This is a genomic window from Halpernia sp. GG3, from assembly GCF_052976925.2.
The window spans coordinates 115,343-230,685 of record NZ_JBRIIR020000014.1 but is presented as its reverse complement, the minus strand read 5'-3'; the positions used below and the strand labels follow the sequence as shown (position 1 = coordinate 230,685).

Sequence of the window (115,343 nt, the reverse complement as noted above, 5' to 3'; positions counted from 1 at the left end):
ATTAATTTATTTGAAAAGGTTTGATTCTGTTTGAAAAGTTTGGATAATACTAAACCTTTCAAACAATTTCAAACTACTCTTAATTTAGTTTAGGTCTTCAAATTCTTTGTTAGAACCAACGATCACGTTTTGGTAAACTGCTAAACCAGTTCCGGCAGGAATTCTGTGACCAACGATCACGTTTTCCTTAAGACCAGTTAAGTAATCAATTTTCCCAGAAACTGCTGCTTCGTTAAGAACTTTCGTTGTTTCCTGAAAAGAGGCTGCAGACATAAAAGATTTCGTCTGTAATGCTGCTCTTGTAATACCTTGTAATACTGGCGTTGCAGTTGCAGATAATGCTTCACGCACTTCTACTAAAGCCTGATCTTCACGTTTCAATTTAGAATTTTCATCTCTTAATTCTTTAGTGGTAATCATTTGACCAGGTTTAAATTCTTTCGAATCTCCGGCTTCCACAACTACTTTAAGACCGAAAACACGGTTGTTTTCTAGTAAGAAATCAAATTTATGTTCTAAAGCATTTTCTAAGAATTGAGTGTCTCCACCGTCAACTACAGCAACTTTAGTCATCATTTGGCGAACGATAATTTCAAAATGTTTATCATCGATTTTCACGCCTTGAAGTCTGTAAACCTCCTGAATTTCATTAACCAAATATTCCTGAACGGCAGTTGGTCCTTTAATTTTCAAGATATCGTCCGGCGTTACAGAACCATTGGATAATGGAACTCCAGCGCGTACAAAGTCATTTTCCTGAACTAAGATCTGATTTGATAATTTTACCAAATATTTTCTGATCTCGCCAGTTTTTGCTTCAACGATCAACTCACGGTTACCTCTTTTGATCTTACCGTAAGAAACTACACCGTCAATCTCCGTAACAACTGCAGGATTTGAAGGATTTCTCGCTTCAAATAATTCAGTTACACGTGGAAGACCACCGGTAATATCCCCAGATTTTGCAGATTTACGAGGGATCTTGATCATGACTTTACCAGACTTGATCTTTTCACCATCGTTTACCATAATGTGGGCACCAACTGGAAGGTTATAGGCTTTGATCTCTTCACCTTTGCCATCCATAACTTTCAATGTTGGAACGGCTTTTTTGTTACGAGATTCAGAAATTACTTTCTCCTCGAAACCAGTTTGCTCATCAATCTCCAATTGGAAAGAAATACCTTGTATAATATCTTCATATTCTACTTTACCAGCACTTTCCGCAATAATTACCGCGTTATACGGATCCCATCTAGCGATAAGATCTCCCTTTTTCACTTTATCTCCTGGTTTTACAGATAAGATTGATCCATAAGGAACGTTGGCAACCATTATTGGCGTTCTCAATTCATTATCAGTTACTAATCTAAATTCAGTTGAACGCGATACCAAAACTTCCGCTTTTTTACCGTTTTCATCCTCAGAAGTTACCGTTCTTACCTCGTCCATTTCTACGATACCGTCACGTCTTGCAACAATCGAAGGATTTTCAGTAATATTACTTGCAGTTCCCCCTTGGTGGAAAGTTCTCAACGTTAACTGAGTTCCAGGCTCACCAATGGATTGCGCAGCAATTACACCAACCGCTTCACCCATATGAATAGGTTTTCCAGTGGCTAAGTTTCTACCATAACATTTAGCACAAATACCTTTTGCTGTTTCACAAGTTAGTGGTGAGCGTACTTCTACGGTCTCAATACCTGCGGCTTCAACTGCTTTGGCTAAAGTTTCGTTGATAATTTCGTCTGCATGAACCATCAGTTCATCTGTTTCTGGATCGTAAATATCATGTAATGAAACACGACCTAAAATTCTCTCAGATATTCTCTCTACGATGTCATCATTTTTCTTCAATGCAGCGATTTCAGTACCTCTTAAAGTACCACAATCTTGCTCAGTAATAATTACATCCTGTGCAACATCTACCAATCTTCTTGTTAAATATCCAGCATCGGCTGTCTTCAATGCGGTATCTGCAAGACCTTTACGCGCACCGTGCGTAGAAATAAAGTATTCCAAAATTGATAAACCTTCCTTAAAGTTGGCTACAATTGGATTTTCAATAATCTCTGCACCACCAGCACCAGCTTTTTGAGGTTTTGCCATCAATCCACGCATTCCTGAAAGCTGACGAATCTGCTCTTTGGAACCACGTGCACCAGAATCTAGCATCATATATACAGAATTAAATCCACCTTGGTCGACTTTCATTCTACTCATGATCATTTCCGTTAAACCTGCATTGGTATTGGTCCAAACGTCAATTACTTGGTTGTAACGTTCTGTATCTGTAATTAAACCCATGTTATAATTGGCTTTAATTTCATCAACATTTTCTACCGCAGTAGTGATCATTTTTTTCTTTTCTTCAGGGATCACAATGTCACCTAAACTAAAAGATAGACCGCCTTTAAATGCATTAGCATACCCCAAATCTTTCATAGCATCCAAGAATACTACAGTTGTTGGGAAATCAGTATCATCTAAGATTCTACCAATAATATTTCTTAAAGATCTCTTAGTTAAAAGTTCATTAATAAAACCTACACTTTTTGGTACAATTTGATTAAACAAAATACGACCAACAACAGTTTCAGTTAATTTAACAACTAATTCGCCATCAACTTTAACAGGAACTCTACATCTAACTTTTGCATTTAAGGAAACCTGTCCTTCTGCATAAGCGATCTCAACTTCTTCCGGCGAATAAAAAGCAAGACCTTCGCCTTTTACTTTCATGTCTTCAGTAGAAGATAATTCTTTAGTCATAAAATATAGACCCAAAACCATATCCTGAGAAGGAACGGTAATTGGGGAACCATTTGCTGGATTCAAAATATTCTGAGAACCTAACATTAACAATTGTGCTTCCAAAATTGCTTCTGGACCCAAAGGTAAATGTACCGCCATTTGATCACCGTCAAAATCCGCATTAAATGCCGTCGTAACCAAAGGGTGCAACTGAATCGCTTTTCCTTCAATCATTTTTGGCTGAAACGCCTGGATTCCTAATCTGTGTAAAGTGGGTGCTCTGTTTAATAATACTGGATGGCCTTTTAACACACCTTCTAAAATATCATAAACTACAGGTTCTTTTCTATCAATGATTCTTTTTGCAGATTTTACAGTTTTTACGATCCCTCTTTCAATTAGTTTTCTAATTACAAATGGTTTGTAAAGTTCTGCCGCCATATCTTTTGGAATTCCACATTCGTGAAGTTTCAAGTTTGGCCCTACAACAATTACGGAACGCGCTGAATAATCCACACGTTTTCCTAATAAATTCTGACGGAAACGACCTTGTTTACCTTTCAATGAATCTGAAAGTGATTTCAATGGTCTGTTAGATTCAGATTTTACAGCAGAAGATTTTCTTGTATTATCGAATAATGAATCTACAGATTCCTGAAGCATTCTTTTTTCATTTCTTAAGATCACTTCTGGTGCTTTGATTTCCAACAATCTTTTTAGACGGTTGTTTCTGATAATTACTCTACGGTAAAGATCATTTAAATCAGACGTTGCAAAACGACCACCATCTAATGGCACTAAAGGTCTTAATTCTGGTGGAATTACTGGCAAAACGCGCATAATCATCCACTCTGCTTTATTGATCATTCTGGTGTTTGCACCTCTTAAGGCTTCAACAACATTTAGTCTTTTAAGTGCTTCAGTTCTTCTTTGTTTTGAAGATTCATTGTGCGCTTTGTGACGTAGATCAAAAGAAAGAGAATCAAGATCTATTCTTCTTAATAATTCTTCAACTGCTTCCGCACCCATTTTGGCAAGGAATTTATTTGGATCATGATCATCAAGATATTGATTTTCCTGAGGAAGTGTTTCTAGAATATCTAAATATTCTTCTTCAGTTAAAAATTGTTTATCCTCGAAATCTGAACCATCGGCTTGTTTTGCAATACCTTGCTGAATTACGACATATCTTTCGTAATAGATGATCATATCTAATTTCTTAGACGGTAAACCTAAAAGATAGCCGATTTTATTTGGCAAAGAGCGGAAATACCAGATGTGCGCCACAGGAACCACCAAACTGATGTGCCCAATGCGCTCTCTACGTACTTTTTTTTCCGTAACCTCTACACCACAACGGTCACAAACGATTCCTTTGTAACGGATTCTCTTATATTTTCCACAAGCACATTCATAATCCTTTACAGGACCAAAAATTTTCTCACAGAAGAGACCGTCTCTTTCAGGTTTGTGCGTTCTATAGTTGATCGTTTCTGGTTTTAAAACTTCACCACGAGAATCCTGTAAAATAGATTCCGGAGAAGCCAAACCAATACTGATTTTACTAAAATTACTTGTTTTATTTTTATTTGACATTTTTTATTTTTAAAGATTAAGAGAGTCTAGAGTCAAGAACCAAGACTTCAAATTTTGTGTCTTGATCCTTGTTTCTTGTTTCTATTTATTCCTCAAGTCTCACATCCAGTCCAAGACCTTGTAACTCATGAAGTAATACGTTGAAAGATTCCGGAATACCAGGTTCTGGCATTGCTTCACCTTTTGCGATGGCTTCGTAAGTTTTTGCTCTACCAATCACGTCATCAGACTTCACAGTTAAGATTTCTCTTAAAATGTTTGAAGCACCAAATGCTTCTAAAGCCCAAACTTCCATCTCACCAAATCTTTGTCCACCAAACTGCGCTTTACCACCTAAAGGTTGCTGCGTAATTAATGAATAAGGTCCTATTGAACGTGCGTGCATTTTATCATCTACCATGTGTCCTAATTTCAACATGTAAATGATACCAACTGTTGCCGGTTGCGCGAATCTTTCACCTGTACCACCATCATAAAGATACGTACTACCAAATTCTGGAACGCCTGCTTTCTTAGTATATTCAGTAATTTGGTCAATATTTGCACCATCAAAAATTGGTGTTGCGAATTTTAAACCTAATTCTTTACCAGCCCAGCCAAGAACCGTTTCATAAATCTGACCGATGTTCATACGAGATGGCACACCAAGTGGATTTAAAACGATATCAACCGTAGTTCCGTCTTCTAAGAATGGCATATCTTCTTCACGTACAATACGGGAAACAATTCCTTTATTACCGTGACGACCCGCCATTTTATCACCAACATTTAACTTACGTTTTTTAGCGATATAAACTTTAGCCAGTTTCATGATACCTGCTGGTAACTCATCACCAATGGAAATCGCAAATTTCTCGCGGTTTTTCACACCTTGTAATTCGTTATATTTAATCTTATAGTTATGGATTAATTTTACAATTAACTCATTTCTATCTTGATCAACAGTCCAGTTTGCACCACTGATATTAACATAATCTTCAACACTTGAAAGTAATTTCTGTGTGAATTTTACACCTTTACCAAGAACTTCTTCATCTAAATCATTAGTCACACCCTGGGACGTTTTACCGCTTACCAAAACGTTTAATTTCTCTAGTAAAATATTTCTTAAATCATCGTTTTTCGATTTGAACGAATTTTCGATTTCTTCAAGTTTTAATTTTTCTTCAGATCTTTTCTTTTTGTCTTTAATGTTTCGTGCGAATAATTTTTTGTTAATTACCACACCACGAAGTGAAGAATCTGCTTTTAAAGAAGCATCTTTTACATCACCTGCTTTATCACCAAAGATGGCACGAAGTAATTTTTCTTCCGGCGTAGGATCAGATTCACCTTTTGGTGTAATTTTTCCAATTAAAATATCACCAGGTTTTACATCTGCGCCAATACGGATCATACCGTTTTCATCTAAATCTTTGGTCGCTTCTTCAGAGACGTTAGGAATATCAGAAGTTAATTCTTCCATACCCAATTTCGTATCTCTCACTTCCAAAGAATATTCATCTATGTGGATTGAAGTAAACCAATCCTCACGAACTACTCTTTCGTTGATTACAATTGCATCCTCAAAATTATATCCTTTCCAAGGCATGAAGGCAACTTTTAGGTTTCTACCTAAGGCCAACTCACCTTTTTCAGTGGCATAACCATCACAAAGAACCTGTCCTTCTACTACTTTATCACCTACTCTTACATTTGGTCTTAAAGTAATGGTTGTTCCCTGATTCGTTTTACGGAATTTTGTTAATTTATAAGATTTCACAGAAGTATCAAAACTTACAAGATCCTGATTTTCTGTAGTTTCATAATTGATGACAATTTTATCAGCATCTACATATTCTACGGTTCCATTTCCTTCCGCATTGATCAAAATTCTAGAATCTTTTGCAACTTGTTGCTCAAGACCAGTTCCAACGATCGGTGCTTCTGGTTTTAATAAAGGAACGGCTTGACGCATCATGTTTGATCCCATCAAGGCTCTATTCGCATCATCGTGTTCCAAGAAAGTAATTAACGAAGCAGAAATACCAGAAATCTGGTTTGGTGCAACATCAATTAAATCAACTTGTTGAGGCTCAACAACTGGATAATCACCATCTAAACGTGCAATAACACGGTCAGTAGAAATAGTTCCGTCATCTTTCATTTCAACATTCGCCTGCGCAATTACTTTATCTTCTTCATCTTCTGCATTTAAGAAAATCGGTGTTGAATTTAAATCAACTTTACCGTTAGTTACTTTTCTATAAGGCGTTTCAATGAAACCAAGATTGTTAATTTTCGCATAAATACCAAGAGAAGAGATCAAACCAATGTTTGGTCCCTCTGGCGTTTCAATCGGACAAATTCTTCCGTAGTGTGTATGGTGAACGTCACGTACTTCAAAACCTGCTCTTTCACGGGAAAGTCCACCAGGTCCCAGTGCAGAAAGTCTTCTTTTGTGCGTAATTTCAGAAAGTGGATTGGTTTGATCCATAAACTGAGACAACTGATTCGTTCCAAAGAAGGAATTAATTACAGAAGTCAACGTTTTAGCATTAACTAAATCCGTCGGTGTAAATATTTCATTATCCCGAACGTTCATTCTCTCTTTAATAGTACGTGCAATTCTTGATAAACCAACACCAAACTGACCAGAAAGTTGCTCACCAACAGTTTTAATTCTTCTGTTTGATAAGTGATCAATATCATCAACTTCTGCTTTAGAATTAACCAACTGAATTAAATATCTTACAATTGCAATGATATCATCTTTGGTTAAAACTTGTTTGTCTTCAGCGATTTTTAGATTTAATTTTTTATTTAATCTATAACGGCCCACTTCACCTAAAGAGTAACGCTGCTCGGAGAAAAATAATTTTTCAATAATTCCTCTTGCTGTTTCCTCATCGGGTGGATCTGCGTTTCTTAATTGTCTATAAATATATTCAACGGCTTCTTTTTCAGAATTCGTTGGATCTTTTTGTAAGGTATTTTGAATGATAGAAAACTCATTAGAATTTTCTTTGTGAATCAAAATAGTTTTCACACCAGAATCTAAAATTAGATCTAAATGTTCTTTGTCTAAAATAGTTTCACAGTAAGAAAAAATAATTTCATTTCTTTCGATTGAAACTACTTCACCAGTGTCTTCATCAACGAAATCTTCAAACCAAGTGTTTAAAACTCTCGCTGCCAAAGTTCTACCTTCTACTTTTTTCAAAGCTGCTTTAGAAACTTTCACTTCTTCTGCAAGGTCAAAAATCTGAAGAATATCTTTATCAGATTCGTAGCCGATTGCTCTTAACAAAGTTGTTAAAGGTAATTTTTTCTTTCTATCAATATACGCATACATTACGTTGTTGATATCCGTTGTAAATTCCATCCAAGATCCTTTAAAAGGAATAATACGGGAATAATACAATTTTGTACCATTTGCGTGGTAAGTCTGTCCGAAGAAAACACCAGGAGATCTGTGTAATTGCGTTACAATAACGCGTTCTGCCCCATTGATGATAAACGAACCGGAAGGCGTCATATAAGGAACAGGTCCTAAATAAACATCTTGCACAACGGTTTGAAAATCTTCATGTTCTGGATCGGTACAGTATAATTTTAATCGTGCTTTTAAAGGCACATTGTAGGTTAAACCTCTTTCTACACATTCGTCAATTGAATAACGTGGAGAATCTACCAGATAATCTAAAAATTCTAAAACGAAATTGTTTCGAGAATCGGTAATTGGGAAATTTTCTTCAAAGGTTTTGTACAAAGATTCGTTCATTCTTTGCTCTGGAAGGGTATCCAGTTGGAAAAATTCTTTGAAGGACTGGATCTGAATGTCCAAAAAGTCAGGTGTTTCAATTTTTCCTTTCGCTGTAGAAAAATTAATCCTTTCGGTTCCCTGAGTTTGAGTGACTGCTTTAGATTTACTCATAAAATTTTTAAGAAGGGTTAAAAAATATTTTGATTTAAAAAATATCAGGGTTTAGACGAAAAGATAATAGACTGAGAGATTATAGATTTAAAAATTCGTTTAAAAGAATTGAATGGTGTTTGAAGCCCGAATACTTTTTGTGAGCAATGTTCTAAAGTCTTTTTGTGTAATGATTAGTCATTAATCTGAGCCCCAACTGATCACCGGCATATGTTTCACGGAGTAATGTAAAATATTTTTCTGAATTAGGCTTTTAAATAGATTTATCTCTCAAAATCCACAAAAGCCTTTTAATTAATTATAAAAAGTCATTATTGATTTTGGATAATTAAGATATGTATAGGCTTTAAAACAGAAGTGAAAAAGTAGATATTTAAATGTTAAATTCAAAAATATTAGTAATAATTTTATGTTTTTAATAATTATTTTACTGTAGATTTATAATGTACAGTATATACTTAATTTTTATTCTTCCCAAAACAGAAGTCGCATAAATTTATTTTATGAAATACCCTTAAAGAGATGAAGATAAGGCTTTAGAGATCGTAGTTTATTTGATGCTTATGACTCCCTTCCTTGGAGGCGAAAAATTGCGATATTAGTTTAACTAGAAAATTTTCAGTGGTTTTTCTAGAAGAACTTTACTAGTTTAAAGTTCTTTCTTTTTTAATAATCTAAAAATTGCCATTGAAAAAAGCTAAATATTTTAATACAATTTTCGCAAGGGTTTTTAATCACTTAAAAGCAGTAATTTTTAATGACTAATTAAAGACTTTGATTTTAGTTGGCGTAAAAATTGGTTAAAATAAAAAAAATACAATTATGCCGTACACTAAATCAGAAAATGAAAACGATCTAAAAATTTATTATGAAGATTATGGCTCTGGTCAACCAATTATTTTAATTCACGGGTGGCCACTAAGCAGTAAATCCTGGGAATTACAAGTGCCTGTTTTAGTAGATTTAGGCTATAGAGTTATCACCTATGACCGACGTGGTTTTGGAAAATCTTCTTTCCCAACCTCCGGATTTGACTATAATACGCTGACAAATGATCTACACAATTTAATTACAGAACTACACCTTAAAGATGTGATTTTATTTGGCTTTTCAATGGGTGGTGGTGAAGTTGTAAGATATCTGACTAATTTTGGTTGTGATAATGTTGCGAAAGTTGGATTAATATCATCTATTATTCCGATCGTTAAGCAAACGGAAGATAATCGTAGTGGCGTTCCAGAGAAGAATTTGATGGGAATTTTGGACGAGGTCAAAAATAACCGCGTAACATTCCTGGAAGGTTTTCATAAAAACTTTTATAATTTTGGATTATTAAAACATTCTGTTAGCCAAAAACAACTGGATTACGATTGGAGTATCGCTTCCCATGCTTCTCCTTTAGCAACTATTAAAACTGCGGAAAGCTGGGCTGGCACAGATTTCAGATCAGAACTAAAAAATATAAAAGTGAAAACATTAATTGTTCATGGTGATGCAGATCAAATCGTTCCAATAGAAACAGCTGGAAAACAAGCTGCGGCTGGAATTGTGGACAATATTTTTAAAATAATAAACGATGGGCCACACGGTTTAAATGTAACGCACACAGCAGAATTGAATAAAATACTGGTTGACTTTTTACAAAGTTAGATCACACTAAAATTAATTATAAAAAGAAAATCCACTTTAATTAATTAAAGTGGATTTTATATTAAATCAGTTCAAACAAATTTCTTAAGATTGCCAGAAACTCCATTTTTTACCGTTGTAAACTGCGAGTCGTTTGGAACCAGATTTATTTACATATACCATCATTCCAGGCGAAGGACTCGGGATATTTGCAACATCGGAAACGGTTGGTAGGACCATTGCTAAATTAGAAGATTCTAACACTAAAACACCGTCTGCAGAGCTCGTAGAAGCACCAATAATTGCTTTTGAAGTTGAAGCTTCTATTACACCCGTAGGTTGATTTACCAAAGTTAATGTAATATCTGCGCCCTGACCGCTTAGATCTATCCAGCTTGTTCCATTGTAAAATTTCATTCTTGCAGCAGTCTGCACTGTTGCATCCAATATTATTGAACCACCGACAAGCGCAGCAGCAGTAGGAAGATTTCTTACATAAGGAACAATGATACCTTTATTTTGGTTTTGAGCAAATTCTAATAAAACAGATGTTTTTATAGGCGCAGTTCCTTTTGCATCGCCAATGATAACTTGTGCATAAGCAGAAGTTGTAATTACTACAAGAAATATAATTAATAATTTTTTCATTTGATTTTAAATTTAAATCTAGCCATTGCTAAATATTTATGATAATAGAGATCAGATTTTTATGGACAAGATGGTGTATTAAAGCAGCTCCAAGTGGTGCCATCATACAACTTCAAACATTTAGCAAAAGTGTCATAGACCATCATTCCATCCTGTGGATTTGTAATATTAGAAATATAATTGGCGGCGGCTGTCTGAGCTGGATCACTGGTCATCCTGGTAATAACAAAACCTTTATTATTTGATTCTAAAACAGTTTGTGCTGATTTTCGAATCATCGGCCAGTTACCGTTATCAACGCCAGCCCTCTGCAATAGAGTGATACCATGCTTTGTTTTTCCTACTTCTGACGCAGTACTTGCATCAGCGTAGCAAGCGCAGCTTCCAACATTTACTGTTATACTTTTTGTACTTAAACAACCACTTGGACTGGTGTAGGAATAAGTTATAATTGCAGTTCCGATCTTGCCAAAAATAGTGGAGGCGACACCAGTTGCGGAATTAATTATTAGTAAATCTGAACGGTCAACGCTCCACGTTCCACCAGCTTTTGTATTACCGAAAGTATATTGATCGGGAACACTTTTATTACTGCACAATGACGTAGTGCTTGTTGTATTATCATCAAGTTGCAAAGGCGCAGGCGAAAATGTTACGTCATCAATAGCTAAATCGTTTCCTGATCCGCCAATAGAATTATTCTTTAAAAATATTTCGCCTGTTGTTGACGTTGCAGTAAAATTAAATTTATATTGCTTCCAAACTGTTGAGGTAATGTCGCCCGTGTTAATAGAATTGATCAATATTCCAGTGGTAGGATCTACAATTCCCATTGTAACATTTGGTCTAATCCCAGTCGCTGGAGAAAGATCTGCAACCCAAAAAGCAAATTCATACACAGTGCCAACCGAAAGACCTTTAACTGTCTGTCTAAAAAAATCATCGGTATTGTATGAAGCATTAAACATCGCAAAATAACCATTCGGATCGTTCGGCGTATGATTTTGTAAGGTTAAATTACCATTACCAAACCACTCCGCACTATTTTTAACTAGTGAATAATAACCATCCCCTAAAACTCCTTTAGCCGCATAATGATAAGATGTAAAACCATTTAATGCAGATCCATAGGCAGAAGATCCATTTCCAAAATTGATGAGATAATTGGTGCCACAAATTGCTGGTGAAACTATTGGATTTGTAACGGCGTTCGAGTAAACAACATTTACAACTTCATCTGCAGCAACATTAATGGTTGAAGTAGATGTTGCAAGATTTGAAAAACTATTATTGGTAGGGTCATAAATAGAAATCTCACTATTATTCCATCCATTATTGCCGGTTTCCTGTAAAGTATAAGTTCCCGGAAGGACAGGTATCATAATAGAATTTCCATTGGCAGTAATTGTACGAACTCTTTCGTCATCCAGCCAAAGTCCACTGCTTACCCGTGCAAAAATACTGTGTTTAATTAAGTCAGGATTTACTTTATTTATACCCCAAACTTGATTTCCTAAGCCAGCCGTAAGACCACTCAAACTTCTGGATCTTGGATTATCGGCCCAGCTGGTGGTATATTCAAAAACATTACTGCTACTAATACTGTTTGTGTAATTAGAATAAATGGTACCATCATTACTTACCGCAATGTCGCGAAGACTAATACCTACCAATGTAGTATTGCTAGGTCCATCAATAGTTGTAGGATTAGTTGCAGAATTTGCACTTGGCAACTTATAAATTTTAAAATCATTATTTTGAATAAAATCTATCTCTTGAGTGGTTGGATTAATGTCTAACCTGCTTGCGCCAATTATGGTTGAAGATGAATAAACCGACCAACTATCATTCGTTCCGTTGCCCGTGTACTTATAAATTTTTCCGTTATTTCCTGTGACAGCTATCACACCCCCCAAACCACCGGAGGCAACATCAACAATCTGAATATTTCCATTTGACCCTGGCGTCCAAATTTTGGTAGAGATACCGGCAATATAAATATAAACTGCACCAATACTATCAGAATACAACGCCGAATTTGCAGCAATCCCATCCACTGATCTTGCATCAGTAACATTTGTTGCAATCCATTGCGCAGTATTACTAAGTCTTGTATATAAAGAACCGGTAACATTATGAGTTGTACCACTCGCGCTCGCATCGTTGATAACTGCCCATAATTGACCTTGCCCAGTACCTTGACTATTACCTAAGTCAAAGGCATTGAGCGCATCAGGTTGATCATTAAGCGCAAAAGTTCTGAGTGGTAAAACTCCCTGCGATAAAGTAAATGTAAAATTTTGAGATGCTAGTTCACTGATCGCTTTTTTATGAAGGTATATATAGCCGTTTTGACCATAAACGTAAACACTAATCAGTAAGATTAATGCTGTAATAAAATAATTTTTTTTCACCTGGATTTGTGTTGTGTTCTATTTGTCTATGTATATTTTCCTTTCAAATTGATTTTGTTTAATTATAAGCGGCTTTAAAAATAACTATCTCGTCATTACTAAATAGTAAACAGTCTCAAATATGTTACATCGAAGCTCGTATCATAAATAATTTTTAGGAAAAATTTAGAATTAACTTTTAAAAAAAACTTGATTTTCAATAATTATGCCAAAATATTATAAATTATTTTTAATTAAATTTTTCGTAATAATTTTCAATATAATTCCTAAAACAATAATTGAAAATTGCATTTACGAAATGATATAAATTAAGGATTTGCGAAACGAATATTTTTTTAAAAAAAAGCAGTCTTATTTCTAAGTCTGCTTTGATTGACACGGAAATATTTTAAGGGTTTAAAAAAGCTCCAATTACTTCCATTGTAAACAGCAGATCTTTTCGCACCAGTTTTGTTGACGTAGACCATCATTCCAGGCGAAGGACTCGGGATATTTGCAACATCGGAAACGGTTGGTAGGACCATTGCTAAATTAGAAGATTCTAACACTAAAACACCGTCTGCAGAAATTATGCGGCTAAAGGAGTTTTAGGGAATGGTTATTATTCATTTACTGATTTAAATAAAAAAGACCCTTTCTTTCGAAAGGGTCTTTATAAATAAGTGAGAGAAAGAATTATTTTAATTCTACTTCTGCACCTGCATCTTCTAATTGTTTTTTCAACGCTTCTGCAGCATCTTTAGGAATTCCTTCTTTAATAGCTGTTGGAGCAGAATCTACCATATCTTTAGCTTCTTTCAAACCTGCACCTGTCAAGTCTTTCACTAATTTCACGATAGCTAATTTTGAAGCACCTGCTGCTTTCAAGATTACATCAAATTCTGTTTTCTCTTCAACTGCTTCAGCACCTGCACCTCCTCCTGCAACGACAGTTGCAGCAGCTGGTTCGATACCATATTCATCCTTAAGGATAGTTGCTAATTCATTTACGTCTTTTACCGTTAGGTTTACTAGCGATTCCGCTAAAGTTTTTAAATCTGACATTTTAATAATGTTTTTTGTTGTTAAACGATTTATTGATTTTATTTTGAGTATTATTTATTCTGCAGCCGGAGTATCTTCTCCTTTTGCAGATTCTTCAGTTGCAGTTTCTGCTGGTTTCTCAGTTTCAACTATTGCCTCTGGTTTTGCTTCTTCAGTAGTTTCTGCTTCAGCACTTCCGCCTTTCATTTTGTCTTGGTTTTGCAACGCTGCAATTACGTTTCTAATTGGAGACTGTAGTAAACCGATGATCTCACCTAACATTTCTTCTTTCGATTTAATGTTTGCAAGTATCTCTAGGTTTTCATCACCAACGTAAACTGTACCATCTAAAATAGCAGACTTCAAAGCAGGATAATCACCTTTCTTTCTGACAGTCTTGATTAATTTAGCCGGTGCATTTGCAATGTCAGAAATTAATAAGGCAGAATTTCCTTTAAATGTTTCAAACATTTCAGAATAATCTGTTCCTTCTGTTTGCTCCATCGCTTTTTGCAGTAAAGTATTTTTTACTACTTTTAACGTGATATTATTTTTAAAAGCCTGTCTTCTAAATTCTGAAGTTGTTGCCGCGTTTAGAGTATTTAAGTTTGCTACATAAACATTCTTCGCATCTTTTAACAAATCTTTTATTTCCTGTATCGCAGTTACTTTTTTTTCTTTAGTCATTGTTTCTCAGGTTTAGTTTGTTTTAGTATCAATTGCAATTCCCGGGCTCATTGTAGAAGACATGTAAATGCTTTTTACATAAATTCCTTTCGCTGCAGTCGGTTTCAATTTATTCAAAGTTTGAATTAATTCAATCGCATTCTCTTTAATTTTCTGAGCATCAAAAGACACTTTTCCAATCGCAGCATGAATGATACCGTATTTGTCAACTTTAAAATCGATTTTACCAGCTTTCACTTCTGCAACTGCTTTACCAATATCCATTGTTACAGTTCCAGATTTTGGGTTTGGCATTAAACCTCTTGGGCCTAAAATTCTACCCAAAGGTCCTAATTTACCCATAACAGCAGGCATAGTAACGATAACGTCAACGTCCGTCCAGCCTTCTTTTATTTTCTGTAAATATTCATCTAAACCTACGTAATCTGCACCAGCTTCTTTTGCTTCGGCTTCTTTCTCAGGAGTAACCAAGGCCAAAACTTTTACGTCTTTACCAGTTCCGTGAGGTAATGAAACTACACCACGCACCATTTGGTTTGCTTTTCTTGGATCTACACCCAACCTTACAGCGATATCAACAGATGCGTCAAATTTTGTAGTATTTATTTCTTTAACTAAAGAAGAGGCTTCTTCGATATTATAGATTTTATTTTTGTCTACTTTGCTTAAAGCTTCTTTTTGCTTTTTTGTAATTTTTGCCATTTCTATTAGTTTTAAGCGTTAGTTGGTTTAGTTCCTGATACTTTTAAACCCATAGATCTTGCAGTTCCTGCAACCATTGTAAGCGCAGAATCCATTGTAAAGCAATTAAGATCTGTCATTTTATCTTCAGCAATTTTTTGAATTTGTGCCCAAGAAACAGTTCCAACTTTTACACGGTTTGGTTCACCAGAACCTTTCTTTTGTTTAGACGCTTCTAGCAACTGAATCGCTGCTGGAGGAGTTTTAATAACAAATTCGAAAGATTTATCTTCGTAAACCGTAATAGAAACTGGTAAAACTTGACCAGCTTTATCTTGCGTTCTAGCATTAAATTGTTTACAAAATTCCATGATGTTCACACCTGCAGAACCCAAAGCTGGGCCAACTGGTGGGGAAGGATTGGCAGCGCCACCTTTCACCTGGAGTTTCACCATTTTAAAGACTTTTTTAGCCATTTTCTTTTTTTTAAAAAAATTAATAATTTATGAATGTGGAAGCATTTATAAATCTGCAGTTTACCATAGCATTTGGTAACTCTACATTTCGGACTGCAAAATTAAGACTATTTTTTGATTACGCAAGTGAAATCCATTTCAAATTACATATTTTATCTAATTTTTTTTACATATTTACTTGGCTTTCTTAATTTTAGCTTTTAGATCTTAAACCTGGATTATTTTTCTATTTAATAGCATCAATTCAAAAGATGATTGAACAAAATTTCGAAAATTTCAATTGAACCCTGTAAAACCTTTATAATTCAAAAAAGATTTAAAAAAGATTTAAAAAGAGTTATTTGTTTTTTCGTGACAGAAAATGAACTGTTCTTTTGTATCATAATACGTGATAATATTTGGTTTATTGAATAGAACTTCACACTCTTATAAATATTATTTTAACCTCAGTTTTAGCTGTTAATACTTCAAAATTTCGATAATTAGAAAATTCTCGGGATTTTTTTTATTTAATAGCTCTCATGTAAATTATTTAGCCAAAAACTTTAGTTGACTAAAAACTTTTTTACCGTTTTTTTATCCTGACTTTGAATCGTTAAGATCCTGTTAAAAAACTGCCTGAAGATTTTATCATTAATATTTCTGCTGTAGACAGCAGTTCTATTTTTACATAAAAAAAATACCGCTCAAAAATGAACGGTATTTAATATATTTAAAATAGAAATTAAACTTTCTCTACCTGCATAAAGCTCAGTTCCATTGGTGTTTTACGACCAAAAATCATTACTGAAACTTCAATTTTCTTTTTCTCCTCATGAATTTTTTCTACAGTACCATTAAATCCGTTAAAAGGACCATCTGTTACTTTTACACTGTCTCCTACGATGAAAGGAATTTCCATATCAACAGCAAATTCTGACAATTCATCCATTCTGCCGAGCATTCTGTTAACTTCAGATTTACGCATTGGAACTGGATCACCACCTTTTGTCAAACTTAAAAAAGAAATAACACCAGGTATATTTTTAATAATATGAGGGATTTCACCTTTCAGATTAGATTCTACCATTAAATATCCAGGATAATAAGGCTTTTCCTTCGGAACTTTTTTACCATTCCTCATCTGGATCACCTTTTCCATCGGGATAACTACTTGGGTAACGTCGCTTTCGAAACCCAGCCTTTTCATTTCATTTTCAATATAGGTCTTCACCTTATTTTCTTGCCCGCTAATGGATTTTAGGACGTACCAGTTTATTTCACTCATCTCTTTTGGAAAATAATATTTTTAATGAAACAGGTTAATTAAGCTACCTACCACATTCTTAATAGATGTGCTAAATGCTGAATCTACTGCAAACGTAAACAGGGCTAACAGTACTGAAGTCACTGCAACAACTATAGTGGAAGACTGTAATTCAGGCCATTTCGGCCACTCTACTTTTGTGGTAAATTCTGTATAAGAACCTTTTAAAAATTCTATTAATGAACTCATAATAATATTTTGCACGGGCACTAGGATTCGAACCCAGATCAACGGTTTTGGAGACCGGTATCCTACCATTGGACGATGCCCGTAGATTAAAAAAATTCCGCAAGTTTCCCGGCGGAATTTTTTTATTTAATGTAAATTAGTCTAAGATCTCAGTTACCTGACCAGCACCAACTGTTCTACCACCTTCTCTAATTGCAAATCTTAAACCTAAGTTTAATGCAATTGGCTGTAATAATTCAACAGTAATAGTTAAGTTATCTCCCGGCATTACCATTTCTACACCTTCTGGCAAGAAAATCTCACCTGTAACGTCTGTAGTTCTTACATAAAACTGTGGACGGTATTTGTTGTGGAATGGAGTGTGACGCCCACCTTCTTCTTTTGAAAGAACATAAACCTCAGCTTTGAATTTTTTATGTGGAGTTACAGAACCTGCTTTCGCAATTACCATCCCTCTTTTAATATCATCTTTTTCAATACCTCTTAATAAGATACCTACATTATCCCCTGCTTCACCTCTATCCAATATTTTACGGAACATCTCTACTCCCGTTACAGTTGATGTTAATTTTTCATCACCCATACCAACGATATCAACTGCATCACCTGTGTTAATAACACCTGCTTCAATTCTACCTGTTGCTACAGTACCACGGCCTGTGATAGAGAATACATCTTCAATTGGCATTAAGAATGGTTTGTCAACATCTCTGGTTGGCAATTCAATCCAAGTATCAACAGCTTCCATTAATTCGTCAATTTTCGCTACCCATTTTGGATCTCCATTTAGACCACCTAAAGCAGAACCTTGGATTACTGGGGAATTATCACCATCGTAATCGTAAGAGGAAAGAAGTTCTCTAACTTCCATTTCTACCAATTCTAATAATTCTTCATCATCTACCATATCCACTTTATTCATGAATACAAGTACATTAGGGACATTTACCTGACGACAAAGTAAGATATGCTCTCTTGTTTGTGGCATTGGTCCGTCAGTAGCCGCAACTACCAAAATAGCTCCGTCCATTTGAGCAGCACCAGTTACCATGTTTTTTACATAATCCGCGTGACCTGGACAGTCAACATGCGCATAATGTCTATTTGCAGTTTCATACTCGATGTGAGCAGTATTGATTGTAATACCTCTTTCTTTTTCTTCCGGTGCAGAATCGATTGAAGAGAAATCTCTCGCAGTTCCGAATCCTTTATCAGATAATACTTTACTGATTGCTGCAGTAAGTGTTGTTTTACCATGGTCAACGTGACCAATAGTACCAATGTTCAAGTGGGGTTTGTTACGATTAAACGTTTCCTTTGCCATGATTTAAATATTTATTTTGATTTTACTTAATTGATTTTTTCAGTGCGCAAATATAGTGAAATTTTGAATAAAAAAAATTATTAAGTTCAATTTAATAATTTTTAACATTCAAACTTACCGCCTTGTGCTCTGTTGAAAAATTTAAAGTGCAAAAATACAAAAATTTTTAGAAATTAAAATCAAAGTTTGAAACAAGAAATAAAATGCTAAATAATCAATTAATATTCAATTTTTTTTATTAATTAAATTATATAAATCTATCAATGAAAATTTGTCGTAAATAATTGCACCTTATATCATTAATTTACATTAAAACTTAAAATAAATGAAAAATTTATTTAAAACGCTTTTTGTAACTCTGACACTTGTCTCGACAATTTCATGCAAAAATGAAATGTTAGATCCCATGGCATTGCAATTGTCACTAAATGTTGGTCCAGATTCCGTGGCCTATGGTCTTACTCAGTCAAATGAGTTGGTAGTTTTTAATACTAATAAACCAGCTGTCTTTTCCTCAAAGATCTCGATAACAGGTCTGGTCGCTGGAGAAAAAATTCTTAGTATCGATTTTCGACCAGCCACTGGCGAACTTTATGCCGTATCTGATGCAAGTAAATTCTATATTATAAATACCACAACAGCTTCAGCTAGAATTTTTAGCACAACAGCTTTCACACCCGCAATATCGGGTTCTACAGCCTCGATAGATTTTTATTCTAATAATTTTGCAGGAGCAACCACTACCTCGCTTTTTGTAATAGATCATATAACTGATAGACTGTATTTACAAAATCCTCCGAATGCCGGAAGTTTGGCAGACGTAGGTCCATTAGGTATCAATATCACTGCCGCAAATGGTTTTGATATTGGAAGCACCAGTCAGAAAGCTTATTTATTAGCATCTGTTGGTACTGACAATAAAATTTTTACCGTGAACACCAGCACAGACGTCGCTACTTCGATAGCAACCTATCCAAATTCCGTGAGAGGATTTTCTGTAGGATTGGGATTCTAGTTTAAATTAAATTTTCATTAAGAAGCCTGAAATAATTATTATTTCAGGCTTTTTTTATTATTTTAAGTTAAACCTTTTCTGACTTTTTTGTTCTGTTAAAAATCCAGAAAATAATAGGGAAAATTAATAAAGTTAAAATAGTCGCCGTAATTAACCCGCCAATAATAACAATTGCGAGTGGTTTCTGCGACTCTGAACCAATTCCCGTAGAAAGTGCGGCAGGTAGTAAACCAACGGAAGCCATTAACGCCGTCATTACAACCGCTCTTGTTCGAACTTTTACACCAAGCAGAATTCCTTCTGCAACTGCCATTCCCGCTTTAATATTTTGATGAAATTCTGATATAAGAAGTACCCCATTTTGAATACAGATTCCAAATAAAGCAATAAAACCAACGCCTGCAGAAATTCCGAAATTCATGCCCGTGAGATGTAAAGCAATTATACCGCCGATCAAAGCAAAAGGAACATTAGCCAAAACCAGCAGTGAATCTTTAATATTACCAAATAAAATAAAGAGTAAGAAAAATATCATAACCAAACTGATAGGCACCACCTGCTCTAATCTTTTCGACGCCCGCTCTTGATTTTCAAACTGGCCCGTCCAACCAAAACTATAACCGTCCGGTAGCTTAATTTGGTCCACTTTCTTTTGTGCTTCCGCGATCGTACTTCCTAAATCCCTATCACGAATCGAAAATTTAACACCAATAAAACGTTTAATATTATCCCTATAAATAAAAGCAGCACCATTATCTTGTTTAATTACGCAGATTTCTTTTAAAGGAATTAGTGCGCCGGCTTGGGAAGGAACCATTAATTGCGCAATATCATTTTCATCTTTTCTATATTGCTTTTCATACCGTATTCTGATGTCAAATTTCCGTTCACCTTCAAATAATTCTGAAGCTGTTTTTCCACCAAAAGCAGTTTCTAAAACGGATTGTGCATCCGCAAGATTGACGCCGTATTGCGCCATTTTACCTCTGTCAAGAATTACACTTACTTCCGGTTGCCCAATATTTTTAATAATTCCGGGCTCTTTTATGCCAGGAACTTTTTTAATTATGGCCAAAACCTGTTTGGCATATTGATCTAAAGTATTAAGATTATCACCATAAATTTTTACCCCATTTTCCGCCTTAAAACCAGCGACTGCTTCGGCAACGTTATCAGAAATTGGCTGAGAATAATTATATGTGATTCCCTGATACTGTTTTAATTTATTATCCATTTTCTCAATCAGATCATCCATTGACATTTTCCGTTTCCAATCATCTTTTGGTTGTAAATTCACGGCAAACTGCACAAAGCCAAAACCATTAGGATCTGTTCCATCGTTGCTTCTTCCAGTTTGTGTAAGCACGCCTGTAACTTCTGGAAATGATAAAATCACTTTCTTTAGTTTATCCGTCGTTTTAAGGGATTGGTCTAATGAAGTACTCATTGGCATTTCTGCAGTAACCCAAAGTGCGCCTTCATTTAAAGGGGGTAAAAATTCTGTTCCTAAAAATTTAGCAGAAAATAAGGTGACCACCAAAAGTCCGATGGCAACTAACAAACTCATTTTTTTATTTCTAAAAGTAAACTTGAAACCTCTTTCCACAGTTCTGTCCCAAAAGTTGACGAACGGATTGTGTTTTTCCCTTACATTTTTATTTAAAAGTATATTGGATAAAACCGGAACAAGTGTTAAAGTAAATAATAAAGCGCCTAATAAGGCAAAACCAAGCGTGAATGCTAACGGCGAAAACATTTTTCCTTCTACCTTTTGAAAAGAAAAAATAGGAATCAGTGAGGTAATGATAATTATCTTTGAAAAGAAAATAGCCTTTCCTAAGCCAGTTCCGGTCGTTTTGATCCAACCGCCCTTCGCCATTTTATTAAACCGATCCATTCCTTTCTCTTTGGCTTTGTGATCGAGCATAACAAAAACGCCTTCCACCATGACGACGGCGCCATCAATGATAATCCCAAAATCTACCGCACCAAGTGAAAGTAAATTGGCGCTCATTCCGGCTAATTTCAGACATAAAAATGAAAATAATAACGACAGCGGAATTATGATTGAAACAATAAATGTGGTGCGCCAATCTGCCATGAAAATAAAAACCATGACCGTCACTAAAATAATTCCTTCCAATAAATTATGTAAAACCGTATGTGTGGTGAAATCCATCAGATTTTCGCGGTTATAGTAGGTAATAAGCTTTACATCTTTGGGCAAGATCTTATTATTTAACTCTTCAATTTTTGCTTTTACAAGTTTTAATACTTCTTCCGGATTTTCACCTTTCCGCATTACAATTGTACCTGCAACCACATCATCTTGGTTATTGTAACCGGCCTGCCCTACTCTTTGCAACGAACCTTCAACAACTGATGCAACATTTTTTACTAAAATCGGATTTCCATGAACACTTTGAATCGTCACATTTTCGATATCCGGTATTGATTTTAATAATCCAATACCGCGCACGACGAAAGACTGCCCATTTTTTTCAATAACATCGCCACCAACATTCAGATTTCCCTGATTAACGGCATCATAAACCTGAGAAGTGGTCAAATTATATTGTTCAAGTTTTCGTGGATCGATATTTAACTCAAATACTTTCTCTTGACCCCCGAAAACATTTACATCTGCAACGCCCGGAATACCACGGAAGGCACGATCTATCACCCATGTTTGCAAGGTTAGTAAATCACGAGAATCTCTTTTTGGACTTTGTATTATATAGCGATAAATTTCACCCGTCGGTCCATATGGCGGCTGAATTCCAGGCGAGGCACCATCGGGAAGCGTCACAGATCTTATCTGATTATTTACTTGGTTTCTTGCAAATGTATCATCAACGCCATCATCAAAAATAATTTTAATAATGGATAATCCAAACATGGTTGTGCTTCTGATACTTGCTTTTTTTTGCACTGGACTCATCGCCAACTCAATAGGTGTCGTCACAAAACGCTCTACTTCTTCCGCACTTCTACCATTCCACTGGGTAATGATGACAATCTGAGTGTTAGTTACATCGGGAAATGCCTCAATCGGCATATTTTTAAAACTAATAAAACCACCCAGAGCCAATAATCCCACCCAAATAAAAGTAAATGACTTATTTTTAAGGGAAAAAGCGATAATATTTTTTATGAATTTATTCATGAAGTTTTTATTTACTCAACTGGATTTTGTTGATGTATTTTTTAATTAGAATTTTAATTATTCGCTTAATGAACGGTAATATAAAAGTTGATTATTAGTCACCACTTTGTCGCCTTCTATTAGTCCATCGGATATATAAGAAATATCACCCGTCTGTTTTGCGACTTTTACTTCTTGAACTTTCACATCACTTTGGCTTTTAAAAATAACTACAAAATAGCGGTTGTCGTCAAAAATCAAAGCATTAGAAGGAACAGAAAGCGCCGTTTTATTTTCAGTATTTAAAACTTTTATAGTGGCTTTACTTTCGGGTATAAGCTCACCTTTTGCATTATCTAAAACCACTCTTGCTTGCATCGAATTGGTGTCGGGATCAATAATTTTAAAAATTTTGTCAATTTTTCCATAAAAAATCTTATCCGGTGCCGCCAGAGTGGAAACTTCTGCCTTCATCCCCAAAGAAATTTTATTGATATCGCTTTGGTTAATATTTAAAATTGCCCAGACATTGGTTGTATTTGCAACATCAAAAATATTATCTGTACGATCACTTCGCAATTGCATGTCTTTGTTAATGTTTTTCTGAACGATAAAACCGCTGATTGGCGAGACTACAGAATAAATATTTCCCTTGCTCATACGATAAACCTGATTTACAGACTGAGACCGTCGCAGTTCATCCTGCGCCTTTTGCACGAGACTTTTCGCTTCTAAAACATCTTTTTCGGTATTTAATTTTCCAGTGTAAAGATCTTGCGCGACGCGAAGGCCTTTTTGAGCAACTACTAAATCTGTTTTAGCATTACTTAGATCTCTTTGAAAACCCGCAACTTCTGTGCTTCTTATGGTTGCTAAAACCTGACCTTTATTTACATGATCTCCCAATTCGACATTTACTGACATTACATTGCCGCCAACGAGTGGAAAAATATCGATGTATTGATTTTTATTAGCTGCAATCTTTCCAAAAAAAACCAGCTCGTCATTTACAAATTGATTTTGTACCGCAGCGAGCGTCGTAGATTTCATCATTAAATTACTGATAACGAAACCTTTTGCGGGAACTGCCTCCGTGTTTTCATCTTTTTTATTACAGCCTATTAAAACAAAAATTGTCAATATAACGGCTAAGTGCTTTTTCATTTGCATATTTTTATTGTTTTTTTTATGCCAAATGGGGTCACCAAGTCTTGATTGATGATTTCCAAATTTATTAATGGTGATTTCATAATTATTTAAAAAATAGGTGTTTGTACGAGTTGGTTTAGTTCTTCTGCAGACATTACGACTTGCTTTTGCATTTCATTTAATTTTAAGGTCGTTTCTTTATAACTGTTAGTAAAATCCGTAAAGTCAATTAAAGACACGTTTCCTTTTTTAAAATTATCCTGCATTCCTTTATAAACCGCATTCAAATTGTTAATATCAATTTGCTCAATGCTGAAATAGAGATTGTAGTTATTTTGCCAAGTTTGGTACGCTGCAGCTACATTATTTTCAATTTCCAACTTTTTACCTTCAGAATTTTTCTGACTCTGATCAATTAATGCTTTAGCCTTTTTCACATTTCCAGCGTTTTGTTTCCATAAGGGAATTGGGATTCCAACTGTGAAATTGACTTCATTTTTATAAATGCCACTATTTTGATTCCATTGTAATCCACCTGTAACATCTGGAGTGTTCAAAGATTTTTGCCACTTGTAATAAGACGTATTACTTTCAATGCTTTTGGTAGCATATAAATAATCGGCATTATTTTCTAAAGCTTTTTGCTGGATTTCTGAAAGAGAATTCAGAGGTTGCTTTTTAAGGATTTCCGAAACTTCATCCGGACTTACATCGGGTAAAATATCACCGGTAATTCCCGTTAAAATATGCAGATTTTGCACTTCTGTAGAAATGCTGTTTCTAATTTGTAGTTTTTCATTATTTAGGTCTAAAACGATAGCCTGTAAGCGAACTTCATCTTTAAGCGCTATGTTTCCTTTTGCAGTCTGCACTTTATAAGCTGTAACTAAATCAGTGATGAAATTTAACTGTTTATCAATACTTACTAATTTTTGTTGATCAAAATAAATTGAGTAAAAACTTTCCCGTAATTGCGTTCTTAGTTGCACCAATAATTGCTGCAATTGAAGTTTTGCTAGTTCTTTATTGCTTTTAAAAAATCCTACCTCATTTTTTCTTCTGCCACCAAGCACGAAAAGTTGCTGCACTGCAAAACTTTTAGAAGGCCCAAGGTCAAAAATTTTTTTATTTTCGGGGTTGTAAGCATTGGCTTCAAAACTCGCCTGGGGAAGATCCCAAATCTTTGACTGCATAATATCTGCATCTGCAAGAGAAAGATTATATTGCTGTGCAAGAAGTTGTAAATTATTTTTAACGAAAGAATCTTCCGCTGAATTCAGCGTTATTCTTTGCTGGGCAAAAATTCCTGATGATACTAAAATACCCACCAAAATCATTCTATTCATTATTGTCTTTTAATAGGGCAAAATTGAATAGAAAACCTTAAAACAAACTTAAATTTAGATTAAAAAAACCTTAAAACCTTAAATCGGAAAAATGACTTGAAAGATATTTTGATTGTCAGAATGGCTTTGATAAATGATTGTACTTTTATGATATTCTAAGATTCTCTGGGCAATTCTTAATCCCAAACCGGAACCGGAAATATTCTGAGAATTACTGCCACGAATAAAAGAATCAAATAAACGTTTTTGCTCGTCAATAGAAATTGTTTTGCCGTAACTTAAAACGTCAACTTTCAAACTTTCCGCAGATTCATTAATAGTAACCGTTACCGAATCATTTTCGCCGTAGAGCGCCGCATTTTTAAATAAATTAATAAACACAATTTCCAGCAAAGATTTTACACCCAAAATTGTCAGTTGGGCAGTTTCCAGACTTTTTTCAGAGATTTGAAAATCCATTTTCATATTAGGGAAGTTTTTTTCAACTCTATGATATGCATCAAAAATGATCTCATCAATCCGCACTTCCTGATAAATACTTTGAATATTTTCTTTGTCAAATTTTGCTAAAATCAAAAGCGAGTTAGTCAGATCAGATAATTGGTAAATTTCTTTCGAGATCTGTGAAAAAACAGCTAAAGTTTCAAGCGAATATTTTTCGGATTTAATTAAATTTTCAATTTGGAAAGCCATTCTCGTTAAGGGTGTTCGGATTTCGTGCGACGCACTTGAGGTGAAATCTTTTTGCGACTGAAAAACATCATTTAGCCGAACAATCATTGTATTGAAAGATTGACCTAAAACCCCAATCTCATCATCCGAAGTTTCAATCGGAATTTGTGTGGTTAATTTATGCGCGGTTACTTCTGAGATCTCTTTTTTTAATTTTTCTAAAGGCTCCAGAAACTTTGCAATGATGTAATAACTTAAAAACCAAATTAATAGAATACTTAAAAAATAAGAAAATAATAAAACATATTTCAGGTAGGCTAGCTTAGACTCACCTGAGGTATCTACAGCCGTCGTGATTATATAATAATTCTTGCCGCGAATATCTCTTAACGCCGCGTAAACTTCAGATTGATCACTTTCAAAATACAGCGTATTTTTTTTGTCTAATTTACTGAGCAAATCTTTATCCCAGGTTACACTGTGATCTTTGATGGTACTGTAAAGCAAATTTTTCTGATTATCAAAAATCATAATATTTTCTGCAAGCATAATATTATCTGCAGTTTCACTAAAAATAATAGGATGGCCTACACTAAATTCGTTTGAAAGTAAAATTTCATTGATGGTAAAATCAAGTCTTTTCTCAAATCTATCCTTAAACTCATTCTGCCGAAAAGTATTAAAAGAAATATAAATGACCGTAAAAACTACGCCGAAAAGCAATGAGAATGCTAAACTAAGATTTAGCGCAATTTTTCTTCTAAGCGATTTTTTCATAACGCACTAAGATAATATCCGAAGCCGGAACGCGTGTGGATCAATTTTAACTCAAAATCTTTATCAATTTTCTTTCTTAAAAAGTTAATATAAACTTCTACTGTATTAGTATTTGTATTAAAATTATGTTCCCAAACATATTCTGTGATCTGCTGCTTAGAAACCGTTCTTCCTTGGGCTTCTGCCAAAAATATCAAAAGGCGTTGCTCTTTTACAGTGAGCATGATTTCTTGCCCATTTCTAAAAACTTTTTGCTCAGTTTTATTAATTAAAAGATCTTCAATTTTTATTATATCGTCTAAAGATTGATCGTTCGTGTCTTTTCTTCTGAGTAAAGAATTTATTCTCATTAACAATTCTTCGAACTGAAAAGGTTTAACCAAATAATCATTAGCCAAAAACCCAAACGCCTCTTTTTTACTCGAAAGATCACCAAATGCAGAAATCATGATTATGGGTATATTTTTCTCTGACGATCTAATTTTCTCGCAGACTTTCAAACCATCTAACTTTGGAACATTAATATCTAACAGGAAAATATCGAAACTATTCTGCTTCATTGCAATCTCAACAGAATCACCTTCAAAGACTTTCGTTACCTCAAAACCGCTTTCCTCCAAAAACTTAGTTAATTCCGTGGACAAAATAAGGTCATCTTCTAGCAAAAGTATTTTCATAACATATATTATAAAACAAATCTAAGAAATAAAAGCAAAAAAAAATCCCTCGAAACGAGAGATTAAAAAAATGAGCCAACTACGGGAATTGAACCCGTGACCTCTTCCTTACCAAGGAAGCACTCTACCGCTGAGCTAAGTCGGCAAAAATAAAAAAATCACAAATGAACAAACTTTTGTGATTTTTTTATGGAGCGGAAGACGAGGGTCGAACTCGCGACATTCAGCTTGGAAGGCTGACGCTCTACCAACTGAGCTACTTCCGCAATTTTTGTTTCCAAAAAAGGTTGGTAAACGTTTCGCAAACGCTGTAAATAAAACTTCTATAAAAAAGTGGGGAGAGCAGGATTCGAACCTGCGAAGTTTACACAACTGAGTTACAGTCAGTCCTCGTTGGCCGCTTGAGTATCTCCCCAATATCTTTTTTTTAAATGAGCCTCCAGAGGGACTCGAACCCACGACCTGCTGATTACAAATCAGCTGCTCTAGCCAGCTGAGCTACGGAGGCAAAGATTTTAAAGAACTACTTAACTGTTTTTGCGAGTGCAAATATAGCATAGTTTTTTTTAAATCTACAAATATTTTTTAGTATTTCTTATAATTTTTTTTTAAGCCAATTCTTTCTTCTTGATTAGCAGTTTTTTAGCCACCTCAGCACAAAGATCTAAACTTTCTTCGAAGCTGGCGCTGGTTTTTTTTACAACAATATCATCCCCTGGAACTGCTAATATGATTTCGGCTGTTTTATTCTCTTTTTCAGTGGTATTTTCCACTTTTAAAAGCACTTTACAATCTATTACCTTATCATAATAAGTATCTAATTTATTTAATTTCTTTTCCAAATGTTCTTCAAGCGGTGCATGTGGTGTTAATCCAGTTGACTGTACGTGTATTTTCATAATAATAAATTTTGATTATAATTAATTTATTCCTCTTTCTTGTTTGCTCTCGGATGTGCAGCATTTAAAACTTTTTTAAGCTGCTCAATATTCGCTGAGGTGTAAACTTGCGTAGAAGCCAGACTACTATGTCCCATTATTTTTTTGATCTTACTAATTTCAGCGCCATTTTCTAAAATATGCGTCGCAAAAGTATGTCTTAAAATATGTGGACTTTTTTTCTTCTTTAAAGTCACCTGACTAAGATAGAAATTAACGACCGAATAGACAAACTTTTCATTTAATTTCTTGCCTTTTTTACTCACGAAAAAATACATCTCACTATCATTCAGTGCCTTTCTTTCGGTGTTAAAATAAGATTGTAATTTTCCGGATAGATTTTCAGAAACAGGGATAATTCTCGTTTTATTACCTTTTCCCTGCACTAAAATTTCAAATTTCTCAAAATCAACATTATCCCTTATAAGATTGCATAATTCCGCCTTTCTGATCCCTGTTTGATAGAGAAGCTCAACAATGCATTCTTTAAGACAATCATAATTATTCTCGAAAATTTTTTCCAAATCAGACATTTCGTGCACAGACATGGGAATTTGTTTTTCAGCATAAAATTTAAGAAGGGAAATACTTTCGGTAGGATTTATAGTGATCTCACCAACTTTTAGTAAAAAAAGATAAAAGGATTTCAGGCAAGAAATCTTTCGGTTGATACTTCGCTTAGAATAATTTTTGATCGAAAGATTGACAATAAAATTGCGAAATATAATTTTTTGCGCATTGACTACATCATTAGAAGATTCAGTTTCCATCAAAAACACTTCAAAATCATGTAAATCTTTAGCATAACTTTTTACGGTAAGTGTGGAATACCTTTTCTCTAAGGCTAAATAATCTAAAAACTTCTGAATCATAAATAAAAAAATCACTTCTCAAATATAGTAATTTAAGAAGTGATTTTATAATAAAAAGGTAAAAACCTAGGATTCTATCCTTGTTCTTCCTTGCTGATTAATCTTTGTTTGTAGGACGCTTTCAGGTTCGCTTGTCTTTTAACAACACTAGGTTTATTAAATTGCTGACGACCTCTAAGGGCTCTTACAGTTCCCGTTTTATCAAATTTACGTTTGTATTTTTTAAGGGCTCTATCGATAGCTTCGCCATCTTTTACTGGAATTATTAACATAGTTTACATCTCATTTTGGATTGCAAAAATACAATTTAATTTTAGTTCTGCAATTAATTTTTAGAATAATCTTTCATGAAATTCTTCTATTTTATTAACCACTTCTACTATAATTCCTAGCTTTTTCTTGGCAATTTTATTTAAACCTGACACAAATATTTTATCGTAACCCATTTTTTCTGCTTCAGAAATACGTTGCTCAATTTGTGGAACTGGACGTATTTCGCCGCTCAAACCAATTTCACCCGCAAAACAAAATTTTTCAGAGATCGCAACATCTTCCGTACTAGATAAAATCGCTGCAATCACTGCTAAATCCAAAGCGGGATCATCGGTTTTTATACCACCTGTAATATTTAAAAAAACATCTTTTGCACCCAGCATAAATCCCGCGCGTTTTTCTAAAACCGCCAAGAGCATATTGAGTCTTTTTCCATCAAAACCGGTTGAACTTCTTTGCGGCGTACCATAAACTGCGGAACTTACCAACGCTTGAATTTCCAGCAACATTGGGCGATTTCCTTCCAAAGTCACAGCAACTGCATTGCCGGAAAGCTCTTCAAATTTCTTTGTAATTAAAAGTTCTGAAGGATTTTTTACTTCCCGCAAACCTTGTGCAACCATTTCATAAATACCAATTTCCGCTGTAGAACCAAATCTATTTTTATTCGCGCGCAGCAATCTAAACATGTGATTTCTATCGCCGTCAAAATTTAAAACCACATCTACCATGTGTTCCAAAACCTTTGGACCGGCAATTTGGCCATCTTTTGTTATATGACCTACCAAAAAAACTGGCGTTCCAGTATCTTTTGCATATTTAATTATTTCGGAAGAACATTCTCTAATTTGAGAAACTGTTCCTGGTGAACTTTCTATTACTTGACTTTGCAAAGTTTGAATAGAATCTATAATGACAAAATCGGGTTTTAATTTTTTGGCTTCTGTTAAAATTTTCTCGACCGAAGTTTCCGTGTAAAGAAAACAATGTTCCTGATGAATTTCCGTCAAACGATCGGCACGTAGTTTTATTTGTGAAGCGCTTTCTTCGCCCGAAACATAAAGCACTTTTTTTCGCATTTTTAAGGCAATTTGCAATAAAAGCGTCGATTTCCCAATTCCAGGTTCACCACCAATTAATGTGACAGAACCCAAAACAATTCCGCCACCTAAAACACGGTTTAATTCTTCCGATGGTGTCGAAATTCTTTGTTCGGCGCCAGTTTCTACATCAATAATATTGATGATTTTCTGTTTCCCAGAACCTAAAATATCATAAGTTGAACGCGGTGATTTTTCTACGATTTCCTCTACCAAAGTATTCCATTCACCACAGGCTTTGCATTGTCCCATCCACTGCGCGTAATTTGTACCACAGTTTTGACAGATATAAGCGGTTTTAATTTTTGCCATAAGTCACAAATTTCCTGAAAATAATTTAGAAATGCGGAGAAAATATTATTTAGACTTCATTTTATTTTTTTAAATGTGAAATCTTCAATAATTATCTTTTTCCTCATATTATTAAAAATACAAAATTAAATTTTTGGAAAACTATTGAAATAATATTATAAATAAGACATCATAGTAGAATTTTATTAAATATATTGATAATTAATTTCTGATTTAACAATATCTTTACGATTGAAAACCTTCAATAATCTTAAAAAATAAACTTTATGAAACTTTCATTATCCCTATTAATAATGCTAATGGCAATCAACTTTTCAGTCGCGCAAACGTTAAAAGCAGTATCTTATAATGATGGGGGGCAAAAACTTAACGGATTCGTCACTTCAAATGCAGGGAAAAAATTGCCTGGCGTATTGGTTCTTCCCGCTTGGATGGGAATTGACAATGAAGCAAAAAACACGGCCTTAGAATTAGAAAAAGCCGGCTATATTGCATTTTTGGCTGATATTTATGGCGAAGGAAATATGCCAACAGATTATGCTTCTGCGGGAAAAATTGCCGGAAAATATAAAAATGATTATAAATCTTACCAACAAAGGATTTCTTTGGCGTTAGAACAACTGAAAAAAGCCGGTGCAAATCCAGATAAAATTGCAGTAATTGGTTTTTGTTTTGGTGGAACTGGCGTTTTGGAAGTGGCGAGAGCAAATTTTCCTGTAGTTGGTGTAGTTTCAATCCACGGCGGACTTTCTAAAGATGCTGCGAGAGAAAACACACCGATAAAAACTAAAGTTTTGGTAGAAAATGGTGCAGATGACGGGGGCGTAACGCCAGAAGTTTCGGCGGCGCTTACTAAAGAATTAAATTTAGGAAAAACCGATTGGCAAATGATCACGTATGCTAATTCTAAACATACTTTTACGAATCCAGAATCTAAGGATTACAACGAGATAATGGCAAAAAGAGCTTGGGCGCACACGATGATGTTTTTAAAAGAGATTTTGAAATAAAACCTTTATATTTTCTAAAATATCAAACTTCTATAATCAAATGCATTATAGAAGTTTTTTATGATCAAATTTAATTTTACGCCAACATTCGCAAAAGGGATGGAAGCGGCATCCTTTTTTTTATTCTAATATTTTTTTCTGAAAATCTAATTTGTAAAAAAAAGATACAGCGAACAGCCCGACCCGAGCGGCTGGAAATGCCTTGGCGAGGGATTTGCCAAAACCGTTTATTAAAAGTTCCTTAATATTTTAAATTAAAACGAGTTCAGATTTGCCAATCAAACGAGATAGTTTAACTTTGCCCAAACCTAAACTAATGAGCAAAAAACAAACGAAATACATCTTCGTGACCGGCGGTGTAACTTCTTCTTTAGGAAAAGGAATTGTCTCCGCTTCTCTAGGGCTTCTATTAAAAGCACGCGGATTTAATGTCACTATTCAGAAACTCGACCCTTACATTAACATTGATCCAGGAACGCTAAATCCATATGAACACGGCGAATGTTATGTTACAGAGGACGGCGCAGAAACCGATTTGGATTTAGGACATTATGAACGATTTCTCAATTCTCCAACTTCACAAAATAACAATGTAACGACCGGAAAAATCTACCAAACCGTTATAGAAAAAGAACGAAAAGGTGATTTTTTAGGAAAAACGGTTCAGGTTATTCCACATATTACCAATGAGATTAAGCGAAGAATTAAAATTTTAGCCAAGAAAAATTACGACATTATTATTACCGAAATTGGTGGAACAGTCGGCGATATAGAATCTCTTCCTTATATAGAATCTGTGCGCCAATTAAAATGGGAATTAGGTGCGCATAATTCTATGGTAATTCATTTAACATTATTGCCTTTTCTCTCTTCAAGTGGTGAATTAAAAACAAAACCTTCGCAACATTCTGTCCGTCAATTGATGGAAAGCGGCATTCAAGCTGATGTTTTGGTTTGCCGAACGGAACATAAAATTCCAAAAGAACAGCGCGCAAAACTCGCTCAGTTTTGTAATGTTTCACTGGAAAATGTTATAGAATGTATGGATTTAGACACGATTTATGAAGTCCCACTCTACCTACAAAAACAAAATTTCGACGACGTTGTTTTGGAAGTTTTAGATTTAAAAAATGACAAAGAAGCCGACCTTAAAAATTGGAAGGAATTTTTAAGAAAATACAGGCATCCAAAAAAAACCGTAGAAATTGCGCTAATTGGTAAATATGTGAGCTTACAAGATTCTTACAAATCAATATCAGAATCTTTTATTCATGCGGGTGCTGCGCAAGAAATAGAGGTTAAAGTTCGGTGGATTTATTCCGGTGAACTTACCGCAGAAAATATTAAAGAACGACTTAAAGGTGTAGATGGAATGTTAATCGCGCCAGGTTTCGGCGACAGAGGTATTGAAGGTAAAATTTTAGCAGCAAAATATGCGCGTGAAAATAATATTCCGCTTTTAGGAATTTGCTTGGGAATGCAAATAATGACGATCGAATTTGCCAGAAACGTTTTAAATTTAGAAAAAGCAAATAGCGTAGAATTTGATATTGGAACGTCTGAACCAGTTATTGCGTTAATGGAAGAACAAAAAAATGTGGTAGATAAAGGCGGCACAATGCGTCTTGGGGCGTGGAAATGTACTCTAAAAAACAGTTCAAAACTTCTTGAAATTTATGGTACAAAAAACATTTCTGAACGTCACCGTCACCGTTATGAATTCAATGGTGAATATAAAGATCTTTTTGAAAAAAACAATTTTATGGCTTCAGGAATTAATCCAGACACCGACTTAGTGGAAACTATTGAATTAAAAAATCATCCCTTTTATATAGGTGTACAATTTCATCCGGAATATAAAAGTACGGTTGCCAATCCACACCCTCTGTTTATGGCCTTTGTAAAAGCGGTGAGTGAGAAATAAAAGTGGATAACTTCTTATCAATCAATACTTCTATTTAAATATTAAATCAAATAGTTGCGCTGCAAAATATTAAAATAAAAATAGTAATTTTGCAGCCAAATTTTAAGGGAAAAACTACGCTTTAAACAAGTGTAAAATTCCTGACTTAAACAAGAACAATGCAACAAAATAACGGCTTAGATAAAAACCAGATCATCAGTTTTGTCCTATTTTCATTAATTTTATTTGGCTTCATGTTTTACTTTCAAGGTAAACAAGCGAAAAAAGATGCTGCGAATCCTCAGCAAACGGCAAAAACTGCACAAGTTGCAACTAAACCTATAGCAGAGGTTCAAAATTTAAACCCAACGGTTAATCAAGAATCTATAAAAACGGTAAGTCTAAAAAATGATTTATTGGATGTGCAATTTTCAAGTTTAGGTGGTCAGATTTCTTCGGTGGAATTACTTAAATTTAAGGCCTACAACCACAAAACAGATAAAGATACCGATCCACTTTATTTATTTAATAAAAATAACGCGTCTTACGGTTTTCAGTTTAAAGATAAAACTGGGAAGGTTTTTAATACTAAAGATCTAGTGTTCAGTCCGACTGTCAGCGGAAATACGGTGACGATGCAGTCTACTGTAAATGGTGCCAACATTCAGTTTATTTATACTTTAAATGAAAAATATGAAGTTGGTTTTAAAGTAAAAACGCAAGGTTTAGCGCAAATTGTAAGCGACGGCAAAGCAGACTTCATGTGGAACTATAACGTCCGTGGTAAGGAAAAAGGACGCTCGCAAGAAGCGCAACATACGGAATTCTCCTACGGTTTCAATAATTATAAATCTTCGGATTATGACGGAAGAACAACCATGGAAGAGCCAAAAGAAACTTTAAACTGGATCGGTATAAAACAGCAGTTTTTTGGCGCAGTAATAGAAGCAAACAGCGGTTTTACCAATTCTAAGGGAAACCAGGACCAACCAAAAGACGAAAAAGGTGAATTTCTAAAAACATTTACTTTTGACGGACAAGTGAAAATGGCTGGAAATGAATTAAACCAAGATTTCACTTGGTATTTTATGCCTTTGGATTTAAAATTATTAAAAGATTATAATAAAAACTTTGATGAGATATTACCTTTAGGATGGTCGTTCATCGGAACATTAAACAGACATTTCTTTATTCCGATTTATAATTTATTGACTTCTTGGGGTATTGCTGCAGGTTGGGTGATATTTTTAATGACGATTATTACAAAAATAATTCTGTCGCCGGTAATGTTTAAACAACATAAACTGAGTGCGATGATGCGGGTAATTCGGCCGGAAATTGATGAAGTGAATGCAAAATTTAAAGACGCAGATGCCATGAAAAAACAGCAGGCAACGATGGCTGTTTATAAAAAAGCGGGCGTCAATCAAATGGCAGGATGTCTCCCTGCGGTCTTGCAGATCCCCATATTTTATGCGCTCTTCCGATTTTTCCCCAATAATCTCGATTTGCGTGGACAAAGTTTCTGGTTTGCGAAAGATTTAACAGCGTATGACGACGTAATAAAACTGAATTTTAATATTCCATTTTTAGGGGAACATTTAAGTATTTTCGCTATAGCGTGTACGATTGTTATATTAATTTATACGATTTTGACTTCTGGAAATATGCAGCAACCGCAAGCGCCAGGAATGCCAAATATGAAAGTCTTGATGTACATTTTTCCTGTAACGTTTTTATTCTTTTTAAATACATCTGCTTCGGGATTGTCATGGTATTATTTCGTATCAAATGCGATTAACATAGTCATTATTCTAGTTATTAAATACTGGATTTTAGATGAGAAAAAGATCCACGCACAAATCCAAGCTAATAAAGAAAAAGAGCCGAAAAAAGAAGGAAAATTTGGCAAAAGAATGCGCGAGATGATGGAGAAAGCACAAGAGCAACAAAAAGTGCAAGGCAAGAAGTAATTTTAAATTTTGGATTATAAATTTTAAATTTTAAATTAATTAAAATTTAAAAGTGTCTCGTCAAATATTTGCCGAGACACTTTTTTTAAAAATAATTTTAAATTCATACTTCAAAACTCATACTTCCAACTTTCAAAATTTTTATATCTTTGCCATCCATGAGAAAAACAGCCTGTTGATTTCAATTTATTGGAATAGGAAAGTCCGGACACCGAAGAGCAGCAAAGCGGTTAACAGCCGTCGGTCGTGAGATCAGGACAAGTGCAACAGAAAGTATGTATATTAATTTATAGTGAAACCAGGTAAACTCTTTGCGGTGCAATGTTAAGTACATCGATGCTTTTAGATTCGTCTAAGATAGGAGTTGCTGGCTCCGAAAATCGAGGGGTAAACAGCTAAAATTTTGCAGCAATGTAAGATGTAGATAAATAACAGGCGTTCAATTTATTTTGAAAACAGAATCCGGCTTATCGTTTTTCTCATGGTTTTTTTTACGAATTATTTTTCCTTATTCAGAGATTCCTTCGCCGCTTTTAATTCCTTTAAATCAGCATCTGACAAAACAGGAAAACCCAAATTCATTTCTTCAAAATTTTTGATGATAATTTGAAGCGCCGCTAATCTTGTAAACCATTTGCTATCCGCGGGCAAAACGTACCACGGCGCATGATCTTTGGAAGTTTCATTAATGGCTTCTTCGTAGGCTTTTTGATAATCATCCCAAAGCACTCTTTCTGTTAAATCCCCTAAACCAAATTTCCAGTTCTTATCTTCTTCATCAATGCGATCCAGAAATCTTTGTTTTTGCTCTTCTTTAGACACATTCAGAAAAAATTTAATAATTTTAGTTCCATTTTTCGCTAAATGTTTTTCAAAATTTCGAATACTTTCGTACCGCTGTTTCCAAAATTCTTTGTCAAAATCTGCTGCGTTATTCCAGACCTTTTCATTTAAATTGTATTCGGGATGAACTTTACATATTAAAACACTTTCATAATGTGACCGGTTGAAAATACCTATTTTTCCTTTTGCCGGAAGTGCAATATAATGGCGCCAGAGAAAATCATGTGAATAATCTTTTGTAGAAGGTGTTTTGAAACTTGTCACTTCACAACCTTGCGGATTAATGCCACCGAAAACGTGCTTTATCAAAGAATCCTTTCCCGCAGCGTCCATCGCTTGCAAAACAATTAAGACAGATTGACTTCCATCTGCATAGAGTTTTTCCTGTAATAGCCGAAGTGTGTCTACTTCGTCTTTCAAAATTTTCTTACCGTCCTTCTTAGAAATTGATCCGCTGTATTTTGTTTCAGATTTTGAGATATTAAATTTACCTTTTAAACGGAAATCTTCTGAAAAACTATTACTCATTTTTTAAATTTTAATAAATGTACCAAAAAAAAAATCGTCCCGACATAAATTGTCGGGACGATAATTAATTATAAACTTTAAGTTTTAATTTTTTATAGAAGTTTGAACTTTTAAAGCTGAAAGTCGTTTTTTTACTGGTGCAACTTCTACAGCGGCACTCGCTTGCGCACTTATTGCAGAGCCAGGTGTTACAACGCCTTTAATATAAAGAACGCTTCTGCCATTTTTAGGATCATTAGAATAAACTTCAATTAATTTCTCAAAAGGATTAACTAACTGTGTATTATAACCAACATCAATTTTCGAAGACTTACCCGGCATGATTGGATTGGAATCCCATTTCGGCGTTGTACAACCACATGCTGGCTGAACTTTAGTAATGATCAACGGTTTATCTCCTTTATTAGTTACTAAAAAAAAGGTCTCACCATTGGAACCTTTAGGTATTGTTCCATAATTGTGGGTCGTTTCATTAAATGAAATAGTTTGCGCTGAAGCTATTGCAAATGATGCAGTAAGCATTAAACCCGCTAAGATATTTTTCATATTTCCTTGTTTGTTTATATTTTAATAGACAAATTTAAATATTATTTAATTAATACGAGATATAATTTTTGATTATCTTATTTTTGCACAAAACACGTTTTAGATATAAGAATTATGCAGATTTCAGAAAAATATAATCCTACAGAGACCGAAAATAAATGGTACGAATACTGGCTGGAAAATAATTATTTTCATTCTACACCAGATCAAAGACCATCTTATACCATTGTAATTCCGCCACCAAATGTGACAGGAATTTTACACATGGGACACATGCTAAATAATACTATACAAGATATTTTAGTCCGGCGCGCAAGAATGCAAGGCTTTAATACTTGCTGGGTTCCGGGAACTGATCACGCATCTATTGCAACAGAAGCAAAAGTGGTAGCAAAGCTAGAATCTGAAGGTATTAAAAAAGAAAATCTCACCCGTGAGGAATTTCTAAAACACGCGTGGAAATGGACCGATCAATACGGCGGAACTATTTTAGAACAGTTAAAAAAACTCGGTTGCTCTTGCGATTGGGAACGCACAAAATTTACTTTAGAAGATAATTTATCAAAGCAAGTTATAAAATCTTTTGTTGATTTATACAATAAAGGTTTAATTTACAGAGGTTACAGAATGGTAAATTGGGATCCTAAAGCCAAAACCAATATTTCTGATGAAGAAGTAATTCACAAGGAATTAAACGGAAAACTTTATTTTTTAAAATATAAAATTGAAGGTACTGAGGAATTTATGACTGTTGCAACTACCCGACCAGAAACTATTTTTGGAGATGTGGCGGTTTGTATTAATCCTAATGATGAAAAATATTTTCATTTAAAAGGTAAAAATGTCATCGTCCCAATCGTCAATAGAATTGTTCCCATTATCGAAGATGAATATGTTGATATTGAATTCGGAACTGGCGCTTTAAAAATTACGCCTGCTCACGATATTAATGATTATGAGATTGGTAAAAAACACAATCTTCAAATTATTGATGCGTTAGACGACGACGGAAAATTAAATACACACGGACTTCATTATAACGGCAAAGACAGATTTATTGTAAGAAAATTAATTGCCAAAGAATTAGAAGAAAAAGGACTTCTTTTAAAAGCGGAAGACTATGTAAATAAAGTTGGAACTTCTGAAAGAACCGGCGAAATTATTGAACCTAAGCTTTCCGTTCAGTGGTTTCTTAAAATGGAAGACCTCGCAAAACCAGCTTTGGATGTGGTGATGAATGAAGAAATAAAATTCTTCCCGGATAAGTTTAAAAACACCTACAAACATTGGATGGAAAACATCCGCGACTGGAATATTTCCCGTCAGCTTTGGTGGGGACAGCAAATTCCGGCATTTTTCTATGGCGATGGTCAAAATGACTTTGTTGTAGCAGAAAATATTGAAGAAGCCTTAATTTTAGCAAAAGAAAAAACCAATAATCAAGAATTAAAAACTGAAAACCTAAAGCAAGAAGAAGATGCGCTCGACACTTGGTTTTCTTCCTGGCTCTGGCCAATGTCAGTTTTTGATGGTATAAATAATCCGGATAATGAAGAAATAAATTATTATTATCCAACTTCAGATCTAGTAACTGCTCCAGATATTATTTTCTTTTGGGTCGCAAGAATGGTGATGGCAGGTTTAGAATTCCGTCAAGAAATTCCTTTTAAGAATGTTTATTTTACGGGAATTGTTCGTGATAAACAGCGCAGAAAAATGTCTAAACAATTGGGCAATTCCCCAGATCCGATAGAATTAATTGAAAAATATGGCGCAGATGGCGTTCGGGTAGGGATTTTACTAAGCGCACCAGCTGGAAACGATTTACTTTTTGATGAAGATTTAATGCTTCAGGGTAGAAATTTTGCAACTAAAATCTGGAACGCCTTCCGCTTGGTTCAAAATTGGGAAAAATCTAGCGGTATTAAAAGTAATTCTGCGGATCAACAAGCAATCGAATGGTTTGGAAATCAGATCAACAAAACCATTATTGAAGTGGCGGATCAGTTTGAAAAATTTAGGATTTCTGACGCTTTACATCTAATTCACAAATTAATTTGGGACGATTTCTGCTCTTGGTATTTAGAAATTATTAAACCAAATTATGGTGATCCAATTTCTGCAGAAGTTTATCAAAAAACGATTTATTTCTTTGAAGAATTAATGAAATTGGTTCATCCTTTTATGCCATTTTTATCCGAAGAACTTTGGCAACAAATGGGCGAAAGAACTTCTGACAAGGCGCTTGTAATTTCACAACAGCCTAAAGCAGATTCTTTTAATGAAGACTTGGTGAAAAGCTTTGATTTTACGAAAGAAATAATTTCAGGCATTCGGAATTACCGACAATCTAAAGGAATTTCACCTCGTGAAACCGTAGAAATATTCACCAATGCAGATGCTTTTAAAAACGAAGAAATCATTAAAAAATTGGGCAATTTTGAGCAAGTTCATTTTAATCAAAAAACCGATAAACCTTCTTTTACCTTTTTAGTTGGAAGTACAGAAATCTCAATTCCATTAAGTGAAAATTTAGATTTAACGGAAGAAAAAGTAAAAACTGAGGAAGAAATTAAATATTTGAAAGGCTTTTTAATTTCCGTAGAAAAGAAATTATCTAACGAGAAATTTGTTGCAGGAGCACCTAAAAATGTTCTAGAAAACGAACAAAATAAGAAGAAAGATGCAGAAGATAAAATTAAACTTTTGGAAGAAAAACTGATTAGTTTATCATGAAACATTTAATAAATTTAGCGAAATTATTCAGTGAAAATTTAGCAGATAATATCTTAATTGATACTTATGAAGCCGAAGATTTACACATTACTTCAGGAAAATTAATTGCTTGCGATCCGGTAATTACGAATGATAAAACACCTTTTTTAACTAAGTTTCCAACAGGTGATTTTCCGGTTTTAATTCATAAAGAAAAGGAAAGTAATTGCATCGCTTACGTTGAAGTAACATTTTCGAAAAATAAAATTAAAAATTGGGAATTAGCCTTGTGTGAAAACCAACACCTTAAAGATTTGGCAGAGGGAGAAGTTTTTGGTTATCCCGGAAAAAGTGGAATGGGCTGCTTGATGGATCTCGATGCGCAGATCGTTCTAAATAATTTAGAAACGACTCTTTACAGAAGAAAAGGCGATGATTATATGGGAATTTACGAGGAGTTTTTCCACCCTTATTTTTATGATACTGATGGAATTACAAATCAATTTGCACTGGTAAAAGCCGATAATGAAAAGCGAGAAAATATGATTGCTTTTGAGACAGGATACGGTGAGGGGTTTTATGCAAGTTATATCGCTTTTGATACAGAAAAGAAACCGGTGAAAATTATCTCAGAATTCATTGAAATGGTTTAATTTTAAACTTTATTTATTACCTTAACGATATGATTTTTCAAGATATCAAATTTAAAGAAGATTATTCACCTAAAATTGTTGTTGTAGGCAGTTGTTCTATTGACCTAATATTAAATACAGCAAAAATGCCGCAAGCGAACGAAACTGTTTTAGCAGAAAATTCTCAAAACTTTTTTGGTGGCAAAGGTGCCAATCAAGCAGTCGCAACATCGAGATTAGGTGCAAGTGTATATTTTGTAGGCGCGGTTGGTGCAGATCCACACGGTCAACAAATTTTAAGAAATCTGCGGGATGAAAATATTAATATTGGTTTTGTAGCAGAAAAAATTCAATGCTCTACAGGTACAGCTTTTGTTACCGCTGCTGAAGGAAAAAATGCGATTGTTGTTGTTCCAGCGGCAAACAATCTATTATCCCCAAAAGATATTGAAGCAGCTGACAAAGCAATTTTAAAGGCAGATTTAGTTCTTACCCAGTTAGAAATACCACTTGAAACCGTAGAATATTTATTTAAAAAATGTAAAGATTATAAGGTAAAAATCGCTCTTTATGCTTCGCCAGCGAAAAAATTGCCGGAAAACATTATCGAACAGTCTGAATTTATTATTGCAAAAACATCTGATTTAGGCGAAATCTTCGGACCAGAAAGTAGAGAACAGATCATGAAAAGACTGCCGAACAAATTATTTGTTAGAGATGATACCAATTCTACCATTTACTTTAATGGCACAGAAATGAGTTATTATAGAAATGATCCGGCTCAAACAGCGCATAAAATGGGAATGGGCGACGCATTTACTGCTGGTTTTGCAATGGCTTATTGTCATAAAAATAAAATAAAAGACTGCGTAAAGTTTGGTAATGATGTTTCCCTGAAAGTCGCAGAGAATCGCGGTTCACAAAGCGGATTGCCTTATTTAAAAAACGTTTTGGTTTAAAATAAAAAGATTTATCGAACAGAGAATTTCAATAGTTTGAAGTTCTCTTTTTTTTTATTAATTTAATTGAAATGAAAGAATTAAAATTAAAATTAAAAAACAATTTAAATCAACCAATTTTTGCAACGATTTTTAAGCCTGAAAATTCCAATGGTAAAATCATTTTAATTAATTCTGCAACGGGCGTAAAGCAGCAAGTTTATTTTAAAATCGCGAACTATTTATCAGAAAATGGTTTCATAGTTTTAACTTATGATTATTCTGGTATTGGACTATCCAAATCCAAAGATCTTACAAAATGTGCAAGCAGCATGAGAAGTTGGGGCGTTTCAGACTATAAAACTTTGACTGATTATATCAAAATGAATTTTCCAGATTATAAAAAATATTTAATTGGTCATTCAGTCGGTGCATTAATTTTAGGAATGAATGAAGATTCTAAATTATTTAAAAGTTTTATTTTTATCAGTACACAAAAAGCTTTTGTAGGGCATTTAAAATTAAAAATTAAAGTTTTAGGTTATTTAGGATTTGGAATTGTTCAACCGATAATGACCAAAATTTTTGGCTATTTTCCGGCTCACAGATTTGGTTTAGGTGAAAGTCTGCCAAAAAATGCGGCTAATGATTGGCGCACTTTAATTTTAAATAAAAAATCAACAAATGCACTTTTAGAAAAAATTGATTACAATTATTCTAGCGAATTGACTCAAGATGTTTTGGTTTTGCGCGCAGAAGACGACTCTTGGTTGACTAAAACTGGCGTGCAAAATTTATTAAAGGAAACTTTTCCAAACTTAAAACCGACGTATAAAATTTTAAAACTATCAGATTCACCAAAAAATGAAATTGGGCATATTAATTTCTTTCGATCATTTAATAAACCTTTGTGGAAAATATTTTTGGCAGAATTAGAAAATTAATTTAGATTTATAAATATCATTAAACTAAAACTCTTTATCGTTTTGATTACATTTGTCGCTTAGTTTTTATGAAACCAATCATTGCTTTTAAAGATGTCAGTTTAAAATTTGATAATGCCATTTTTATCAAAGATTTTAATCAGCAGATTTTTGAAAATGAAAAAGTTGTTTTCTCCGGAGTTTCTGGATCTGGTAAAACTTCTTTACTTAACTCTATTTTAGGTTTCATTCCTATTCACGACGGTGAAATTTGGATAAATGACCTTCAGGTAAATTCGAAAAATATTCATAAAATTCGAAAAATGATTTCTTGGTTGCCGCAAGATCTATATTTTGATATTAAAAGTTGCCGAGAACTGGTAAATATGCCTTTTTCATTTGAAATAAATAAGAGATTTCAACCTACGGAAATTCAGTTTCAAGAGATAATTTCTCAACTATTATTGCCTGAAGGTATTTTAGATAAAAATCTGAACGAAATTTCTGGGGGTCAAAAACAACGATTGATCCTGGGTGCTTTACTACTGCTTCCAAAACCGATTTTACTTTTAGACGAGCCAACTTCTGCTTTAGACCAAAAATCTACAAAAGCACTTTTAGAAATCATTCATACGCAGAAAAAAACGCTGATCAGTTCTTCTCATGATTCATTCTGGAACGAAAAAATGGACAAAATAATTTTAATCTAATGGGCGCACAGGATATTTCTTGGTTGGATCTAAGTTGGGGCTATTTACTCATCCTAATTCCTATTTTAGTCTTTAAATATTATGAGACCGGATTGGTAAAACCAACGTTAATTGCGATTGGAAGAATGACAGTGCAACTCTATTTAGTCGGCCTTTATCTGGGATTCATATTTAAATTAAATAACATTTGGGTCAATATTTTGTGGGTGACAATGATGGTCGTGATCGCCTCTTTTACGACGATTAATAGAGCAAATTTAAACCGAAAAATATTTCTTGTTCCAACGATGCTTGCAATGCTTGTTGTTATATTTTACATCGATTTTTATTTTTTGGGCGTTGTAATAAAGTTGGACTATTTATTTGATGCACGCTATTTCATTCCGATTACGGGAATGCTTATCGGGAATTCTATGTCGAATAATATTGTTGCTTTTAATGTTTATTTTAAAAATTTAGATAAAAATCAAGTTCAATATAAATTTGCATTGGCAAACGGTGCAACAAAAAATGAAGCGCTAAAAAGTTTTATTAAAGAAGCTTTGGTAAAATCTCTGAGCCCAACAATTGCAACAACTTCGGTTGTTGGATTAATTTCTTTACCTGGAATGATGACTGGACAGATTTTAGGTGGTCAGGATCCTTCAGTCGCCATAAAATACCAGATAATGATCATGATAACTATTTTAGTAAGTTCTTTGATGTCAGTCATTTTATCTATTCTACTTTCAAACAGATTTATTTTTAATGACATGAATATGCCGCTGAAGGGTTTAAATTTAGAAAAGTAGATTTTATTTAAAAAATCTTTTGGTGTGAAAAACTCTTAAAATAAAAATATTTTCGCCTTCAATAATATAATGAATCCCATAAGGAAAATTAATAGTGAAAGTAATTCTCACAGTTCTTTTACGAAGTTGATGCAGCAGCGGGTTTTCTGATAATTTGTCGATTCCCTCAATAATATCTGTCATGCATCTTTTTGCGAGATTTTTATCAATCTTTGAATAGTAGTTTTTAGCATCGCCAATATCTAATTTTGCTTCATCTGATATATTTAGATGATATTTTATTCGGAAATTCCAACTTTAAAGTCATCCCAAGAAGAATATTTGATTTTTCTACTTTGGTGCTTTTCTAAAATTTCATCCTTTAAAGATTTATATTCATCTGTCAATTCAAAATTATTGGCTTTTTTATTAAGAACAGATTCCATCTAATTTTTCAAATTCCGGCCTTCCTTATCTGCTTGCAGTTGAAGAATTGCTAAAGTTTGAGTCTTTAACTTACGGAAAAATATTCTAAAACTTAGAGTTGATTTCTAAAACATGCGCTTCCAATTCGGGTAAAAATAAGTCGAACTTTTGCTTTAAAAAATCTTTATTTTGATGGAAAACTTCAATGATTGGAATGTCTTTTTCTAAATATTTTGCTTTATTTAAAACATTTTGAAAACTATATTTTATGCCCCAGTCAAATCTGTAATTATAAAGCCAATTGTCTTTTTCCATACCATTTAAACGGTTATCAAAAATCGCAGGGAAATAATTTTGATATTTTCTTAAAGCCATATAAACTTTGTCCGTATGGAATTTCAAATCAGTTTCAGACAAACTATTGGCTAAAAAATAATCAAAGCTAACATCTATAAAAGCGCCAGAATAAAGCCGAACCAAAGGTTGATAAATCTTTTTCGCCTCAGAAATTATTGGATGAGAATCTGTGAAAGTGTCAATTGCGCGATGAAGAATTATGCCGTGTTGAATTTCAATTGGCAAACTTCCACGTTCATTATTTTTAACATAATCTTCCAAAAACTGACCAACAATTTGCTGCTCAGAGAATGCGAGAAAGGAATGTGCTAAATAATTCATCCGGGTAAATGTAGTTTAAAAATAAAAAAAATTCTATGATTTAATTAAAAATCACAGAATTCTTATTATAGAGAAATGTATTCTATGCTTGTTTTATAAATTGTAATTCGCCAGAGATTTTTACTTCATCACCAAGCATTACGCCGCCAGTTTCTAGTGCAGCATTCCATACTAAACCAAAATCTTTTCTGCTGATCTTGCCTTCAAAAGAAAATCCTGCTTTTGTCTGTCCGTAAGGATCAACGTTGATACCGCCAAAATCTACGTCTAATATCACAGGTTTTGTAACGCCGTTCATTGTAAGATTTCCGGTGATTTCATCGTTTAATGAATCGGTTTCAAAAGTGATTATTGGGTTAATTTCTACATTAAAAAAATCTGCACCTTTTAAATGGTTATCTCTATCTGTGTTATTCGTATAAACAGAATTTGTTTGAATTTTCGCAGTCGTTTTAGCATTTTTAAAAGAATCATCTTCTGACTGAATTTCTGCATCAAATGTTTGAAAGTTACCTTTCACATTTGAGATCATCATGTGTTTTATCTTAAACGTAATTTCACTGTGCGCAGGATCTAATTTCCAAGTTGTAATCATAATAATTTAATTTTTGATTTGTTAATTATAATGCAAATCTATCTCAAATCGCATTCTAATAATGTTGACTTAAGGTAAGAAATTAAAAAGTCTTAATCAATTTCAAACTGATGTTTCTGCCCATGTTATAGATTCCCAAATGTCCGTTTGGCGAAGAAGAATATTGCTCAAAATATTTTAATCTACTCAAATGATCTTGATAAGCGACATCAAATATATTATTAGCTAAAACATAAATGTCAATAATATTATCACCATTTTTATTTAAAACAGAAGTTCCAAATCCCAGATTTACTAAGGAATAACCTTTCGTAGCTGTTTCTGTATTGTCATAACCGTAAACCCGATCTTGCGTTGCAGTATATTGCAACTGTGCTTTTATAAAGGCTTTTGAGAATGTTTTTGAGTTTTCTGCTAAATCATAACGTAATTCTGAAAGTAATTTAAAAGGTGGAATTTGTGGTACATATTGGTTATCAGCAGTTCTGTTTGCACCAGTAAAACTTTCATTATCACCATAAATTAATGAAGCAGAATTTTCAAAATGTAAATTTCTAACAATATGAAAGTCAATATTTCCTTCTAAACCGTAAAGAAAAACTTTTCCCTGCTGAAATTTATAGGTTGGATATTCTTGAGTGCCGCTTAAACTTAAAACATCGCTTCCATCTGCATTTTGCAAACGTGAATTGTAAATATAATTATCAATTTTATTGGCAAAGAAACTTACGCCAGCGTTAACCACTTTTGAAGAAAAAGTACCGCCTAAATCTGCTTGATTACTAAATTCCGGTTTAAACTGATCATTCCCAATTTGGTATAAACCTGTTCCCGGATGAACGCCATTTGCAGAAATTTCAGAAATGTTCGGCGCTCTGTAACCACGTGCTAAATTTGATTTTAAAGCCCATTTTCGATTAAAAATATAAGTAGCACCAATACTTCCGGTCACACCGTCATAATTTGTAGAATAATTACTGAATGGTTTGTCTGCGCCGATTCTGTCTTTTCCATAGACTGGTTGATCAAAACCGCTTACTGGATTGGGTTTGATGTACAATTCATCATCATTCATTTTTCTATAATCATATCTAATTCCACCAGCAATCCCGAATTTATCCCAATCTTTTTTTATGGAAACAAAACCGCCTAGATCAAATTGATTGTATGAGGGAATTACAAATTTACTCCCGCCAAGCACATTATTTTTTTGAAGCATTCCATTGACACCAAAAACAATGTTCCATCTGTCATAATCTGGTAAATAATATTTTAAATCATAATTAAAAGTATTTAACTTCAGATCTAAACCTGGAACATCTTGGTAAGGCACTTCAGGATGACTATATTCTCTTCTCTCACTACTTTGATAAGCGAAATTTGCTTCTAATCTGCTGTCGCCAACAAAGAAAGTATTATTTAAAAATGCTCTGTAATGCTGCACTCTTTGGTGCAAAACTGAAATTTTATAAGTGTTTAGATCATGATCATTCACAATCGGTCGGAAGTTATCTGCTTCCGTAATCTGACTCGTAAATTTTCTGGATAAAGAGTCTCTACTTCCGTCCGGAATCTCCTGTGTATCGTCAAAAAGGGAAACATTTAAATGGCTAAAACCCCACTTTTTATGAATTCCCACGAAAGCATCTGCGGCAATTTGGTTAAAGCCCGTATTGTAAACGCGTCCGTCAATAGAATTTTTATAATTTTTCGCCAGTTGTTTTGAGATCCTGCCGCCATATTCAAACCCATTTTTATTTCCGGTTAAAAATAATGAACCACCAAGCATTCCATTGTTAGTTTGATATTCCGTTGTCGCAGATCCAGAGATTTTACCTTCTGGACCAGCACCGGTTGGAATTAAATTCACGACACCCGCTAAAGCATCAGAACCATACATTAAACTTGCAGGTCCTTTTATGACTTCGATATTTGCGATTCCGTAATTATCAACTTCAATTCCGTGTTCATCACCCCACTGCTGACCTTCCTGACGAATTCCATTATATAAAGTCAAAATCCTGTTAAAACCCAGTCCTCTGATTATTGGTTTGGAAATATTTGGACCCGTTGTAACTGTACTTACGCCAGGCACTTTTGAAATAGCATCAATAATATTTGTAGATAAATTAGTTTTCAGATAGGCTTGATTTATACTTACAATTGGCAAAGGCGATTTTTTTATTTGGGTTGCTTTTGAGGAACCGGTGATCACAACTTCGGCAATTTCCGTAGAACTTTTATCTAAATTAAAATCTAATGTACTTCCACCTTTGACATTGACTGTTTGGGAATAAGATTTATAACTTGGAACATTAACTTCTACCAAATAGTTAGCGGCTGGAACATTAATAAATGTATAATTTCCATTCGCGTCAGTTTGCGTAGAATTATGCAAATCTGTAATTGTGATCTTTGCATTTGAGATTGCTGTATTAGTAGTAATATCCATTACTTTTCCCGATAGCGAATTTTGAGAGTAACCTATAAAACCGAGAAATAAACCTAAAATTAGGCTTAATATATATTTAAAATTCATTTTTATTATTTAAAAGTATTGTGGCAAAAGATTTTAACTTCTGCTATAGATTGGTGAAATTGATGCCATTGTATTAGATTTAAAACAGATACTTTTTGGCATAATGTCGATTGATAATGAATATTGTATCCTGAAACTTTCAGGAAACTTTATCCAAGTAAAAATCAATTTAATTTTAAATAAATTTGTTGGGTGGACCCCGGAGAAAAAAACTAAAATGAGGTGACGCTGTTTTCTGTGCAAAAGTTAAAATTTGAACATAATCAGCTAAATATTTATTTGAAATCTCAAAATTTGCCGTGTCAGGCAAAATTATCGGCGCAGAAGCAAAATGACAGGATAAACAGTCGTCGCCAATATTTACGGCACTTTGCTTACTGAAGTTAGAAGATGAACTTTTAAAATTGAAATCTTTATAAAAGTAACCACCGTTATGATTGTGAATATTTGCTGCAAAAATAAATGCAAAAAGATAGATGCTGGAAAACAGCACCGATAGATATTTCTTTAAATTTTTATTGCGAATCACTGCCGCAAAGTTATAAAATAAATTGAACATTAATTTTTAATTAATATTAATTAAAAGTGAATTTTGTAAATTTGCATTGAAAAAATAATATATGGCAGAAAGTGCGGTGAAAAAGATTGCAGTTTTTACTTCAGGTGGTGACGCACCGGGGATGAATGCGGCGATTCGCGCTGTTGTAAGAACAGCAAATCACTTTGATATTGAGTGTTACGGAGTTTGGGAAGGTTATAATGGCCTGATAAAAGGAGAATTTATAAAAATGGGGCCTCGTTCTGTTAAAAATATTATTAACCGCGGCGGAACAATTTTAAAATCTGCCCGTTCCTTAGAATTCCGAACCAAAGAAGGCCGCCAAAAAGCTTATGATAATTGCCAGCGAGAAGGAATTGACGCATTAGTCTGCATCGGTGGTGATGGAACTTTTACCGGCGCAACGATATTTAATGAAGAATTTGGAATAAAAACAATCGGTATTCCCGGAACTATTGATAACGACATTTTTGGTTCTGATAATACCGTTGGTTATGATACAGCATTAAATACCGCAATGGACGCTATTGATAAAATTCGTGATACTGCAACATCTCATAATCGTGTTTTTTTTGTAGAAGTAATGGGACGCGATGCTGGATTTATCGCTTTAAATAGTGGAATCGCGGTGGGGGCTTTAGATATTATCATCCCAGAAACACGAGACAGCATTGAAGATCTTTTTGAAACCTTCGACAAAGCACAAAAATCTGGAAAATCTTCCAGTATAATTGTGGTTGCGGAAGATGAAAAATTAGGAAGCATTTACAGTTTAGCGGAAGCGACTAAAATCAGATTCCCAGATTACGATATTCGCGTCACAATTTTAGGTCATATTCAGCGTGGAGGTTCACCTTCTTGCGCAGACCGGGTTTTAGCAAGCAGATTAGGTTACGGCTCAGTAATTGGTCTTATGGCGGGAAAAACTAATGTAATGGCTGGTCTACAGGCAAACAAGTTAGTTTACACACCTTTTCGGGATGCCATCAAAAAACACAATACTATTGATGAAGATCTTTTAAAGATTTCAGAAATATTAGCAATATAAATTAACTAAATTATAATAATAAATTATGTCTAAAATTAAAGTAGGAATTAACGGATTTGGTAGAATTGGCGGACTTGTCTTTTCTGCAATGTCTCAAAGAGAAAACATAGAAATTGTTGGTATCAATGATTTAATTGATGCTGAATATATGGCATATATGTTAAAATATGATTCTGTACACGGAAGATTTCCAGGTGAAGTTCGCGTAGAAGGAAATGATTTAATCGTTAATGGAAAGCGCATAAGAGTCACTTCAGAAAGAGATCCAAATAACTTAAAATGGAATGAAGTTGGCGCAGAATATATTGTAGAATCTACAGGTTTATTTTTAACCAAAGATAGCGCACAAGGACACATCAATGCTGGAGCGAAGAAAGTTGTTCTTTCTGCACCTTCTAAAGATGATACACCAATGTTTGTGATGGGTGTAAATCACAAAAATTTAACTGCAGATATTAATATTTTCTCCAACGCATCGTGTACTACAAATTGTTTAGCGCCAATTGCTAAAGTTTTACATGATAACTTTGGCATTGAAGAAGGTTTAATGACAACCGTTCATGCAACAACTGCAACCCAACGAACTGTTGATGGTCCTTCCCACAAAGATTGGAGAGGTGGTCGTTCAGCGCTTTTAAATATTATTCCATCTTCCACAGGTGCTGCAAAAGCAGTTGGAGTGGTAATCCCTGAACTTAATGGAAAACTAACCGGAATGTCTTTCAGAGTTCCTACAGCAGACGTTTCTGTAGTAGATTTAACTGTAAAATTAGTTAAAGCAACATCTTATGATGAAATTGCTCAAGCTATGAAAAAGGCATCGGAAGGTGAATTAAAAGGAATTCTTGGTTATACTGAAGATCAAGTAGTTTCACAGGATTTCATTGGTGACAAAAGAACTTCTATTTTCGATAAAGGCGCAGGCATAATGCTTTCTCCAAACTTCGTGAAAGTTGTTTCATGGTATGATAATGAAGCTGGTTTTTCTAATAAGCTGACAGATCTGTTAGAATATTCTTCTACTTTATAATTAATATTTTAAAATTTAAAACCTCTGATTCTAATTTCAGAGGTTTTTTTTGACTATTTTTTGGGCAAATCCCTAGTCCCAACGATACCAGCCGCTCGGGTCGGGCTGTCCGCTGTATCTTTTTTGCCAACACTTACAATAGTACTGAAAATAATTTGCCGCTATAAAAAAAGGATGCCGCTTCCATCCCTTTTGCACAGAAATTTTTTAGATTTTAATTTACGTAATTGATGGCTTGCTAATTGTTGCTTTAATTAAATAAAAATATTAAATAAAATATTATGAAAGCAATTTGGAACGGTCAGATTATCGCAGAAAGCAATAAAACTATCGTAGTTGAAAATAACCACTACTTCCCAGAAAACAGCATTAAAAAAGATTATTTTGTTCTAACAAATCACCACACTTCTTGTCCTTGGAAAGGTCAGGCCGCTTACTACAGCATTGAAGTTGACGGTAAAAAAAATGAAAATGCTTCATGGTTTTATCCAAGTCCAAAAGACGCTGCAAATAATATCAAAAATTACGTGGCTTTCTGGAAAGGGGTGGAAATTAAATCCTAAAAATTAGGAAATTGTAGAAGTCATATTCTGGAGCGGATTCACCATAGAAACACCCTCATCATCGAGGCGGGATTTCAACTGCACATAAGCTTCACTTCTTATTTTAAGAAAACTTTCTCCTTGTAGCATCCAAAAACGAACTTCGATATAGTACACGCCTAGACTTTGTTTTACAACGATGATCTGGGTTTCTTCAGGTTTTTCGACACCTTCTAATTTTGAAACCTCATCGTGAAGTGCTTTTTTAACTTTAGTTAAATTCTCTGTGTTTGGTATTTCTAGACTGATGTAAATTTTTCTACCTTCGGAAGCTGTCACGTTAACAAATGGCGCCGTAAATATGAGTTGATTAGGTATAAAATATTTTCTTCCATCATCCGCAGTCACCTTCGTGGTAAGAAAACCGATTTCTAAAACGGTTCCAGAAATACCATCGATTGTGACATAGTCCCCAACTTTAAAAGCTTTATCCACACCAACCAGCATTCCAGAAAATATACTTGAAACCAAATCTTTCAGCGCAACGCCGGCCACAACACCTGCTACACCCAAACTACCTAAAAATTTAAAAACAAATCCGCCAAGACCCATTATTTCTAATGCAATAAAAACACCTGCAAGAATAAATAAAAAGCGAAAAAATCCAACCAAAGTTGCGACCGTTTCCCCCTTTTTACTTTTAGGATAGACTTTGTGAACGAAATTTAAAGCAAGTTTACTTAAATAAGTATTCAAGGCAAAAATAATGAGAAAAACAATTATTCCCACTGCTAATCTTGGAGTAAAACTTGCGAACTCACCTATCCATCTTTGTAAAACAGCGTAAACTGTATCGAAATAATTCATTTAAAAAAAATTTAGTTGTACAAATTTAGACAAATAAAAAAGGCTGAAAACAACTTTGTTTTCAGCCTCTAATTTTGAATTCCGAAAATTACATTTCAGATTTCACATTTGACATTGCTTTAGCTGCGGGTAAGAAAATATTTAAACCTAATCTGAAGCCGACTGCAGAAGTAGTTCCTCTGTTACCAAAACCTAAGTTTCCGTTTAATTTTACTGAAGCGTCTAAACCAATATTTTGAGTTATAAAATAAGTGTAGCCAGTTCCAACACCTAGATCTAGACCGTTGGCAGATGCACCGCCGTTAGAAATTGTCGTTCCACCGATTCCCGCATTTCCTTCAACGAAAAAACGACCGTGTTTTAATAAACTATCTATACCTTGTTCGCCCGGAGAAAAGTAATATCTGGATAATGCGCCAACACCATAATTAAATATTGTAGAAGCACCTTTAGCTCCAGAAAAACCTAAATTAACATACGGTCCAACAGCCCAGTTGTTTTCTACAAAATAAGCCGCCTGCGGAGTGATTTTTACATTGTAACCAGCACCTTTGTTAAGACCAAAGTTTGCACCACCGATCTCGCCACCTACCATCCAGTTGCCTTTTTGAATTTGGGCATTTGCTGTGGAAATTAAACCTGCAGCCGCGAAGGTAAGTCCTATTACTAATTTTTTCACAATGAATTTTTTTTAATGTTAAAATTTATAGTCTTAAAAATTCAACTTTTATGCCATTTTATCACCTATATGACAATAATCATTTTAGATAAAATTTAATACTAAGAAATATAAATTAAGATAATACTTAAAATTAAACCTATCGAGGTGTAAACCATTCCTCTTCTAAAAGCCATTGATCTCACATTAAACATCCAGAAACTTGAAACTACAAAGAAGAAAAGTGAAATTCCAAAAAAAACATTTAAAAGTGACAATCTATCTTTAGATTGCGATTTATGAAGATTAGTCATCTTTTTAAAAATTGAAGGCAAGTCTTTTTTTCTAAACTTTACTGCGCCAGTCTTGGTATTATAATAACCACCTCTAAATAACAAAACACCATTCTGAGTTTTTAAAATTTCCAGATTTTTAATCTTGATCTCTTTTTCTAATTCTCTTTCTGATAAATTTTTCTCAATATTTTTCTGAATTATATTTTCTTTTTTTAAGAAATCAGAATCTCTATAAATCAGAAGAATCCCACTTACGGAGTAAACCATCATAATTCCCGCCATAAAGAAACCTAAGTACCTATGCGTTAACCGCATAAAGCTTTTTGTATTTTTTATCTGTGCCATAGTTTTGTTTTAAAAAAAATAAAATAGCAGCAACCGAAGTTGCCGCCTGAAAAATCTAGTATGAATGAATAATACTAAAGTTTATAAGTTAAAGTTATATAGAAATTTCTAGGTGTGATAGGATTCACAGAGTAATTTTCATGGACATTATAATTTACCACATCAAATAGATTTCCCACTTTTGCCATAATACTGAATTTATTCACTTCATATCCTGCAGAAAGTGCAACTGTCGTATAATCACTTAAGGGAATTAATCGTGAAACTTGATTTCTACCGTTTAGCGTTGCTTTTGTGTCATTCCAACCTGCAATTCTGTCGCCAATAAAGTAAACACTTGCACCTGCTAAAAATCCATTTAGATTATTAGAAAATTTGTAAAAAACAGAGGCATTTGCTGTAGTTGCTGGCGTTCTTACTAATCTTTGATTTTCTACGTAGCCGAAATTATCGGGTGTATTTTTATAAACAGAATGGTTGTATGAAACACCTGCTATTAAAGATAAATTTTTAGAAGGATTTCCAGTAATATCTAATTCTACGCCTTTACTACTTAATTTTCCTGAAAAATCTTTCAGATCTGAGTTAGAATTAGCATTGCCAAATCGGTCCAATTCCGCAGTTTGATAAAAATTTTGATTAATTATCTGGTACGCTGATAAATTTAATGCTACTGCATTATTCCAAAAATTCTTTTTTAAACCTAATTCATATTGGTCTATGACAGAAGGCTTCAGAGAATTTAAAAAAATATCAGTTCCAGTATTAGCAGAGAAAGAATTGGTATAAGTACCATAAACAGTTAAATTTTGATCAGGTGTAAAAACGATACCAAATTTTGGCGAAAAAGCGTGATCAACCGTCCCTAAACTTTGAATCTGATTATTTTTAATAAAATCTTTTTTCTCTCCACTTTTATTTTCAATATAAGACCATCGTAATCCAGCTAGAATTTTAAACTTTGAAGTTAAAGTAATAAAATCCTGCACAAACACACCCAATCTTTGCGTAGGAATTCTATTTCTACTAATTTTATCTGCCTCAGGAATAGCGCCACTTGCCCAGCTTGCAGGATCATCTAAATAAATCGTTCCATTTGTTAAATTTCCTTTTGATCCGTAAGATGTGGGATTATTAAATGCGTACGTGTCTGCTTGTAAAAAATCACCATCGGATCCAAGCAAAATCTGATGTTTTATTTTTCCGGTATTAAAGTTACCATTTAAATTAATCTGTGCAGAAGAATAATTTTGCTCGGTATAAGTTCTGTTTAATGGCCGCTTCCAAGAAAGTCGGTTATTATTGTCATAACTCCATTGTATCCTTTCTGTACTGTAATAATCCTTTGTGTAATTTTGATATGATAATACAGAATTTAACGTCCAGTTCTCATTAAACTCATGATTTACAATCACATCAGACGTCGCTTGTTGCACATTTTGATATTGCCACTTGGCACCCACAAAAGAATTTCGATCGAGTAAATCATTCAATCTATAACTGCCGTCTTTATTGGTTATACTTCCAATTCCAAAATCGGGCGTGAAATCATTTTTTAAATAATCACCCTCTAAGATTATTTGCGTTTTCTCGCCAATATTGAAAACAAATGACGGATTAAAATAATATTTTTTATTTTGCACCTCGTCCCGAAAGCTTTCCGAAGTTTCGTATGCGCCATTCACACGAAAGGCAACATTTTTTGAAAGCGGTCCATAAAAATCAACAGTTGGTTTGTAAGAGTTCCAGCTTCCAGCATTAAAAGAAACACTTCCACCTTGCTGAAATCGTGGTTTTTTGGTCACCAAATTTACGATACCACCCGCTGCTGTATTTCCATAAAGCATTGCGTTGCTTCCTTTTAAAACTTCCACTCTTTCTAAACCGGAAACTTCAGGGAAAACCCCACTATTAACGCGCGCGCCATTTTTAAAAATATTATCACTCCCAAAATTAAAACCGCGACCACCAAAACTGTCTTGGGAACTTCCTCTCGAAGAAGTGATATACAGACCATTTACATTTTGTAAAACCTCGCTTAGTTGTTTAGATTGTTGCTGTTCAATAATTTCGTGCGTGACGATGGAAATTGGTTGCGGCGTATCCATCACGGAAAGCTGTGATTTGCCCGCTTGCAATCTTGCTTTATTTGGATTTCCAGTTTTATGAAGTTGAATGTCTTCAATTTCCTGAATTTTTAATGTATCACTTACAAGTTCATATTTCATTTGTGAATGTGCAAATCCGGAAATACAAAGAAGACCTATACAGAAGAATGTTTGTTTCATGGTGTTGTTTAGAATTGTTATAAATAATATGGCAAAAATAAAATATAATTTCATTTATACAAAGTTTATTTAGAATAATTAAAAATAAAAGAGAAAAATATTTTTAATTAATTAATTTTTAGCAACTTACATACTAATGATTTTCGTCATACAGAGTCAAACTATTTTTATTTAAACACTTGAATAGCATTTTTTACAAATTTTAGCAAAAAAAAATCTTTTGAAAACGCTTTCAAAAGATTGATTTTAATATTAAAAAAAGATTACTATTCCTTCAATTCTACCGACTAATTTCCATTTTATGTAAATCAGCAGACAACTTTTGCAACTCATCCAAAAGTTTAGCAATTACAAAATTGGTAATATTATTTAAAAAATTCCTAGCTATGTGTTTCAAATTACAAAAACACATTAGCCCTTTTTATAATTTTTAATTATTCTTGTCTAAAATTATCTAAACCTTTTCTTGTCGCAAAAAATATATTTAGTCCCAATCTAAAGCCAATATTAGAAATTGTTCCTTGATTTCCAAAACCTAAATTCCCACTGTATTTAACGATGGCGTCTAAACCAATATCTTTCGTAATAAAATAAGTATAACCTGGTCCTATTCCTAAATCTAAACCATTCGCAGAAGCCCCACCTTGTGAAATAGTTGATCCACCGATACCGATATTACCTTCCATGAAAAACCGACCCTGTTTTAATAAATTATCAACACCTTTCTCATCTGCAGATAAATAATACCGTGATAAAGCACCAAGCGCATATTTAAAGGTTGTGGGTAAACCTTTTGCACCATTGAACCCTAAATTAGTGTAACCGCCAACTGACCAATTATCTTTAACAAAATAAGCAATTTGTGGTGTAATTGCAAGATTGAAACCCGTTCCCTTATTTAAACCAAGATTTGTTGCAACCATATTTCCACCAATCATATAATCACCTTGTTGTATTTGTGCATTCACCGTGGTAATCAATGCTGTTGCAGCGATTGTCAAAATTATTATAAATTTATTCATGATCTTTTGTTTTAATATTTCAATATTTATGCCATCAAATACTATTTTTACAAAGATAGCATTTGAATTATTTTGTAGAATTTATTACTAAAAATATTTTAAAAACGCTTTAAGAAGTCTAATATATTTAAAAAATATTAGAGTTTTATTCCTGCAATTCTAACCACCGAAGTTCCATTTCATCTAAATTATCCGACAACTTTTGCAACTCATCAGAAAGTTTTGAAATCACATCATAATCAGTTTCATTATTTAAAAGTTTTGAAAGTTCTGATCGCTTGGTCTCAAATTCTGGGATTTCTTTGTTTAATTTATCTAATTCGGATTTTTCTTTAAAAGACAATTTTCGCGCTGCACCTTCAATTTCTTGATTCTTGGGTGTTGAATCTTGAACCTTTTCTTCAAGTTTCACCTCTTTCTTAATTTCTACTTCTTGGATCTTAGATTTTGAATCTTGATTCTTCTTATCAAACTCTCTGTATTCCGAAAAAGTTCCAACAAAATCTTTAATATTTCCATTTCCTTCGAAAGCTAAGCAATGTTCCACGATACGATCCATAAAATATCTGTCGTGAGAAACAATAATTAAAGTGCCTTGAAATTGCTGCAGAAAATTTTCTAAAACCGTCAGAGTTGGTAGATCCAGATCATTTGTAGGTTCATCAAAAATTAAAAAGTTCGGATTTTGATACAACACATACATTAAATGCAAACGACGTTTTTCACCACCAGAAAGTTTAGATATTGGTGCATATTGTGTTTGATCATCAAAAAGAAATAATCTTAAAAACTGCGATGCCGAAATCGTTCTTCCGTTTGCGATGGGGAAGTTTTCAGAAATATCTTTGATGAAATCGATAACGCGTTGGTCTTCTTTATATTTCAAACCTTTTTGTGAGAAATAACCAAATTTAATCGTTTCACCAGTTTCAATTTCACCGGAATCATACTTTTCTAAACCTTGGATGATATTTAATAAAGTTGATTTTCCCGCGCCATTTTTACCAATAATTCCCACTTTTTCACCGCGCTGAAATTGATAAGAAAAATCCTTCAATAATAATTTATCGCCGAAAGATTTTGAAATTTTATGAAGTTCCAAAATTTTCGAACCCAACCGTTTCATTTCGAATTCAAGTTCTAAACTTTGTTTTCTCGTGTCCATTTTAGCGACTTTTTCAGTCTCATAAAAATCGTCCTGTCTACTTTTTGATTTAGTCGTTCGCGCTTTCGGTTGGCGACGCATCCATTCCAATTCCTTTCTATAAAGGTTATTTGCCTTATCGATTGTTGAATTTAAATTATCTTCACGGATCATTTTATTTTCCAAATAAGTTCCATAAGAACCATTATGAAAATACATTTTATGATCTTCCATCTCCCAAATAATATTACAAACCGCATCAAGAAAATACCTGTCATGCGTTACTAAAAGTAATGTAACACGTGCTTTACCCAAATAATTTTCTAACCATTCGACCATATCTACATCGAGGTGGTTGGTTGGTTCATCCATTATTAAAAGTGTGTGTTTGTGCTCTGCTCTCGTTTCTACTAACAATTTTGCAAGCGCAACACGTTTAATTTGTCCACCAGATAAAGTGTGCATTTTTGCGTCTAAATCTGTTATTTTTAACTGCGAAAGAATATTCGCCATTTCATTTTCTAAATCCCAGGCTTTGTGAATTTCCATTTCGGCCAAAGCGTTTTCCATATCATCAGGATTTTCCGAATGCAAAGCAGCATGGTAATTTTTTAAGGCTAAGATCGGTGCAGAACTTAAAGTCATCATAAATTCATCGATGGAAAGTTCGCCTTCAAAATCAATTTCCTGATCAAATAAAACAACTTGTATGTCTTTATTAATGACGACATTTCCACTATCTGCAATTTCTTTACCCATCAAGATCTTTAGCAAAGTGGATTTTCCAGTCCCATTTTTAGCAACAATGGCAATTTTATCGCCTTCATTAACGTTAAAAGTAATAGTTTTAAAAAGAGTTTTTACACCGTAAGATTTGGTAAGATTTTCTGCCGTAACGTAATTCATAAAAAAAAGATAGAAAGTTGAGTATTTCGAGCGGCAAAAATACGAAATATATTAGCGGCAATTTGCTTTTAAAAAAATGACATTTTAGCATCTAAAATATTATATTTGAAAATGAACTTTCGCAAAGAATTAATTTTAAAAGCCGATGAATTACCTTCAAATTGGAATTCAAGCGTTGCGAAAAATAATATTCTATTGTCGCGTAAATTTTTAAAAGCCTTGCACGAAAGCCAACCGAAAAATATGCAGAATTATTTTGCAGCTTTTTATAAAGATGAAATTTTAATTGGCGGCGCACTTTTGCAATATTTAGAATTTAAAAAACATAAAATTTTTAGAGAATCTTCTTTTTTAAATTTAAATAATCTCGTGATGAAATTATTTGCAAAAAATATTCTAATTATCGGCAATAACTTGGTGACCGGACAAAATGGATTTTACTTTGATTTAGATTTAATTTCTAAAAATGAAGCGATAAAATTACTGGAAGAATCCACAAAATTGGTGAAGAAAAAAATAAAAAAAACCAGTTTGATTTTATTTAAAGATTACGAAAAAGAACTTTCAGAAATTATTAGAAATAACTTAGCGAAAGATTTTAATTCATTTTCTGTTCAGCCAAATATGATTTTAAATTTAAAACCAACCTGGAAAAATTTTGAAGATTATCTGCAAGATTTTTCAACAAAATACAGAACCCGAGCAAAATCAGCGCAAAAAAAATTAGGTGAAATTGAGAAGAGAGAATTAACTTTAGAACAAATAAAAGACAATCAAAAAACGTTGCATCTACTCTATTTACAAGTCGCAAACGAAGCCAATTTTAATACATTTATACTTCCTGAAAATCATTTTTACACGCTAAAAAAACATTTAAAAGATAATTTTAAAGTTTTTGCATATTTTGAAAACGAGAAAATTCTTTCGTTCTATACACTTTTTATAAACCACGACGATATTGATACTTATTTTTTAGGTTATAATAAAATCAATCAAAAAAGCAAACAACTTTATTTAAATATGCTTTCGGATATGGTGAATTTTGGGATTTTAAATAAGAAAAAAAATATCATTTTTGGACGAACTGCACTTGAAATAAAATCAACCATTGGGGCAAAACCTCGGGAAATTTTTGGGATTGTAAAACATCAGAATTCTTTTTTAAATTTAATTTTAGAGAAATCAATTTCAAATCTAAATCCGTCAAAACCTTGGATTGCGCGAAAACCTTTTAAAGAAAATTAGTCAATCGTCAGTCTTTTCAAACTCCAAATTCCACCATTATAGACATTAATATCAACTTTAGTATTTATGCCATAAACAATTCCTTTTTCCGAGAATTGCCAAAAATTCCATTTATTTTCCGGATTTGGCGCAGAAACATCATTGTAATTTGCCAACCAAATGGGATAATCTTTAAAATCGTCTGCTAAAAAATCTTTGTAAAAATAATAGTAGGTGTAAATAATTGGCTTTTTTTCGTACGCTTTTTCCACAATTGTCAACCAAATTTTTAAATCTTCCTTTAGTTTTTCGTCACTTTTCCATCGTGAACTTTTCTCAATATCTAAAATTGGTGGTAAATCACCACCTTCTAATTTTACATTTTCTAAAAAATTATTGGCTTGTTTCACAGGATCTTCATTGACCCGATAAAAATGATAAGCGCCACGGATTAATTTATTTTTTTTAGACAATTCCCAAAATTCCTGAAACTGTTTATCTGCATTTCGATTTCCCATCGTTGCCCGTAAAAGCACAAACTGCAAAGGAATACTTCGATTTGCAATGCTTAAACTATCCCATTCAATATCTTCTTTTCTTTGGTAATGCGACACATCAAAACCAAAAACTTTATCCGTGTTTTCGCCAATTATTTTCGTAATCCTTTCAGTTTCAAACACATTATTGGTGAGTTTTTTATGCTCTATTTTATTAAAATACATCGCATAATAAAAGCTGATTTTTTGCTTCAAATAATAACCGGTTCCTAGTAAAATAAATGCAAAAACGATCAGCAAAATTTCACGACGAAAAAAGAAATTCCGTCGTCTCGTCTTGTGAATTTTCCGGCGTTTTTTCTTGGAATAATTTCTTTTAACCATTGCAACTGCAAAACTAAACCTTTGAGATTAATTTCAAAAAATTATAGAACCATTTGTCATAAATTTAGTTTTAGGCATTACTTTTGAATTTTTGTATTTACTTAAAAATAGTCCAAAAATGACAAATCCACTTTTAGAAAAATTCCATACACCGCACGAAACTGCGCCTTTTAATGAAATCACTGAGCAAGATTTTGTGCCGGCTTTTAAACAATTAATTGAAGAAAGTTTAGCAGAAATTGAAGGAATCGTTTCAAATACCGAAGAACCAACTTTCAATAACGTAATTGAAGCCCTCGCTTTTTCAGGTGAACAATTAGACCGCGTTTCTAATTTGTTTTTTAATTTAAATTCTGCCGAAACAAACGACGACATTCAGCAAATTGCACAAGAAGTTTCACCTTTATTAACTGAATTTTCCTCTAAAATTTCACAGAACGAAAAACTTTTTAATAGGGTAAAAGAAGTTTACAATCATACAAATGAAAATTTAAACGAAGAGCAAAAAATGCTTCTGGAAGAAACTTATAAAGGTTTTGTGAGAAGCGGTGCCAATTTAGATGATACTAAAAAACAAGAATTAGAAAAAATAAATATTGAACTGTCTTCTAAGACTTTAAAGTTTGGTGAAAATGTTTTGGCTTCCACCAACCAATATTTTAAACATATTTCTGATGTGAATAGATTAGATGGAATTCCGACTGCAATTTTGAAACAATTTGCGCAGGAAGCAAATGACAGAGATTTGGAAGGTTACGTCATTACGCTTCAATATCCAAGTTATATTCCCGCGATGACTTACTCAAAAAACCGGGAATTGCGGAAAGAACTGGCTTTGGCAAATGGTAAAAAATCTTTTGCTAATGACGAATTTGATAATCAAAATTTAATTAAAGATATTCTAAAATTAAAACAGGAAAAAGCAAAACTTTTAGGTTATAAATCTTATGCTGACTACGTTTTAGAAGAGAGAATGGCAAAATCTCCTGAGAAGGTTTTACAGTTTTTGGAAGAAGTTCTTACTAAAGCAAAACCTTTTGCCGGGAAAGAAATTGAAGAGTTGAAAGTTTTAGCCAAAAAAGATGGTATTGGAGATTTGCAGTCGTATGATCATTCTTTTTATGCAGAAAAATTAAGAAAAGAAAAATTTGATTTAAATGATGAGGAATTAAAACCTTATTTTCTTTTAGAAGACGTTCAGTCGGCTGTTTTTAATCTGGCAGAAAAATTATTTAATATCACTTTTAAAGAAGTGACGGACGTGCAAAAATACCATCCAGAAGTAAAAACCTATGAAGTTTTAGAAGATGGTGACTTTAAAGCTCTGGTTTATACGGATTATTTCCCTCGGAAAGGAAAAAGAGCGGGCGCCTGGATGACAAGTTTTCGCAGCCAATCTCAAAAAGACGGAATAAATATCCGTCCTCATGTTTCTGTGGTTTGCAATTTTTCTAAACCCACTTCTGAAACACCGAGTTTATTGACTTTTACTGAAGTGACAACTTTATTTCACGAGTTTGGGCATGCAATTCATGGTATTCTGGCAAATACGCAATATCCAACACTTTCTGGAACTTCTGTGAAATGGGATTTTGTAGAATTACCTTCGCAGTTTTTAGAAAATTTCTGCTACGAACCGGAATTTCTAAAAACTTTTGCAAAACATTATAAAACCGGCGAAGTTCTTTCTGATGAGAAAATTGAAAAAATTTCTCAATCTAAAAACTTTATGGAAGGTTACCAAACCATGAGACAGATAGGTTTAGGATTGCTAGATATGTCTTATCACAAAACTTTAGAACCTATTGAAGATGTAAAAGCTTTTGAAAATATACACACAAAAAAAACGCAACTTTATCCGATGAATAGTGAAACGGCAACAAGTCCGAGTTTTTCTCATATTTTTCAAGGTGGATATTCTGCCGGTTATTATTCTTATAAATGGGCAGAGGTTTTGGATGCGGATGCTTTTCAATATTTCAAAGAAAATGGAATTTTTAATAAAGAAATTGCGGAAAAATATAAAATTTTACTGTCTTCAGGTGGCACAAAAGATCCGATGGAATTGTACAAAAATTTCAGAGGAAGTGAGCCTAAAGTGGAAAGTTTGTTGAAACGGGCATTTGGGGAACACTAGATTTTTAGAAATTTCGGAAGAAAAATAAAAATTCAAAAATAGCCCCGATTGAAACGACATCCTTTTTTTGGCGAGAGAGAAGCGAGCGCCAGAAAAAGATACAGTGAAAAGCGGGAAGACTTTTTTTTAAAAGCAAAATCTTGTTGCTCCTAAAATTTAATTTTACGTGCTTTTGCGAGCATCGGGATAGAAATCATTCCCATCACAAACATAATGATCAACTGCATTGTGTGAGAAATAAATGCATAGGAAAGTCCGACTTCACCACCAATTTTTGGATCTTTTCCCATTGAGAAATAAAGCGCCATTATGCCAATTTTTAGGGCAAAATGGAAAGCACCAATTCCACCAGAAGCTGGAACCATCATTCCTAAAGTTCCCACAACAATGATGAAAAATCCGTCCGCAAATGTGAAATTTGAGGTTTCTGGAAGTGCAAAACAAACGAGATAAGCTGCTAAATAATAGCAGATCCAAATGGCAAGCGAAAGAGAAATAAATTTGAATTTATTTTTTAAATGAAAAATCGATTTTAAACCGGTTACAATGCCTTTCCAAAAATTGATGATTTTTTGGTAGAAAGAATGTGCTTGAATTCTAGATTTAAAAATGAAGAAAAGTAGGATAAATAAAATGATCATACTACCTAGAATAAAATATAAAGTGGAAGATGCTGAAGATTTTGAGGAAGACGATTTTTGTGCAATTGCAAAAGTGTAGAAGGAAGTGATTGCTTGAAATTTAAATATTAAGGTAAGCGCTAAAAAAAGAAACATACACAGCAGATCAACAATTCTCTCAAGAATAATCGTTCCAAAAGAATTTTCTACAGGCACTTTTTCTACGCCATAAAGCGCCGTTGCACGTGCTACTTCCCCACTTCTAGGAATGGTAAGATTCATTAAATAGCCAAAAGAAATGGACCAAAGCGAATTGGAATCTGAGATTTTATAACCCATTGGTTCCAAAAGTAAATTCCAGCGGATCGCGCGAAACCAATAAGCACCTAAGCCAAATACTGCAGCAGCAAAAACCCAAAAATAATTAGCGTTTTCTAAAGATTTTAAAATTTTAGTGAATTCCAGACCGCGAAAAGCAAGCCACATAAATAGTGCGGCAATTGCGAGGGAAATTATTATGGTAAGAAAAACTTTTACTGGGTTTTTCTTTTTATTCTCATTCATGAATTATGTTAAAAGATTGGTGGTTTCATTTGGGAAAACAATTTTTGGTTGAAACGTTTTTGCTTCATCGGGAGTCATTTGTGCGTACGCAATAATGATAATTATATCCCCTTTTTGTACTTTTCTCGCAGCAGGCCCATTCAAACAAACATCGCCGGATTTTCTTTTTCCTTTAATAGCATAAGTGTCAAAACGCTCGCCGTTATTGACATTAACGATGTAAACACGCTCGCCAACTAAAATTCCTGCGGCATCTAAAAGGTCTTCATCAATAGTAATACTTCCAATATAATTGAGGTCAGACTCGGTCACCTTTACGCGGTGAATTTTAGATTTAAAAAGTTCTATTAACATTTGGCAAACTTACAGAAATTTGTTTATTTGATAAAAACTAGATTTGACGAAAGTATGTAATACTGATCTGTAAGAAAATTATTATTATCTAAATAACGGAAAGACAAAATCAAAATTACGAATATAATAATGATGAACTTTGAATTTGAATTTAAATAAAATTCAGTTTCAATGGGTTTTCATCTAAATTATAACCGCAACAAAGTCTTTGCATTAAAATACGATGAAATTATCATTTTCAATTTAATTACTGTCTTTATATAAATTTTTAATTAAAAATTTTAAAATAGTTTGCGTATTATTAAAATTGTTTTATATTTGCTTAATATCATTTCTAAAAATTAACTTTAATAACTTTTTATTATGAACAAATCTGAATTAATTGATGCAATAGCAGCTGATGCAGACATCACAAAAGTAGCAGCAAAAAAAGCTTTAGAATCTTTTGTGTCAAACGTTACAAATGCCTTGAAATCTGCAGATGGTAAGGTTTCATTAGTAGGTTTCGGAACTTTTTCTGTTGCACACCGTGCTGCGAGACAAGGAATTAACCCAGCAACGAAAAAACCAATTTCAATTGCTGCAAAAAATGTTGCGAAATTTAAAGCTGGATCTGATTTATCAACAGCTGTAATGGGAGCAAAAGCAGCAGGAAAAGCACCTGCAAAAAAGAAATAATATAACTTTAATATATAAATGCCGCATTTATTGCGGCATTTTTTATGGAGCTAAACGGAAAATTTCCCAAAGTTCATTTGTAGTTTTTTTATAGACAATCCTGTCATGAAGGCGATTTGGACGTCCCTGCCAAAATTCCATTTCGTAGGGTTCTGCAATAAAACCGCCCCAATTGTTAGGCCTCGTAATTTCTTTTCCTTGGAATTCTTTTTCTAACTCATATAGTTTATTTTCTAAAAAATCACGGTTCGGGATTATCGAACTTTGGGGTGAAACTACTGCACCTAGCTGGCTACCGCGAGGACGAGAGTGAAAATAGTCTTCAGAATTTTCTTCCGATACTTTTTGAATATCAGCTTTTATGGAAATTTGACGTTCTAAATTTGGCCAAAAGAAATGAAGACAAATTTTTCCCGTATTAGCAATTGCTTTTCCTTTTTGGCTATTATAATTAGTGTAAAATATAAAGCCATTTTCATCATATGCTTTTAGCAAAACAATTCTAGTTCTTGGGCAACCATCTTCATCCATTGTGGAAATAGACATAGCATTAGCCTCCGAAATTTCCACTGAATCTTCTGCTTCTTTAAACCAAGTCTTAAACTGCTCAAAAGGTGAGTTTCTTATTTCTGTTTCTAAAAGTTCTGCATTATTATAACTTTTTCTGCTGTCATGAAGGTTTTCCATAAAAATTTATTAAGTTTGAATATGAATTATTTTTGCAAAGGTAAAATTTTAATTTCCGCGCCCGATATTTCGGGGGATGTATTTTCCAGGTCTGTAGTCTTAATATTAGAACATAATGAAAACGGCGCCTTCGGATTAATTTTAAATAAAAAAAATCCAGAAGCAGCTGAGAGGATGTTACACATATTTGGACACCCTGTAGAAGTTTACGAAGGCGGTCCCGTAGAAGATGAGAAAATTTTTTTCATTATTAATGGTGAAAAAGTATCAGCTTCATCCATTGAAATCAACGAAAATTATAATCTTACGGAAGATAAAAGTGCTGTAATAAATGCGCTGATTGATGATAAAATATCACAAGAAAATGTAAAAATTTTTACCGGTTATTCTGGTTGGGCTGCTTCACAATTAGAAACTGAATTAAAAGCAAAAATGTGGACGATTGTTGAAATTTATAATTTAGATTATACGTCATCGAACGACCAAAATCTCTGGAAAAACATAATGCAAAATCTTGGTGGTGAATATTTGCTTTGGGCAAATTCACCGGAAGATGTGAGTATGAATTAATTTAACAAACTTTAATAGTGTGTTAAATAATTTTTATGAGATAAAGTTCGTTTCTTTGGTGTAACATTTAAATACTTTGATTAATTCAAATATTTTAAAACTTCAAAACTCGGTAAAGAACTAATTAAGTGGTTGTTTGCCGAGTTTGTCAATTTAAACCAAACTTAGTTTCCAGTTATTCAGCAATTCTGTAAATCTCTTATTTTCAAAAGTTCGATTACGGATTTTTGATACAGAAAAAATACCTTTCGATTCTGAAATTATCAAAATTTCTTCAGATTTTTGGGATTCAAAGGCCATCATTTCAACTTCTTCTATTTTCAAAGAATTACTTTTATGAAGGTAAGTAACAAAAGCCTCCATCAAGGGCGAAATATACGCGCCTTCAGTCTGCTTCGGGATTTTAACGGAATTTTCTGTAAGAAATAGTAAATTTCCATTAATACTTCTGGCAATTCTCTTTTGGGGATTTAATAAAATAACATCGTCCAAATCATTTTCCATCGCATAAATTTCCCCGTAAATATTTTCCGGCGAATGCGTGTAGACATTACTGAATAGATTATTATTAACCGTTATTTCCTTTATTAAATCAATTTCAATATTTTTTTCAATACTTAAAATATCATTTTTCTCAATAAATTCAAAATAATGTGAAACACCCGATTTTGCTAAATTAGCGTTATCAGAATTGCGATATACCATCATTCTAAGAATTCCTTCCTGAGAATTCTCATTTATGTAATCGTACTGAAATATACTTTGAAAATATTCTAAAGTATAATCTGCAGGAATATTCATCCGCATTTTTCGCATAGAAGACATTAAGAAAAAATAACATTCTTCTGGTAAAAAGAGCGCGCCGTTTCTTACATAAAAAGACACCCAAACCGCATCGCCAAATAAAAAGGCTCTATTTTGCACGTTAAAATTACTCATGGAAAATAAAATTAAGATTGATATAAAAAAAGAAAGTGATAAACAATTACCACTTTTAAACTTATGAAGCGCCTAATTTCAGGCGAAGATTTTCAATTAGATTTTCCCAATATAATTTATTTTCTTCCCGATCATTTTCTTCACAAAAATCTGTGATGTTTAATGATAGATCATCTGTAATTTCGTCTATTACGATAACCAATTCAAAGAAATATTTTGTTCCTTCATCTTCTTCCCAACGGAAACGCACAAAACTTTCTGGTTTATAGCGTATTAAAGTTGCTTTTTCGGCACCACCGCCTTCCCAACTGAAATAAAAATCGTCTCCTCTTTCATCTACCTCATCTGCAAACCATTCAGAAAGCCCTTCCGCACTTGCCATATATTCATACAAAATCTCTGAAAGGCAGTGCATTGAATATTCATACTGCACTTTTATTTTCGTCATACTCTTCCTTTTAATTGCCCGCAATATATAAATTAAATTTAGATTTAGGAAAAAATTGCAGACAATTCAATTAATTTTTTAATGAGATTTTTCAGGTTTTTAGAATATTATTTTGACACCAATTTAGGGTTTAGGTAAAAAGTGATTTTTAAAAATCAATTCTTCTTTTTTAGCTTTTAATTGAAATTTTTTAAACAGAAGATTTCGGGCTGTTACTCTCAAAAAAGCATCTTTATCAATCATTTTCCAATACGAATCTTGGTGAATATTTTTTGGTTTACGAATCACAAAAAAATCTGTTTCCCAAGAATCGGGATTATGATAAAATTCTATAACACCGCAATGCAGCGGAATAGTTTCAATTTCTACCATTCCCATTGGAAATAAAAAACTGAAATTATTGCAAATATAATCGCCGCAACTTATTTTATCATGTTTTAAAAATTTCTGACCGGTTTTTTCATTAGTGTAAGATTTTTTAAAGTCATTTTTAAAATCAGCTTTTGATAATTTTATTTCAATTTCATGGCTGAAACCTTCTTTGTCAATGATTAAAATATCGGCTTCCCAATCGGTATGAAAGTGATTGGTTAAAATTAAATGCTTTTCAAAATCACAAAAGTGCGAGACATAAGCATGCGTTAATTCTTCTACTTTAATCATTTTTTAACTAATTAATAAACTGCAACCACGAATATCTGAATGGTCGATTCTTCCCAAAACCTGAAATTGCAAATTATTTTGAGAATTATTTTTAATTAATTTTCCTAAATCTTGGGTGGCAACAAAACTACAAGTATGAAGATTTGCTAAATCAATAATATTTAAAGCGCCCGTTTTTCCTACTATTTCATAAGAAAAAGGATCTTCAACATTTCTTACTAAAATGCGCATCCATGGTGGACAATCATAAGTATTATTTCCTAAAGAATAAGCCTGAGAGAGTAATTCCGTCATAGAATATTCGGAATATATTTTATCAGTTTTAAAGCCATTTTGCAAAATTTTCAACAATTCATCTTTGGTAATTTCTTCTTTTCTACCTTTCATTCCGCCAGTTTCGATGATGATTAATTGATCTGACGATGTGATGATTTGATGATTTGTTTCAGCGAAATCAAGAAAGTCCAGCAACGCAAATGAAACACCAAAAATAATGACTTTTTTATTTTCCTGAGACAATTTTTTAAGTAAATCAAAAAGATCCTGATGGTTATAAAGAAAATAATCGTTTTCAGGTTTTTCCGATTTTTTCATCAGAAAATCTACCATATATATTAATGAAGAATTTTTCTTTTCCAAATAACTGGGCAATAACCCAAGGAATACAAAATCTTCAACCTTCCCAATAAATTGTTCGAAACTTTTTAAAATACTTTCTTGGTATAAATTTTCTTCTACAACATAATGCTTTGAAAGATTTTGTAATGTGGTTCCTGAACTTTGAAAGTATAAATCTGCCGTTTTATTTTTATCTAAAATCTGGTGGTTTTTAAACATTTCGATTGGTAGAAATGGAATTTTTTCTACCGCATCAATTGTTGAAATATCAATTTTTAAAAAATCAACAAACTTTTGATAAACTTCAACGTTTTCATATTGATAGAGGAACGTTTCCAGGCATTTTTGCTGGAATTCTATTTCAGATTTTATATTGAATATTGAGTTAATCACAGGTAAAATAAATGTAAAAATTAAGAATTTGCGTCAAGATTTTTTAACTCAAAACTTTCGCCATCAAATTCGCCATAAGTAAAATAAGAAATCCAATCACCGAGATTGATGTATTTCGCTCTTCCATTTTCTAAATCTAAAACCATCGGCAAATGGCGATGACCATAAACAAAAAAATGAATTTTTTCAGTTTTTAATTTTTCTTTTGAATAAAGAATTAAAAATTCTTTGTCTTCCCCTAAAAATGCTTTGTCTTCCACGCCAGAAATCATTTTATTTTTAGTAGAAAAATAAATGGCTATTTTCATCGCAATATCTGGATGTAACCAGCGGAAAGCCCATTGCGCAAAAGGATTAGTAAAGACTTTTTTCATTCTTTTATAACCTTTATCGCCTGGACCAAGTCCATCGCCATGCGCTAAAAGAAAGTTTTTAGAATTGATTTCAAAATATTGTTTGTCGTAAAAAATAGTGGCGCCAATTTCTTGTTCCAAATAATCTTTCATCCACAAATCATGGTTGCCCACAAAAAAATAAATATCAATTCCACTATCTTTTATTTCGGCTAATTTACCTAAAACACGAACAAAACCTTTGGGAATAACATGCTTCCATTCGTGCCAAAAATCAAATAAATCGCCCATCAAGAATAAAACTTGCGCATCTTTTTTGATAGAATCTAACCAGGAAATAAATTTAGTTTCACGAATTTTACTGCTCGCAGGATTAGGCGCGCCAAAATGCTGGTCGGAAGCGAAGTAGATTTTTTTATCTTTTTGTAAATGGATCTTAGTCATTAATCGATTTTCTAATTAATTATCTTCCGCAAACCATTCACCGTAGGAATTTTCAGTTTCATGCAACTTTAAATAAGCCAATGTAACTTCTGACGGTAAATTCTTTTTAATTCTTTTTGCGATATCAATAAGCATGTTTTCGCAAGTCGGCTGATAATCGCAATAAATCACTTTATGGCCTTCATTTTCTAAAGTTTGTCCTAAAATTTTATGTGGCGAATTGGCATTTAACATAACCGCATGATCCCACTCATCGACAATTTGGGAGTTTACAATCGTTTTTAAATCGCCAAAATCCAGCACCATTCCATTTTTAGAATCGTCTAAATTATTGATGGGATTTCCTTTAACGCTTACAAAAAGTTTGTAGGAATGGCCGTGCATATTTTTACATTTGCCATCGTAATTATAAAGTACATGGGCGGTTTCAAAAGTGAAAATTTTGGTGATCCTAATCATTTTACAAAGATAAGTGAAATTTGTAGTGCATCGAAAACACATTAAAATAATAAAATTGGCAATTAAATTTTTTGTTTTAAATTTATGTAAAAGTTTCCAATTTGTTTAAAGATTTCTTTTTCCCTGACCGGTGCGTTGGTTGTAATTTAATTATTGCGGCAAAAACTTACGTGTGCGAACTATGTAAAAACCAAATTAGCTTCTGCAATTTAGAATTTGAGTCCGAAAATATTTTAAAAGAAAACTGTAAAACACTTTTTCCGGTAGATAATGCATTTGCTTTAATGGAATTTCAAAAAGAAGGCTTATCACGGGAATTAATGCACCATTTGAAATATAAAAACAGAGAAAATATTGCAGAAATTTTTGCAGAATGGACAATTGAGCGCCTTACATTTAAACAAAAACCCGACCTGATTATTTCAGTTCCGCTCCATCCAAAAAAAACAAAGGAACGCGGATATAATCAACTTCATCTTTTTACAGAAAAAATTTCGGATTATTATCAAATTCCCTTTGATCATCATTTAATTAAAAGAAATTATTACGCAAAACCGCAAGCGCTGAAAAATAAAAAAGGCCGCGAAAATCAGGAGCAATTATTCTCTTTACAAAAACCAATTATTGGCAAACATGTGTTAATAATTGACGATGTTTTTACCACTGGAAATACTATGAGCATGATGGCGTGGGAAATTTTAAATAATAAAAATAATAAAGTGAGTATTTTAATAATGGCGCACGATTATTAAAAATCAAAAATAACCGATTAAAAATCTCCACACTAAATTACTATATTTGCACTTATGGAATATAATACAGACAGAACGCATTTAAATATGCCAGAATATGGCAGGATTATACAGACTTTAGTTGAGCGCTGCAAAGAACTTCCGACGAAAGAAGAGCGCAATGAAATGGCAAACGCGATTGTTGATTTTATGGGACAAAGAAATCCCCAGCTTCGTGATGAAGAAAATTATAAACACAAATTGTGGGACCATTTATATATATTAGCGAGTTATGATTTAGATATCGATTCTCCCTACCCTTTATTGAGCGAAGAAGAACTTCATACTGCACCAAAAAGAATGGATTACCCGAAACTGCAGGGTGATTTTAAATTTTATGGTAAAAGTATTTTACAGTTGATTGAAAAAGCAATTGAGCTGGAAGCAGGTGACGAAAAAGAAGCTTTGATAGAAGTGATTGCTAACAATATGAAAAAATCTTACAATGTTTATAACAAAGAACATGTGCACGATGATGTTATTTTCAGACATTTGAAGGAACTTTCTGAAAACCGTCTGGATCTAACCAATATTGAAAGTCTCGATAAAAGTAAAATTTATTACGCCACTAATAAGAATAACAATAATAAAAATACCCGCTATACCAATAATAATCAAAGTAAAAGACGCAATTTCAATCCTAAAAATAACAGAAATTAATGGGTGAAGCGTTCGAGATAAGAGGTGGAAAACAATTGCATGGAGAAATTACACCGCAAGGTGCAAAAAATGAAGCGCTGCAAATTTTATGTGCTGTTTTATTGACCGACGAAGAGGTAAGAGTTAAAAATATTCCGGACATACAAGATGTCAATAGACTGATAGAAATTTTAGGTGATTTCGCTGTTAAAGTCACTAAAAATGGACACGGCGATTTTACTTTTAAAGCGGATGAAATAAATTTCGACTATATAAAATCCCCAGAGTTTAAAAAAGACGGTGCAAAATTGCGCGGTTCAATAATGATTTTAGGCCCCATGTTAGCAAGATTCGGGGAAGCTTATATGCCTACTCCAGGCGGAGATAAAATCGGTAGACGTAGATTAGATACGCATTTTCAAGGATTTGTAGAATTAGGCGCCGAATTTCATTATGATGAAAACGACTATTTTTATACTTTAAAAGCCAAAGAACTTCGCGGTAAATTTATTTTATTAGAAGAAGCTTCTGTTACAGGAACGGCAAATATTGTGATGGCAGCGGTTTTAGCAAAAGGACAAACAAGAATTTACAACGCTGCGTGTGAGCCTTATTTGCAACAACTTTGTAAAATGCTCAACAGAATGGGTGCGCAAATTTCAGGTATTGGTTCCAATTTATTAATTATTGAAGGTGTCAATCATTTAGGCGGAACAGAACACACGATGCTTCCGGATATGGTGGAAATCGGCTCTTGGATTGGACTTGCTGCAATGACCAAATCTGCAATAACTATTAAAAATGTGAATTATGATGAACTTGGCGTTATCCCAAATACGTTTAGAAAATTAGGAATTACTTTAGAAAGAAGTGGCGAAGATATTTTTGTTCCTGCACAGGAACATTATAAAATTCAGAAATTTATTGATGGTTCGATTTTAACTATTTCAGATTCGCCATGGCCAGGTTTTACACCAGATTTGCTCTCGATTATTTTGGTGGTTGCAACGCAAGCCAAAGGAACACTTTTAGTGCATCAAAAAATGTTTGAATCCAGATTATTTTTCGTAGATCGATTAATTGATATGGGCGCGCAGATTATTTTGTGTGATCCACACAGAGCAACTGTGGTTGGTTTAAATCATGAATCGCCATTGCGTGGAACTTCAATGATTTCTCCAGATATTAGAGCCGGAAATGCTTTGTTAATTGCGGCACTTTCCGCCGAGGGAAAATCTACTATTCATAATATCGAGCAAATTGATCGTGGTTATGAAAATATTGATGGACGATTAAAAGCGTTGGGTGCGGACATTGTGCGAATTTAGAAATAATAAAATGTAAATAGTCCCACCAAATAAACTTTAGTAGAAGATTATTTGGTGGGATTTTTGTTGCGGTTTACTTAATAAAATATAAATAATTCATTTACCTTTAGAATTCATTCTTTAATTGCTATAAATTAAATATCAGATTTAAAACATAATGACAAATTTGTCCAAATTAAAATATGAAAGTCTGCATGTAAATTCTGATTTTATTGGCATTGTTCTATGTGGTGGGGAAAGCAAAAGAATGAATTCTGATAAGGCTTTATTAGAATACGAAGACGAAGCACAGTGGAAAACTGTATCAAAAATGCTTCAACCTTTTTGCAAAAAAATTGTAATTTCTATTAATGAAAATCAATGGGAAAACTGGGCAAAAAATGAAGATCACCATTTCATAATTGATGATGAAAAATACAAAAATCACGGACCACTTTCTGGAATTCTGAGTGTGATTGATAAATTCCCCGAGAAAGGTTTTATAATTTTAGGAACAGATTTTCCTTTGGTTAAAATTGAACATTTAATCAAATTAAATCAAGAAAGAAGTAGTTCTTTTGATGCAGTTTGTTTTGAGAAAGACGGCTTTTTACAACCTTTAGTTTCTATTATTGAGAAGAGTTCAATTTTAAAATTAAAGGATTTTTTCAGCAATGGTAATGATTCTCTTCGGCATTTTTTGGGTGAAATTAAAACAAAAGTTATACCCGTAAATAGTGAAGAATTTTTAAAAAACATTAATACAGACCAAGCTTTTTTGGCTTTAAAAAAATACAATGGTTAAAGAATTTAAAATCAATAAAGTTATTAATTTCGGAAATGAAACGATTTCAAAATCCGATAATTTAGCCATCGAAGAACCTTTGGAAATTGCTATTAAATTAGGAAATTCAAGAGAAAAAAAATCGATTTCGGTGACGATGCGTACGCCGGAAAATGATCTGGAACTGGCAGTTGGTTTTCTATTTACAGAAGGTATTATTTATTCTAAAAATAATTTGAATTCCCCTGTTTCATCGGGATTTGAAGAAAATAAAATCACCATTAATTTTGCCTCAGATTTTAACCCAGATTTAGAAAAATTAAAAAGAAATTTTTACACCACGAGCAGTTGTGGTGTTTGCGGAAAAGAAAGTATTGAAGCCATAAAACAGGTTTGTAGAATCCCAATTATAAAACCAGACATTCCTGTAAAAATGGAAACGCTTTTTTCACTGTCTGAAAAACTTTCAACAGTTCAAAAAACATTTAAAACAACGGGCGGGATTCACGCCTCCGCCTTATTTGATTTGGATGGAAATATCCTGAATGTTCGGGAAGATGTGGGCAGACACAATGCTTTAGATAAATTGATCGGTGCTGAACTTTTAAAATATCCGGCAGAAGATTTTTCTCTTCGCAACCGTATTATTTTACTCAGCGGAAGAGCGAGCTTTGAATTGATCCAAAAATGTGCAATGGCAGGCGTTCCCATTATCTGCGCAATCGGCGCACCAAGTTCTTTGGCAGTAGAAACGGCGGAAAATTTTGGAATCACATTGGTGGGTTTTTTAAAAAATGGTAATGCGAATGTTTATTGTGGTGCAGATAAATTAGATTTAAATCATTGAAATGAAGATAAGAATTAAAGGCAACAGTATAAGATTAAGATTGACGAAAACAGACGTTCAAAATCTTAAAAAAAGCGGCTTTGTTGAAGAAACTACTATAATCGGAAATCAGCAGGTTTTTAAATATGCTTTAGTGATTGATGCCAATAAACCTCAAATTTCAGCTTCTTTTAATGAAAATAAAATAACGCTTTATATTTCAAAAAAAGAAGCATTTACTATAACAGATACGGACGAAATTACCCTTGAAGGCTTTCAGAAAAATGACGAAGAAAATGACTTATTTCTTTTGGTAGAAAAGGATCTGGAATGCCTAGATACTACTTTTGAAGACCAGTCTGATATGTATAAAAATACAAAAACGACTTGCTAAATATTAATTAACTTAGATAAAAAATAATCCTGTGTCAGAAAATAACAAGCATCAAAATCCCAGCGCAGAAAATCCAGAAAGTTTTTCCAACATAAAATTATCAGATCCTGAAACCTATGCCGCAGGAAAAAAAGCGGTTTTAGTTTCGGCTGAACACGTTTTGAAATCTATGGACGCGATTCGTGGGTTTAAAGCATTAAATCAACTAAACACATTTGAAGGTTATGATTGTCCGGGTTGCGCATGGCCGGATCCTGATGACGAAAGAAGTCCAATTGCAGAATATTGCGAAAACGGTGCGAAAGCCATTGCCGAAGAAGCGACAACAGATGTAATTTGGGAAGATTTTTTTGCACTGTATTCTGTAGCACAACTTTCTAAATTAGACGACTATCATATTGGGAAAAGTGGAAGAATTGGCCGCCCAATGTATTTGCCGGAAAATGGAACGCATTACGAACCAATTTCCTGGGAAAATGCTTTTAAAAAAATAGCCGAAAAATTAAACGCTTTAAAGTCGCCAGACGAGGCTATTTTTTACACGAGCGGAAGAACGAGTAATGAAGCCGCTTTTTTATATCAACTTTTCATCAGAGAATTTGGGACCAACAATATGGCTGACTGTAATAATATGTGCCACAAGGGAAGCGCCGTTGCACTAGAAGAAACTCTGGGTATCGGCAAAGGTTCTGTAACTCTGGAAGACCTTTATGAAGCAGAGGCGATTATTATCATGGGGCAAAATCCTGGAACGAATCATCCGCGAATGCTCTCTGCACTAAAAAAAGCAAGAAAAAATAACGCGATGATTATTGCCGTAAACCCTTTAAAAGAGGCTGGTTTGGAAGCTTTCAGCGATCCGCAGTCTATTCGAGGAATTTTAGGTGGTGAAATTCAGATCGCTACCGATTATCTTCAGGTAAAAATAAATGGCGATATGGCTTTACTGCAGGCGATTGCGAAATTTTGGTTTCAGTTTGAAAGTGAAAATCCGAATCAGGTTTTAGATCATGAATTTATTTCTAAAGAAACATTTGGTTTTGAAGAATTTCGGACTCATATTTTAGCGCAGGATTTGGATGAATTATCTAAAAAATGTGGTATTCCATTAAGTCAAATTAAAGACATTGCAGATAAATTAAAATTCAAAAATAAAATCATTATCTGTTGGGCGATGGGTTTAACGCAGCATAAAAATTCTGTAAAAACCATAAAAGAAACAGTAAACCTTTTATTAATGAAGGGAAGCATCGGGAAACCCGGTGCGGGAACCTGCCCTGTTCGGGGACATAGCAATGTACAAGGTGACAGAACGATGGGACTTTATGAAAAACCGGAAGATTGGCTTTTGGAAAATATAGAAAAAACTTTTGGTTTTGTGCCGCCTAAAAAACACGGTTTTGACGTCGTGGATTCTATAAATGCGATGCATAAAGGTGAAGCATCCGTATTTTTCGGAATGGGTGGCAATTTTTTAAGCGCGACACCAGACACGAAATATACCGCCGAAGCTTTGCAACAATGCGATCTGACAGTACACGTATCCACAAAATTAAACAGAAGCCATTTGATAACCGGGAAAGAAGCCATTATTTTACCCACTTACGGCAGAAGCGATATTGATATCCAAAATGGCGAACCACAGTTTGTGTCTACGGAAAATTCAATGGGTGTAGTTCAAAACAGCAAAGGAAATTTAAAACCTGTGAGTAAACAGTTGATGAGTGAAGTTTCAATTGTTTGTCATTTAGCAAAAGAAGTTTTTGGCGAAAAAACCAAAGTTGATTGGATGTCTTATCATAAAAACTACGATTTAATTCGGGAAGATATTGAAAAAGTAATTCCAGGATTTGAAAATTATAATGAAAGAGTGCGGGAAAAAGCAGGTTTTTATTTACCTAATTCTTCACGCGAAGGAACTTTCCCCACAAAAACTTCAAAAGCCAATTTCAGCGTTTCCTATGCAGAGATGCCTGAAATTAAAGAAAACGAATTACTGATGATGACGATCAGAAGTCATGATCAATATAATACCACGATTTACGGTATGAATGACCGATACAGAGGTATTAAAGACGAAAGACGCGTTATTTTCATGAATGAAACCGATATTAAAAAACGAGGTTTCAAAAAATTAGATATTGTTGATTTATATAATTTTCACGGCGAGGTTGAACGCGTTGCACGAAAGTTTTTGGTAATTCCCTACTCTATTCCTGAGCAATGCTGCGCCACTTATTTCCCTGAAACTAATGTTTTGGTTCCTATAAAATCTGTGGCAGATAAAAGTAATACTCCGACGAGTAAATCGGTGGTGATCGAGGTGAAAAAATCGGTAGATTAAATAAACTACCAACCGCCGCCACCGCCGCCACCGCCGCCGCCGCCAGAAAATCCACCGCCGCCGGAACCGCTTCCTGAACTTGAAGGTGGAGTCGCGGCACTACTTAAGGAATTTGTCATACTACTCGTAAAAGCACTCGCGAACATCATATTACGAAAACTTCCTCCGATATACCAACTATTTTGGTAGGGCGTATTCATCGACTGCAACATACTTTCAAATTTTTTACCCCAAATTTCATCAACACCTAAAACCATGGCGAAAGGCAAATATTTCTCAAAAATTTCCGGCGTCATTTGTGGCGGATTGTGAAATTTTATAAGTTGGTTTTCTGCGGCACTCAAATACATTTCAAAACCATTGATCAAAGATTTTTGTTCTAATTTTTCGACAGTAGGTTTTCTGATTAGATAGCTGTAAACAATTAAGCCAGAAAAGGCGATCATTAAAAATAAATAGCAATAATTAAAATTTTGATCGTTTAAAGAAGCCAACCCTAGCTTCAAACCGAAGGTTGAGATTAAAGTAAAAAATATCGGAACAATCCAAAAGAATTTAAAAGAAAACTTAAACTTGCCGAAAAACTGAACTATAAAAAAAATAGCTGTCAAAGCCGCCAAAATTATTCCGCCTAAAACTATTCTACCAAAATCGGGATCTAGGAAATAACTGATTAATAATCCTAAACCATAAAAAGCCAAAATCGCCAGCGCGGGAAAAATAAGCCGATTTTGATTATTTCCCGAGGTTAAAAAAGCATCATGTTGAAATCCTAAACTTGATTTTACTGAGTTTACCATAGTTTCAATTCCGCTATCATATTGATTATCTAAAGTCACAGAGGTTGATTCTTCATTAAATAAACGGTCAATAATTTCTTGTTCTTCTGCAGGCAAAGTTTGATCGCTTTCTTTAACTTTTGAAATTGTGTATATTTTCTTTTTAAAATGACCAAAGACTCCACCTTCTTCTTTTTCAGTAATTTTTAGATATCCTTTTATAGCTAAATCCACCACTCCTGCAGTCACGAAACTGTTGTCAAATCTTTCTTTGTTAATATATCCAAAAGAAGCGGGGGACAGATCATTTGGTGGATTAAATTGCGGATAGACCGTCGGCGAAAGTGGATCTCTTCCATATTTATCCCACGATTGATAAAAGAAATAAAACAATCCCATTAGGAATATAACTGCGGCGATTAAAATTCCGTATTCTTCTAAAAAAGTAGGCGGTGGTGGCGGCAAAATTAAACCTTTGTCAAAACCAATAGCGATTGTTAAACCTTCATTATTAGAAAAGTTTTTTGCCGAGAATGACATTTCGTTATCTGATATTTTTTCAAACGTACAATCCTGTCCCTTTTCACCGTACTTTCCGGTGTAACAAGAATTTTGTAAAATTTTTGCGCCGCCGGGTAATTTTATATTGGTAGAAATATTTTCTGTATTAAAATCCCAGGCTAAACCATTGACGTTCCAATAAAATTCATCATAATTTTTAAAAAAACCGATTTGATTTTTAGCAGTGTAATTAATTACATAATCATAAACATCTGGCGTTAAAAAAACATCTTTTTTGCCAACATAAATTACCAGATTTCCATTGCTCGTTTCTTCATGAAAATCTTCAGATTCACCATTTTTCGTTACAGAAATATCAGAATAACGAACCTGCTGCTCTCTATTATTTAAATTTCTACTTTCCGGAAGCGATCTAAAAATTCCACGTTTAATGGTATTTCCCGTTGCGTAAACTTTTATATGTTCCGAAACCTGAATGCCACCTTTTGCATTCACCACAATATCCGAGTGAAAAGAAATAATTCTTTCTTCAGTATTTAATGAATCCTTTTGTGCAAATGAAAACGCGCAAAAGTAAAGTAAAATAAAGGCAAAAAATTTTTTCAAAACTTAAAATTTTACCGATGGAACTTCTCTTTCAGCGGTATTTTCTAATTCAAAGAAAGGTGATTTTACAAATTTATACATATTCGCAATAAAATTGCTTGGGAACGTATCTACCAAAATGTTATTTTCACGAACCGTTCCATTATAGTAACGACGTGATTTTTCGATATCAGATTCCAAATTCGTCAATTCGCCTTGCAATTGTAGGAAATTAGTGTTCGCTTTAAGATCCGGATATTGCTCTGCAACGGCATTTAAATTTACCATGGCTTGACCAAGATTTTTTTCTGCGGCTTGCTTATCTTCCACCGTATTTGCATTCATGGCTTGCGTTCTCGCGCGGGTCACGCTTTCAAAAGTACCGCTTTCATGCGCGGCATAACCTTTCACGGTTTCCACCAAATTGGGGATCAGATCATAGCGTTTTTTCATCATCACGTCCATACTGCTCCACGCTTCCTGCACCATCGTGCGAAGTTTCACCAATCTATTGTAAATAGAAACTCCGTAAAGAACAAAGATCACGGCTAGCGCGAGAATTACCAAAAGAATTATCATAGTTTTAATATTTAAAAGTAAAGATAAACAATTTCCTGACGTCATTGAGAGCAAAGCGAAGCAATCCGTTGAATTTTTTAAAAATTAGGAGCAAGACGGTTTTCGTTTCTTCGAAGATTGGTACCGCTTTCCGCTGTATCTTTTTTGGCGCTCGCTTCGCTCGCACCAAAAAAGGATGCCGCTGCAATCGGGGCTAGAATTACGGGTGTTTTTTTCTTCGACGTAAAAAAAGTAATTTCTTAAATTATGGTTTTCCGTAATTTTTATTAAATTCCTTTTTCTATGTATTTGATAACAAAAAAAAGAACACTTGTCAGATATAAAGTTAAATTCATAACAAACTACAATAAACTTACATAAAATATTAAACAATTTTAAGCTTAGGTAAAACATTGATTTATAGCAAGTTTTTGACAGGTGAAGAAATAGATATATAATTTCTTAACAACGGTATTTATTTTTTAAAAGTCAATAACGGAAAAAAAAATAAATTTATGATAGCCAAATAATAGTTATTAAAACTATATCTCGAATAGAAACATTTAAATTTTTTATTAACATTTACTTTCTCTGATAAAAACATTCGAATTCTAACGCAATATTATTTCTACAAAGCCGTTTACAATTTATAATTTGAGCCAAAATCTGAAAACAAAGTAGTTCTTTAATCAAAAGAAATCTGAATTTCAGTTGGATGGCACAGAATTTGAGCTAAAGGAATAAATTATTAATCAAAAAATTTTATTATGAAAAAGTTAAATGTAAAATTATTAATGTCGGCAATCACTTTTATGATAGCAAATGCAGCAACTGCGCAACTGACCACAGCAATTACAAATGTTACTAGAGCTACAGTAGGAGTAAGTGCAAGTACACAAGCTGCAATAAATGCTGTAAAATCCACTACTGCTGCTTCAAATGCTGTAACGCAAGCTACTTTAGCTGCTACAAAAAGTGTTGCACAAGCTACAGCCCAAAGCTCTAAAGCAGCGGCAAACGCAGCAAGTGCTACTAAGGTACAATCAGATAATAACGCGAACGCTGATCTCTATTCTGACACTAATGCCAGTTCTAGCGATGGCTCTACCAGTGCGGAGAATAACACTAACGGAAATTTGAATGCAAATTCTAACACATCTGTTGAACAGTCAATGACCAAAAAATCTGCTATGGGTGCCAAAAACACAAAAAACAACGCCGAGGGAAACATTAAAAAAGTTGCAACAGTAACAAAAAATGGAGCTAAAAATACAGCAAAGTCTACAAGCAATATTAAAGGTTCAGCATCTGCAGACGTTACTGCAAAAACAGCGACTAAAACTAATGCATCGTACTAATTTAAATTAGAATAAAGGATTGTGAATGTTGTTATTCACAATCCTTTTTTTTTTAAAATAATCTTACCATTTTTTAATGAAGAAAATAGTAATATCAGCATCCACGCTTCTATTTTGCTTTTTCACAGGCAACTTATTATGGGCTCAAAATTCTCAAAAAAACAATAGTTCTGCAAAAGATTCTATCTCCAAAGAAGAAAAACTATCAATATATGCGGGAGTAGCTTATGCTTACAAACTTCATTATTTTGGCAGAACAGATGATTTACAAAGTAATGCGGTTATCCCTACAGCGATTTTAAAATTAGGAAAACACATTACCTTTAATCCATCTCTGGTTTTTATTTCTAATAAGGCATCTTCTCTCACCTATGCTGCTACTATCCTAAATGCATCCTATAATTATGGAAGGCTAGAAGGCTTTTCTGGCACCATCTCTTTTGATAAATATTTTTATAAAGACCAGACTTTGCTGGTAAAGGGTGCACAATGGGGACAAATAGGCACTAGCTTTGCAAATAATAATAAAATTATTGGAACAGTAGTCACAGCGAATCTTGCACTCGTAAAAAATAATTTTGACGTTTATACTTCAGCGGGACTAAACAAACAAATAAAAATCATAAACGGGCAAGATGTGTATCTCATTCAACCCTCGGTTACCGCAAATTTTGGAACTCAAAATTTCACCAGAGCCATTAATAAAAACAATATTATAACTCCTATAATACCTGGCTCACAACAAGTAGTAACGGAAGATTACAAAAAAATTAATTTATTAAGTTATGATTTTAGTCTTTCACTTACCTATGCCTATAAGAATTTTATTTTCAATATCTCCCCCGGCTATGTTATCCCTAAAAATGTCTTGACCGATAATGGAAATGGAACAAGACCGGAATTGGCTAAAAACACATTTTATGGCAATGCTGTTGTTGTATACAGGTTTTTAAAAAAATAGACCGCATTTTTATCACCTTGCTGCCGCACGAATTCCTTCATGTGGTCATAAATCACAAGTGTAAATTTATTTCAACACACTTTTCATAGCTTCAAAAAAAGCGATTCCCGAATTTCTAGCCCGAATTGCAGCGGCATCCTTTCCGCTTGCGGAAAGATATAGCGGAAAGCCGGACCAATTTCAAATAGAAAAACCTTCGGCTTGCTCCTAAAAAATTCTTAAATTTGTAAAAATTATTTTGTTATGCCAAAAATTTCGCAGCGTGCCGCAGAAATGCCCGCTTCACCGATCAGAAAATTAATTCCCTACTCTATTGAAGCCAAAAAAAGAGGAACGAAAGTGTACCATTTAAACATCGGGCAACCAGATATTGAAACACCGGCAACTGCGCTAAATGCTTTAAAAAATATTGATTTGAAAGTGTTAGAATATTCACTTTCTGAAGGAAATATTGAATACAGAACCGCGCTGAATAATTATTACCATTCTTTGGGTTTTGAAGATTTGACGACGGATAATTTCATCGTGACAAACGGTGGTTCTGAAGCCTTAAATTTTGCAATTTCTACGCTTTGCGATGCAGGTGATGAAATCATCATTCCGGAACCTTATTATGCAAATTACAATGGTTTCACAAGTGCTTTTAATGTAAAAGTTGTGGCCATCCCATCTACAATTGACACGGGTTTTGCTTTGCCTCCGATAGAAGATTTTGAGAAAAAAATTACCTCTAAAACACGCGCAATAATTATTTGCAATCCAGGAAATCCGACAGGATATTTATACACAAGAGAAGAATTACAAAAACTCGCAAAAATCGCGATTAAACACGACATCGTTATCATTTCTGACGAGGTTTACCGCGAATATGTTTATGATGGCAAACAACAGATATCAATGTTGGCTTTTCCAGAATTAGCGGAAAACTGCATTATAATCGATTCTGAATCAAAACGTTACAGTATGTGTGGCGTGAGAATTGGTTTTATGGTGACGCGTTCAAAAAAAATTCATGATGCAGCGATGCTTTTTGCGCAAGCGAGATTGAGTCCGGTTTTGATTGGACAAATTATTGCAGCAGCTGCGCATCAAAATGACCACGCTTATATACAAAGTGTTAAGGAAGAATACACGAAACGTAGAAATTTATTGGTGGATTTATTAAACGGAATTCCAGGTGTTATTTGTCCAAAACCAAAAGGTGCGTTTTATTGCGTGGCAGAATTACCGGTTGACGACACTGATAAGTTTGCGCAATGGCTTTTAGAAACCTATTCTCACAATGGCGAAACCGTAATGGTTGCACCGATGGGCGGTTTTTATAGCGACCCGGAATTAGGAAAAAAACAGATTCGTATGGCTTATGTTTTAAATGAAAAAGATTTACGTAGAAGTGTGGAATTATTGCAAGACGCTTTGATGCGATATAATGCAATAAAATAAATGCTTTATGTTAAAAATAATAAAGATATTGGGATTGCTGAGTATAATATTTCTTTGCTTTTTGAGCTGTAATACAACGGCACAAAAAGAAAAAAATATAAAGAGTACAATTCAGTCGGTCTCTGTTACAAATACTTTTGGAAGAGGTGGCTCTGTTAAAATTACCGCTACGAATGACTCCTTAATTTCTGTGAATAATAGTATTACTTCTAAAGAAATCCCGACAAAAAGTAAGAAAATAGATACAAAAAATTGGAATTTAATTGTTTCAAGTCTTAATTTAGACGATATCAAACTTACACAAAGTGGAAGAACCAGAGGGTTATACGATGGTCCCGATGAGATTTTTGAAATATCTACGAATGATAAAACTTACCTATTAACCAACGTAACAGATCCTTTAAAATCCAAACAACTTACAAATTTAAAAACTCTTCTTTCAAAATTGGTTTCAAATAAATAATGCAAGAAAACTTTTCTCTTAAAAACAACAACACTTTTGGCGTTAATGTTTCGGCAAAATATTTTGCGGAAGTTAATTCTGTGGAAGATTTAATAGAAATTTTAAAAAACTACGAAGCAACAACCGACAACCGACAACCATTAATTCTCGGTGGCGGAAGCAATTTGTTATTTACAAAAGATTTTGATGGCCTGGTTATTCAAATCAATTTAAAAGGAATTTCAGAAGAAGTAATTTCTGCAAATAAAATTTTAGTAACAGCAAATTCTGGTGAAAATTGGCACGAATTAGTTCAATATTGTTTGGCGAAAAATTATGGTGGATTTGAGAATTTATCATTAATTCCAGGAAATGTAGGAACTTCGCCGATGCAAAATATTGGTGCTTACGGCATGGAAATTAAAGACACTTTTGTTAATTGTAAAGTTTTAAATTTAGAAACTTTAGAAATTGAAGTGTTCGATAAAGAAAAATGTGATTTTGGTTACCGCGATTCAATTTTTAAAAAAGAAGGTAAAGGAAAATACGTCATTCTAGAAGTGACATTTAAATTAACGACAAAAAACCACCTCATCAAAACCGAATATGGCGCTATAAAAGTTGAACTGGAAGAAATGGGAATTGAAAACCCAACGATTCAGGATATTTCTAAAGCAGTGATTTTAATTAGAGAAAGTAAATTGCCCAATCCAAAAGTGATTGGAAACGCGGGAAGTTTTTTTAAAAACCCAACTATTGCCAAAGGAAATTATTTAGAATTAAAGAAAAAATTTGAAATCATTCCCGGTTACCCGAATGAAAATGGCATTAAAGTTCCTGCAGGTTGGCTGATCGAACAATGCGGTTGGAAAGGCAAACAAATTGGAAATGTCGCAAGTCACAAAGACCAGTCTTTGGTAATTATCAATGCAACCGGAAATGCGACAGGAAAAGAAATTTATGATTTCTCACAAATGATCATTGATTCAGTTCATCAAAAATTTGGAATCTTGTTGGAAAGGGAAGTGAATGTAATTTAGATGTTAGACATGAGATATTAGACATTAGACATTAGACCGAAAAAATTATTTTAATAGTTTCTGAAAACCAATTTCTCCTAAATTGAATCGGTTTTTAAATTCAATCACTAAAAGAAATCTGCTAAATGTGCGAGATAAAAAAATTTAAAATCCGCAATAATAATCATAACCCCTTTCGTACCAATAATCTTTTGGGCGCTCGTTCGAGAAATAAATACTGCCAATTCTCTTCAAATGCTTTACACCATATTTCACTGGAATAATTAATCGGATAGGATAACCCTGATTTGCAGGCAACGTTTTTCCGTTCATTTCATACGCCAAAATTGTTTGTGGCTGAATCATACTTTTACGGTCAATTCCCACATAATATTGCTTATCAGGCGTTGACATTCCAACATAATTTAATGCACTTTCATTTTCTAAATGGTATTTTTTAATAAAATCTGTGAATTTTACGCCACCCCAATTGGTGATTTGGCTCCAGCCTTCGATGCATTTAAAATTAAAAGTGACGTCCGTTTTTGGTAATTTTTTAAGATCATCAACACTCACTTTTAAAGTATCACCATTATTTCTAATCACTTGAATTGCATAATTTTCACGTTTGGGTGAGTCTTCAATTCCAATATATCCATTTACACGAACATTTTGTACGGCTTCACTTTTATCAAAAACTCTAGTTGTCTTTGCGGGATTAAAAGCTTTGTTTGCGATTTTTTCATTAATGTCTAAAGTTTTTCGCAGAGTTGAAGACGTGCCATTCTCTTGTGGTCCACCTTTCAATTTTTTAAATAAATAAATTGAGGCAAAAATAAATATTAAAAATACGCCGATAGAAATAATGGTATTTCTTCTGACGTAAGATTTGGAAACTTCTCTATTCTTCATTTTTAATATTTTTCTGTTTTTTGACTTCAAAACCCCGAACCATCGATACAAAATTTTGCCAACCTGCTACAATCACCTGAAAAACATGAACGAGAAAAAACAAGCAAAATAAAATAGTTAAGGCAAAATGGATAATTCTCGCATTTGCATAACCACCAAAAACATAGGTTAAACCACTTAATTGAACTGGTTTGTAAATGGCTAAACCTGTGAGCAACGAACCAAATCCCATTATAATTACAAGTGAGTAAGCAATTCTTTGCGCCGCGTTGTATTTAATCTGTTGGGGTTTGGATTTTCTGATTTTCAAATCATAAAGAACGACTTGAAAAGCTTCCTTGAATGAACGTTTTTGTGGAACAATTAATTTATATTCTTTTGAAAAAATTAAATATAAAACGTAAAAAACACCATTAATAAAGAAAAGCCACATAAAGAAAAAATGCAGGTTCATCCCCTCTGCCAGACGATACGGAATACCTAAAGCAGTAAAAAATTCTTTAGGAAAAAAATGAAAAATAACTGTGTCGCCAATTTTTATATTATAAACGCTGCTTGCCCAATAGATGAGCATCCCACTCCAAATCATTAAAGCGAGAATAGGGAAATTCACCCAGTGAAACCACCTGATTGCAAGCGGATGTTTTTCAATAATTTTCTCTTTTTCGTCCATTTATAAATTATTAAACTTAGGTAAAGATAAATTAAAAAGTTAATATCGATATTTTCATTTTTGAAAACCACTTGAAAAATCTTAATAAAGTAATTATGGCACAATTTCTAGCTAATCTTCAAATGGTTCAAATTTTGTGTAAATATTTATATGAAAAATACTGAACTAAAAATTTCTGCTCTAGACTTAGCTACGGTAAAAGAAAACCGAAGTTTAAAGCAAACTTTTGATGAAATATTAGGATCTGCACAACATATAGAACAATTAGGTTACGAAAGATTTTGGCTTGCCGAGCATCATAACATGGAGAGTATAGCGAGCTCTGCCACTTCCGTTTTGATAGGTTTTGTGGCCAATGGAACAAAAAAAATCAGGGTAGGTTCTGGCGGAATTATGCTGCCAAATCACAGCTCTTTAGTAATTGCCGAACAATTCGGAACTCTGGAAAGTTTATTTCCCGGCAGAATTGATCTCGGAATTGGAAGAGCACCAGGAACAGATGGTTTGACCGCGCAGGCTTTGGGAAGAAACCCAGCAAATATTAATCAACATTTTCCGCGACAGATCTTTGAACTTCAAAATTATTTTGCAGCAGATAATTCTTCCGCTGCAGTTCGCGCCATTCCTGGAGAGGGTCAAAATATTCCGATCTATATTTTAGGTTCGAGCACAGACAGCGCTTACTTGGCGGCAGAATTAGGATTGCCTTATGCTTTTGCGGGACATTTCGCACCAGAAATGATGCGTGAAGCGTTTTATATTTACAGAGAAAATTTTCAACCTTCTGAATATTTAGACGAACCTTATATTATTGCTTGTGTTAATGGAATTGCCGCAGAAACTGAAGATGAAGCCAGAATGTTAGCAACCACTCTTTATCAGGCATTTTTAAACATCATTAGGAATGACCGAAAACCCTTTCCCGCGCCTTCAATTGACATGGATAATATTTGGAGTCCAATGGAAAAAGCCGCAATTCTTCAAAAATTAAAATACAGTTTCATCGGGAATCCTGAAAGTATTGAACGTCAAATAAAAGAATTCCAAGACACTTTTCATGTGGATGAATTGATGATCACATCGCACATTTACAGTCAGGTCGCAAAATTGAAATCTTACGAAATTTTAAAAACAGCCGTGAATAATTTAAATCACGAATTGGTTCATTGATAAATCTCATACCATAAAATTAAAGCGTAAAATTTTGTAATTTTGCACTTTAATTTTTCTATGAAATACCTCATTCTCAGTCTAATTTCCGGCGTACTTCTAAGTCTTTCTTGGCCCACTTACGGCATTCCGTTTTTTATATTTTTCGCCTTCGTTCCTTTGTTAATTTTGGAACATGAAATTTCAAAATTCAGCAAAATAAAAAGAAAACCCTTGGCTGTTTTCGGCTTTAGTTATTTGGCTTTTATGATTTGGAATATTGTAGCGACAGGTTGGCTTTACAACGCATTAAATCCCGATGGAAGTCATTCTTTAATGGCAGTGATTTTTCCAGTTTTGTTTAATTCTGCAATAATGTCAATTACTTTTTTGGTTTATCACAAATATAAAAATGCCGCAGGAACTTATTTCGGATTGGTCTTTTTTGTGGTGATTTGGATGGCAATGGAAAAATTAACTCTAACCTGGGAATTTTCCTGGCCGTGGTTAAATTTGGGAAATGCTTTTGCAGATTACCCAAAGGTTATTCAGTGGTATGATACTTTTGGCGCAACAGGCGGCACACTTTGGATCTTATTAATTAACGTTTTTGCCTTTTACACCTTAAGAATTTGGGAAGCGGGGCGAAAACCAAAAAATTTATTTAAAAATTTAGCCATTTTAGGCGCGATAATTTTCATTCCAATAGTCATTTCTTATGTTAAATATGAGCGTTTTAATGACAAACCAATTGGCAGTGTAAAAGTGGTTTTATTGCAACCAAAACTCGATCCTTACAATGAAAAATATACCAAAGACAGCATTCAAATTTTACATGATCTACTAAGAATTGCAGAAGTAAAACCGGATGCAAAAATTGATTATTTCATAGGTCCGGAAACTTCACTTCCTGGCTCTGGCTCCATTTCTGAGACCGGATTTCAACAAAGTTTAATTTTAAATACCGTTAAAGATTTTCTAAGAAAACAGCCAAATTCTATTTTCGTTACGGGTATTTCTTCGCATAAAGTTTACCGAAACAATTCCCCAAAAACCGAAACTGCTTATCAGGTTGCACCCGGGATTTTTGTAGACAGTTTTAATTCTGCCGTTCAAATAATGCCCGATAAAAATGTGGAAGTCTATCACAAAGGAAAACTCGTTCCTGGTGTGGAAATGTTTCCTTATATCAATTATTTAAAACCAATTTTGGGTAATGCAATGATCAATTTAGGTGGAACGACGGCCTCTCTCGGAATGGACAAGATCCGCAAAGTTTTTACCAATCCATATAACAAAGGAAAACTTGCGCCCATCGTCTGCTATGAAAGCATTTACGGTGATTACGTGACGCAATATGTAAGAAATGGCGCTAATTTTCTAGCAATTATGTCGAACGATTCCTGGTGGGGTTTTTCGCAAGGTCACAAGCAATTAATGGCTTATGCGAGACTTCGCGCGATTGAAAACCACCGTGAAGTGGCACGCTCTGGAAACAGCGGAATCTCTGCGCACATCAATGCGCGCGGCGATGTATTGGAAGATACTTTATATGGCGATCAAACAGCACTTCCTGCAACAATTCAATTGTATAATAGTCTTACTTTTTATAGCAGAACCGGCGATTTATTGTCAAGCATTTGTATTTTTGCACTCGGCTTTTTAGTGATTTATTATTATGGCGAAAAATGGTTGGCTCGTAAAAAACCGTAACAAATTCAGAATTAGAAGCAAGACGCTTTCGCTTTATTCGAAGTTGCGTCCCGCTTTCCATTGCAATCTTTTTTTGCGCTCGCTTCGCTCGCGCAAAAAAAGGATTTTCATTTCAATCGCGGCTATTTAGATATTTAATTTTTTCTTTGAAGCAAAAAACCATAGAAAAAAAACTTAATTCAACCTTAATAATGCTTATATCAAAAAGTACTTCAGAAGATCTACCAGAAATTTTCAGACTTTATAATTTGGCGACCGACTATCAAAAAGTTCATTTTCCTGGAAATGTATGGCCTGAATTTAACTCTGATTTCGTAGCTCAGGAAATTCTGGAAAACAGACAATTTAAAATAGTCATTGATGATAAAGTTGCCTGCGTTTGGGCGATTACTTTTAAGGATGCGCAAATTTGGGAAGAGAAGGAAAATAACGACGCTATTTATATTCACCGCATTGCGACAAATCCAGAATTTAGAGGTAAAAATTTCGTAAAAACAATCGCAGATTGGTCACGAGAATTTGCCAGAGCACAACACAAAAAGTTCGTCAGAATGGACACTTGCGGAGAAAATACGGTTTTAATAAATCACTATAAAAACTGTGGCTTTAATTTTTTAGGAATGCATAAACTGAAAGACGCGTCTGACCTTCAAGCTCATTATCAGAATGCTGAAGTTTGTTTTTTTGAAATCGAATTATAATCGAAGTAAACATTATTTCATTATTTAACAAATTAAAATGACTATTTTGAATGACTTAGGAAATGGAAGCGTTAAGAAATTTTGAAGAATTTTCGTTAAAAATTTCCAGTGTTTGAGTGGCGGCGAAAAATTGAATGTAATAAGAAAAAAAATCTTTCCGCCCGAGTTTGGAAATTTTAGAAAATTCTTTAAAATTTTAGCTGGAATTTCCGGTCTTGAATTTTTGTTTCTTTTGCTTCAAGGCAAAAGAAAAGATTAAAAAAATTGTTAATAAAACGACACAAAATTAAAAATCTACATGCTTCCAATTGCTTTCCATCCCATTTACAAACATCCTTTGCCGGAAGGTCATAAATTCCCAATGTTGAAATATGATCTTTTACCTCAGCAATTGATCTTGCAGGGAATCGCCGAAGAAAGTGATTTTTTTGCGCCAGAAGTTGTGGATTTAAAATATGTTTTGGCAATTCACGACAAAGATTATGTCGATTCATTATTGAATTTAACTTTAGATGCAAAAGCACAAAGAAAAATTGGTTTTCCCTTATCTGCCGAATTAGTTGAGCGCGAATTAAGAATCACGCAGGGGACAATTTATGGTTGTGAAAAAGTGCTGCAAACCGGTGTCGCTTTCAATATTGCGGGCGGAACACATCACGCATTTTCAAATCGCGGCGAAGCATTTTGCATGCTGAATGATCAGGCAATTGCCGCTCAATATTTATTGGTTAAAAAATTGGCCTCAAAAATTTTAATCATTGATCTTGACGTTCATCAGGGAAATGGAACCGCAGAAATATTTCAAAACAATCCCAAAGTTTTTACTTTTTCAGTTCACGGAAGAACCAATTATCCTTTTAGAAAAGAAGAATCAGATTTAGATATTGCTTTGGAAGATAAAACTTCGGACGACGCGTATTTAAAAATCATTGATGAAATGGTGCCAAAATTAATTGAACAAGAAAAACCGGATTTTATCTTTTATTTAAGCGGTGTTGATATTTTAGATTCAGACAAATTAGGAAGATTGGGTTGCACTTTAGACGGCTGCAAAAAACGCGATGAAATTGTTTTCTCAAATTGCAAAAAATTTGAAATACCGATTCAAGTAAGTATGGGCGGCGGTTATTCGCCTGAAATAAAAACGATTATTGATGCGCATGCGAACACTTATCGGGTTGCGGCGGATTTGTATTTTTAGATTATCATTTAGAGTAAGTTTAATAATTAGAGAAATTTTAAACAAAAAATTAGTTTCCATTTAACGAAACTTTTGTATCTTTGATAGCACAAGAAAAATAAATGGAAAAAAGATTTGAAGTTATTTTTTTAGAAGAAGCATTTGAGTTTTTAAAGAAACTTGATAAAAAACATTACGAAAAAATAATCTTTAATATTAGAAAATCTGAAAACCAAAACAATCCTGCATTATTTAAAAAACTAAATGATGAAATATGGGAATTTAGAACTTTATACCAAGGCAAACAATACAGATTACTTGCATTTTGGGATAAAACAGATCATAAAAACACGTTGGTAATTTCATCAAATGGATTTGTTAAGAAGCAAAGTAAAGTTCCTGATAATGAAATTTCTAAAGCGAAAAATTTGAGAAAATTATATTTTGAAGATAAACTTAAATAAAAAATCATGAAAACATATACAATCGGAGAAGTAACAGATGAATTAGTTGGTAAAATCGGAACAGAAAATAGAGATAAATTTGAGTACGATCTACAAATGGATTTAATTGGAAATGCCATTAAAGAAACAAGAAAAGAAAGAAATTTAACACAGGAAGATCTGGGGAAATTAATTGGTGTACAAAAATCACAAATTTCAAGGTTAGAAAACAATACAAGCAACGCAACTATTGAAACTATTATGAGGGTTTTTTCAGCATTGAAGGCAAGTGTAAAATTGCAAATAGAATTACCAAATCTACAAATAAGCGTCACAAAATAAAAATTAAGAATAGTCTTGAAAAGGACAAAATATTAATTTTTAGACAAGAAGTCATAATAATGACCACCAAAAAAACTTCCTTCTCAGTTTGCCCCGATTGCAATGGAATCGGCAAAAAAAAGCGCCGACTGAAAAAAAGTACAAAACTTCGGTATCAAAAAAAACTGGAAGAATTTGAAAAATCCAATAGCGTAGGAATTGAACCAATTCGTCCGGAAGCACATCTTTATACCTGCGAAAAATGTTCGGGTTCGGGATTAATTCTTGCTGAAAAATTTGCAATTCCCGACGCAGAAAATTTTCCACATGTCGCGATTATTGGTGGCGGAATTGGCGGTGTTGCGCTTGCAATTGCGTGTTTGCATCGCGGCATTCCTTTTACACTTTACGAGCGCGATTCCAGTTTTGATGAACGTTCGCAAGGTTATGGACTCACTTTGCAACAGGCGAGCAAAGCCATTGAAGGATTTGGGATTTTCAATCTCGAAAAAGGCGTCGTCTCTACAAGGCATTTCGTTCATACGTCCGACGGAAAAGTGGTCGGCGAATGGGGAATGAGAAAATGGCTGGAAACTAATTCCGCTATAAAAGATACACCGAAAAAAACCAATGTTCATATTGCCCGACAATCTCTGCGTTTGGCTTTGCTTGAACAATTGGGTGGAAATAATTCCGTAAAATGGGGACATCAACTGGTAAATTTTAAGGAAAATAAAGTAGGAAAAACAGAACTTAATTTTCTAGTTGAGGGAAAAATAAAAACCGAAAAAGCCGATCTTGTTGTTGGTGCCGATGGCATCAGAAGTGCCGTTCGTGAATTATTGATAGTGGAAGAAATTTCGCCGTTGCGTTACCTGGACTGTATCGTGATTTTGGGGATCTGTACTTTGTCTGCGCTCGGAAATCTGGATTCTTCTTTGTTGGATTCAGCCACAGTTTTTCAAACGGCAAATGGAAATGAACGAATTTATATGATGCCTTTTGACAAAGATTCCGTGATGTGGCAGTTGAGTTTCCCGATGACCGAAGAAGAAGCAAAAATTTTAAGTGCAAAAGGAAAAAAAGCGCTGAAAGAAGAAGCGATCCGCAGAACACAATGGCACTCGCCTATCCCAGAGATTTTAAAAGCCACGCAGGAAAATCAGATCTCCGGTTATCCGGTTTATGACCGCGCTTTGCTGACTTCAGAACTATTAAAAAGTTGTGGAAACGCCACACTAATTGGCGATGCGGCGCATCCGATGAGTCCGTTTAAAGGACAGGGCGCCAATCAGGCTTTGCTGGATGCACTTTCATTGGCTCGTGAAATTTATAAAAACTGCAAACCTTTATCTAATTGGCGAACAACGGAAATTAGAAAAAGTGTTTTAACTCAATTTGAAAAAGAAATGTTAGAACGCAGTGCCACAAAAGTAGAAGATTCTGCCGCTGCGGCGCAATTTCTGCATTCTGAAGTGGCTTTGTTTAAAGGCAATGAACCGAGAGGACGGGTTTTGAAGAGGAAGGATTTGTGATAATTTGATATTATTGAAAATATAAAAAACTGTAGAATTACGTATATTTGAAAGAAAAACAACTAATAGTAATAAAAACAAAATTAAAATTGATGGATGGTGGTTATTATGCAATCAAAGGTTTTGAATATCAGATTGATAAGTCAATTCTTGAAGTTTTATCATGCAGTAATGTAGATGAAGAGATTTTTATTGAGCAAATTCAAGATATAAATACAAATAGTTTTGTGATACAAGTTAAGTATAAGGAAGCATCCAAACTTGTTCCTTCTAGAATTAGAGAACCTATTATTCAGTTGATTAATGAGTTTATAAAAGATTCAAATAAGTATTATATTTTATATTGCTACTTCTACGATTTAAATGGTTATTCAGATAATGTTGATTTAAATTTTTTAAATACTATTTTAGGAATTGAACGTGAAAAGTACACCCCAAAATCTAAAAATGAATTTTTACTAAAATTTAAATTAATTTTCTCTGAAACATTTCATGATCAATTTCAAAACGCGTTAGTCAAATTGCAAGAATTTAATTTTTGTAATTCAAAAGAAGAAGCGATATATTATTACTCAATTCTCGCAGATTACTTAAGAAAGAAAGTTGTTGAAAATCCTCCTAGCCAAATTGAACTAAGGAAAGTTTCTAAAAAAGAAATTTCTGAACATTTAGAAAAAGGAAGAAAAATAGTATTTACATCGAGTTTTAAAGAATATAAGGGTGAACAATTTTACTTTAAATTTTTAAAAGATCAATTTGTAAAACCACACAAAAATCAAGACATTTTCATTATCGTTGGAAATATTATAGAAACTCCCAATTTAAAAATAGAATCATTAATATTAAAAATTATATTAAAGCACTATGAAAAAGCCACTTACGATATAAAGCCATTAAATTTTATAATATCTGATAGCAAAATAGTGGAAGTGAAAAAAAATCTTTTAAGAGAAAAGTGCCCTTACAACGATGGTTATGAAACGATAGAATTTAACGAAAAACTATTTTTCTCACCACCAATAATTAATAGAAAAATTAGTGGCAAAAAAGTTTCGGATACATTATCAAAAACTTCATTTCAGTCCCGTATTTTAACAAAAACAAATTTTGATCAATTAACTGAAATCAATGGTAATCCAATGTGGATAATATTAGAAGAAGAAAAGCATATCTTGATACAAAATACTAGTTACCAAATTATAAAAAATCTAAATACAGATCAAATACTAAAACTTTTTTAAATGGACTCTAACAATTTTAAAATTATAAATGTTTCTTCAACTTCAATAAGCATAGAAATACTTGATCCAAGTCAATTTCATGAACAATTTAATTTAGGTAGTTATATCAAGATTCCATATAAAAACAACGACAGTAAGTATGTTGTCGGAATAATTGATAATTATAAGATAAGAGATCAAGATAATGGAGCGGAAAATACTGAACCTGTAGACCCCTCATTTATTTTAGAGGTTAAACTTACTGGTACTTTAGACCTTAGTAATGGAGGTTCTGTTTTTGAAAGAGGAGGTCATGGAATTCCCCTACCTCCTAATAATGGAATATCCCTTTTAAATACTGATGAACTAAAAAGTATTTTTACAACAAGGATATCAGAAAATGAAAAATTTACTTTTTCAAAATTAACAACTACAAACCTTAGTATTCCAATCAATGGTAATAAATTTTTTAATAAACACTTCGCAATTGTAGGTTCAACTGGTTCAGGCAAATCGCATACAGTTGCAAAAGTACTTCAAGAAGCAATATCAGCAAAAAGCACTGGATTTGCGGGTTTGAATAATTCACACATAGTTATATTTGATATTCATGGTGAATACGAACAAGCATTTCCATCTGCACAAATTTTAGATGCTTCCAATTTATCTTTACCATATTGGATGTTGAATGGAGATGAACTCGAGCAAATGTTTTTAGATACAGGTGATAGAAACAACTATAATCAATCATCAATATTAAGAAAAATCATTACTGAAAATAAGATAAAGTATAATGAAAAAATAGAGAAAGTTCATTTTGATTCTCCTATCAAATTCGATATTAAAGAAGTATTTAATTGTTTATCTAATTTTCAGAACGAAACAATCAACGCAAAAGCAAATGATAAAGTAATGATCCGTGAACATGCTGGGAACTATACTGGTTCAAATTCAATTACAGATTCTGATGGATTACCACTTGATTCAAAGGGAAGGATAGAAAAATATTTTTCAGAAATTTATGATTTTATACCAAATAGAGGTTCAAATGTTAATAAGGGAGTATACGCTGATGGAACTTTAGACAAATTTATTGAACGACTCGAAAACAAAATAAACAATTCTCGTCTCCAGTTTCTTTTTGGAGAAAACTCAAGAGATATTAGTTTCGAAGAAACTGTAAAACAATTTATAAGTTATTCTGATAGCAAAGAATCTAACGTAACAATCATAAATCTAGGTGGGATTCCGTTCGAGGTTTTAAGCATAACAGTTTCATTGATTTCAAGGATCCTTTTTGATTTTGGGTTTTACTACAGCAAATTAATAGAACAAGGACAAAGACATGAAACTCCACTTCTTCTTCTATATGAGGAAGCACATATCTACGTCCCAAAAAGTGATCTATTAAAATTTAGATCATCAAAATTGGCAATAGAACGTATTGCAAAAGAGGGAAGAAAATATGGAATAACTTTAGGAATTGTTAGCCAAAGACCTTCTGAAATTTCAGAAACAATTTTCTCGCAGTGCAACAACTTTATAGCAATGCGACTAACTAATCCGGAAGATCAAAATTATGTAAAAAGATTGCTTCCGGACACATTAGGTAATCTAACCGAAACTCTACCGACACTTCAAGCGGGAGAAGCATTACTCATTGGTGAATCTATTGCGCTTCCTTCCTTGGTTAAAATTGATCCCTGTGACCCCAGTCCTAAATCTTCGGATATACCATATTTTGAGATTTGGAAAGATGAATGGAAAGAGATTGCCTTCCAAAAAATATTGGAAGAATGGAAAAGTTAAGATGAAAAATATCAAAAAAGCACAATCTCAGTACGAAATTGTGCTTTTATATTTTTAAAATAGAAGAAACTAATCTTCCATCGCTTCACCATTCTTGCGGTAAATAAATTTGCCATAAATATGTCTTCTGGCAAAACGACTCGGGGAATCTGAGTTGACCATTTTGATATAAGTATTACGCGGTACACCGATGTACTCAAACTTTTTACCATTGGTATGCTGCACTTTCAAAATTGATTTCTCAATATGGAAATCCTGGATCATTGATTTTGAAATCGTTTCCGTGTATTCTTCTTTGTATTTTTCCTGCGTTTCTGGGTTGATGCTCACCAAGAAATGATAAGCTTCGATTACCGTTTTACTTTTTTCTTCTGCTTCCAGTTTTGCCGCTTCATCATCCACAAATTTATCAGGATGCGCATCTTTCATCGTATTTCTGTAAATTGTTTTTAAGTCTTTTAAAGTAGCGGTTTTATCAACGCCAAGGGTTTTTCTGTGTTCACCAATTCTTTTCATAATGTAAAGGTCTATTTTCGGGGTGCAAAATTAGTTTATTATTTTTTAATTCAACTACGTAGAATTACCTGATTTTCATGAAATTAATCAGAATGAATTGCTATTCCATTTTGCGACTCTCGGTTTTCATTATTTTGTCCCAAAAGGTAAAGTATAAACCATAATTTGTGACGAATTCTTTGTGGTGAAAATGGTGGTGTGTGGCGTCGATCCACAGCTTCCCGAACGCGCTTTTCCGAAAGGATTCTGGATAAACTTCAATATCTAAATGATTAATGACGCTGCTGAATGTCATAAATACAAGATAAAAAAGCAGCACATAAATATTGACAGGTAAAAATATTAGGATGATCGGAACTATCAAGGCTTCCAAAATACTTTCCCAGGGATGGAAGGAAAAAGCCGTCCAAGGTGTAGAGCTAAGACTGTTGTGGTGCACTTTATGGATTATTTTATAAACTTTAGGGAAGTGCATCCCGCGGTGAAGCCAATAATAATAAGTCTCGTGAATGATTAATACTAAAAACATACTAACTGGCAAATACCAGATTCCGAATTTTGTGAGATTAACATAAATAGCTGTAAAACCTTCCAAATAAAGCCAATAGGTAACTGCACCGAAAAATGCAAAAATAGCAGATGAAGTAATGCTCCAGAAAATTTCTTTTTCTATCTGCGCAGTTTTTGGTGGTCTTTTGCTTAATATTTTATCATTGGTTTTACTACTTTTTACTTTATGGTAATAAGCATAAAAGGAACCTGCTGCTGCAAAATATCGCAAAAGTAAAATACCAAAAAATATAAAAATATAAGTGATGAAATCGCCCATTTATAAAGTGTCCAATTGACCTCGAAGTTACAAAAACAATACCAGCATTATTTATAATTAGCTTATTAATACAAGGCTAAAAATATCCACTTGCTCTACTTTAGATTGATTTATTTATTCAAATTTAAGGTAGGAAATTTAATGGAAAGAAAAAACAAATGAACTTCCAGTCCCGATTGAAGCGGCATCCTTTTTTGGTGCGAGCGCAGTGAGCGCCGAAAAAGATACAGCGGAAAACGGGATGAGTCTCCTGAAAAAGCGAAAATCTTGTTGCTCCAAATTCCTAAAAAATTAGTTGGAATAAATTTGTAAGACTGAGAAATTCTTCGTTATTTTGCAAACTCAAATACTTAATCGTAAAAAGAACATCGAGCTATGTCTAGAATATGCCAAATAACAGGTAAGCGTGCAATGGTTGGAAACAATGTTTCTCACGCTAAAAACAGAACGAAACGTCGTTTTGAAATTAATCTATTGGAAAAGAAATTTTTTCTTCCTGAGCAAAACAAGAGCGTAACTCTGAAAGTGACGGCGCACGGATTAAGAATTATCAACAAAATCGGTATCGAGGAAGCTATTGAAAGAGCAACTAGAAGCGGATTTATTAAAAAAGCATAAGAAATAATGGCAAAAAAAGGTAACCGAGTACAGGTAATTTTAGAGTGCACAGAGCACAGAGAAAGTGGCGTAGCAGGAATGTCACGATACATCACCACTAAAAATAAAAAGAACACTACTGAGAGATTAGAGCTAAGAAAATTTAATCCGGTTCTTAAGAAATATACCGTTCACAAAGAAATTAAGTAATTTTATAAAATAACTTACCATGGCAAAAAAAGTAGTAGCAACCCTTCAAGGTGGTGCAGGAACTAAAAAAATGACTAAAGTAATAAAAATGGAAAAATCAGATAAATCTGGTGCTTACGTTTTTAACGAAAAAGTAATGAACGCAGAAGAGGTTGATGAATATTTGAAAAAATAATTATCCCTTCTGACTAAATATAAAACTATCCAAAATTTTTGGGTAGTTTTTTTTTATATTTGTTTTACATTTTTGAACGCAGAGAGTGCACAGGTTATTTTGTGCCACGGGTAAAGAGTACACAGAGATCATTATTGCGAAAATTCTATCTTAATATAATTGGATTTTCAGACAATAAGTCAAAATTATTATTATAGATTAAGAAAATTATTAAATGTTGATTGTAAATTCAATTATCATTTATCACGTATCATTTATATATTATGAGTTGGTTTAAAAGTATTTTTAAAAAAGAAGAGAAAGAAAGTTTAGATAAGGGTTTAGAAAAATCCAGTCAGGGATTTTTTGAAAAAATTTCTCAGGCTGTTGCGGGGAAAAGTACGGTGGATGAAGAGGTTTTGGATGATCTGGAAAATGTTCTGATTGCATCGGACGTGGGAGCAGAAACGACGATAAAAATCATAGCGAAAATAGAGGCGCGCGTTGCAAAAGACAAGTATGTAAACGTGGCGCAGCTGAATGAAATTTTAAAAGAAGAAATTTCAAATTTGCTACTTGATAATCCGCATGCACAAACCGGAAACATTGATGAAAGCAAAAAACCTTACGTGATAATGGTAGTGGGCGTAAACGGCGTGGGAAAAACAACTACGATTGGAAAGTTGGCATATCAATTCAAATCTCAAGGAAAAAATGTAGTACTTGGCGCTGCAGACACTTTTCGAGCCGCAGCCGTAGATCAACTGGTGATTTGGAGCGAAAGAGTTGGCGTGTCTATCGTAAAACAAAATATGGGTTCAGATCCAGCTTCCGTAGCTTTTGATACGGTTCAAAGTGCGGTAGCGCAAAATGCAGATGTTGTGATCATCGATACTGCAGGAAGATTGCATAATAAAGTGAATCTGATGAATGAGCTGACGAAAATAAAACGCGTCATGCAGAAAGTTTTGCCAGAAGCTCCGCACGAAGTTTTATTAGTTCTTGATGGATCGACGGGACAAAATGCTTTTGAGCAAGCCAGACAATTTACAGCAGCGACTGAAGTTACAGCCTTGGCTGTCACTAAATTAGACGGGACGGCGAAGGGAGGCGTAGTGATTGGGATTTCTGACCAATTTAAAATTCCAGTGAAATATATTGGAGTTGGAGAAAAAATGACGGATTTACAATTGTTTAATGGCACAGAATTTGTGAATTCATTTTTCAGAAAAAGGAGTTAAAAGAGTTATTTTATTGCAGTATCTATATCAAAAGTTGCTAAATAAAATTTTTATTACTATTTTTTCTAAAAACAAACATTTTTAACAATTAAAATTTTAAGACTATGGGAATTTTAGCTTGGCTTCTTTTCGGATTGATCGTCGGTGCAATTGCAAAATTTATTATGCCTGGTGCACAAGGCGGTGGATGGATCATTACAATCATTTTAGGGATTGTTGGTGCAATGGTAGGTGGCTGGATAGGCACTCTGCTAGGGATCGGTTCTGATGCAGCAACTTTTACTTTTAGCGGAATTGCAATGGCCGTTTTAGGTGCGATTGTCGTCCTATTTATTTATGGTGCTCTAACTAGAGGAAGAGCTTAAATAAATTGACAAAAATAAAAATCCCGGTTTGAAATTTCAAACCGGGATTTTTTATGCCAAAAGATTTAGAATTTTATGTCAAACATTGTTTTCATCATAATTCCCTCTTTATATTTAGGATTGAAAATTTGTTCAAAAGTTTGGTAGTTTTCTTTTCCAATTTTGTTTTCAATAATTTTAGTGGAAATTTCATCTTCATTCATACCTTTAAATATTTGTTCAAGTTTGTTCATCTTTTTAGGGTAAGATCCTATATCATAAGATTTCACTTTTGCCAAATTAGCAGCATAAACAATAGCATCATTTAAAGTTCCCAATTCGTCTACTAAACCTAGTTGCTTGGCGCGCGTTCCACTCCAAACGCGTCCACCACCAATTGCATCAATTTGTTCGAAAGATTTTTTACGATTTTGCGTTACAAAATATACAAATCTTTTGTAAGTTCCCTCTACATTTCTGGTCATGATACTCACAGTTCCGGGCGTTAAACCATTAATGGGAGAAATCATTAAAGAGTTAGCATTGGTAGAAACCACGTCAGAACGAATGCCGTTTTTGTTGGCTATGTCTTTAAAGTAAGGAATAATACCAAAAACACCAATAGAACCTGTAATTGAATTGGGCTCGCAATAAATTTTATTCGCCGCCATTGCGATATAATAACCGCCTGAAGCAGCATAATCACCAAAAGAAACGATTAAAGGTTTTTTATTTTTTAACTGTTGTAACTCAAATAAAATTTCGTCGGCTGCATTGGCACTACCTCCAGGAGAATTAACTCTTAAAACAACTGCTTTTACATTATCATCATCTTTCAATTTTTTAATCTGTTTTTTAAAGTTTTCAGCGTAAATCCCATCATAACCTTTTCCACCATAAATTTCGCCCGATGCGTAAAGAACCGCAATCTGGTTATCTTTATTTTTGCTGTCTTCTTTATTTGATTCTACGTAATTTTCAAAAGAGATCTTGTTCAATTTATCATCTTTCTTCACATTTAATTTTGCTCTTAAAATGGTATCGTATTGTGATTCCTGAATTAATTGATCAACTAACTTATTTTTCAAACTAAGATCTGGGATCATGGAGTATAGACTGTCAACAGTTGTTTTAAAATTCTCTGGTGAAATATTTCTGGATTTTGCAATTTCAGCAGAAGTTCTTCCCCAAATATCATTTAATAAAGTAGAAAGCTGCTCTTTATTTTCTGGTGAAATTTCATTCTTTATGAAAGGCTCCACCGCTGCTTTAAATTTACCGTGGCGAATAACTTCTACATCAATACCATATTTATCCATAAAATTTTTATAAAAAACCACTTCTGCTGCCATTCCTTTTAATTCTATTCTACCTGCAGGATTTAAATAATATTTATCCGCAACTGAACCTAAATAATAAGATGACTGAGAAACAGAATTACCGTAAGCATAAATAAACTTTCCAGATTTTTTGAAATCTATTAAGGCGTTTCTCACATCTTCCAACTGCGTAATACCTGCATTAATATTATCAGTTTCAATACTTATTCCCTTAATATTAGTGTCGTTTTTTGCTTTTTTTACTGATTGAATAACATTATATAAGGTCACATTATTCTGATCACTATTAAAACTAAATACGCTTTCTTTTCCTTCTGCAGGACTGTCTATTATTTTAGTTTTAAAGTCTAAAGTTAATATAGAGTTACTTTTTATTGACACAGATTTCTCACCACTCATCGCAGAGGCCACAACAAAGAAAAAGAAAAATAGAACAATTGCAGTTACCATAAAGCCAATAGCTACAATATTTGCCAGCACAAGCTTAAAAAAATTCTTCATAATTTTGTATAAATTTGAATAATATGTCGCAACATTTAGTGGTTTTGTTACTTGGCAGTAATCTCGGAGATTCTAAGCATAATATAGATGAAGCAATAGACTATCTGCAAAGGGAAATTGGGCAAGTTACAGAAAAATCAGAATATTTAATCAGTAACGCTGTAGAATTTGAAAGTTGTAATATTTTTTGTAATATTGCAATTAGGGTAGTCACGAATTTTTCACCTTTTATGCTTTTGCAAAAATTGAAGCAAATTGAGAGGAAGTTAGGAAGAAAAGTAGACTCAGCAGCGAGTGGTAAGTATTCTGACAGAATTATTGATATTGACATTGTCTTCTATGATGCTTTAATTTATAAAAGTAAAAAGCTAATTATACCGCATCATAAAAACGTCAATGAAAGAGATTTTTCAAAAAAATTAATCACACAATTAAAAGAAATCTAAAAACACATAATATGAAAGTAAAATTATTTTTAGCAGCAATTTTGCCGATGGCGTTTTTTGCGCAGAAATCAAAAATGGACACTTCAGGTTCTGGTGCTACAACATTTTCTTCGGGATCTACAAAGGTTCAAAAATTTGACAACACCTCACGTTTGTTTAATGATTGGGCGGTTTCAGTAGGCGGTGGTGGAGCATTTATGCACTTTGCAGATCTCACTTCTTTTTATGGAAATAAAGTTGATTGGGGTTATAATGCCTATATCAGTTTAGATAAACAGATTTCACACACGTTCGGTTTAAGCGTTCTCTATCAAAATGGAAAGACAAACCAAAGAGGACAACTTTCTGGTGCAGCTGGTATAGCCGCAGGTGTAGCAAATGCATCTACTAAATACAACCAATTATCTTTGATTGGTGATTTAAATTTATCCAATTTAATGCGCCGTGTTGATAACCACTCCAACTATAGATTAGCGCTGCACGCTTATGCTGGTGCAGGATTTATGGGTTATAAAACGCAACTTTTAGATAATGACACTTCCAGATATAGTACGGTTCCAAAAAGAGCACCCATCAGCATTAATCAACCTTTAGGTATACAGTCATTCTTTTCTGAAGTTGGTACCGGTTTAAAATATAAAGTGTCTAAACTTATTGACATTGAAGCAAGAGTAATGTATATTTTCTCTGGTGATGATCAGTTTGATGGTGGAGGTTTCACTGAAACTAGTATACCAGCTTACAATGCAATTAATAGTTCTTCCGCTGATGATATGTTTACTGCTACATTGGGATTAACGTTTAAATTAGGTAAGCATATATCACATCTTACTTGGTACGATCCTTTGCAGAATGCTTATGATAGAGTAAATACTCTAGAAAATAAAACTACAGATATTGTAGTCTGTAAAAGTGGTGATAAAGATAATGATGGTGTTTGCGATGATTGGGATAGAGAACTCAACACCCCTGCTGGAGCGAGAGTAGACGGTTCTGGCAAAGCTTTAGATATGGACCTTGATGGTGTAATAGATTTATATGATAAATGTGTTACCGTTCCTGGACCAAAAGAAAATAATGGTTGTCCTCTAAAAAAATAATGGAATGCTTTTTGTTAAGATTATGAAAAATAACATAATTTTGCATAAATCAAGAATAAATTCAACTAAAATAAATAAATTATGAAACTAAATTTAGCTGGCATCGCTCTAGCTTTGGTTTTACCAACAGTGGCATTTGCTCAAGATTCTTTAGCTGTTTCTTCTGGAAAATACCCGAATACATTTTCCTCAGGTTCATCTAATGTGTCTCCATTTACAGCACAGTCCAAAAGATTTAACGATTGGGCAATTTCATTTGGTGGTGGCGTGCCATTATTGCAATCTGCTGACTTAACTTCGATTAAAAATGGTAACGGTAGAAACCTTTATGGTTATTCAGCTTACATAAGTATTGATAAAGCTATTACACATGCTTTTGGATTAAATCTTCAATATGATAAAGGCGAAACAAGACAAGGTTGGTTTAATACTAAAGATGCTGCACCTACAACAGGTAATCCTTTCTATCAAGTTGCGGGACGAACTCAGTATGATGCAATATCACTTTTAGGTGATTTAAACTTTTCTAACCTTTTGAGAAGAGTTGACAATAAATCAAACTATAGATGGGCGCTCCATGGTTATGCTGGTATTGGTACCCTTGCTTACAGAGCTTACCAAAAGACCCCAGCTGGACAAGTTTTAGAAACAGAAATTAAACCCTTCCGAATTAGTTCACTTTTCTCCCAAGCTGGTGCTGGATTGAAATTTAAAGTTAATAGAAGAATAGATATTGAGGGAAGAGTAATGTATGTTTATACAGGTGATGATTCTTTTGATGGTGGTGGTGCACCGAATAGTGCTATAAACCAGAGAAGTGAAAATACCTCAGATAATTTCATTAACGCAACCCTTGGATTATCTCTAAAATTAGGAAAACACGAATCTCACTTAATGTGGCATGATCCATTGCAGGAAATTTATTACAAATTAGACGTTTTGGCCAATAAAAACCAAGATATAGAAGTTTGTAAAAAAGGAGATAAAGATAATGATGGAGTATGTGATGATTGGGACAGACAATTAGATACCCCAGCCGGTGCAAGAGTTGACGGTGCAGGTGTAGCTTTAGATACCGATCTAGATGGTGTCATTGACTTATATGACAAATGTGTTGTTGTTCCTGGTCCAGTAGAAAATCAAGGATGTCCTTTAGCCGGAACTGGTGTTGTTACTGATCCGCAAAGAGCATTAGAAGGTATCGAATTCGATTTGAATTCTGACAGAATTTTACCAACTAACACGCCTATTCTAAATAACGCAGCAAACTATATTAATTCTAATAATACATCTTACAAAGTAATTGGTGGTACAGATACAAGAGGGTCTGATGCTTACAATCAAAAACTTTCCGAAAGAAGAGCAGATAATGTAAAATCTTATTTGATCAAAAACGGAGCCGAAGCTTCGAAATTAGAAGCAATTGGTAAAGGTGAAAAAGACCTTAAATATTCAGAATGCGATCCTGCAACAAAATGTCCTGAATGGAAAAACAGAGCAAATAGAAGAGTATACTTCGAAGCAAAATAATTTATAAAAATTATTCATAAATAAAAAGCCACGTCTTGCGTGGCTTTTTTCATTTCTAAATTTTCTTTACTTTTACCTTATGATTTCTGAAGATAATTTTGAACAATTAAAAACAAAAACCCTTAAACATTTTTGGGGATTTTCTGCTTTTAGAGAGAATCAAGAGGAAATCATTAATTCTGTTGTTTCTGGTAAAGATAATTTGGTATTATTACCAACTGGCGGTGGTAAATCTTTATGTTACCAACTTCCCGCTTTACTTTTAGAAGGAACCTGCTTGGTAATATCGCCTCTCCTTTCACTGATGAAAGACCAGGTACTTCAATTAAAAAACAAAGGCATCGAAGCTGAATTCATCTCCTCTGAATTAGATGATATTGAAACCGAAATTATTTATAATAACTGTAAAGACGACCTCACAAAACTTTTGTATGTTTCACCAGAACGGCTGATGGATCCTATTTTTTTGAATAATTTAGACAATATAAAACTCTCTTTTATCGCTGTAGACGAAGCACATTGTATCTCAGAATGGGGACAAGATTTTAGACCAAGTTATCAAAATATTGCAAAATTTAGAAGAAACTATTCGTCTTTACCCTGTGTCGCGCTTACTGCAACGGCTACTCCGAAGGTTTTAATTGAAATTGGAAAAAAATTAGAATTAAACAATGTTCAGATCTTTCAAAAAAGTTTTAGAAGAGATAATATTAAAATTTTTATTGATGAAATTTCTAACAAGTATGAACGTATTTTAAATCTACTGAACTTTGCCAATTCATCGGGGATCATTTATGCCAGAACACGTCAGGAAACCGAAGATCTCTGCGAATTTCTTAAAAAACAAAATAAAAGCGTCGACTTTTACCACGCCGGCTTATCTGCAATGGATAAAAATCGGATTCAAGAATTTTGGTTAAAAAGTGCTAATCACGTCATAATTGCGACGACCGCTTTCGGAATGGGTATTGATAAAGAGAATGTGCGTTTCGTAATCCATCTTTCCCCTCCTGCTTCCTTAGAAAATTATTATCAGGAAATTGGCAGGGCAGGCAGAGATGGCGAAATAAGTTATGCTTTTTTACTTTGGAATAAATCAGAAATAAGTAAAATAAATGAGATCCTATACAACGCCATTCCAAATAAAAAAGAATTTCTAAAAATCATTTCCTTTCTCTACTCCACTTTTCAAGTTGCAGAACACGATTTACCAGAACAAACGTTTGAGTTAAAACTTCAAAATATTCAAAATTTTACTAAATTATCAATTGCAAAAATTAAAAATATTTTAAATTTTCTCCATACCCAAGAAATTATATTTTATCAAAATAAAAAATCAAATTCTACGATTGAATTAAATATTTCTGCCGCTGAAATAGATTTACTTCCTGAAAAAGACGCTTACTTTATAGAGCTTTTGCTTCGAAATATTTCGGGTTTCTCTTCCTATAAAGTGTCTTTTAACGAAGATTATCTAAGTAAAAAATTAGAGATCAGTAAACATTTAATTAAAGAGCGTTTAAAAGATTTAGTAAAGAAAAAATATTTAAATTATATTGATGGTGATTCTGCTTCCGTGAGATTTTTAAAACATAGGAATCAGCGTTTGATTGAAAATTCTTATTGGCAATTATTTGAACATATTCAAAAAAATAAGTTGCAGAAATGGGAAGAAATGAAGTTCTTTATGGAAGACAAGGACTATTGCAAAATGAAATTAATTTTGTCTTATTTTGGCGAAAAAAACGTTCAAGATTGTGGAATCTGTAATGTTTGTGAACATGATAAGAAATTTATCAATCCAAAAACGGTATCAGATTCAGTGTTAGATTTACTCTCGATAAATAAATTTTCGCTGGAACAAATTTGTATACAGCTACCTCAGTTTAACAAAGAAAAAATATTAGAAAATGTAATATTACTTTTAGATTTGGATAAAATTAAAATGGCAGATTTTAAAACCTATACTTTAAATTAAGTTTGAAAAGAATATAATGAAGAAATTAAAAGTGGTGTTTTTCGGTACACCTGATTTTGCAAAAGCCTCATTGGAAGCAATTTTTAAATCTAATCACGAAATAGTTGGCGTAGTAACAGTAGCAGACAAACAGTCTGGAAGAGGACAGAAAATCAATATTTCGCCCGTTAAAAAGTTTGCAGTAGAAAATAATCTGATATTATTTCAGCCCGTAAAATTACGAGATGAAAATTTCCTGAATGAGATAAAAAAACTAGAAGCTGATATTTTTGTTGTTGTTGCTTTTAGGATGATGCCAAAAGTTTTATTTGAAATGCCCAATTTAGGGACTTTTAATCTTCATGGCTCCCTTCTACCAGATTATCGGGGTGCGGCGCCCATTAATTTTGCCCTTATAAATGGCGAAACAAAAACGGGAGCGACTACATTCTTTATTAATGAAAAAATAGATGAAGGAAATATTTTATTACAAAATGACTTAGATATTTCGCCTACCGAAAATGCCGGTGAACTTCATGATCGTTTAATGGATTTAGGTGCAAAACTGGTCGTAAAAACATTAAATGGATTAGCCGAAAATACAATAAAAGAAAAACCTCAACCAAAAGTTGAACATCCAAAAAATGCCTTTAAAATCTCCAAAGAAGACATGAGAATTAATTGGAATCAGCCGTCGGAAAAAGTTTATAATTTCATTCGTGGACTTTCACCCTATCCTGCAGCATTTACTTCTATTAAAATAAATGAGGAAGAAAAAACTTTAAAAATTTTCGCGGGAACTTTCCAGGAAGTTGAAGATAAATCTTCACCAGGAACATTAGAAATTTTTAAAAAGGAATTTAATATTTTTACCGGAAGTGGAATTTATAAACCTACTGAAGTTCAATTAGAAGGAAAAAAAAGAATGTCTGTTACGGATTTTTTGAATGGCTTCAGAGATTTTGAAAGTATTGAAATTGTTTAAAAATTAGTGTAAAAAAAGCCGACTTTAATATAAGTCGGCTTTTTTATTTTATGAAAATTATTTTTTATTTTCTTTAATCTTATCTTTAATCTTACCTTCAAGTTCATCTGCCAATTCCGGATTATCTTTGATAACATCCTTTACCGCATCTCTTCCTTGCCCTAATTTCGTGCCTTCATAACTAAACCAAGAACCGCTTTTTTTGATTATTTCTAAATCTACACCTTGGTCTAAAATCTCACCAACTTTAGAAATTCCTTCGCCGTACATAATATCAAATTCAGCAATCTTAAATGGTGGCGCTACTTTATTTTTTACAATTTTCACTTTTACACGGCTACCAACTGCCTCATCACCATTTTTAATTGGCGCACTCGCTTTTCTAATATCAATTCTTACTGAAGCATAGAATTTTAAAGCGTTTCCGCCCGTTGTTGTTTCAGGATTTCCGAACATTACCCCAATTTTTTCTCTTAATTGGTTAATGAAAATCACGGTACATTTTGTTTTGCTAATTGTTCCTGTTAATTTTCTTAAGGCCTGAGACATTAATCTTGCGTGAAGACCCATCTTAGAGTCGCCCATTTCGCCTTCAATCTCAGCTTTTGGAGTCAATGCTGCGACGGAATCAATCACTACGATATCGACTGCACCAGAACGGATAAGATTATCCGCAATTTCTAAAGCCTGCTCGCCATTATCCGGTTGAGAAATAATTAATTCGTCTAATTTTATTCCTAATTTTTTAGCATAACTTCTGTCAAAGGCATGTTCAGCATCAATAAAAGCTGCAGTACCACCTTGTTTTTGAGATTCTGCTATCGCGTGTAAAGTGAGAGTCGTTTTACCAGAAGATTCTGGTCCGTAAATTTCAATTACCCGGCCTCTTGGATAGCCACCAACACCTAAGGCTAAATCGATACCTAAAGATCCCGACGGAATTACTTCGATAGCTTCTATCACCGCACCATCATCTAAAGTCATGACAGTCCCTTTACCGTAGGTTTTATCTAGTTTTTCAAGCACTAAACTGAGCGCTTTTTTTTTATCTTCTGCTGTAGCCATTTATAATATTTAGAATGTAAAAATACAGAAATAAAATCTTATTTTGACTATATTTCAAAATGTAGTTTGCTACAAATTATAGCAACAATTTAAAATTTATTAAAAATTTTAAATAGAAATCTGACTTTAAAAATTTAAAAAGCGAATCAAATGATCTTAATAATTTCTATTCTAAACCTGGTTTTAGGGCTATAAATGAAGATAATTAAAATTAATTTGAAAAAAATTAAATAAAAATTGGTTGGTAGAAAAATTATTTTTAGATTTGCACCACAAAAATAAAGACAGACCCATGGTGTAATTGGTAACACACCGGTTTTTGGTACCGACATTCGGGGTTCGAGTCCCTGTGGGTCTACATTTTGATAGATAACGCGTTGATTTTCAGCGCGTTTTTTGTTTTTACAACCCTGTATTGTAACGAAAAGTCAAAATAGTTATTTTTATAATAATCAAATTGGTTTATTGCTTTAGCAACTAAATTCGTATTATCTTTTTCATTCAAATTTTTTAATCTATAAAATAAAAATTATTTTTAATTTTTTAAAAATATTGACAAATTGTTTGATAGAATTTTGAAATTATTTTTAAACTTTACCTTATTACAATTTGATGAATTATTTAGCAGAAATTTCACACGAACTTGTATTTTAAAATTTTAAAATAACAGCAAATACCAAAATCTGTGTCGTAATTCCTGTAAAAGACGAGGAAAATTATATTGAAAAGACGCTTAGAGCATTTTTCAGGCAGATAGACCACTATGGAGATCCACTTGACCACAATTGTTTTGAAGTTTTAATTTTAGCCAATAATTGTTCAGACCAATCTGTTGTTTTGATAGAAAATTTTTGTAAAACAACATTCCACTTTAAATATCTATCTTGAAGAAGTAATATTAGAATTAGATAAGTCAAATATCGGATATGTTAGAAAACTTTTAAATGCTGCCTACAAAAGGCTGATAAAATACGGTGGCGGAATCATTATGACCACTGATGGCGATAGCGAGTTGCTACAGACTGGATATCGCAGAATAAATTAGAGATTGAGAATGGGTCGGAAGCTGCGGGTGAAAGAATTTTGCTTTTTCCAATTGAGTTAGAGCATTTAGATGACAATACGGGAACAATTCATTTTAAAGACGAAAATTATCAACTGTTAATCGCAGAAGCCGAAGCAAAAATCCTTCAAGACCCTATTAATACTGTACCAACGCACCATCAGCATTTTAATGGAAGTTTCGCAATTACCACTGCTTATTACGAAAAATCTAGTGGAGTTCCGGACGTTAAGTTTTTGGAAGGCTGCGCGTTATTTGAACGATTACATAACATGGACGCAAAAGCGCGGAAAAGCAACAACGTCATCATAGATACTTCTGCGCGATTTGTCGGAAGAACTCAAGTTGGTCTTTCCTACCAACTAAATGCCTGGGAAAATTTTGAAAAAGAAGATGCAGATATTTATGTGGATTCTTGCAGCTCGATTATTGACCGATTTAAAATTAAAAAGTACCTCTTCAATTTATGGCAAAATCAGAGAAATTTAGACCTTAATTTTAAAGAAGAAATCAACAGAATTAATGGAAGCATCATTTTTCATTTCGCCTTTCAAAATAACTTTTGCGATGATTATGTTAAGTCTTAAAATTTATTTAAAATCATATATAAATCATCGTCAGGACCAAGATCTAGTTTTTTGCGAAGTCTCGAGCGTTTAACGTATAAACTGGATGGCAGAACATCAAGTATTTCTGCAATTTCCTGTGTATTTAAGCCGGTTTTTAGATAAGCGCACAGACGAAGATCATAAATTGACAGAACTGGATGCTCCTTTTGTAAATTTTTAAAGAAACTTTGGTGCAGTTCATCCATTTGTATCTCGAAAGTATGGTCTTCTACCTTAAGCGATGTGTCTATCAATCGCTTAATTTCTTTTTGACGCATGTTGTTTTGTGCCGGATTCTTCTGAGCATCTTCTAGTTTTTCTTTAATATTTACGAGTAATCTCATTTTATCGTCGTCTTCCTTGGCTTTCACCGCAAGTTCTACTGTTTTATCTTTAACCTGTTGCTGAAGCAGAAATTTTTCCTTTTCTAACTGTATTTGTTCAATGACACTTTTCTCTTTCTGAAATTTTTTTGCCTGCTTTTCCAATTTTTTTTGCTGTCTTTTCAGCAATAATTTTTTTTGATCTTCAAGTATTTTATTTTGTCTCCTTCGGTAGAAAAAATAGAGCAAAAGAGAAAGTAGAACATATAATAGATAAGCATAATACGTTCTGTAAAAAGGTGCAGAAATTGTAAAATTAATTTTTTTAACGGCATTAAGATGATTGTTAATTTTTGCTCTTACGTAGAAATCATAATTTCCCTCTTTTAAATTTAAAAAAACAAATTGATTATTTATCGTCCAGAAACTCCAGTTCTTATCGTTTCCAAATTTATATTGATAAACTGCATTTTCTGTTTGAGGCACTATAAAGTTAAGCTTGATATTATTAAAATCAAAGTCAATTTTTTTATCTAAAGAACTCCACTTTGATTCTGAATTATTGAAGACTTCCAGACCACGAAAAAGTGTCGGATTGGTATTTTCTAACGAATTTTTCCCACTAATTTTCTCTAAAGCAAAACCATTATCTATGGGATGAAACAAATAATCTTTTGATAAAAACGTCGGTATTTTTAAGGGATTCAAAAGTAAATTATCAATCTTACTTTTTGTTTGTCGATAAGTTGATGAAAATTTATTTGTTGTTTCATTAAACGAATAATCATTAGTAGTTGTTTGAACGCGTATTATTTTATTTAATAAATAAAGATTAAAATTACCGCCTTCGAAATCCTTCATATAATAAGTTTTAATACTCGACGTGTTCATATTAAGATCCAAATTAACTTTTATAACGCCATAATTAGGAACATTTACCCAAAGTATATTTTTATTTTGTATCACGAATTGGTTACAAGAACCACCAATTCCATCCAATTTTTTAAAAAATTTCCAGATATTATTTTGTTTTTTATAAACAGAGATTCCATTATAATTTCCCGTTAACAAATAGTTTTCATTAAAAAGCTTCATCGTCCAGACACCGTGGTGATCATCTAATTTTTCTAATTTTCCACCATTAATTTTGAATAAACCCTGGTCATGCCCCATCAATAAATCTCCCTCAATATTTTCTAAACTCCAGACTTGTCCTTCCGAACCTGGTATAATTTTAAATTGATCTAAAGGTTGTGAATCATTTAGATTTTGCCAGTCGGTAACATATAAACCTTGGTTGGTTCCCAGATAAAATTTATTTTGCCAAAGAAGTGCGCTCGTTGCAGAACCGAAATTTCCGGTATTATCAAAAAAATAGGAAAAATTATCTTGGATATGAATTTTGGATAATCCGTAATCCATAGAGCACCATAAAGTTCCCAAATTATCTTTTTCAAGACTTAGAACAGTGTTATTTGATAAACCTTTTTGCTTATCTAAATGGTGAATAATATTTCGTTGTAAATCAGTTATATAAAGACCATTTAGAATTGTACCAAATGCTAAAACAGATTGGTTTAATTTTTTGAAACTAAACACTTTATCGCGTATTAATTGAGAAGAAAATGAACTCTTCAGATGTAATAATTTATTGTTTTCGAAAGTGAAAATTCCTTTATTTCTGGTAATAATAACTAACTTATTTTGCTCGTTATAAGCGCCGATTATTTCTAAATTTTTATTATCAGGATACTTAAACACAAATTTTAAACGATCATTTTCAATCGTAAACAAGCCTTTATTTTCATCTGCAAAATAAATATTGTGTTCACTTTCAAAACTGGTGTAGAATTTCGTAGGTGCTTTAAGGAGAGTTAATTTATCATTTTTTAAAATGTAAATATTTTCATGTGAAGCAAAAATTGTTTGTTCAGAGTTTTTATAAATGCCCCAAAATTCTTCATATTCATCAACGGTTTTAGTCTTTTTCGGATAAAGTGATCGGTAATTAAATTTGTTAAATTTATCCCTTTTCCAAACGCCAAAATCAACATCAGAACCTGTATAAATTAAAGAATCATTTTGTACTAAAAGTGAACGCGTAAAGCCTTTACTACCTTTATACAGTTGCCATTTTTTACCATCAAATTCTAATAATCCTTGGTCTGCGGCAAAATATAAAATACCATTCTTAGCAGAATTAATAGCCCAAATTTTTCCAGCATTTTTGTATTGTGTTGGTACAAAATTCTCAATTCGCGGCACACCTTTCACCTCAAGGTTTTGCGCAAATAAAATGAAACTGAAAAGACTGAAAAATAAAAGAACTGTTTTTTTCACACCTAAAGATACTTAAAAAAATAAAGCTGCTTGAAAAATCAAACAGCTTTATTATTATTAAAAAATTAACTATTTTACGATTAATTTTGTAGTTTGCACAGACCCTTTGCTATCTGTTGCTTTTACTAAATATAAACCGCTAGTAAGACCTTGCGAGCTTACACTTTGCGAAGTTGAAGTTCTTACCAATTGTCCATTCATATTATAAATTTCTACACTTTTTACTTGGCTAGAAATCATGATATTACTACCAGATCTAACTGGGTTTGGATAAATGCTTAATGCATTTTTAACAACTGCATCTTTTACACCCAAAGTTGCAGCGACAGTAGAAAAATACATATTATCAAAATATACTGCTTTAGTATTAATATCTGAAGTCGCCCCTAACTTAAATTGAA

106 protein-coding genes, 6 tRNA genes and 1 other RNA gene (1 of these 113 cut by a window edge) are annotated in these 115,343 nt (G+C 33.4%); 53 read left to right on the top strand and 60 right to left on the bottom strand.

From position 1 onward, the window contains the following. Window positions 1-84 precede the first annotated feature (84 nt). A complete protein-coding gene (gene rpoC, locus ACVBED_RS08535; protein ID WP_473094864.1) occupies window positions 85-4,350 on the bottom strand; it encodes a DNA-directed RNA polymerase subunit beta' in 4,266 nt (1,421 codons plus the stop codon). Between the two features lie 85 nt (window positions 4,351-4,435). Beyond that, complete coding sequence (gene rpoB, locus ACVBED_RS08530; RefSeq protein ID WP_473094863.1) at window positions 4,436-8,266, bottom strand: DNA-directed RNA polymerase subunit beta; 3,831 nt, start codon at window positions 8,264-8,266, stop codon at window positions 4,436-4,438. A gap of 822 nt (window positions 8,267-9,088) precedes the next feature. On the opposite strand from rpoB, the gene ACVBED_RS08525 reads away from it, so the two are divergent. Continuing rightward, a complete protein-coding gene (locus ACVBED_RS08525; protein ID WP_473094862.1) occupies window positions 9,089-9,916 on the top strand; it encodes an alpha/beta fold hydrolase in 828 nt (275 codons plus the stop codon). An 84-nt stretch (window positions 9,917-10,000) separates the two neighbouring features. Here ACVBED_RS08525 and ACVBED_RS08520 read toward each other — a convergent pair whose 3' ends face one another. The 11 genes from ACVBED_RS08520 to tuf form a co-directional block, all read right to left on the bottom strand. Continuing rightward, window positions 10,001-10,543, bottom strand: a complete 543-nt coding sequence (locus tag ACVBED_RS08520; protein ID WP_473094861.1) for a hypothetical protein — start codon at window positions 10,541-10,543, stop codon at window positions 10,001-10,003. 59 nt (window positions 10,544-10,602) lie between these two features. After that, entirely contained in the window at window positions 10,603-12,957 is a 2,355-nt protein-coding gene (locus tag ACVBED_RS08515; protein WP_473094860.1) for a hypothetical protein, read from the bottom strand. Window positions 12,958-13,292: 335 nt separating this feature from the next. Next, a complete protein-coding gene (locus ACVBED_RS08510) occupies window positions 13,293-13,481 on the bottom strand; it encodes a hypothetical protein (RefSeq protein ID WP_473094859.1) in 189 nt (62 codons plus the stop codon). Window positions 13,482-13,632: 151 nt separating this feature from the next. Then, window positions 13,633-14,001, bottom strand: a complete 369-nt coding sequence (gene rplL / locus ACVBED_RS08505) for a 50S ribosomal protein L7/L12 (RefSeq protein WP_447121429.1) — start codon at window positions 13,999-14,001, stop codon at window positions 13,633-13,635. Between the two features lie 54 nt (window positions 14,002-14,055). Further along, entirely contained in the window at window positions 14,056-14,667 is a 612-nt protein-coding gene (gene rplJ / locus ACVBED_RS08500) for a 50S ribosomal protein L10 (RefSeq protein WP_473094858.1), read from the bottom strand. Between the two features lie 12 nt (window positions 14,668-14,679). After that, window positions 14,680-15,369, bottom strand: coding sequence for a 50S ribosomal protein L1 (rplA, locus tag ACVBED_RS08495; RefSeq protein ID WP_447121428.1), 690 nt, complete (start codon window positions 15,367-15,369; stop codon window positions 14,680-14,682). Window positions 15,370-15,380: 11 nt separating this feature from the next. Next, the gene (gene rplK / locus ACVBED_RS08490; RefSeq protein WP_447121427.1) at window positions 15,381-15,824 is read right to left on the bottom strand and encodes a 50S ribosomal protein L11; all 444 of its coding nucleotides are present in this window, start codon (window positions 15,822-15,824) and stop codon (window positions 15,381-15,383) included. A 724-nt stretch (window positions 15,825-16,548) separates the two neighbouring features. Continuing rightward, complete coding sequence (gene nusG / locus ACVBED_RS08485; RefSeq protein WP_447121426.1) at window positions 16,549-17,091, bottom strand: transcription termination/antitermination protein NusG; 543 nt, start codon at window positions 17,089-17,091, stop codon at window positions 16,549-16,551. Window positions 17,092-17,112: 21 nt separating this feature from the next. Further along, the gene (gene secE / locus ACVBED_RS08480; RefSeq protein ID WP_447121425.1) at window positions 17,113-17,319 is read right to left on the bottom strand and encodes a preprotein translocase subunit SecE; all 207 of its coding nucleotides are present in this window, start codon (window positions 17,317-17,319) and stop codon (window positions 17,113-17,115) included. Between the two features lie 12 nt (window positions 17,320-17,331). After that, a tRNA-Trp gene (locus ACVBED_RS08475) sits at window positions 17,332-17,402 on the bottom strand. A gap of 53 nt (window positions 17,403-17,455) precedes the next feature. Further along, on the bottom strand, window positions 17,456-18,643 hold the full coding sequence (tuf, locus tag ACVBED_RS08470) for an elongation factor Tu (protein ID WP_447121423.1): 1,188 nt from the start codon (window positions 18,641-18,643) through the stop codon (window positions 17,456-17,458). A gap of 325 nt (window positions 18,644-18,968) precedes the next feature. Between tuf and ACVBED_RS08465 the strand changes: the two genes are divergently transcribed. After that, window positions 18,969-19,658 (top strand): DUF4394 domain-containing protein, encoded by a 690-nt coding sequence (locus ACVBED_RS08465; RefSeq protein WP_447121422.1) that lies wholly within the window; start codon window positions 18,969-18,971, stop codon window positions 19,656-19,658. Between the two features lie 67 nt (window positions 19,659-19,725). Here ACVBED_RS08465 and ACVBED_RS08460 read toward each other — a convergent pair whose 3' ends face one another. From ACVBED_RS08460 to radA, 13 genes are all read right to left on the bottom strand, one after another. Further along, window positions 19,726-22,824 carry an efflux RND transporter permease subunit gene (locus ACVBED_RS08460; protein ID WP_447121421.1) on the bottom strand — a complete coding sequence of 1,033 codons (3,099 nt, stop codon included), beginning with the start codon at window positions 22,822-22,824 and terminating at the stop codon, window positions 19,726-19,728. A gap of 57 nt (window positions 22,825-22,881) precedes the next feature. Next, window positions 22,882-23,967, bottom strand: a complete 1,086-nt coding sequence (locus ACVBED_RS08455) for an efflux RND transporter periplasmic adaptor subunit (RefSeq protein ID WP_447121420.1) — start codon at window positions 23,965-23,967, stop codon at window positions 22,882-22,884. A gap of 92 nt (window positions 23,968-24,059) precedes the next feature. After that, window positions 24,060-25,298: a TolC family protein gene (locus ACVBED_RS08450; protein ID WP_447121419.1), complete on the bottom strand. Its 1,239-nt coding sequence runs from the start codon at window positions 25,296-25,298 to the stop codon at window positions 24,060-24,062. A gap of 78 nt (window positions 25,299-25,376) precedes the next feature. Then, the gene (locus ACVBED_RS08445; protein ID WP_473094857.1) at window positions 25,377-26,747 is read right to left on the bottom strand and encodes a sensor histidine kinase; all 1,371 of its coding nucleotides are present in this window, start codon (window positions 26,745-26,747) and stop codon (window positions 25,377-25,379) included. Beyond that, entirely contained in the window at window positions 26,744-27,424 is a 681-nt protein-coding gene (locus ACVBED_RS08440; RefSeq protein ID WP_447121417.1) for a response regulator transcription factor, read from the bottom strand. Before ACVBED_RS08440 ends, ACVBED_RS08445 begins: the two co-directional genes overlap by 4 nt. A gap of 73 nt (window positions 27,425-27,497) precedes the next feature. Next, window positions 27,498-27,569, bottom strand: a tRNA-Thr gene (locus ACVBED_RS08435). Between the two features lie 45 nt (window positions 27,570-27,614). Then, a tRNA-Gly gene (locus ACVBED_RS08430) sits at window positions 27,615-27,690 on the bottom strand. Between the two features lie 68 nt (window positions 27,691-27,758). Then, a tRNA-Tyr gene (locus tag ACVBED_RS08425) sits at window positions 27,759-27,839 on the bottom strand. A 19-nt stretch (window positions 27,840-27,858) separates the two neighbouring features. Further along, window positions 27,859-27,932, bottom strand: a tRNA-Thr gene (locus ACVBED_RS08420). Between the two features lie 100 nt (window positions 27,933-28,032). After that, a complete protein-coding gene (locus tag ACVBED_RS08415) occupies window positions 28,033-28,323 on the bottom strand; it encodes an HPF/RaiA family ribosome-associated protein (protein WP_473094856.1) in 291 nt (96 codons plus the stop codon). A gap of 26 nt (window positions 28,324-28,349) precedes the next feature. Then, complete coding sequence (locus ACVBED_RS08410) at window positions 28,350-29,234, bottom strand: tyrosine-type recombinase/integrase (protein ID WP_473094882.1); 885 nt, start codon at window positions 29,232-29,234, stop codon at window positions 28,350-28,352. Window positions 29,235-29,308: 74 nt separating this feature from the next. After that, window positions 29,309-29,506, bottom strand: coding sequence for a 30S ribosomal protein S21 (gene rpsU, locus ACVBED_RS08405; RefSeq protein WP_090079510.1), 198 nt, complete (start codon window positions 29,504-29,506; stop codon window positions 29,309-29,311). Between the two features lie 60 nt (window positions 29,507-29,566). Next, window positions 29,567-30,919 carry a DNA repair protein RadA gene (radA, locus tag ACVBED_RS08400; protein WP_447121413.1) on the bottom strand — a complete coding sequence of 451 codons (1,353 nt, stop codon included), beginning with the start codon at window positions 30,917-30,919 and terminating at the stop codon, window positions 29,567-29,569. Between the two features lie 266 nt (window positions 30,920-31,185). On the opposite strand from radA, the gene ACVBED_RS08395 reads away from it, so the two are divergent. The 4 genes from ACVBED_RS08395 to rnpB all read left to right on the top strand — a co-directional run bounded on the left by ACVBED_RS08395 (window position 31,186) and on the right by rnpB (window position 36,291). After that, window positions 31,186-31,929: a dienelactone hydrolase family protein gene (locus ACVBED_RS08395; RefSeq protein WP_447121412.1), complete on the top strand. Its 744-nt coding sequence runs from the start codon at window positions 31,186-31,188 to the stop codon at window positions 31,927-31,929. Between the two features lie 316 nt (window positions 31,930-32,245). Further along, window positions 32,246-33,853, top strand: a complete 1,608-nt coding sequence (locus ACVBED_RS08390) for a CTP synthase (RefSeq protein WP_473094855.1) — start codon at window positions 32,246-32,248, stop codon at window positions 33,851-33,853. Between the two features lie 158 nt (window positions 33,854-34,011). Beyond that, window positions 34,012-35,805, top strand: coding sequence for a membrane protein insertase YidC (yidC, locus tag ACVBED_RS08385; RefSeq protein WP_447121411.1), 1,794 nt, complete (start codon window positions 34,012-34,014; stop codon window positions 35,803-35,805). 159 nt (window positions 35,806-35,964) lie between these two features. After that, window positions 35,965-36,291, top strand: an RNA gene (gene rnpB / locus ACVBED_RS08380) — RNase P RNA component class A. 12 nt (window positions 36,292-36,303) lie between these two features. Here rnpB and ACVBED_RS08375 read toward each other — a convergent pair. Continuing rightward, window positions 36,304-37,176, bottom strand: coding sequence for a PPK2 family polyphosphate kinase (locus tag ACVBED_RS08375; protein ID WP_447121410.1), 873 nt, complete (start codon window positions 37,174-37,176; stop codon window positions 36,304-36,306). Between the two features lie 84 nt (window positions 37,177-37,260). After that, on the bottom strand, window positions 37,261-37,722 hold the full coding sequence (locus ACVBED_RS08370; protein WP_447121409.1) for a DUF1573 domain-containing protein: 462 nt from the start codon (window positions 37,720-37,722) through the stop codon (window positions 37,261-37,263). 114 nt (window positions 37,723-37,836) lie between these two features. Here ACVBED_RS08370 and ACVBED_RS08365 point away from each other — a divergent pair, with 114 nt between their 5' ends. The 6 genes from ACVBED_RS08365 (at window position 37,837) to ACVBED_RS08340 (ending at window position 44,431) form a co-directional block, all read left to right on the top strand. Next, window positions 37,837-40,458 carry a valine--tRNA ligase gene (locus ACVBED_RS08365; RefSeq protein ID WP_447121408.1) on the top strand — a complete coding sequence of 874 codons (2,622 nt, stop codon included), beginning with the start codon at window positions 37,837-37,839 and terminating at the stop codon, window positions 40,456-40,458. Continuing rightward, complete coding sequence (locus ACVBED_RS08360) at window positions 40,455-41,090, top strand: DUF4241 domain-containing protein (protein WP_447121407.1); 636 nt, start codon at window positions 40,455-40,457, stop codon at window positions 41,088-41,090. Before ACVBED_RS08365 ends, ACVBED_RS08360 begins: the two co-directional genes overlap by 4 nt. A gap of 29 nt (window positions 41,091-41,119) precedes the next feature. Beyond that, entirely contained in the window at window positions 41,120-42,028 is a 909-nt protein-coding gene (locus tag ACVBED_RS08355; RefSeq protein ID WP_473094854.1) for a ribokinase, read from the top strand. A gap of 71 nt (window positions 42,029-42,099) precedes the next feature. Then, window positions 42,100-42,951, top strand: coding sequence for an alpha/beta hydrolase family protein (locus ACVBED_RS08350; RefSeq protein ID WP_447121406.1), 852 nt, complete (start codon window positions 42,100-42,102; stop codon window positions 42,949-42,951). Between the two features lie 68 nt (window positions 42,952-43,019). Then, window positions 43,020-43,640 carry an ATP-binding cassette domain-containing protein gene (locus ACVBED_RS08345; protein ID WP_473094853.1) on the top strand — a complete coding sequence of 207 codons (621 nt, stop codon included), beginning with the start codon at window positions 43,020-43,022 and terminating at the stop codon, window positions 43,638-43,640. Then, window positions 43,640-44,431, top strand: a complete 792-nt coding sequence (locus ACVBED_RS08340; RefSeq protein WP_447121404.1) for an ABC transporter permease — start codon at window positions 43,640-43,642, stop codon at window positions 44,429-44,431. The genes ACVBED_RS08345 and ACVBED_RS08340 overlap by 1 nt, the downstream gene beginning before the upstream one ends. A gap of 3 nt (window positions 44,432-44,434) precedes the next feature. Here ACVBED_RS08340 and ACVBED_RS08335 read toward each other — a convergent pair whose 3' ends face one another. The 6 genes from ACVBED_RS08335 to ACVBED_RS08310 all read right to left on the bottom strand — a co-directional run bounded on the left by ACVBED_RS08335 (window position 44,435) and on the right by ACVBED_RS08310 (window position 49,207). Continuing rightward, window positions 44,435-44,695 (bottom strand): type II toxin-antitoxin system RelE/ParE family toxin, encoded by a 261-nt coding sequence (locus ACVBED_RS08335; protein ID WP_447121544.1) that lies wholly within the window; start codon window positions 44,693-44,695, stop codon window positions 44,435-44,437. Between the two features lie 14 nt (window positions 44,696-44,709). Beyond that, a complete protein-coding gene (locus tag ACVBED_RS08330) occupies window positions 44,710-44,856 on the bottom strand; it encodes a hypothetical protein (protein WP_447121403.1) in 147 nt (48 codons plus the stop codon). Between the two features lie 85 nt (window positions 44,857-44,941). Further along, window positions 44,942-45,514 carry an acyl carrier protein phosphodiesterase gene (locus ACVBED_RS08325; RefSeq protein ID WP_447121402.1) on the bottom strand — a complete coding sequence of 191 codons (573 nt, stop codon included), beginning with the start codon at window positions 45,512-45,514 and terminating at the stop codon, window positions 44,942-44,944. Between the two features lie 82 nt (window positions 45,515-45,596). After that, complete coding sequence (locus tag ACVBED_RS08320) at window positions 45,597-46,109, bottom strand: YceI family protein (RefSeq protein ID WP_447121401.1); 513 nt, start codon at window positions 46,107-46,109, stop codon at window positions 45,597-45,599. A gap of 82 nt (window positions 46,110-46,191) precedes the next feature. After that, window positions 46,192-48,648 carry a TonB-dependent receptor gene (locus ACVBED_RS08315; RefSeq protein WP_447121400.1) on the bottom strand — a complete coding sequence of 819 codons (2,457 nt, stop codon included), beginning with the start codon at window positions 48,646-48,648 and terminating at the stop codon, window positions 46,192-46,194. Between the two features lie 175 nt (window positions 48,649-48,823). Continuing rightward, on the bottom strand, window positions 48,824-49,207 hold the full coding sequence (locus ACVBED_RS08310) for a hypothetical protein (RefSeq protein ID WP_447121398.1): 384 nt from the start codon (window positions 49,205-49,207) through the stop codon (window positions 48,824-48,826). Between the two features lie 61 nt (window positions 49,208-49,268). Here ACVBED_RS08310 and pfkA point away from each other — a divergent pair, with 61 nt between their 5' ends. The 3 genes from pfkA to ACVBED_RS08295 all read left to right on the top strand — a co-directional run bounded on the left by pfkA (window position 49,269) and on the right by ACVBED_RS08295 (window position 51,848). Next, the gene (gene pfkA / locus ACVBED_RS08305; protein WP_447121397.1) at window positions 49,269-50,255 is read left to right on the top strand and encodes a 6-phosphofructokinase; all 987 of its coding nucleotides are present in this window, start codon (window positions 49,269-49,271) and stop codon (window positions 50,253-50,255) included. 25 nt (window positions 50,256-50,280) lie between these two features. Continuing rightward, window positions 50,281-51,285 (top strand): type I glyceraldehyde-3-phosphate dehydrogenase, encoded by a 1,005-nt coding sequence (gene gap, locus ACVBED_RS08300; RefSeq protein ID WP_473094852.1) that lies wholly within the window; start codon window positions 50,281-50,283, stop codon window positions 51,283-51,285. Window positions 51,286-51,566: 281 nt separating this feature from the next. Continuing rightward, complete coding sequence (locus ACVBED_RS08295) at window positions 51,567-51,848, top strand: DUF427 domain-containing protein (RefSeq protein WP_447121396.1); 282 nt, start codon at window positions 51,567-51,569, stop codon at window positions 51,846-51,848. A 3-nt stretch (window positions 51,849-51,851) separates the two neighbouring features. On the opposite strand, the gene ACVBED_RS08290 is transcribed toward ACVBED_RS08295, so the two are convergent. From ACVBED_RS08290 to ACVBED_RS08265, 6 genes are all read right to left on the bottom strand, one after another. Further along, entirely contained in the window at window positions 51,852-52,694 is an 843-nt protein-coding gene (locus tag ACVBED_RS08290) for a mechanosensitive ion channel family protein (RefSeq protein WP_473094851.1), read from the bottom strand. 88 nt (window positions 52,695-52,782) lie between these two features. Beyond that, window positions 52,783-53,373, bottom strand: a complete 591-nt coding sequence (locus ACVBED_RS08285; RefSeq protein WP_473094850.1) for a hypothetical protein — start codon at window positions 53,371-53,373, stop codon at window positions 52,783-52,785. 101 nt (window positions 53,374-53,474) lie between these two features. Beyond that, entirely contained in the window at window positions 53,475-53,993 is a 519-nt protein-coding gene (locus tag ACVBED_RS08280) for a hypothetical protein (RefSeq protein ID WP_473094849.1), read from the bottom strand. A 74-nt stretch (window positions 53,994-54,067) separates the two neighbouring features. After that, on the bottom strand, window positions 54,068-56,281 hold the full coding sequence (locus tag ACVBED_RS08275) for a TonB-dependent siderophore receptor (RefSeq protein ID WP_447121392.1): 2,214 nt from the start codon (window positions 56,279-56,281) through the stop codon (window positions 54,068-54,070). 434 nt (window positions 56,282-56,715) lie between these two features. Next, a complete protein-coding gene (locus ACVBED_RS08270; RefSeq protein WP_447121391.1) occupies window positions 56,716-57,303 on the bottom strand; it encodes a hypothetical protein in 588 nt (195 codons plus the stop codon). Between the two features lie 145 nt (window positions 57,304-57,448). Further along, the gene (locus ACVBED_RS08265; RefSeq protein WP_447121390.1) at window positions 57,449-59,353 is read right to left on the bottom strand and encodes an ABC-F family ATP-binding cassette domain-containing protein; all 1,905 of its coding nucleotides are present in this window, start codon (window positions 59,351-59,353) and stop codon (window positions 57,449-57,451) included. A 111-nt stretch (window positions 59,354-59,464) separates the two neighbouring features. Here ACVBED_RS08265 and ACVBED_RS08260 point away from each other — a divergent pair, with 111 nt between their 5' ends. Continuing rightward, window positions 59,465-60,598: a hypothetical protein gene (locus ACVBED_RS08260; RefSeq protein WP_473094848.1), complete on the top strand. Its 1,134-nt coding sequence runs from the start codon at window positions 59,465-59,467 to the stop codon at window positions 60,596-60,598. Here the strand turns inward: ACVBED_RS08260 and ACVBED_RS08255 are convergent. Further along, a complete protein-coding gene (locus ACVBED_RS08255; protein ID WP_447121388.1) occupies window positions 60,595-61,458 on the bottom strand; it encodes a glycoside hydrolase family 25 protein in 864 nt (287 codons plus the stop codon). The genes ACVBED_RS08260 and ACVBED_RS08255 overlap by 4 nt on opposite strands. Before the next feature lie 118 nt (window positions 61,459-61,576). Between ACVBED_RS08255 and ACVBED_RS08250 the strand changes: the two genes are divergently transcribed. Beyond that, window positions 61,577-63,595: a M3 family metallopeptidase gene (locus ACVBED_RS08250; protein WP_473094847.1), complete on the top strand. Its 2,019-nt coding sequence runs from the start codon at window positions 61,577-61,579 to the stop codon at window positions 63,593-63,595. A gap of 149 nt (window positions 63,596-63,744) precedes the next feature. Here the strand turns inward: ACVBED_RS08250 and ACVBED_RS08245 are convergent, their stop codons facing one another. Both ACVBED_RS08245 and panD read right to left on the bottom strand, forming a co-directional pair. Continuing rightward, window positions 63,745-64,779, bottom strand: a complete 1,035-nt coding sequence (locus tag ACVBED_RS08245; protein WP_473094846.1) for a lysylphosphatidylglycerol synthase transmembrane domain-containing protein — start codon at window positions 64,777-64,779, stop codon at window positions 63,745-63,747. A gap of 3 nt (window positions 64,780-64,782) precedes the next feature. Beyond that, entirely contained in the window at window positions 64,783-65,133 is a 351-nt protein-coding gene (panD, locus tag ACVBED_RS08240) for an aspartate 1-decarboxylase (protein ID WP_447121386.1), read from the bottom strand. A 363-nt stretch (window positions 65,134-65,496) separates the two neighbouring features. On the opposite strand from panD, the gene ACVBED_RS08235 reads away from it, so the two are divergent. After that, entirely contained in the window at window positions 65,497-65,811 is a 315-nt protein-coding gene (locus ACVBED_RS08235; RefSeq protein ID WP_473094845.1) for an HU family DNA-binding protein, read from the top strand. 42 nt (window positions 65,812-65,853) lie between these two features. Here the strand turns inward: ACVBED_RS08235 and pdxH are convergent, their stop codons facing one another. Next, complete coding sequence (gene pdxH / locus ACVBED_RS08230) at window positions 65,854-66,498, bottom strand: pyridoxamine 5'-phosphate oxidase (protein ID WP_473094844.1); 645 nt, start codon at window positions 66,496-66,498, stop codon at window positions 65,854-65,856. Between the two features lie 21 nt (window positions 66,499-66,519). On the opposite strand from pdxH, the gene ACVBED_RS08225 reads away from it, so the two are divergent. Beyond that, window positions 66,520-67,068, top strand: a complete 549-nt coding sequence (locus ACVBED_RS08225; RefSeq protein ID WP_473094843.1) for a YqgE/AlgH family protein — start codon at window positions 66,520-66,522, stop codon at window positions 67,066-67,068. Between the two features lie 153 nt (window positions 67,069-67,221). On the opposite strand, the gene ACVBED_RS08220 is transcribed toward ACVBED_RS08225, so the two are convergent. From ACVBED_RS08220 to ACVBED_RS08195, 6 genes are all read right to left on the bottom strand, one after another. Next, complete coding sequence (locus ACVBED_RS08220) at window positions 67,222-68,007, bottom strand: aminotransferase class IV (protein ID WP_447121383.1); 786 nt, start codon at window positions 68,005-68,007, stop codon at window positions 67,222-67,224. Window positions 68,008-68,068: 61 nt separating this feature from the next. Beyond that, entirely contained in the window at window positions 68,069-68,455 is a 387-nt protein-coding gene (locus ACVBED_RS08215) for an START-like domain-containing protein (protein ID WP_447121382.1), read from the bottom strand. 123 nt (window positions 68,456-68,578) lie between these two features. Continuing rightward, window positions 68,579-69,118, bottom strand: a complete 540-nt coding sequence (locus ACVBED_RS08210) for a hypothetical protein (protein ID WP_447121381.1) — start codon at window positions 69,116-69,118, stop codon at window positions 68,579-68,581. 3 nt (window positions 69,119-69,121) lie between these two features. Further along, on the bottom strand, window positions 69,122-70,126 hold the full coding sequence (locus ACVBED_RS08205) for a LuxE/PaaK family acyltransferase (RefSeq protein ID WP_473094881.1): 1,005 nt from the start codon (window positions 70,124-70,126) through the stop codon (window positions 69,122-69,124). 23 nt (window positions 70,127-70,149) lie between these two features. Continuing rightward, window positions 70,150-70,926, bottom strand: a complete 777-nt coding sequence (locus ACVBED_RS08200; RefSeq protein WP_447121380.1) for a UDP-2,3-diacylglucosamine diphosphatase — start codon at window positions 70,924-70,926, stop codon at window positions 70,150-70,152. Between the two features lie 15 nt (window positions 70,927-70,941). Then, entirely contained in the window at window positions 70,942-71,385 is a 444-nt protein-coding gene (locus ACVBED_RS08195) for a 6-pyruvoyl trahydropterin synthase family protein (RefSeq protein ID WP_447121379.1), read from the bottom strand. 101 nt (window positions 71,386-71,486) lie between these two features. On the opposite strand from ACVBED_RS08195, the gene ACVBED_RS08190 reads away from it, so the two are divergent. From ACVBED_RS08190 to ACVBED_RS08160, 7 genes are all read left to right on the top strand, one after another. After that, window positions 71,487-72,137 carry a ComF family protein gene (locus tag ACVBED_RS08190; RefSeq protein WP_473094842.1) on the top strand — a complete coding sequence of 217 codons (651 nt, stop codon included), beginning with the start codon at window positions 71,487-71,489 and terminating at the stop codon, window positions 72,135-72,137. A gap of 54 nt (window positions 72,138-72,191) precedes the next feature. Next, window positions 72,192-72,836 carry a DUF4290 domain-containing protein gene (locus ACVBED_RS08185; RefSeq protein ID WP_447121377.1) on the top strand — a complete coding sequence of 215 codons (645 nt, stop codon included), beginning with the start codon at window positions 72,192-72,194 and terminating at the stop codon, window positions 72,834-72,836. After that, the gene (murA, locus tag ACVBED_RS08180; RefSeq protein ID WP_447121376.1) at window positions 72,836-74,143 is read left to right on the top strand and encodes a UDP-N-acetylglucosamine 1-carboxyvinyltransferase; all 1,308 of its coding nucleotides are present in this window, start codon (window positions 72,836-72,838) and stop codon (window positions 74,141-74,143) included. The genes ACVBED_RS08185 and murA overlap by 1 nt, the downstream gene beginning before the upstream one ends. A gap of 157 nt (window positions 74,144-74,300) precedes the next feature. Beyond that, the gene (gene mobA / locus ACVBED_RS08175) at window positions 74,301-74,927 is read left to right on the top strand and encodes a molybdenum cofactor guanylyltransferase (RefSeq protein WP_447121375.1); all 627 of its coding nucleotides are present in this window, start codon (window positions 74,301-74,303) and stop codon (window positions 74,925-74,927) included. Further along, the gene (fdhD, locus tag ACVBED_RS08170) at window positions 74,920-75,753 is read left to right on the top strand and encodes a formate dehydrogenase accessory sulfurtransferase FdhD (RefSeq protein WP_447121374.1); all 834 of its coding nucleotides are present in this window, start codon (window positions 74,920-74,922) and stop codon (window positions 75,751-75,753) included. Before mobA ends, fdhD begins: the two co-directional genes overlap by 8 nt. Window position 75,754: 1 nt before the next feature. Continuing rightward, on the top strand, window positions 75,755-76,126 hold the full coding sequence (locus ACVBED_RS08165) for a DUF7009 family protein (protein WP_447121373.1): 372 nt from the start codon (window positions 75,755-75,757) through the stop codon (window positions 76,124-76,126). A gap of 31 nt (window positions 76,127-76,157) precedes the next feature. Next, window positions 76,158-78,470: an FdhF/YdeP family oxidoreductase gene (locus ACVBED_RS08160; RefSeq protein ID WP_473094841.1), complete on the top strand. Its 2,313-nt coding sequence runs from the start codon at window positions 76,158-76,160 to the stop codon at window positions 78,468-78,470. 5 nt (window positions 78,471-78,475) lie between these two features. Here the strand turns inward: ACVBED_RS08160 and ACVBED_RS08155 are convergent, their stop codons facing one another. Both ACVBED_RS08155 and ACVBED_RS08150 read right to left on the bottom strand, forming a co-directional pair. After that, window positions 78,476-80,377 (bottom strand): DUF2207 domain-containing protein, encoded by a 1,902-nt coding sequence (locus ACVBED_RS08155; protein WP_473094840.1) that lies wholly within the window; start codon window positions 80,375-80,377, stop codon window positions 78,476-78,478. A 3-nt stretch (window positions 80,378-80,380) separates the two neighbouring features. Beyond that, window positions 80,381-80,935 (bottom strand): LemA family protein, encoded by a 555-nt coding sequence (locus ACVBED_RS08150; protein WP_447121367.1) that lies wholly within the window; start codon window positions 80,933-80,935, stop codon window positions 80,381-80,383. Window positions 80,936-81,681: 746 nt separating this feature from the next. On the opposite strand from ACVBED_RS08150, the gene ACVBED_RS08145 reads away from it, so the two are divergent. The 5 genes from ACVBED_RS08145 to murB all read left to right on the top strand — a co-directional run bounded on the left by ACVBED_RS08145 (window position 81,682) and on the right by murB (window position 86,158). Further along, window positions 81,682-82,272, top strand: coding sequence for a hypothetical protein (locus ACVBED_RS08145; protein WP_447121366.1), 591 nt, complete (start codon window positions 81,682-81,684; stop codon window positions 82,270-82,272). 76 nt (window positions 82,273-82,348) lie between these two features. Next, window positions 82,349-83,233 carry a hypothetical protein gene (locus ACVBED_RS08140; protein WP_447121365.1) on the top strand — a complete coding sequence of 295 codons (885 nt, stop codon included), beginning with the start codon at window positions 82,349-82,351 and terminating at the stop codon, window positions 83,231-83,233. Between the two features lie 243 nt (window positions 83,234-83,476). Next, window positions 83,477-84,676, top strand: coding sequence for a pyridoxal phosphate-dependent aminotransferase (locus tag ACVBED_RS08135; RefSeq protein WP_447121364.1), 1,200 nt, complete (start codon window positions 83,477-83,479; stop codon window positions 84,674-84,676). 61 nt (window positions 84,677-84,737) lie between these two features. Continuing rightward, entirely contained in the window at window positions 84,738-85,139 is a 402-nt protein-coding gene (locus ACVBED_RS08130; RefSeq protein ID WP_473094839.1) for a hypothetical protein, read from the top strand. Beyond that, a complete protein-coding gene (gene murB, locus ACVBED_RS08125) occupies window positions 85,139-86,158 on the top strand; it encodes a UDP-N-acetylmuramate dehydrogenase (protein ID WP_447121362.1) in 1,020 nt (339 codons plus the stop codon). The genes ACVBED_RS08130 and murB overlap by 1 nt, the downstream gene beginning before the upstream one ends. A gap of 144 nt (window positions 86,159-86,302) precedes the next feature. Here the strand turns inward: murB and ACVBED_RS08120 are convergent, their stop codons facing one another. Continuing rightward, entirely contained in the window at window positions 86,303-87,049 is a 747-nt protein-coding gene (locus ACVBED_RS08120; RefSeq protein ID WP_447121361.1) for a molybdopterin-dependent oxidoreductase, read from the bottom strand. Beyond that, window positions 87,039-87,722 (bottom strand): cytochrome b/b6 domain-containing protein, encoded by a 684-nt coding sequence (locus tag ACVBED_RS08115; RefSeq protein WP_447121359.1) that lies wholly within the window; start codon window positions 87,720-87,722, stop codon window positions 87,039-87,041. Before ACVBED_RS08115 ends, ACVBED_RS08120 begins: the two co-directional genes overlap by 11 nt. 150 nt (window positions 87,723-87,872) lie before the next feature. Here ACVBED_RS08115 and ACVBED_RS08110 point away from each other — a divergent pair, with 150 nt between their 5' ends. From ACVBED_RS08110 to ACVBED_RS08070, 9 genes are all read left to right on the top strand, one after another. Continuing rightward, the gene (locus ACVBED_RS08110; protein ID WP_447121358.1) at window positions 87,873-88,892 is read left to right on the top strand and encodes an LLM class flavin-dependent oxidoreductase; all 1,020 of its coding nucleotides are present in this window, start codon (window positions 87,873-87,875) and stop codon (window positions 88,890-88,892) included. A 60-nt stretch (window positions 88,893-88,952) separates the two neighbouring features. Further along, window positions 88,953-90,584, top strand: a complete 1,632-nt coding sequence (lnt, locus tag ACVBED_RS08105) for an apolipoprotein N-acyltransferase (protein WP_447121357.1) — start codon at window positions 88,953-88,955, stop codon at window positions 90,582-90,584. Window positions 90,585-90,775: 191 nt separating this feature from the next. Next, window positions 90,776-91,285 (top strand): GNAT family N-acetyltransferase, encoded by a 510-nt coding sequence (locus ACVBED_RS08100; RefSeq protein WP_447121356.1) that lies wholly within the window; start codon window positions 90,776-90,778, stop codon window positions 91,283-91,285. A 298-nt stretch (window positions 91,286-91,583) separates the two neighbouring features. After that, entirely contained in the window at window positions 91,584-92,486 is a 903-nt protein-coding gene (locus ACVBED_RS08095) for a histone deacetylase family protein (RefSeq protein WP_447121355.1), read from the top strand. A 101-nt stretch (window positions 92,487-92,587) separates the two neighbouring features. Beyond that, entirely contained in the window at window positions 92,588-92,929 is a 342-nt protein-coding gene (locus tag ACVBED_RS08090; protein ID WP_447121354.1) for a type II toxin-antitoxin system RelE/ParE family toxin, read from the top strand. Window positions 92,930-92,935: 6 nt separating this feature from the next. Beyond that, window positions 92,936-93,250, top strand: coding sequence for a helix-turn-helix transcriptional regulator (locus ACVBED_RS08085; protein WP_447121353.1), 315 nt, complete (start codon window positions 92,936-92,938; stop codon window positions 93,248-93,250). A gap of 59 nt (window positions 93,251-93,309) precedes the next feature. Then, complete coding sequence (locus tag ACVBED_RS08080) at window positions 93,310-94,764, top strand: FAD-dependent oxidoreductase (RefSeq protein WP_447121352.1); 1,455 nt, start codon at window positions 93,310-93,312, stop codon at window positions 94,762-94,764. 47 nt (window positions 94,765-94,811) lie between these two features. Further along, window positions 94,812-96,005: a hypothetical protein gene (locus ACVBED_RS08075; protein ID WP_473094838.1), complete on the top strand. Its 1,194-nt coding sequence runs from the start codon at window positions 94,812-94,814 to the stop codon at window positions 96,003-96,005. Beyond that, complete coding sequence (locus ACVBED_RS08070; protein WP_473094837.1) at window positions 96,006-97,793, top strand: ATP-binding protein; 1,788 nt, start codon at window positions 96,006-96,008, stop codon at window positions 97,791-97,793. It abuts the gene before it with no gap. A gap of 69 nt (window positions 97,794-97,862) precedes the next feature. On the opposite strand, the gene ACVBED_RS08065 is transcribed toward ACVBED_RS08070, so the two are convergent. Then, complete coding sequence (locus ACVBED_RS08065) at window positions 97,863-98,309, bottom strand: KTSC domain-containing protein (RefSeq protein WP_447121347.1); 447 nt, start codon at window positions 98,307-98,309, stop codon at window positions 97,863-97,865. A 100-nt stretch (window positions 98,310-98,409) separates the two neighbouring features. Then, on the bottom strand, window positions 98,410-99,138 hold the full coding sequence (locus tag ACVBED_RS08060) for a sterol desaturase family protein (RefSeq protein ID WP_447121346.1): 729 nt from the start codon (window positions 99,136-99,138) through the stop codon (window positions 98,410-98,412). 375 nt (window positions 99,139-99,513) lie between these two features. On the opposite strand from ACVBED_RS08060, the gene rpmB reads away from it, so the two are divergent. The 5 genes from rpmB to ACVBED_RS08035 all read left to right on the top strand — a co-directional run bounded on the left by rpmB (window position 99,514) and on the right by ACVBED_RS08035 (window position 101,705). After that, window positions 99,514-99,756 (top strand): 50S ribosomal protein L28, encoded by a 243-nt coding sequence (gene rpmB / locus ACVBED_RS08055; RefSeq protein ID WP_447121345.1) that lies wholly within the window; start codon window positions 99,514-99,516, stop codon window positions 99,754-99,756. 6 nt (window positions 99,757-99,762) lie between these two features. After that, window positions 99,763-99,945: a 50S ribosomal protein L33 gene (gene rpmG / locus ACVBED_RS08050; protein WP_447121344.1), complete on the top strand. Its 183-nt coding sequence runs from the start codon at window positions 99,763-99,765 to the stop codon at window positions 99,943-99,945. Between the two features lie 19 nt (window positions 99,946-99,964). Continuing rightward, entirely contained in the window at window positions 99,965-100,120 is a 156-nt protein-coding gene (locus tag ACVBED_RS08045; RefSeq protein ID WP_090079581.1) for a DUF4295 family protein, read from the top strand. 263 nt (window positions 100,121-100,383) lie between these two features. Beyond that, window positions 100,384-101,340, top strand: a complete 957-nt coding sequence (gene ftsY / locus ACVBED_RS08040; RefSeq protein WP_473094836.1) for a signal recognition particle-docking protein FtsY — start codon at window positions 100,384-100,386, stop codon at window positions 101,338-101,340. A gap of 104 nt (window positions 101,341-101,444) precedes the next feature. After that, window positions 101,445-101,705 (top strand): GlsB/YeaQ/YmgE family stress response membrane protein, encoded by a 261-nt coding sequence (locus ACVBED_RS08035; protein WP_447121343.1) that lies wholly within the window; start codon window positions 101,445-101,447, stop codon window positions 101,703-101,705. Window positions 101,706-101,770: 65 nt separating this feature from the next. Here the strand turns inward: ACVBED_RS08035 and sppA are convergent, their stop codons facing one another. Further along, window positions 101,771-103,525, bottom strand: coding sequence for a signal peptide peptidase SppA (gene sppA / locus ACVBED_RS08030; RefSeq protein ID WP_473094835.1), 1,755 nt, complete (start codon window positions 103,523-103,525; stop codon window positions 101,771-101,773). A 23-nt stretch (window positions 103,526-103,548) separates the two neighbouring features. On the opposite strand from sppA, the gene folK reads away from it, so the two are divergent. The 5 genes from folK (at window position 103,549) to fmt (ending at window position 109,543) form a co-directional block, all read left to right on the top strand. Next, window positions 103,549-103,971 carry a 2-amino-4-hydroxy-6-hydroxymethyldihydropteridine diphosphokinase gene (gene folK, locus ACVBED_RS08025; RefSeq protein WP_447121341.1) on the top strand — a complete coding sequence of 141 codons (423 nt, stop codon included), beginning with the start codon at window positions 103,549-103,551 and terminating at the stop codon, window positions 103,969-103,971. 11 nt (window positions 103,972-103,982) lie between these two features. Beyond that, complete coding sequence (locus ACVBED_RS08020) at window positions 103,983-105,071, top strand: OmpA family protein (protein WP_447121340.1); 1,089 nt, start codon at window positions 103,983-103,985, stop codon at window positions 105,069-105,071. Window positions 105,072-105,152: 81 nt separating this feature from the next. Beyond that, entirely contained in the window at window positions 105,153-106,601 is a 1,449-nt protein-coding gene (locus ACVBED_RS08015) for an OmpA family protein (protein ID WP_447121339.1), read from the top strand. 79 nt (window positions 106,602-106,680) lie between these two features. Continuing rightward, window positions 106,681-108,579, top strand: coding sequence for a RecQ family ATP-dependent DNA helicase (locus ACVBED_RS08010; RefSeq protein WP_447121338.1), 1,899 nt, complete (start codon window positions 106,681-106,683; stop codon window positions 108,577-108,579). A 16-nt stretch (window positions 108,580-108,595) separates the two neighbouring features. Continuing rightward, window positions 108,596-109,543: a methionyl-tRNA formyltransferase gene (fmt, locus tag ACVBED_RS08005; RefSeq protein WP_447121337.1), complete on the top strand. Its 948-nt coding sequence runs from the start codon at window positions 108,596-108,598 to the stop codon at window positions 109,541-109,543. Window positions 109,544-109,600: 57 nt separating this feature from the next. On the opposite strand, the gene recA is transcribed toward fmt, so the two are convergent. After that, the gene (gene recA / locus ACVBED_RS08000) at window positions 109,601-110,608 is read right to left on the bottom strand and encodes a recombinase RecA (RefSeq protein ID WP_473094834.1); all 1,008 of its coding nucleotides are present in this window, start codon (window positions 110,606-110,608) and stop codon (window positions 109,601-109,603) included. Between the two features lie 286 nt (window positions 110,609-110,894). On the opposite strand from recA, the gene ACVBED_RS07995 reads away from it, so the two are divergent. The 3 genes from ACVBED_RS07995 to ACVBED_RS07985 all read left to right on the top strand — a co-directional run bounded on the left by ACVBED_RS07995 (window position 110,895) and on the right by ACVBED_RS07985 (window position 112,258). Then, a tRNA-Gln gene (locus ACVBED_RS07995) sits at window positions 110,895-110,966 on the top strand. 305 nt (window positions 110,967-111,271) lie between these two features. Continuing rightward, window positions 111,272-111,496, top strand: coding sequence for a glycosyltransferase family 2 protein (locus ACVBED_RS07990; protein ID WP_447121541.1), 225 nt, complete (start codon window positions 111,272-111,274; stop codon window positions 111,494-111,496). A 195-nt stretch (window positions 111,497-111,691) separates the two neighbouring features. Further along, window positions 111,692-112,258 (top strand): hypothetical protein, encoded by a 567-nt coding sequence (locus ACVBED_RS07985; protein ID WP_447121336.1) that lies wholly within the window; start codon window positions 111,692-111,694, stop codon window positions 112,256-112,258. Here the strand turns inward: ACVBED_RS07985 and ACVBED_RS07980 are convergent. Further along, window positions 112,255-114,942, bottom strand: coding sequence for a triple tyrosine motif-containing protein (locus ACVBED_RS07980; protein WP_447121335.1), 2,688 nt, complete (start codon window positions 114,940-114,942; stop codon window positions 112,255-112,257). The two genes, ACVBED_RS07985 and ACVBED_RS07980, sit on opposite strands and share 4 nt — an antisense overlap. 69 nt (window positions 114,943-115,011) lie before the next feature. Continuing rightward, window positions 115,012-115,343, bottom strand: the 3' end of a protein-coding gene (locus ACVBED_RS07975; protein ID WP_473094833.1) for a T9SS type A sorting domain-containing protein. 1,210 nt of this gene lie beyond the right edge of the window; only the last 332 of its 1,542 coding nucleotides appear in the window; its start codon lies beyond the right edge, outside the window; its stop codon occupies window positions 115,012-115,014.

Excerpts from the sequence above, each read along its gene's own strand:
- ACVBED_RS08090 (WP_447121354.1), top strand. The coding sequence starts at position 92,588 with ATGGAAAAAAGATTTGAAGTTATTTTTTTAGAAGAAGCATTTGAGTTT.
- ACVBED_RS08020 (WP_447121340.1), top strand. The coding sequence starts at position 103,983 with ATGAAAGTAAAATTATTTTTAGCAGCAATTTTGCCGATGGCGTTTTTT.
- recA (WP_473094834.1), bottom strand. The coding sequence starts at position 110,608 with ATGGCTACAGCAGAAGATAAAAAAAAAGCGCTCAGTTTAGTGCTTGAA.
- ACVBED_RS08195 (WP_447121379.1), bottom strand. The coding sequence starts at position 71,385 with ATGATTAGGATCACCAAAATTTTCACTTTTGAAACCGCCCATGTACTT.
- rpsU (WP_090079510.1), bottom strand. The coding sequence starts at position 29,506 with ATGTTAATAATTCCAGTAAAAGATGGCGAAGCTATCGATAGAGCCCTT.
- ACVBED_RS08140 (WP_447121365.1), top strand. The coding sequence starts at position 82,349 with ATGAAGAAAATAGTAATATCAGCATCCACGCTTCTATTTTGCTTTTTC.
- sppA (WP_473094835.1), bottom strand. The coding sequence starts at position 103,525 with ATGAAGAATTTTTTTAAGCTTGTGCTGGCAAATATTGTAGCTATTGGC.
- ACVBED_RS08345 (WP_473094853.1), top strand. The coding sequence starts at position 43,020 with ATGAAACCAATCATTGCTTTTAAAGATGTCAGTTTAAAATTTGATAAT.
- ACVBED_RS08250 (WP_473094847.1), top strand. The coding sequence starts at position 61,577 with ATGACAAATCCACTTTTAGAAAAATTCCATACACCGCACGAAACTGCG.
- pdxH (WP_473094844.1), bottom strand. The coding sequence starts at position 66,498 with ATGGAAAACCTTCATGACAGCAGAAAAAGTTATAATAATGCAGAACTT.
- yidC (WP_447121411.1), top strand. The coding sequence starts at position 34,012 with ATGCAACAAAATAACGGCTTAGATAAAAACCAGATCATCAGTTTTGTC.
- ACVBED_RS08295 (WP_447121396.1), top strand. The coding sequence starts at position 51,567 with ATGAAAGCAATTTGGAACGGTCAGATTATCGCAGAAAGCAATAAAACT.
- ACVBED_RS08045 (WP_090079581.1), top strand. The coding sequence starts at position 99,965 with ATGGCAAAAAAAGTAGTAGCAACCCTTCAAGGTGGTGCAGGAACTAAA.
- ACVBED_RS08110 (WP_447121358.1), top strand. The coding sequence starts at position 87,873 with ATGAAAAATACTGAACTAAAAATTTCTGCTCTAGACTTAGCTACGGTA.
- ACVBED_RS08350 (WP_447121406.1), top strand. The coding sequence starts at position 42,100 with ATGAAAGAATTAAAATTAAAATTAAAAAACAATTTAAATCAACCAATT.
- folK (WP_447121341.1), top strand. The coding sequence starts at position 103,549 with ATGTCGCAACATTTAGTGGTTTTGTTACTTGGCAGTAATCTCGGAGAT.
- ACVBED_RS08120 (WP_447121361.1), bottom strand. The coding sequence starts at position 87,049 with ATGAAGAATAGAGAAGTTTCCAAATCTTACGTCAGAAGAAATACCATT.
- ACVBED_RS08270 (WP_447121391.1), bottom strand. The coding sequence starts at position 57,303 with ATGAATAAATTTATAATAATTTTGACAATCGCTGCAACAGCATTGATT.
- rpoC (WP_473094864.1), bottom strand. The coding sequence starts at position 4,350 with ATGTCAAATAAAAATAAAACAAGTAATTTTAGTAAAATCAGTATTGGT.
- ACVBED_RS08520 (WP_473094861.1), bottom strand. The coding sequence starts at position 10,543 with ATGAAAAAATTATTAATTATATTTCTTGTAGTAATTACAACTTCTGCT.
- ACVBED_RS08325 (WP_447121402.1), bottom strand. The coding sequence starts at position 45,514 with ATGAATTATTTAGCACATTCCTTTCTCGCATTCTCTGAGCAGCAAATT.
- ACVBED_RS08370 (WP_447121409.1), bottom strand. The coding sequence starts at position 37,722 with ATGAAAAATATCTTAGCGGGTTTAATGCTTACTGCATCATTTGCAATA.
- ACVBED_RS08440 (WP_447121417.1), bottom strand. The coding sequence starts at position 27,424 with ATGAAAATACTTTTGCTAGAAGATGACCTTATTTTGTCCACGGAATTA.
- rplA (WP_447121428.1), bottom strand. The coding sequence starts at position 15,369 with ATGGCAAAAATTACAAAAAAGCAAAAAGAAGCTTTAAGCAAAGTAGAC.
- ACVBED_RS08360 (WP_447121407.1), top strand. The coding sequence starts at position 40,455 with ATGAAACATTTAATAAATTTAGCGAAATTATTCAGTGAAAATTTAGCA.
- radA (WP_447121413.1), bottom strand. The coding sequence starts at position 30,919 with ATGGCAAAAATTAAAACCGCTTATATCTGTCAAAACTGTGGTACAAAT.
- pfkA (WP_447121397.1), top strand. The coding sequence starts at position 49,269 with ATGGCAGAAAGTGCGGTGAAAAAGATTGCAGTTTTTACTTCAGGTGGT.
- murB (WP_447121362.1), top strand. The coding sequence starts at position 85,139 with ATGCAAGAAAACTTTTCTCTTAAAAACAACAACACTTTTGGCGTTAAT.
- ACVBED_RS08150 (WP_447121367.1), bottom strand. The coding sequence starts at position 80,935 with ATGATAATTCTTTTGGTAATTCTCGCGCTAGCCGTGATCTTTGTTCTT.
- ACVBED_RS08100 (WP_447121356.1), top strand. The coding sequence starts at position 90,776 with ATGCTTATATCAAAAAGTACTTCAGAAGATCTACCAGAAATTTTCAGA.
- ACVBED_RS08260 (WP_473094848.1), top strand. The coding sequence starts at position 59,465 with ATGAACTTTCGCAAAGAATTAATTTTAAAAGCCGATGAATTACCTTCA.
- ACVBED_RS08065 (WP_447121347.1), bottom strand. The coding sequence starts at position 98,309 with ATGAAAAGAATTGGTGAACACAGAAAAACCCTTGGCGTTGATAAAACC.
- ACVBED_RS08275 (WP_447121392.1), bottom strand. The coding sequence starts at position 56,281 with ATGAAACAAACATTCTTCTGTATAGGTCTTCTTTGTATTTCCGGATTT.
- rpmB (WP_447121345.1), top strand. The coding sequence starts at position 99,514 with ATGTCTAGAATATGCCAAATAACAGGTAAGCGTGCAATGGTTGGAAAC.
- ACVBED_RS08135 (WP_447121364.1), top strand. The coding sequence starts at position 83,477 with ATGCCAAAAATTTCGCAGCGTGCCGCAGAAATGCCCGCTTCACCGATC.
- rplL (WP_447121429.1), bottom strand. The coding sequence starts at position 14,001 with ATGTCAGATTTAAAAACTTTAGCGGAATCGCTAGTAAACCTAACGGTA.
- ACVBED_RS08085 (WP_447121353.1), top strand. The coding sequence starts at position 92,936 with ATGAAAACATATACAATCGGAGAAGTAACAGATGAATTAGTTGGTAAA.
- ACVBED_RS08455 (WP_447121420.1), bottom strand. The coding sequence starts at position 23,967 with ATGAAAAAGCACTTAGCCGTTATATTGACAATTTTTGTTTTAATAGGC.
- ACVBED_RS08410 (WP_473094882.1), bottom strand. The coding sequence starts at position 29,234 with ATGATTCAGAAGTTTTTAGATTATTTAGCCTTAGAGAAAAGGTATTCC.
- ACVBED_RS08460 (WP_447121421.1), bottom strand. The coding sequence starts at position 22,824 with ATGAATAAATTCATAAAAAATATTATCGCTTTTTCCCTTAAAAATAAG.
- ACVBED_RS08215 (WP_447121382.1), bottom strand. The coding sequence starts at position 68,455 with ATGACGAAAATAAAAGTGCAGTATGAATATTCAATGCACTGCCTTTCA.
- ACVBED_RS08080 (WP_447121352.1), top strand. The coding sequence starts at position 93,310 with ATGACCACCAAAAAAACTTCCTTCTCAGTTTGCCCCGATTGCAATGGA.
- ACVBED_RS08320 (WP_447121401.1), bottom strand. The coding sequence starts at position 46,109 with ATGATTACAACTTGGAAATTAGATCCTGCGCACAGTGAAATTACGTTT.
- ACVBED_RS08235 (WP_473094845.1), top strand. The coding sequence starts at position 65,497 with ATGAACAAATCTGAATTAATTGATGCAATAGCAGCTGATGCAGACATC.
- ACVBED_RS08225 (WP_473094843.1), top strand. The coding sequence starts at position 66,520 with ATGAATTATTTTTGCAAAGGTAAAATTTTAATTTCCGCGCCCGATATT.
- ACVBED_RS08395 (WP_447121412.1), top strand. The coding sequence starts at position 31,186 with ATGAAACTTTCATTATCCCTATTAATAATGCTAATGGCAATCAACTTT.
- ACVBED_RS08340 (WP_447121404.1), top strand. The coding sequence starts at position 43,640 with ATGGGCGCACAGGATATTTCTTGGTTGGATCTAAGTTGGGGCTATTTA.
- nusG (WP_447121426.1), bottom strand. The coding sequence starts at position 17,091 with ATGAGTGAAATAAACTGGTACGTCCTAAAATCCATTAGCGGGCAAGAA.
- ACVBED_RS08015 (WP_447121339.1), top strand. The coding sequence starts at position 105,153 with ATGAAACTAAATTTAGCTGGCATCGCTCTAGCTTTGGTTTTACCAACA.
- secE (WP_447121425.1), bottom strand. The coding sequence starts at position 17,319 with ATGAGTTCATTAATAGAATTTTTAAAAGGTTCTTATACAGAATTTACC.
- ACVBED_RS08115 (WP_447121359.1), bottom strand. The coding sequence starts at position 87,722 with ATGGACGAAAAAGAGAAAATTATTGAAAAACATCCGCTTGCAATCAGG.
- ACVBED_RS08265 (WP_447121390.1), bottom strand. The coding sequence starts at position 59,353 with ATGAATTACGTTACGGCAGAAAATCTTACCAAATCTTACGGTGTAAAA.
- fdhD (WP_447121374.1), top strand. The coding sequence starts at position 74,920 with ATGGTTAAAGAATTTAAAATCAATAAAGTTATTAATTTCGGAAATGAA.
- ACVBED_RS08315 (WP_447121400.1), bottom strand. The coding sequence starts at position 48,648 with ATGAATTTTAAATATATATTAAGCCTAATTTTAGGTTTATTTCTCGGT.
- ACVBED_RS08165 (WP_447121373.1), top strand. The coding sequence starts at position 75,755 with ATGAAGATAAGAATTAAAGGCAACAGTATAAGATTAAGATTGACGAAA.
- ACVBED_RS08445 (WP_473094857.1), bottom strand. The coding sequence starts at position 26,747 with ATGAAAAAATCGCTTAGAAGAAAAATTGCGCTAAATCTTAGTTTAGCA.
- ACVBED_RS08510 (WP_473094859.1), bottom strand. The coding sequence starts at position 13,481 with ATGGTCCTACCAACCGTTTCCGATGTTGCAAATATCCCGAGTCCTTCG.
- ACVBED_RS08245 (WP_473094846.1), bottom strand. The coding sequence starts at position 64,779 with ATGAATGAGAATAAAAAGAAAAACCCAGTAAAAGTTTTTCTTACCATA.
- ACVBED_RS08415 (WP_473094856.1), bottom strand. The coding sequence starts at position 28,323 with ATGAAAATACACGTACAGTCAACTGGATTAACACCACATGCACCGCTT.
- ACVBED_RS08210 (WP_447121381.1), bottom strand. The coding sequence starts at position 69,118 with ATGATTAAAGTAGAAGAATTAACGCATGCTTATGTCTCGCACTTTTGT.
- ftsY (WP_473094836.1), top strand. The coding sequence starts at position 100,384 with ATGAGTTGGTTTAAAAGTATTTTTAAAAAAGAAGAGAAAGAAAGTTTA.
- ACVBED_RS08185 (WP_447121377.1), top strand. The coding sequence starts at position 72,192 with ATGGAATATAATACAGACAGAACGCATTTAAATATGCCAGAATATGGC.
- tuf (WP_447121423.1), bottom strand. The coding sequence starts at position 18,643 with ATGGCAAAGGAAACGTTTAATCGTAACAAACCCCACTTGAACATTGGT.
- ACVBED_RS08330 (WP_447121403.1), bottom strand. The coding sequence starts at position 44,856 with ATGGAATCTGTTCTTAATAAAAAAGCCAATAATTTTGAATTGACAGAT.
- ACVBED_RS08525 (WP_473094862.1), top strand. The coding sequence starts at position 9,089 with ATGCCGTACACTAAATCAGAAAATGAAAACGATCTAAAAATTTATTAT.
- murA (WP_447121376.1), top strand. The coding sequence starts at position 72,836 with ATGGGTGAAGCGTTCGAGATAAGAGGTGGAAAACAATTGCATGGAGAA.
- ACVBED_RS08035 (WP_447121343.1), top strand. The coding sequence starts at position 101,445 with ATGGGAATTTTAGCTTGGCTTCTTTTCGGATTGATCGTCGGTGCAATT.
- ACVBED_RS08010 (WP_447121338.1), top strand. The coding sequence starts at position 106,681 with ATGATTTCTGAAGATAATTTTGAACAATTAAAAACAAAAACCCTTAAA.
- rpmG (WP_447121344.1), top strand. The coding sequence starts at position 99,763 with ATGGCAAAAAAAGGTAACCGAGTACAGGTAATTTTAGAGTGCACAGAG.
- ACVBED_RS08095 (WP_447121355.1), top strand. The coding sequence starts at position 91,584 with ATGCTTCCAATTGCTTTCCATCCCATTTACAAACATCCTTTGCCGGAA.
- gap (WP_473094852.1), top strand. The coding sequence starts at position 50,281 with ATGTCTAAAATTAAAGTAGGAATTAACGGATTTGGTAGAATTGGCGGA.
- rplK (WP_447121427.1), bottom strand. The coding sequence starts at position 15,824 with ATGGCTAAAAAAGTCTTTAAAATGGTGAAACTCCAGGTGAAAGGTGGC.
- ACVBED_RS08465 (WP_447121422.1), top strand. The coding sequence starts at position 18,969 with ATGAAAAATTTATTTAAAACGCTTTTTGTAACTCTGACACTTGTCTCG.
- ACVBED_RS08290 (WP_473094851.1), bottom strand. The coding sequence starts at position 52,694 with ATGAATTATTTCGATACAGTTTACGCTGTTTTACAAAGATGGATAGGT.
- ACVBED_RS08375 (WP_447121410.1), bottom strand. The coding sequence starts at position 37,176 with ATGAGTAATAGTTTTTCAGAAGATTTCCGTTTAAAAGGTAAATTTAAT.
- lnt (WP_447121357.1), top strand. The coding sequence starts at position 88,953 with ATGAAATACCTCATTCTCAGTCTAATTTCCGGCGTACTTCTAAGTCTT.
- ACVBED_RS08220 (WP_447121383.1), bottom strand. The coding sequence starts at position 68,007 with ATGAGTAATTTTAACGTGCAAAATAGAGCCTTTTTATTTGGCGATGCG.
- fmt (WP_447121337.1), top strand. The coding sequence starts at position 108,596 with ATGAAGAAATTAAAAGTGGTGTTTTTCGGTACACCTGATTTTGCAAAA.
- ACVBED_RS08390 (WP_473094855.1), top strand. The coding sequence starts at position 32,246 with ATGAGCAAAAAACAAACGAAATACATCTTCGTGACCGGCGGTGTAACT.
- ACVBED_RS08255 (WP_447121388.1), bottom strand. The coding sequence starts at position 61,458 with ATGGTTAAAAGAAATTATTCCAAGAAAAAACGCCGGAAAATTCACAAG.
- ACVBED_RS08280 (WP_473094849.1), bottom strand. The coding sequence starts at position 53,993 with ATGGCACAGATAAAAAATACAAAAAGCTTTATGCGGTTAACGCATAGG.
- ACVBED_RS08355 (WP_473094854.1), top strand. The coding sequence starts at position 41,120 with ATGATTTTTCAAGATATCAAATTTAAAGAAGATTATTCACCTAAAATT.
- ACVBED_RS08310 (WP_447121398.1), bottom strand. The coding sequence starts at position 49,207 with ATGTTCAATTTATTTTATAACTTTGCGGCAGTGATTCGCAATAAAAAT.
- ACVBED_RS08060 (WP_447121346.1), bottom strand. The coding sequence starts at position 99,138 with ATGGGCGATTTCATCACTTATATTTTTATATTTTTTGGTATTTTACTT.
- ACVBED_RS08145 (WP_447121366.1), top strand. The coding sequence starts at position 81,682 with ATGAAAAAGTTAAATGTAAAATTATTAATGTCGGCAATCACTTTTATG.
- panD (WP_447121386.1), bottom strand. The coding sequence starts at position 65,133 with ATGTTAATAGAACTTTTTAAATCTAAAATTCACCGCGTAAAGGTGACC.
- ACVBED_RS08200 (WP_447121380.1), bottom strand. The coding sequence starts at position 70,926 with ATGACTAAGATCCATTTACAAAAAGATAAAAAAATCTACTTCGCTTCC.
- rplJ (WP_473094858.1), bottom strand. The coding sequence starts at position 14,667 with ATGACTAAAGAAAAAAAAGTAACTGCGATACAGGAAATAAAAGATTTG.
- ACVBED_RS08365 (WP_447121408.1), top strand. The coding sequence starts at position 37,837 with ATGCAGATTTCAGAAAAATATAATCCTACAGAGACCGAAAATAAATGG.
- ACVBED_RS08070 (WP_473094837.1), top strand. The coding sequence starts at position 96,006 with ATGGACTCTAACAATTTTAAAATTATAAATGTTTCTTCAACTTCAATA.
- ACVBED_RS08450 (WP_447121419.1), bottom strand. The coding sequence starts at position 25,298 with ATGAATAGAATGATTTTGGTGGGTATTTTAGTATCATCAGGAATTTTT.
- rpoB (WP_473094863.1), bottom strand. The coding sequence starts at position 8,266 with ATGAGTAAATCTAAAGCAGTCACTCAAACTCAGGGAACCGAAAGGATT.
- mobA (WP_447121375.1), top strand. The coding sequence starts at position 74,301 with ATGACAAATTTGTCCAAATTAAAATATGAAAGTCTGCATGTAAATTCT.